The sequence below is a fragment of the Flagellimonas sp. MMG031 genome (assembly GCF_040112705.1).
GTDB lineage: Bacteria > Bacteroidota > Bacteroidia > Flavobacteriales > Flavobacteriaceae > Flagellimonas.
This window is the reverse complement of sequence record NZ_CP157804.1, coordinates 1,444,290-1,559,632: the sequence shown is the minus strand read 5'-3', so window position 1 is coordinate 1,559,632 and position 115,343 is coordinate 1,444,290. Positions and strand designations below refer to the sequence as shown.

Below are 115,343 nucleotides of genomic sequence, written 5' to 3'. Positions count from 1 at the left end.
TGGGCGACTGTTTTCGCTTCCACGGTATCCAGTTGGAGTTTAAGGCATTCCAAAATGGTATGAAGGAGTTCGTCCAAATCGAAATTCCTACCGGTCACCAATTTTAAGGAAGACGCCTTGTCCAAACCCCCAAAATCCGTCTGGTTTACATTAAGCCCGATGCCTATGATCGCTTCGCCCACCTTATTGCCCCTAAGCAAGTTTTCTATCAAAATGCCACAGATCTTGCGCGAACCTGACATAATGTCGTTAGGCCATTTGATCTGTACATCAGGAATGGCGAGCTTGTTCAGGGCATTGAAAACGGCCAAGGACACTGCAATATTGAGCGCAAATTGATGCCGGACACTCATGGCGTCAAACTTTTTTAAGACACTGAACGTTAGGTTTTTACCTCCTTCAGAATCCCAAACTGTATTCATTTGCCCCCTGCCCTTCAGCTGCCTACGGGTTACGACCACGGTATAATCCAAAGGATTTTCCGAGCGCAACAAATCTTTCAAAAAGATATTTGTGGAATCCGTGGCATCAAGTTTGAGTATCTGAAAATGTTTTCCCAATGTGACAAGCCTTTACGATTTGTTAAAAACTAGGGCTAAGAAAACAAAAAAAACATAACTTTGTAAAAACTAAACTTTTTGAATGCAGAAAAAGAAAGCTAGCGCAGATGAATTGATTGCCTTGATTCTGGAAGGAATAGAAGACGTTAAAGGAGTTGACATAAATCTACTGGACCTTAGGGAAATCGAAAATACAGTTTGCGACTACTTCATCATCTGTAACGGTACTTCCAACACACATGTGAACGCAATTGTATCCTCCGTGCAGAAAAAGGTCAGCAAGGCCCTGCAGGACAAGCCATGGCATGTTGAGGGTTCTGAGAACGCCGAATGGGTGCTTATGGACTATGTCAACGTTGTGGTGCATGTATTTCAAAAACACATAAGGGAATTCTATGATATTGAGGGGCTTTGGGGAGATGCCAAGGTCACTATGGTGGAAAGCAGTTACAATTCTTAAAAAAAAATGGCAAAAGAAAACAACCCAAATAATACACCAAAGAAGCCACGTTTTAGTTCGTGGTGGATATATGGCGTAGTCATCGCATTGATCATCGGCTTCCAGTTTTTTGGTGGAAGCAATTTTTCAAGTACGGAAAAAACAACAACCTCCGAATTACAGGAATTCTTGCGCAATGGTGATATCTCCAAGATTGTCATCATTACCAATACCAGACAGGCCAAGGTATACCTCACCGAGGAGGCCATGAAGAAGGACGTTCACAAAGGAGTGGCCGAAAAGCCACTGTTCCCATCAACCAATCTGGTTCCCCAGTATGTATTGGACTATGGTGACCTTCAGATTTTCCAGAACGAAATCACCGAGATAAAGAAAGAGAACAACTTGGATACCATTGTCGAGTTTGACACGGAATCCAATGTACTTGGCGAAATATTTTTGACGCTCTTACCATTTGCCTTGATCATTGGTATTTGGATCTACCTGATGCGTAGAATGTCAGGCGGTGCCGGAGGCGGTGCTGGTGGACAGATTTTCAACATAGGGAAGTCCAAGGCCAAACTCTTCGACGAGAAAACCGATACCCGTACATCTTTTAAAGATGTTGCTGGATTGGAAGGGGCCAAGGAAGAAGTTCAAGAAATTGTGGAGTTCCTTAAAAACCCGGATAAATACACCTCTCTTGGTGGTAAAATCCCAAAGGGAGCCTTATTGGTAGGCCCTCCGGGAACGGGTAAAACCCTTTTGGCGAAAGCCGTAGCAGGTGAAGCCAAGGTTCCTTTCTTCTCCTTGTCCGGTTCGGATTTTGTGGAAATGTTCGTAGGGGTTGGAGCATCAAGGGTGCGTGACCTTTTCAAACAAGCAAAGGATAAGTCACCGGCTATCATTTTTATTGATGAAATCGACGCCATTGGACGAGCTAGGGGAAAAAACAACTTCACAGGTTCCAATGACGAACGTGAGAATACCCTGAACCAGTTATTGACCGAAATGGATGGATTTGGAACCAATACCAACGTAATTGTATTGGCCGCTACCAACCGTGCCGATGTGCTGGACAAAGCCTTGATGCGTGCAGGACGTTTTGACCGTCAAATCTATGTGGACCTGCCCGACCTCAACGAAAGAAAAGAAATATTCGAAGTACACCTTCGTCCAATAAAAACCGCCGAAACCCTGGATTTGGACTTTTTGGCCAAACAGACCCCAGGATTCTCCGGAGCCGATATTGCCAACGTTTGTAACGAAGCGGCATTGATTGCTGCCCGTAAGGAGAAAAAAGCGGTCACCAAACAAGACTTCTTGGATGCCGTGGATAGAATTGTGGGTGGTCTGGAAAAAAAGAATAAAATCATCACCCCAGAAGAGAAAAAGACCATTGCGTTCCACGAAGCAGGTCACGCCACGGTAAGCTGGATGTTGGAACATGCCGCGCCTTTGGTGAAAGTGACCATCGTTCCTCGCGGTCAGTCGCTTGGAGCTGCTTGGTATTTGCCCGAAGAACGTTTGATCGTACGACCAGAACAGATGTTGGACGAGATGTGTGCCACCATGGGAGGCAGAGCCGCGGAGAAAGTGATGTTCGGAAAAATTTCAACAGGAGCATTGAGCGATTTGGAGAAAGTGACCAAACAGGCCAGGGCCATGGTGACCATTTACGGACTGAATGACGAATTGGGCAATATCACCTATTACGATTCCACGGGTCAAAACGAGTACGGCTTTACCAAACCTTATAGTGAGGAAACGGCCCAAAAGATTGATCAGGAAATATCCAAAATGATTGAAGCGCAATATCAAAGGGCCATTAAATTGCTGGAGGACAACAAGGACAAACTCACCGAGCTTGCCGAACGTCTTTTGGACAAGGAGGTCATATTCAAGGACGATTTGGAAAAAATCTTTGGACAGCGCCCTTTTGAAAAAGAGGAAGAAAAGTTGGAGCCAGCAGAGTAATCGCTACAAACAACATCTAATCAAAGGAGTTATATTGATTAAGTAGAAAGAACACAAAACCATTAATGGGAGTTTTTAAAAAACTTTTCGGAGGAGGAAAAAAGGTTTCCAAAGAAACTGCGGAAACCCGGGGAGAACACATGCCCGACCTAAAAATTCCCGTTGATGAAAAGTTTACCATCTACTTCAAAAAAAATGGTGGAAAGTTCATTTACTGTGAAGATTTTGCCGAAGTTTCCGAGGCACTCAAGAACATCGTTTCGGAAAACGACTGGCAAAACCACCTCTTCTATTCGCTGGATCCTAGGATAGAGACTAAGTTTGCTTCGGAAAAGCTTCAATTCACCAACAATCGCAACGAAAGTGATATTTTCTTTACCACCTGCGAACACTTGGTGGCCCATAATGGGTCCATTTTGGTGTGTTCCCATCAAATCAAGGAAAAGAAACTGGACGAACTACCGTCCAATCTCATTGTGTTCGCCACCACGAGCCAGTTGGTAGATTCCATTAGCGAAGCACTCAAAATAATCAAGGAACGGTACCAGAAAAACATCCCCAACAATATCACCACCCTAAAGCACTTTCAGCAAACACCCGAAAACAAAGATGACTTTCTTTCCTATGGGAGTGCTTCCAAAAATGTATATCTTTTACTCCTAGAAGATTTCTGAGTAGATGAGAGAAATTTTAAGACGCTCCATAACAGGGGTAATTTACGTAGTACTTCTGTTGGGCGCAGTATTTTTGAGTTCGGACGCCTTCGACTTTCTTTTTATGGCCTTCGGACTTGGATGTCTGTATGAGTACAAGCGAATTGTAAAGCTAAAGGGGTACTACATCTTCATGGCCTATTTGGCCCTGTGGTGGGTTTTTATTTACCTCACCAACGACACTATGGCCGTGAACATGCTCATGCTTTTCACCATCGCGGTGGACATTGCCCTATTGATGTTCCTGTTCTCCAAAAAACCCAAATATTTCAATGACGTACAGAAATTCTTGATCGGGCTCTTCTACATTGGTGGCGGGTGTATTTTTTTGACGATGATACCTTACAAAATTGATGAATTTGCCCAATTTTTGATCATGGGCATCTTTATTTTGATATGGGTAAACGATACATTTGCCTATCTGGTGGGACGAACTTTGGGACGCAAACTTTTTCCTGCAGTTTCCCCAAAAAAAACTATTGAAGGTTCTGTCGGAGGTCTTATTTTTGCACTGGTCGCCGCCTATTTTTTATCGTGGTACGAAACACGGCTTTCGATAATCGAGTGGATGGCAATGGCTTGCTTGATCGTGGTCGCAGGAAGTTTGGGCGACTTGTTGGAATCCAAGTTTAAACGAATGGCCGGTGTAAAAGATAGTGGCGCTATCCTGCCGGGACATGGTGGAATCTGGGACCGATTGGACAGTTTGGTGTTTGCCGCACCATTTGCATATTTGATTTTAAATATTTTCTCCTATGTTTCATAAAGAGGGTCAAAAAATAATCATATTCACTTTTTTTGTAGTGGTGGCCATTGTATTGGCGGCACAATACACTATGGATTTGGAATGGGCCCGAATGACGGTTCAGATTGCGGCGCTATTGCTTTTGGTGGCCATCTTGCAATTTTTTAGAAACCCAAAGAGATTGGTGACCCCTAACTTTGATGAAATATTGGCTCCAGTGGACGGAAAGGTAGTAGTAATCGAAGAGGTGGACGAACCCGAATATTTCAAAGGAAAGCGAAAGCAGGTCTCCATTTTTATGTCGCCCGTCAATGTGCATGTTACCCGTTATCCCGCCAGTGGTACCGTCACCTACTCCAAATATCACCCCGGAAAATATTTAGTGGCTTGGCATCCCAAATCCAGCACCGATAACGAGCGAACTACGATAATACTGCATACCCCAAAATTTGGCGAAATCGGATACCGACAAATTGCAGGTGCCATGGCACGCAGAATCGTAAACTATGCCGAGGAGGGCGAACAGGTTACACAAGGGGAAGATGCTGGTTTCATCAAATTCGGTTCACGGGTGGATTTACTTTTGCCGCTTGACTGCGACATCACCGTAAAACTGAATCAAAAAGTAATCGGGGCACGCACGTGCATCGCATCGGTAAGACCATTGGATGACTAAGGAGGAGTTACATAAACGATTTGAGGATGCCGTTAACTTTGTTAACGACTATACGGACCCGCTTCCTGCGGACCTCTTATTAAAACTCTACGCCTACTTTAAGATTGCCAACAAAAATTTTGAAAATCCCGGCAGTCGAACTCCCCTAATCAATGCGTTCAAGGCAAATGCACTCTTTCAGGCCAAGAGCATCAGTGTGGAAGAGGCCATGGAAAACTATGTGAACATAGTTGAGAAGGAGCTTAAAAGCCTTTAAGAGGCCAAATCAGCCGTCGCAAAGGATTTCTCCACATAAGTAAAGTAAACACCACCGAAAATAGTAATCAAGAAATAGAGGGCCACCAGATAGCTCCCAATGGATATATAAGTATCGATACAAAACCAATCGCCCGACAAATAGATTAGTACCAATCCTGCCACACCCCGAATCACCTCAATCCAAACAGCATACGATTTTCGGTCCATTAGGGTAGTGTACCCATAAATCCCGACAAAAATAAACGCCCCAAACAACAGCAAGCCATCAAATCCGATTTCCGAATAGCTGTAGAACATAAAAAGCATCAAAAAAGTAGTTGCGATCAATTGAAAAAGGGCATATCCCTTTAACCAAGGTGAAGTTTCGGGACGGTATTTTTTGAAATTGTAGACATCTTGGATAACCTCAACGGGATATTTGTCCTTCACGTCCTGCGGACGCCATCCTGTGGGCATAAACCATATCCGAAGTTTGTCCCAATAGCTTCGGGTGCGCCATGCGTCCTGCATCAATCGCCATATATGTTGAAAATTGATGATGATGGGATTCCATGTATTCGCTGGTTTCAGCACACCGTATTGTGGCGGCACATCATCCAACTCTTCTTGAAAGGTGCCGAACATGCGGTCCCAAATACAAAAAATCTGTCCTAGGTTTTTGTCGATATACTCTGGATTGATGGCATGGTGCACCCGATGTTGCGAAGGGGTGACGATAACATATTCAAGAATCCCCATTTTGCCAATATACTGGGTGTGGTACCAGAACTGTGCAAACAGGTGTATCGGGGCCAATATGGCAATCACTTGATTGGGAACGCCCAATAGGGCGGCCGGAATCAACAAAAGGGCATAGTACCCCAACAAGTTGGAAATAGGCTGGCGTAGCGCGCAAGCCAAATTAAACTCTTCACTGCTATGATGTATCACATGCTGGTTCCAAAAAAGATTGATGTGATGGCTCAACCTATGGTTCCAATAACCGGCAAAATCCAAAGCAATAAAAGCCACCACCCAGACCAACCAAGTTGCCTTGATCTCGATAAGTGCCAAATGTTCCAACAAAAAGGGATAGCTCACCAAAATAAGCACAAGGCCCAATGAATCCTTCACCACATTGGTCAAACCTGAGCTAAGACTGCTCACGGTATCCATGAGGTTGTGTTTTTGATCCTTTACAAATCGGCCATACAAAATTTCGATAAGTACAAGACCGATAAAAAATGGCGTGGCATATAACAATGCCGTTGCATACGATTCCATTTCAAAAATTTAAACGTTACCCGATGCAAACATGGGATTTGCTGCCCATAAGTTAGTCCAAATTTTTAAATAATTGGATATCGTTGGCATCGGTCAAGTCGGGAATATGTTCGGAACGTGGTATACAAAGTACAGCTTTAGGGTGGTCGGCCACTAACATTCCAACAGCTTTCGGGAGTTCCTTTTCATTACGAACCGGGTCCATGGGACAGTTTTTCAAATATGGATAAACCTTAGCTCCAAAAAAACTAAAAATGTTCATGCTTACCCGAAGCTCGCCCATGGCATCTTTATATCGGGGCACATCCTCCACATTTGGTTTTTCAATGATTTGCTGTAAAAATCCATCCGAAGAAATATCCATTACGGCAAACTTGGCTATGCGCTCCTCGGTATACTCAAAACCTGAACTTCCGTAGCTAATCAACGCATGAGGCGCTTTTCTATCTTTCCTTAAATCCTTGAGGGCACCAACAGAATAAAGGTTATCGCCATTACAAACCGTAAAAGTGGTCCGTTGCAATTCAGGGTATTGATCCAAACATTGCTGAAGTGCATCAGCCGTACCCAATGGTTTTTGGCGTCCTACGGGAACTTCTTGCACGGCCAGGTGGACTTCTAGTCCTTTCGAAAACACTCCTTGATCTTTCAATTGTTGAAAGGCCATATTTTCTGGGCTGGTAATCAAATACAGTTTGGTGTATCCTGCCTCCACCGCATTCCGTACCAAATAATATAAAAAAGGATGCCCCTTCTTACCTACGGGAATCAAGCTTTTATGAGGAATGTGGTCCATAATGGTTCCTTCTTCCCTAGCTTTTAGACTTCGCTTCATCCGTGAGGATGCACCCCCTACCATTACAATCAAACTCGTGTTTTCCATCTTTCTCAATTCGTTAGGTTCACAGCATAAACAGCTTTGGCCCCATGGTCCAAAAAGGCGCGTTTCACCCTTTCCTCCGTATCCTCCGTTACCATGGCTACCATACAGCCTCCCCCTCCCGAACCAATGGTCTTTGCCCCAAGGGCTCCGGCTTCGCGTGCGGCCTTCATCATCTGCGCCATTTCCAAAGGGGTGTTCTTGATTTCATTTTCAAGGATACGCTGGTGCTGGTTCATCAAATCTCCCAAAAACAGGATATTCGGATTTGGTCGGAGCAGCTCCTTTTTTGCTTCCAAGGTAATATGGTAGTTATAAATAGTGGCATACCAATACCCTTTAAGTTCTTCGGGAACCAAATCGATATACTTTTCGTAGTCTTTTGGCGTGGCTTGCTTCAAATTGAAGTCGGTATGTTCATTTTGTACCGATGCCACCGCCTGTTGTGCATATACCCGTGCATTTTTGAGTACTTCCAATGTTTTTTTGGGTACTCCCGATTCCGCCACGAGCAATTTTCCCAAATCGGCCTTCAATCGTGTACTTTCACCTGTTTCCGTATCGATATAAATGAGTCCTTTTTGAGCTATGGTATACTGGTCCATGAGTCCTCCGGGCTGATCAAAGAACAGAACTTCGGCCTCATAGGCCCACTTTCCAATTTGTTCATCACTGATTTGATGGGATTTGCCTGCTGCCTCGACCAAAAAACGTATCCAAGCGACCACCAAGGCCGAAGAACTGGACAAGCCAGCATTCAGTGGTATGTTTCCGGTAATCTCCACATCATAGCCTTGCTGCCAATGGAAGTTGTTCTGTCTTAAAACGGCCATCACCGATCTAAAATAATCTCCTGATCTGACCTCCTTCAAACTATCTTGCAAAGCAACGGACACCTCTTCATCCAGATCTAATAGTTTTATAGCGTACCTCCCATTGGAATTGGGTGTTCCCTTAATCTTGATGTAACGGTCTATGGTTCCCGCAATAACGGGCAGACCTAAATAATCTTGATGGTCGCCGTAAAAACAGATTCGGGCCGGAACTTTTATGTCAATCATCAATTTCCTCTATTAATCAACAATTCCCAAAGGTGCAGTTTCTTTCCAGTTGCCCCTCGTAAAATCAGGGAAAGGCTGGGGCGCTCCACCGCTGGCCACGGAACGTTCACTCAATGGAGAAACTGCACTCCACAAACAACCCTCGTACACATTTTGGTCCAAAGGAAGCCCTTTTTGGAGGCATTCCACGATACGGTACACCATGATGCCATCCATGCCTCCATGTCCACTGCCCTTGGCGGCCTTGTTCAGTCTTTTATAAAGAGGATGGTCGTATTTCTCGTATAATTTTTGAAGTTGTTCTCCTTGCACCCAAGAGTGATGGTCTTTGGTAAGCCCTTCCACCCCACCTTCCAATGCAACACGGGTTGGGAAGCCAGCCAAAATTCCTTTGGTTCCTTGCACCAAGTTCAATCGAGAATAAGGTCTTGGACTGGTTTCGTCCCACTGCACCATAATGGTTTTTCCCATAGCGGTTTTAACGATGGATGTATTTAAATCTCCACCTTTAAAATCGAGTTGATTCCATTTATGGTCGGATGGATAATTTTTCTCGGCATATAATTCACGCCCCCTCGCTGGCGTGGAGAAGGAAACCAAGCTGCCAAAAGTATCATCTTGCCGTGCGAGGTTCATATATTGGGCCACTGGTCCCAGACCATGGGTCGGATATAAATTTCCATTTCTTTTGGCATAGTGGTAGGTCCGCCATGAGCCCGTACCTCGCTCCTGCTTTTCCATTTGCCAGCGTAATTCGTGAATGTACGCTGCTTCCCCGTGCAAGATTTCACCAATCACCCCTTGTCGGCACATATTTAGGAACATTAACTCATCCCGACTGTAATTGACGTTTTCCAACATCATACAGTGTTTTTGGGTGCGTTCGCTCGCATCCACAATATCCCACATCTCCTGAATGGTGGTTGCGATGGGTACCTCAACAAAGGCATGTGCCCCGTGTTCCATGGCACCGATGGCCATTGGGGCATGATTGGCCCAATTAGTGGCAATAAAAACAATATCTGGTTGCACTTCTTTCAGCATGGTTCGCCATGCATCCTCATCACCCCAGTACGGTTTGATGTTTTTATGCCGATTTTCCCCGGCCGCCTCTTTTACCCATTGGGTCTTTTCTTTTACCAAATCTTCATACAAATCACAGATAGCGACCACCTCGGTACCTTCCAGCGCAGCAAAGAACTTGGCATGTGTTCCCCCTCTGGCTCCTACACCAATGAAAGCGGCGCGAACCTTTTCCAATTTAGGCGCTGCAAATCCACCCATATAGGTTGATGCCAAAGGGCGTTCCGGATTGGCTTTTAAATACGATGGAGCAATGGTTATCGCGGCAGCAGAAAGTGAAGTTTTTTGGATAAAACTTCGTCTATCGAGGTTTTTCATAAGTGCAAAAGACGTTGGTTATTGTTCGTCCAAAGTATGAAAAATAAAAAGAAAAGGGAAGCAGACTTCCCTTCTCAAACTCATGATATGACAGCCAAAGTTATTTTAAACTGGCTAGGCTTTTTTCCAAGGTCTCGATTTTGGCCTCGGCGTCGGCCGCTTTTTTGCGTTCCATGGCCACGACTTGCTCGGGTGCATTGTTTACAAAGCGTTCGTTGCTTAACTTTTTTTCGACGGACTTCAAAAATCCTTTGGTATAGTTAAGCTCCTCCGTAATCTTGGCTATTTCCGCCTCCACATCAATAGCTCCGCTTATGGGGATAAAGTACTCGTTACTTTTCACCCGAAATGTCAGGGCACCATCCAAACTGGCATCTATGGTTTCCATGGTCGAGAGGTTGCCCAATTTGATGATGATGGCATCCATTTGGGAACTTACGCCTTCGGCATTCAACATAAAAAGCTCCAACGCATCTTTCTGCGGGATGTTTTTCTCTTTTCTGATGGTTCTCACTCCGGAAATGACCTCCGCAGCAAAATCAAAATCTGAGATCAACTGGGTATTCACCTTTTCTGCCTTTGGCCATTGGGAAACGATAAGTGCCTCCTCCGGACTGCGTTCGGCAATATGCTGCCAAACCTCCTCGGTCAAGAATGGCATAAAGGGGTGCAACAGTTTTAGGTTTTCCTCAAAAAGATGCAATACCTCGTCGTATGTTTTCCGATCGATGGGTTTCTGGTATTCCGGTTTTACAATTTCCAACAACCACGAGCAGAAATCGTCCCAAACCAATTTATAAATGGCCATAAGGGCATCGGAAATTCGGTATTTGGAAAAATGGTCCTCGATTTCAACCAAAGTCTGATTGAATTTGGCCTTGTACCATTCGATTCCTTTAGCTGCGGCTTCGGGCTGAGGCATGTCGGCCACTTCCCATCCACGAACCAATCGAAAGGCGTTCCATATTTTATTGGCAAAGTTGGCTCCTTGCTGGCAAAGGGCTTCATCAAACAACAAATCGTTACCAGCGGCGGAACTCAATAAAAGGCCCACACGGACTCCATCAGCACCAAAATCATCTATCAATTGGAGTGCATCGGGGGAGTTCCCCAAGGATTTGGACATTTTTCGACGTTGCTTATCGCGAACCAATCCTGTGAGGTAAACATTTTCAAAGGGTCGTTTTCCTCTATACTCATAGCCAGCCATGATCATTCTGGCCACCCAAAAGAACAAAATATCGGGTCCGGTAACCAGGTCGCTGGTCGGATAATAATAATTGACCTCCTCATTTTCTGGCTCCAAAATACCTCCAAACACGCTGATGGGCCATAACCAAGAGGAGAACCAGGTATCCAATACATCTGGGTCCTGTTTCAAGTCTGAAGCCCGAAGTCCGAGGTCCGAAGTTTTTTCCTGTGCCAGTTTAAGTGCTTCTTCTGGAGTTTCGGCCACGACAAAATCCTCTTTTCCATCACCGTAATAATAGGCAGGAATCTGCTGACCCCACCATAATTGTCGGGAAATGTTCCAGTCGCGGATATTTTCCATCCAATGGCGATAGGTGTTATCGAACTTAGACGGGTATAATTTGACATCCTTTGTTTCCAAAACGCCTTCTAAGGCGGGTTTGGCCAAATTTTCCATTTTCAAGAACCATTGATCGGACAGTCGGGGCTCGATTACCGCTTTGGTCCGTTCGGAAGTACCCACTTTATTGGTATGTTGTTCGGTCTTCACCAAATATCCCTTTTCCTGTAGCTCTTTCACAATCTCCTTTCGTACCTCAAAACGGTCCTTCCCCTCGTAGTGTAGTCCAAAGGAATTTAGCGTAGCATCTTCATTAAAGATATCGATAACCTCCAAATTGTGCTTGTCCCCAAGGTTTTTATCGTTTTCATCATGAGCCGGAGTAACCTTGAGACATCCGGTTCCAAACTCAACATCGACGTACTCGTCCTCAATGATAGGTATGACTCGGTCGCAAATGGGCACAATGGCCTTTTTGCCCCGTAAATGACGATATCTTTCATCATTGGGGTTGATGCAGATGGCGGTATCTCCCAAAATGGTTTCTGGACGCGTAGTGGCAATGGTCACTTTCTCGTCAGAACCTTCAATGGCATAGGACAAATAATACAGGTTGCCTTGTCGTTCTTCATAAATGACCTCCTCATCCGATAGGGTGGTCTTGGCTTCGGGATCCCAGTTCACCATTCGGTACCCCCTGTAAATCAAACCTTTATTATATAAATCAACAAAAACTTTGATCACCGATGCTGACATATCGTCATCCATGGTGAATTTGGTGCGATCCCAATCGCAGGAACACCCCAGTTTTTTTAACTGTTGCAAAATAACCCCTCCGTACTCGTTGGTCCAGTCCCAGGCGTGTTTCAAAAATTCATCGCGCGACAGTTTTGACTTATCGATACCATCAGCCTTCAATTTGGCAACCACCTTGGCTTCGGTAGCAATGGATGCATGGTCCATCCCGGGAACCCAGCAGGCGTTTTTACCCAAGAGCCTTGCCCTGCGAATCAAGACATCTTGAATGGTATTGTTGAGCATATGGCCCATATGAAGCACGCCCGTTACGTTGGGCGGGGGGATTACGATGGTATAGGGCTCCCTATCATCGGGCTTGGAACTGAAGTACTTATGCTCCGACCAGTAGGCATACCAGTGCTCTTCCACCCGTTTTGGGTCATATTTTGATGGAATTTCCATGTTTCGGTACAGTTTTTGTTTAATTGGACTGTGATTGGTTTTTTTGAAGGGAAAGCTAAATGTTAATTTTACGCTATTCTTCGGATGAGGGCCAATCCAGAAATACGAAACAAAAATAAGTAACGTTATTCTATAACAAAAGAATTTTGGATGCAGGTATCAAAACATCTACATTTGAAGTTCACCCAAAAACCAAAAATGATGAAAAAAACTGTACTCATGCTGTTTGTAGGGCTCTTATCCTTAGGGGTATATGCTCAAGAGACCGCTAAAATCGAATTTAAAAGCGAGACCATTGATTACGGAGAAATTGAAAGAGGTAGTGATGGTGTCCGTGTTTTTGAATTTACCAACACAGGTGATGCGCCTTTGGTGATCAGCAACGTTAGATCTAGCTGTGGATGTACTATCCCCAAAAAGCCTGAAGAGCCCATTATGCCCGGTAAAACTGGTAAAATCGAAGTGAAATATGATACCAACAGGGTTGGCCCCATTCGTAAGGCCATTACGGTAACCTCGAATGCCGACACACCTACAAAAGTGTTGAAGATCAAGGGTAATGTAAAAACTCCTGGCGCAAAGTAAGCGTTAAGAAATAAAGATGAATAAAGCCCCGAACCATTGGTTCGGGGCTTTTTATTTTTAATCGTCGTCAAACATCTTTTTGAGGACAAAGGTGAACAACAGATCCTGATTGTATCGTTCGATGAGGACTTTTATCCGTTTCCCTTCTTTTTCGTTGATCATTTTAAGGATTTCCTGCAATTTATATTGGTGTACCCTTTTCCCGTTTACGGCCAATATCACATCACCCTCACGGAGTCCGGCTTCGGCGGCCGGACTTCCGGCACGGATACCGGATACCACGATTTCGGGGACCAAGCTCAGTCTTGTTTTGTTTTCCAATAAAATCTGGACATTTCCAAAAGTATCTGCATTGTCCTCTTTGACAATCCCATTGGCATCTGCAATACGCTCTGCTATGTACCGTAATCCGTTGTGCTGCAAATCTATTCCCGCCAAATTATACTGAAAGGGTTCTTTAAAATTTCCATTCTTTTTTAGGGTGACCTTACCTCGGGCATAATCAAAAACCATATTGAACCGCTTGAGTACTTCGCCTCCAAGACTTCCGTTCCGATCACCAAGGCTATCCAATCCTTGGAAAGATTCCCGATAAGGAAAGGCCACTTTGGCTTCATCCAACTTAAAGCCACCTATCTGGACCCCATCGATCTTACTCCGTTTTCCGTAAATGTCACCGCTAAGGCCCCGCCCCAAGTGATCTTCGTAGTTTTTCTCAGGGATTTCCAAACCTTTTTCAGGCTCAGGAAACAGCCATAAGGCATCGCTACTGCCCGTATCCACCAATAATTTTACGGGAATATTGGCCGTGTCCTTCATGAGCACGGTTCCTTCCACATAGGCTTTTCGACGTTCTACCTTTAATGGAATGGTTTGCCTATTGCGTCGTTCCTTGTGAGTATAAAGTTCAGGGTTGTGCAGTTTTAGCTTCTTGCTATTGTAATTAACCTCAACAATAAAATCCCTAAAAAGGTCATAGCCCATAATACCGTGTACAGGTATTCCCAAACTGGTAGAAAAGTCAATGCCCCTATCCATCACCACATATAAGTCTTGCGAATAGTTTTTGGCATCGCCCAAGGTAAATCTGTTTCCTTTGGAACTCAGTGCCTTCATCGGTTCGCCATCACCGAGCCCACGTATGGTTACTTCCGATACATTATTGATGGGAACGGAATCGGATTGGGAAAGATTGAAAAGGATGGGTTTGCTCACCCCAGAATCCAAAATAAAAGTAAGCTCCACCCCATTGATCTCCACTGGGATAATAATTAGGTTATTGATGAGCTCAAACCGAATTTTTTGATGTTTTTTATTGCTGGGCAAGGTAAACCCCTGTGCCCAAATAAAATTCGGCACAACTAAAAGAAGCGTAAAAATTAGAGCAATTCTTTTCCACATAAGCAACCTTATTGCATCTCCATTAAGAAATATACAAATAAAGCTCCATAACTTGCTATACTTTAACATTTTAGTAGACAAGCAAATTATCCTCAAACTTGTTGTTTTCGATACTAGGTTTTCTCATTTTTGCGAAAACTTTAGTACATGCCAAGTATTTCGAACAAAGGGGTACAGATGCCCGCATCACCCATCCGTAAATTGGTGCCCTACGCCGAGGCTGCCAAAAAAAGGGGAACACATGTTATTCATCTCAATATTGGACAACCCGATATCAAAACCCCCAAAGTGGCGCTCGATGCGGTGAGAAACCACACCATTGAAGTACTTGAATACAGTATGACCCAAGGCTCCGAGGCCTATCGAAAAAAAATTGCTGGCTACTATGCCAAACAGGATATTTTTATGGACTCCGAGGACATTATTGTGACCACAGGTGGTTCGGAAGCTTTGTCCTTTGCCATGGGAACCATTATGGACAACGATGACGAAATCATCATTCCAGAACCCTTTTACGCCAACTATAACGGTTTTGCGACGGCTGCAGGTGTAAAGGTCAAACCGATTGCTTCATCCATCGACAATAATTTTGCACTTCCCCCTATTTCAAAGTTCGAGGAGCTTATCACTCCAAAAACAAAGGCAATCCTTATCTGTAATCCGGGGAATCCTACGGGATACCTATACAGTAGGGAAGAAATCCATCAACTGGCAGAACTAGTAAAAAAACACGACCTTTTTTTGGTGGCCGATGAAGTGTACCGCGAATTCACCTATGACGGAAGGGAGCACTACTCCATTCTCCAGGTAGCGGGACTGGAGCAACATGCCATTGTAGTGGATTCCGTTTCCAAAAGATACAGCATGTGCGGAGCACGAATCGGATGTTTGATTTCGAAAAACAAAGCTGTAATCGACACAGCGATGAAATTTGCGCAGGCCCGTTTGTCCCCTCCCACCTTTGCACAGATTGCGAGCGAGGCGGCTTTGGAAACACCGCAATCCTACTTCGAGGAGGTCATCGATGAGTACGTTGCCCGAAGAAATCTATTGATTACCGAGCTCAATAAATTGGAAGGAGTAAAAGTGGCCACTCCACAGGGTGCCTTTTACTGCGTTGCCGAACTGCCCATTGCAGATGCCGACCACTTTGCCCAATGGTTGCTGGAAAGCTTTGAAGTAAACGGGAACACCGTGATGGTGGCACCGGCCGCAGGCTTTTATGCAACACCAGGCCTTGGAAAAAACCAAATAAGAATTGCCTATGTGCTCGAAAAAGAGCAACTTGTAAAGGCCGTCCAAATTTTGGGCAAGGCCTTAACCGAGTACAACAAACAGTGAACATACAGGAAAACATATCCTTAAAAAACTACAATACCTTTGGTATTGACGTTAAGGCACGGTTCTTTGTTGAAATAACCGGTCTGGTACAGCTCCAGAAAGTACTGGAACTAAAGGCCTATCCCAAGAAATTCATTATTAGCGGTGGAAGCAATATGCTGCTCACCAAGGATATCGATGCCTTGGTCATGCATATTGCCCTCAAGGGTATCACGGTAGTCGAGGAGTACGAAAACAGCGTAGAGGTTAAAGTGATGGCAGGCGAAAATTGGCACGAACTGGTGCTATGGAGCTTGGAGCGAGGTTACGGCGGACTGGAAAACCTTTCGTTGATTCCCGGTAATGTGGGAACAGCACCAATTCAGAATATAGGTGCCTATGGGGTTGAACTCAAGGATGTATTCGTGAGCTGTGCGGCCATGGATGTAACAACCGGAGAGTTGGAAGGCTTTGATAACGAGGCCTGCGCCTTTGGATATAGGGATTCTATTTTCAAAAACGAGGCCAAGGACAAATACATCATCACCTCGGTGGTCCTAAAACTGACCAAAACGAACCATGTACTGCACACGGGATACGGCTCCATCGAGAACGAGCTCAAGGAAAAGGGCATTGTACACCCCACTATTCAGGATATTTCGGAAGCAGTGATCGCCATCCGAAGGAGCAAACTGCCGGACCCCAAAGAAATTGGAAACAGCGGAAGTTTTTTCAAAAACCCGGTCATTTCAAAGAAGGCCTTCGACCGATTCATCAAAAAACATCCCGACGCCCCTTTTTATGAGGTCGATGACAACGGATTCAAGATACCTGCTGGTTGGCTGGTAGAGCAATGTGGGTTTAAGGGAAAACGGTTCGGTGATGCTGGTGTGCACGACAAACAGGCCTTGGTACTGGTCAATCATGGGAATGCCACCGGGCAGGAAATCCTTGACCTCAGCAAAAAGATTCAGGAAGAAGTATACAAGAAGTTCAAGATAAAAATACAACCGGAGGTCAATATCATAAAATAACCCTCGCATTGAAGACAATAACGAGGGTTATACCAAACCAAACTAACCAAACTTATGTATATCGAAAAGGGTTGTTCACCCTTTATGTTTCCAAAGTCCTACGAGATAAAAACGCTTTTTCCGTCGTAGCTTTGTCTTATATACGAGATAAATCCTATTTTAGATTTTGGGCGTTCAAAAAAAATTACCAAAACCACCATAAATGAGCACACTGATCGAGAGACATATTGTTTCGCTCCTTGCGGAGAAAGACGACAAGGCGATTTCCCTACTTTACGAAAATTATGGGGATACCTTGTTTGGTGTCGCCTTTAAAGTGGTAAAGGATGAGGATCTGGCCCAAGATGTGCTTCAGGAAAGTTTTATAAAAATTTGGAAAAAGGCAGATACCTACGATGCCTCCAAAGCAAAGCTTTTTACATGGTTGTTCCGTATTGTCCGCAACACGGCCATCGATAAATTGCGAAGCATCAACAATAAATCCGATAAGGAAATCCAAATCGACGTTTCGGACGTATATAATGTTGGAGTGAAGGCCATTAATCCGGAACATCTGGACATCCAAGAAAATTTGGATAAAATCGAAGATAAGTACAGAATTGTTTTAGAGGCCCTATTTTTTGAGGGAATGACGCAGCAGGAGGCAAGTGATGAATTGGATATCCCTCTTGGGACCATAAAGTCTAGACTAAAAATCGGACTTAGGGAACTTGGAAAGATTTACGGTACCACCATGTCCTTGCTCTTTATCTTAAATCTATTGTCATGAAGGAGAAAGTAAAACTATTTTTGGAATCCGACATTTTGGAGAAATACCTTTTGGACGACACCACCAAGGAGGAATCCCAAAAGGCAGAACGCTATATTGCCATGTACCCCGAGGTCAGGGAAACCTACGACGAGCTTCAAAAAAATCTGGAGACGTTCGCCAATATGTATGCGCGAAAAACTCCAGAAGGCCTGAGGGAAATTATAATGGCAAGTGCCAAGAAAGAGACCATGGTCAGCAAAAGGTTCTGGCGCTATGCTGCGGCAGCAAGTATCGCCATCATGATTTTTGCCGGATCTTCCATCTTCTTCTGGAACCAAAACAAAACCCTGCAAGAGGAAAACACCATGGTGACGAACCAAATCAAGTATTTGGAAAACAACATGAAGGACCAATTGGCCGATATGAGGAACCAATTTATTGTCCTGAACAACCCGGCCACCAAAAAATATGCCGTGAGAGGTGAACGCGAAGCCAAGGAACTTAAGGCCATAGCATATATAAATCCGGTAAAAAAACTTTCCTACATCAATGTGAGCAATGTGCCAGAGCTTCCCGAGAACAAGTGCTTCCAGATGTGGGCCGAGGTGAACGGTGAGTTGGTCAACTTGGGCGTAATCAAAAATTTTGATGAAAAGGACAAACTCCTTGCCCTACCCTACGCAGACAATGCCGTAGGCTATATCACCATTGAGCCAGAAGGTGGAAACACCACACCATCGGTGGACAACATTGTGGCGAACATCAAATACAACTAAGCTAAAGGGCTAAAGAAACTCTAAATCCGCTTTTCTTAATCAGCTATTTTGTACCTTTGTGCAAAAGATGGATTATGAAGTTAGTATTGGTTACCATTGGACTTTTAGCACTTGCTTTTGCAGGTATCGCCATTAAGATTTGGGGTAAAAAAGACGGAGAATTTGCCGGAACCTGTGCAAGTCAAAGCCCTTTTTTGAACAAAGATGGAGAAGCATGTGGATTTTGCGGAAAACTTCCCGAGGAGCAGGACTGCAAAAAAGATACGGTGACCCAGACCCAATAATCCCCATCCGTACAGAGATACAAGATTCATTTTTTGGAAAAAACCGACGATTCCATTCAGGAGATTATCCAAAAGGCAAAAGAAGGAAACCAAATTGCCTTTAGCAACCTCGTTGATACTTTTTGGAACGATGTTTACGGCTTTCAAGTGCTTCGCACCAAAAATGAGAACGACGCGGAGGACATTACCATCCGCACATTTTCCAGAGCTTTTGACAAAATTGACACCTACGACGAGAACTACGAATTTAAGACGTGGCTCATCACCATTTCCAAAAACTTGCATGTAGACCTGCTTCGAAAGCGCAAGAGAAGCCTGATCAATGACATGGAATCCCGTGGAGATGAGGTAAAAAAGGTCTTGGACGAAACCCCATCCGTCGAGGATCGACTCATCACGGAACAAAACCTGGCCAACCTGCTAAGGGACATCAAAAAACTAAAACCGCACTATCAAGAGGTCATCAACCTAAGGTACTTTCACGAAATGAGCTATGCCGATATCGCCAAAGAACTCAATGAACCCGTTAATAATGTGAAAGTGAAACTGCTCCGGGCCAAAAAGCTTTTGGCCGAAATCATCAAAAAAAAGTGACCCCTTCACCACTATTAAGTTTCCTCACCAGTTTCGTATCTTTGTAAACCAAAATTAATCGTATGAGCACAAGCGTAGCAGAAAACGTTCATCCACCTAAAGGAAAACCAAAATGGCTTAGGGTAAAATTGCCCACAGGCAAGAAGTACACCCAGCTTAGGGGACTTGTGGACAAGTACAATCTGCATACCATCTGCACCTCAGGCAGCTGCCCAAATATGGGCGAATGTTGGGGAGAGGGTACGGCCACCTTTATGATTTTGGGTAATATCTGTACGCGTTCTTGCGGCTTTTGCGGGGTAAAAACAGGCCGTCCGGAAACCGTGGACTGGGCAGAACCCGAAAAAGTGGCCCGTTCCATAAAAATCATGCAGATCAAACATGCGGTGCTCACCTCCGTAGACCGAGATGATTTGAAGGATATGGGTTCGATTATTTGGGCGGAGACCGTAAAGGCCGTGCGACGAATGAATCCCGATACCACCATGGAAACTTTGATTCCCGATTTCCAAGGCATTTCTACCCATTTGGACCGAATCCTTAAAGTGGCTCCAGAGGTGATTTCCCACAACATGGAAACCGTGAAAAGGCTGACCCGTGAGGTCCGAATCCAAGCCAAATACGAAAGAAGCTTGGAAGTACTGGACTATTTGAAGAAAAACGGTGCCAATAGGACCAAGTCCGGAATTATGCTCGGTTTGGGAGAAGAAGAGCACGAGGTTATCGCAACCATGGAAGACCTGCGAAAGGCCAATGTGGATGTTGTAACGATTGGACAATATTTGCAACCATCAAAAAAACATCTGCCCGTAAAACGGTTTATTTTACCGGAACAGTTTAAAAAATATGAGGAAATAGGCTTGGAAATGGGCTTTAGACACGTAGAGAGCGGGGCCTTGGTGCGATCCTCCTACAAAGCACACAAGCACATCCACTAGCCCATCCGCCTCCCCCGCCTATGAAAAACATTACGGTTGGAATAAATGGCTTTGGGCGCATAGGGAGAACCCTATTCAGGCTCCTGCGGCAGCATCCAAATATACAGGTAGTCGCCATCAACGACATGGCGAATGCCGAAACCCTGTCACATCTGCTCAAATATGACAGCATACATGGGGTACTGAATACCGCGGTAACCTACAAGGGCAACCATATTATAGTGGATAATCAGGAAATTCCTGTGCTCAACCACCATCATGCCAAAGAAATCGACTGGAAATCACATGGTGTGGATATTGTGGTGGAATCCACGGGAAAGTTCAAGACCAGAGAGGACTTGGGTCACCATTTAAAAAATGGAGCCAAAAAAGTGATTCTCTCCGTACCACCGATGGACGATTCCATTAAAATGGTGGTATTGGGCGTAAACGAAAAAATTATAGCTCCAGACGACGATATTATATCCAACGCCTCTTGTACTACCAACAATGCCGCTCCCATGATCAAAATCATCAATGAGCTATGCGGAATAGAGCAGGCCTACATCACTACAGTACACTCCTACACTTCGGACCAAAGTTTGCACGATAGCCCGCACCGCGACCTAAGACGGTCAAGAGCGGCAGGACAATCCATAATTCCTACCACCACAGGAGCCGCAAAGGCCCTTACCAGTATTTTCCCCGAGCTGTCTGATGTGATAGGCGGATGCGGAATAAGGGTCCCGGTTCCCAACGGCTCCTTGACCGACATTACCTTTAATGTGGTCCAAGAAACCTCTATTGAAGAAATAAATGCTACCTTTAAGGAGCAAGCGGAAAGTACCCTAAAAGGCATACTCAACTATACCGAAGACCCTATTGTTTCTATCGATATAAACAATAGTTGTCACTCTTGTACGTTTGATTCTTTGATGACATCGGTGATCGGCAAAATGGTAAAGATCATTGGATGGTACGATAACGAGACTGGATATTGTTCCAGGATTATTGATTTAATAGATTTGCTCATAAAGAAAAACTACGTTTGATTTCAACCTTGGCCAACAAAAGGATAAGCGTTACCACGCTACTTCTACTGTGCATTTGGTTTTGCACACAGCCTTTTTATGCCCAAAGTATTGGTAATTCAGCATCCGGCGTGAAGACCATTTTCGACGATTTCATGAAGTATCGCCATGAAAACAATGTAGAGAAAGCCCTGGAATCTCTTAGCGAAGCCGCCAATGTTGCCGAGACCAATGAAGATTCCAAGCTCCTGCTGGACACCTATCATCAGTACGCCCGCCTTTTTTTGGAAGAAGGAGACCCAGAAACGGCCATATTTTACTGGGATAGGGCAAGTATTCTGCTCAAGGACACCTCTTATTCCTATGGAGAGGCATTCCACTTGTATTTGGATGCCGCACTTCGCTATGGCGAGGGAAACAATTTTCAGGCGTTAAAACAACTTGAGGAGTCAAGAAAAGTAAGTAACAACCGAAACCTCACCAACAATATTTTATTGCTGGAAGCACGAATCTATTCCAACATCGAAAAATATGATGATGCGGTCAAAAACTTACATGCCCTAATTGTCAACTCAGATGAAGAGGAAAGGGCCTATTTGGCCACGATGGCCAATCTGGAATTGGCCAAGATCAGTGTGACCTTAAATGACCTTGATGAAGGAATCATCCATTCCAAAGCCGCCTTGGAGCTGGCCCAAAAACATGGCTACTCCAAAGAAATCAAAAACGCCTACGAGCAATTGTCCAATATCTACGAAAAAAAGGGGAACTACGGGGAATCCTTGGTCTACACAAAGGCGTTGGCAAAACTGAAGGACTCCGTTTTCAATATCGAAAAGGCAAAATTGGATGCAGATACGGCCGACAAAGTCCGTTTCGACCACCAGATGAACGAACTCAACAAACTGCAGGCCAAAAACGAGGAGTTGAGCGAGTCCAAAAACCGCTCTGAGATAACAGCGATATTAACCTCTGCTTTTTTGACAATCATTTCCCTATTGGCCGTTTCGCTCTTTAGGAACAACCAAATCAAGTTAAAGACCAACGACCTGCTTTATACCAAGAACAAGGAATTAGAGTTGGCGAGGGATGCAGCGGTATCGGCCATGGAAGCCAAGACCAACTTTTTGTCCACGGTAACGCACGAACTTCGAACACCACTCTACGCCGTAACAGGGCTTACGCACCTGTTGTTGGAAGAAAATCCTTCGGAACACCAAAAAGAACATCTGAAGTCGCTCAAGTTTTCAGGGGAATACCTGCTAAATTTCATCAACGACATTTTACAGATCAACAAGATTGATGCAGAAAAATTGGAACCGCTCAATATTGAGTTTAAACTGCACAAAGTGCTCGAAGATGTAGTGGAATCGCTGCAACAGAATGCCAATGAAAAGAAGACGGAGCTTATTTTGGATTATGACCCCACCATTCCAAAAAAGTTGATGGGCGACCCCATCAAGCTCTCACAAATCTTCATGAATCTTGTTGGGAACGCATTGAAGTTCACTAAAAATGGTAAGGTGGAAGTCATTGCCAAAATGCTGAAAAAAGATGAGGACCAAGTAAAATTATATTTTGAGGTCCGCGACAACGGAATAGGTATTTCGGAAGACCAACAGAAAAATATCTTTGAAAGTTTTGAGCAGGGATCTATTCAGATCAACAGGGAATATGGTGGAACAGGGCTCGGCCTAACCATTGTAAAAAGCCTATTGGGATTGTTCGGCACTACCATCCAATTGGAAAGCGAATTGGGCCATGGAAGCTCATTCTATTTTGAACTCGATGTGGATTACGAGGCCAAGGATGGCGAAGAGGTCCCATTTGAACTGAATGTTGAGGAATTCCAATTTAAGGGACTGCATGTATTGGTCGTGGAAGACAATAAAATCAATCAGGTAATCACCAAAAAAATGCTCACCAAAAAAGAGATTACCTGCGACATTGCTAACAATGGTAACGAAGCCATTGATATGGCAAAAAATAACACCTACGATGCCATTCTGATGGACATCCACATGCCCGGCATCAGCGGTGAGGAGGCTACGAGACAAATACGCAAGTTCGATAAAAACATTCCTATAATCGCCTTGACCGCCATTTCTTTGGATGATAGTTTGGATAGCTTTTATGAAGCCGGCTGCAACGACGTGGTCACCAAACCCCTTTAAGCCTGAAGTGTTTTATCAAAAAATTGGGGAAAACATTTTTAGAAGCAAAATGGAAGGTTCTGTTTAGAGCAATGCTCGAACAGCATTCGCCAAATAAGCTTCATCTTCGGAAGAAAAACTATGGGCCACTTCCAAATAGTATAGATTTTCTACTTTGCCCTGCAAGCGGACAAAATCCTTTTCCGTGGTCACAATCAACTCGCTACCCTTAAAACCTTCAATCTCCCTCTCCGTAAATGGGTGGTGGTCTCCAAATTTAAAATGATTGAAATCCAACCCTTGCGACTTTAAAAATTGAACCAACGGACCAGGTTCCGCTATTCCTGTGACCAAAGCAAACTTTTTGTTCTTGAGATGGGACAATGGAATCTTTTTTTGGCCACCGTTGGATACAACATCTTTATAGGCAAAAGCTGCGAACAATACCTTCTGATCCGCATTTGGTTTTAGTTTTGCAACCATGTCCATCCTATCCTTTTCCGAAAGTTTATCAGGACATTTGGTTACAATGATCACATCTGCTCGTTTAGCTTCCCTTTTGGAATCCCGCAAATCCCCAGTGGGCAAATACCAATCATCCCTATAAGGCTTTTGATAGGTAGTGAGCAAAATGGAAAAGGTCGGTTTTACCTTTCTATGCTGAAAAGCGTCATCCAAAACAATCATATCCGGTCGGACCAAACGCTCCAATTGTTCAATACCGTTGCGCCTATCAGCATCCACTGCGATAGGAACTTCGGGAAATTTTTGATGGATTTGGTATGGTTCGTCGCCAAGCTCCAACACCGTACTTGTTGGCCCGGCCAAATAAAACCCCTTTGACTTTCGCTTGTATCCCCGGCTTAGAACGGCTACACGATGATTGGACAGCAACCTCAATATATATTCTGTCATTGGTGTTTTTCCCGTACCGCCCACACTCAAATTCCCGATGCAAATGGTGGGTATACCGTAAGATTTGGATGATAACATCCCCACATCATACAAATAGTTCCTCAAGTAAACGACCGCGGCATATACCAACGAAATGGGGAACGCTATTTTCCGGAGCAATGGAAGCATTGGACGAAAATATAATATTTTATCTTTAGGCCACTTAACAATTTTAAAATGACCGTTAACGACATCGCAAAAGTGCTTGAAGAACTGGCTCCTTTGGCCCACGCCGAAGATTTTGACAACGTAGGGCTGCTCGTCGGCGACCCCAACATGAAGGTGGAAGGGGCATTGGTATCACTAGATACCTTGGAAAATGTGGTCGATGAGGCCATAGCTAAAGAATGTAATCTGATCATCAGCTTCCATCCCATCATTTTTAAGGGACTTAAAAGATTAACAGGTGCCACCTATGTGGAACGGGTAGTACTAAAGGCCGTTGCCAACAATATTGCCATTTACAGTATGCATACGGCATTGGACAACAGCAAAATGGGGGTCAATGCCAAAATTTGTGAAGTATTGGGCATCAAAAATCCACAAATTTTGATTCCAAGATCCAAGAGCATCAAAAAATTGACGACCTACGCACCTGTTGCCGATGCAGAAAACATTAAACGGGCACTCTTCAAAGCTGGCGCTGGAGAAATCGGCAACTACAGCAACTGCAGTTTCAGCTTGGAAGGCACCGGCAGCTTTAAAGCAGGTAACGGGGCCAACCCGACCATTGGCAAATTAGGTGAGGTCCATTTTGAAAAGGAGATGCAAATCAATGTTATTTACTCCTTTGAAAGGGAAAAACCCATTTTAAACGCCCTTTTTGAAGCCCACCCTTACGAAGAAGTGGCCTACGAAGTATTGACGCTGGAAAATAGCAATCAGGATTTGGGCATGGGAATGATCGGTACCTTGGATACCGAAATGGACGAGAAAGAGTTTTTGATACGTACCAAAGAACGCTTGAATGCCAAAGTGGTCCGCCACTCCGAATTATTGGGCAAAAAAGTCAACAAAGTGGCCGTGTTGGGCGGTAGTGGTGCTTTTGCCATTGGTGCCGCCAAGAAGGCTGGAGCGGATATTTTCATCTCAGCCGACATGAAATACCACGATTTTTACCAAGCCGAAAACCAATTGGTAATCGCCGATATGGGGCACTTTGAAACTGAGCAGTTTACAAAAGATTTATTGGTTGATTATCTTACGAAAAAAATTCCTAATTTTGCAGTCTCTTTATCGGAGAGTATAACGAATCCCATCAAGTATTTATAACATATATGGCGAACAAGAAAGAAAGCACTGTGGAAGACAAGTTGAGAGCATTGTACGACTTACAGCTCATTGATTCCAGAGTGGATGAAATCCGCAACGTTAGAGGCGAATTGCCTTTGGAGGTACAAGACTTGGAAGACGAAGTTCTTGGTCTTAAGACCAGAATGGACAAATTGAAAACGGATGTTGAGACCATCAACTACGAAATCACTGCCAAGAAAAACCTGATCGACGAGGCCAAAGCGCTTATCAAAAAATATAGCGAGCAGCAGAAAAACGTAAGGAATAGCCGAGAATTCAACTCGCTGACCAAGGAAGTAGAGTTCCAGGAATTGGAGATTCAACTAGCTGAGAAGAACATCAAGGAATTCAAGGCGCAAATCGAGCAGAAGAAAGAGGTCATCGCTGCCACTAAGGAAAAATTATCCGAGCGCGAAGGTCACCTAAAACACAAAAAAGGTGAGTTGGACGCCATTCTTGCCGAAACGGAAAAAGAAGAAAAGGCCCTTTTGAAAAAGTCCGAGGAATACGAGGACAAGATTGAGGAGCGTTTGATCCAGGCTTATAAAAGAATCCGTCAGAACGTAAAAAATGGTCTGGCCGTAGTTCCCGTAGAGCGTGGAGCTTCTGGAGGTTCCTTTTTCACCATTCCACCACAGGTTCAGGTAGAGATTGCATCCCGCAAAAAAATCATTACCGATGAGCACAGTGGTCGAATTTTGGTAGACCCGTTATTGGCCGAAGAAGAACAAGAACGCATGGAAAAGCTTTTTACTAAGCTATAATCCAAAATATTTCCATACCAATAATGAGCCACCTTTCGGGTGGCTTTTTTTGTTGGCACAGTCATTTCGAAATGAGGGCCACCTTTGAGAAATACAAAGCAGGCAATGCCCGGTCCAGTGCCGAACGAATTCGAAGTACCGCAGGAAATCTTAAATCCTTTCATCTCTCAAAAAAATGTGAAATTAGTATAACACGACCGTTATAAAAGATGTCTCGACTGCGCTCGACATGACAACCCATAGAAAAAACGTTCCAAGAAAAACGTCATGCCGAACTAGTTTCGGCATCCCGCGCTAATTAGTGGAAATTCGTGCTATTTGTGTCAAACAACAGAAGAAAGAGATTATCGACTGTGCTCAAGATGGAATAGCTGACATCCTACTGTTCCAAAAACTCCAGGATTTTATTCTCCACTTCTTGAGAATCCCATTTTTCCTCAATTTTGGGCATTTGCATCACCTTTTGCATTATCTCCTCCTGTTGGTCCCCAATGGCCAAGGCCTCGGCGTAGGGCCTGTCCGAAAATGTTACACGGCTGTACACCGGAATCCACTTATCGGGATATTTTGCTGCAAAGTGCTTTTCAATCTTCTTTTGCAATAGGAATTTAGGGTCGGCCGTTTTACTGCTCATCTCTACAAAGTTCCGATAGCTCAATTCCGCAATGGCATCGGCATTCGGCTTTCGCTCCTCTTGGTATTTGGAGAAAATGGTCTCCCAATCATCACCGTGTTGCCGCATGAGTTGATCGAGTACGTAAATATCCTCGAACCCGGCATTCATGCCCTGCCCATAAAAGGGTACAATGGCGTGGGCAGAATCACCCACTAGAGCCACTTTGTCCCAATACGTCCATGGGTAGCATTTCATGGTGACCATGGCACTGGTAGGGTTATTGAAAAAGTCTTTGGTGAGGTCCTCAATCACCTTGCGCACGTTGGGAAAGTACGTTTTAAAGAATTCCCTGGCCTGCTCTTCGGTTTGGAGGCTTTCAAAAGAAACCTTGCCCTCAAAAGGTAAAAATAAGGTACAGGTGAAGCTTCCATCAATATTGGGCATAGCAATGAGCATAAACTCGCCCCTTGGCCAAATATGAAATGAATTTTTATCCAGTTTGTGCGTGCCATCTTCATTGGCGGGAATTGTGAGCTCCTTATAGCCCACATCAATAAACTCCTGGGAATAATTATAGCGACTTCGTCGCTGCATTTTGTGCCGTACCCTTGAGAAAGCACCATCGCAACCAAAAATCAAATCAAAATTGTACTCCGTCCATTCACTTTTTTCGGATTCCCCGGTAAAAATCTTTGCTTCGGGCAAGTCAACATCCCAAACCTTTTCATTAAAACGGAACTGCGCACCGGCCTCTTCGGCCAAATCGATCATCCGTTTGTTCAATATCCCTCTGGAAATGGACCAAATGGCCTCCCCTTCCTTTCCGTACTTTTGAAAGTAAACAGGCTTGTCATTCACATGCATTGCCCGTTTGTCCAACGGAATGGCAATATCCTTAATTCGGTCACCGATACCAACCTCATCCAAGGAACGCCATCCCCTATTGCTCATGGCAAGGTTAATGGATCTTCCTGAAAACTTAATGGTTCGAATATCCGGTCTTCTATCGAACACGGTCACCGTGTGACCAATTCTTCGTAGATAAATTGCTAACAGGGAACCCACCAATCCGGAACCGATGATGGCTATATTTTTTGGAGTCTGTGCCATAAATGCCCAGTGGGCGAATTCTGATTAAAACGATAAAAATAAGCATTTTGGTCGTTACGACGGGGCGATTCCAAGCTTTCCATTACATCTATATATTTTTGTTTAATTTTTATGTATGTTTGTTAAACAATTATGAGCCGTGGCACACAAAAAAATGCACCTTCCCACCAAGATCTGTCCCGTTTGCCAACGGCCCTTTGCCTGGAGAAAAAAATGGGAAAAGGATTGGGACCAAGTGGTGTACTGTAGCGAGCGTTGCAGAAAAAACAAGCATAAAAATGAACACTAGCCTGCTTTGGTTTGGAAATAATTTACGGGTATCGGACAACGAGGCCTTGCATTTGGCTTCAAAGGCCGACAGACTGATAGCGGTCTACTTTTTTGACCCTAAACATTATGAAATCGGTCCATTTGGCTTTAAGAAGACAGAGCGATTTCGGGCCAAATTTCTTTTGGAAACAGTACAACAGCTTCAAAAGAAACTGGAAGACCTGAATATTACTTTACTCGTTTACCAAGACAAACCAGAGAAGGGTATTCCAGAGTTGGTGGAACGCTTTCAAATCGATACCATTTATCTGCAAAAGGAATGGACTTCAGAGGAAACGAATGTTATAACAAACGTAAAGCGAAAGGTTCCGGAAAATATCCAATTCTATGAAACCTTTGACCAATTTCTGTTTCATCCAGAAGATATTCCTTTTGACGCCTACGAAAAGATTCCTCAGGTATTTACGGTTTTCCGTAAAAAGTGCGAAAAACACTGCGAAGTAAGGCCTTGTTTTGACGCTCCACAACCATTCCCAATGGCTAACCTCGTTGAAGAAACTCCTAAAACACCTACTTTGGAAGAACTCGGTTTTCCCCACTTTGAAATGGACCAGAGGTCAGCCTTTCCTTTTAAAGGTGGTGAGGAGGAGGCACTCAAACGCTTACAACATTATTTTTGGGATACCCGAAAACTGGCTTACTACAAAAAAACCAGAAATGGGCTGGTAGGCACGGATTACAGCTCCAAGTTTTCCCCTTGGTTGGCCAATGGTAGTATTTCCGCTCGAACGATCTATTGGGAAGTAAAGCGTTTTGAAAAAGAGATAAAGAAAAACCAGGACACCTATTGGCTCATCTTTGAGCTGATTTGGCGTGATTACTTTAAATATGTATCCTTAAAACACGGGAACCAAATCTTTAAAATTGATGGTATCCTCGGAAATGATTATGATTGGCACAACAACAACAAAGCTGCCCAACATGATTGGATCAATGGGCAAACGGATGATGATTTTGTCAACGCCAATATGATAGAGCTGAAGGAAACGGGTTGGATGAGCAACCGTGGCCGACAGAACGTGGCCAGCTACTGGTCCAAACACCTGCAACAAGACTGGCGTATCGGTGCCTCCTATTTTGAAGCAATGCTCATCGATTACGATGTACACAGCAATTGGGGCAACTGGATGTACAATAGCGGCGTGGGAAACGACCCTAGAAATCGGACCTTCAATACCAAACGGCAAGCGGAGATGTACGATCCCAATGGAAAATTCCAACGGCTTTGGCTGCAACACTCTTTATTTTAATCCATGAAAAAACTTCGACTGATCCTTGGAGATCAACTCAACCTTTCACATAGCTGGTTCCACGAAACAAGCGATGACCATGTATACCTAATGGCGGAAATGCGTCAGGAGACCGACTATGTAAAGCACCATATCCAGAAAGTGGTCGGCTTTTTTAGTGCCATGCGAAATTTCGCAAACACTTTGGAAAACAATGGCCATCAAGTGATGTACTTCACCATAACCGACAAGGAAAATCCGCAAAACTTGCCCGACCTCATCAACCAAGTAATCGAAACGCGGCAGATAGAAAAATTTGAGTACCAATTACCGGATGAATATCGATTGGACGAGCAGCTAAAGGATATTTGCCAATCCCTTTCCATTCCCAGTGAGGCTTTTGACACCGAACATTTTTATACGTCACGCAGCGAACTCAAAAATCACTTCAAGGGCAAAAAACAATTGATCATGGAAAGCTTTTACCGCATGATGCGGAAAAAACACCATGTTTTAATGGAAAACGACCAGCCCGAAGGCGGAAAATGGAACTTTGACCAGAGCAACCGCAAAAAATGGGATGGTTCGCCCAACATTCCCAAGGAACTTTCCTTCGACAATGATGTTAGTGCTATTTTGGAAGAAATCAAAAAGGCCGAAGTGGAGACCTTCGGCAATATCGACCCTAAAAACTTTGCATGGCCTACTACCTACGAGGAATGCAAAAAGCTGTTGGACTTTTTCTGTTCCAATCTACTGACTTACTTCGGGGATTATCAAGATGCTTTGCATACCGAGCAAAAATACCTGTTCCACTCCCGATTGTCCTTTGCGATGAACAGCAAAATGCTTTCCCCAAAAGAGGTGGTGGATGCTGTTGTAAACCATTACCATAACCATAAAAACGATATCCATATTTCGCAATTGGAAGGATTTGTTCGCCAGATTTTGGGCTGGCGCGAGTATATGAGAGGAATTTACTGGAAAGAGATGCCCCAATATGCCCAATTGAACGAATTGGATAACCATAATCCACTACCGGATTTTTTCTGGACGGGCAAGACCAAAATGAACTGTCTGCAGAAGTCGATTTCCCAAAGTTTGGACGATGCCTACGCCCATCATATTCAAAGATTAATGGTGATAGGCAATTATGCGTTGTTGACCCAAATACACCCCGATCAAGTGGATGCCTGGTATCTCGGAGTGTACATAGATGCACTTGAATGGGTGGAAATTACCAATACCAGGGGGATGAGCCAATTTGCGGATGGAGGCATTGTGGCCACCAAACCTTATGTGAGCAGTGCCAACTACATCAACAAAATGGGTAATTATTGTAAGGATTGCCACTACAGCCATACTAAAAAGACAGGTGAAAAAGCATGCCCCTTCAATGCGCTATATTGGAATTTTTTGGATGAGAAAAAAGCTCATTTCAAAAGCAACCAACGCATGTCGATGATGTTGAGCTTGCTGGAAAAGAAAAGCAATGATGAATTGAATGAGTTAAGGGAAAGGGCCCAGCAAGTGATAGCCCATCCGGATGAATTTTGATTTTAACGATTCTTTAATATCCGAGAGTAGCTGCCCTGCCGTATATCTTTAAAATATTCCGCTTCGGCGTCTATATATAAAAAGTCCTTCACAATGCATTGCGAAGGACTTTTCACTTTTTTGGAACTATTGTTTTCTTATTTCAGGATTTCATCCACGATCCCATACTCCACGGATTCTTCGGCACTCATCCAGTAATCACGATCAAAATCCTTCATCACCTTTTCATAGGGTTGGCCACAGTTTTCCGAAAGGATCTTGGCGCCCAATTCTTTGGTCTTGATGATTTCCCTTGCTTGGATTTCGATATTGGAGGCTTGCCCCCTTGCGCCACCACTGGGTTGGTGGATCATCACTCGGGCATGGGGCTGTATAAACCTTCTTCCCTTTTCCCCTACCGATAACAGTATGGATCCCATGGACGCTGCCAAACCAGAACATACCGTAGATACCGGACTTTTGATTTGCTTGATGGTATCGTAAATGGCAAAACCGGAGGTTACGTATCCCCCTGGGCTGTTGATGATCAATTGGATTTCCTTATGGTTCAACATATCCAAGTAGAGCAATCTGTCTATGACATGCTTGGCAGAATCGTCATCTACTTGGCCCCAAAGGAACACTTTTCGGTCCTCTAACAGTTTTTCTTGGATCAATTCCTGAACTTTTCCTTTTTTTGAACTCATTATATAGCTATTGTAAGACTTCAAAAATAATCAAATTCCAAGGAAGTTGAGGCACTTGTTCGCCACAATGACCCGATTATGATTTTATCTCCACCTTTTGGGAAACCACATCCTTTATCGGAATGATAAATTTTCCCTCCTTGGTCTCTAGGGTAAGGCTGTTGTTCTCAATGGCCTTTATAGTCCCTTCATCTCCGTTGATCACAATTCTATCGCCCACCACATACGTCTTGCGGGTGTAGAATGCCCTAAGGATATCGGCCACGATCTCACGGGACCCCAACCCTACCCCCAAAGCGAATGCCAATAGGAAGGAACCCATGATCAGGGTAATGTTGTTGGTGATAATGGTAGTATCTACCCCTGCTTGGTTCAACGCTGTGATGGACATAAAAACGACAATCACGTAAAAGAACAGGTTGCTCACAATATTGGAACCGCCAAACTCAAGGGAATCGAACAACCGCTTGATGGTCTTCTTCACGTAGTTTCCAATATAAAACCCGAGCATCAATAGGGCCAATGCACTAAAGAATTGTGGCAAGTAATGTAAAAGGTTGCCTATTTCCTGTGAAATGATCTTCCAATCCAAAATATCAGCCGCCACGATCAAAAAGACCAAAATCAAAAACCATCGCACAAAACCCGATATGATTTTTATGAAATCCACATTGAGTTCGCCCTTACCGGCGACCTGCATTCCATTGATCTTGTCGTTGAGCAGGTCAACTTTGGCCAGTTTTAGGATTTTCTTTAATAGGAACAGTACAATTTTGATGACGATCCAACCTAGGCACAAAATGACCAAGGCCCCCAAGATTTTAGGAAAGGCCGATGCAATCTCTTTGCCCATCCCCGATAGTGAATCAAGGGTCACATTTTTCCATTCGTTAATAGTCTCCATAGTTGTTGTTTATTTATAGTGTTCTGTTAAGTTGATTAGTTGTTTCCCATGGTTCTGAATAGTTTGCGCAAAGCACCCCCCAGATTGATGGAGAAGAGTGAAGCCATATCCATGATCAACTTTGCCGCCGCAATGTCGTTCATGACCTTTTGCTTCATTTCGGGAGGGGCCTCGTGTAGGGAGGCCTCCAGTTCCTTAAATGGGTTTTTGTGTTTCTTTGCCATCTATTCCAAGGTATTATAGATTTCCACTAGTCGTTCCTTTGCTCTTTTAATGCGCATTTTCACCGCACTTTCCCCAATCTCCAACAAGGAGACCAGATCTTTGATGCTGGCCCCATCTTGGTATTTTAGCAGCAGTAACGATTTGTCCTCTGCCGCAATCAGCTCCAATGCCTTTTTGAGTTTGTCCGCTTTCATTTCAAACAAGCTCTCATCGGGCACTTCTTCGGTAAGCTTATGTTCGGAAGTTTCCACCTGAACGGACTTGTCCCGTATTTTCAGTTGTTTGTTCCGGTTGACATAATTGACACAAAAATTATAGGTAAATGAGTAGAGCCATGTAGAAAACTTCGATTTGCCCTTAAAGGTTCGAAGTTTGATAAAAAGCTGAAGGAACACATCTTGGGTGAGATCCTCCGCTTCGTCCGCGGATTTTGCGAATCCGTAACATTTGTTATAGACCATTGTAGCATAGCGGTCGTACAACTTTCCAAAAAGCATGGGGTCGTTGTCCGCAACAATCTGTTTCACCAATTCCTCATCAGATAGCTGCACGTATAAGTCTTCCTTTTCCAAAAACGCTTTGTCGGGGTTACTTATAAGTATGAGAAACAGGTTTTTTAAAAAAGTCACTCCAAAAACAGATTTATTTGACCCAGCTTTTTAAAATGGGGGGCAAATTAACGGATTTTCCTAGTATATTTGGTTAAAAACCAGACATGAAGACCTATTACATCGCCGGACTGCTTGCCTTTTTATTTTTTGCCGCTTGTAAAACGGAACCGAAGAAAACCGAAACTGCGGCCGAAACTACCGAAACCGAAAAAACCGTTCCCGAACGGATTGCGGAGGCCCATGGTTTTGAGCATTGGAAGGATGTGGAACGAATAACTTTTACGTTCAATGTGGACAGGGATTCCATGCACTTTGAGCGTAGCTGGGATTGGGAACCCAAAACCAATATGGTAACGGCCATTTCGGGTGCGGACACCTTAAGGTACGACCGGAATGCGATGGATAGTATTGCACTAAAGACCAATGGTGGTTTTATCAATGACAGATATTGGTTGATGGCCCCCTTTAATCTCATGTGGGATGCCAATAATTATACCTTTGAGCATACAGCAGAGGCAACTGCCCCCATTAGCCAAGAACCTATGCAAAAGCTGACCATTGTATATGCTAATGAAGGTGGCTACACTCCTGGTGATGCCTACGACTTTTATTTCAAGGATGATTACGTTATTAGGGAGTGGGCCTATCGAAAATCCAACCAAGAGGAGCCGAATTTGGTATCCACTTGGGAAGATTATGTGGATATGGAAGGCCTACAATTGGCACAACAGCACAACCGACCGGAGGGTGGAACCAGTCTTTACTTTACAGGGCTTTCTGTAAGTAAGGAATAACCTCAACGGATGATTTACTAAAGCAAAAACGGAAATTGAACAGTCTTGGTCATCATTGAACAAGATGATATCAATTTGTTAAAGTCACACAGATACGGAAAGATGTGGAATGGAAGTTGGTAAAATCATATGGTAATGATCTGGCTCGTGATGTTGATTAGGGCCCTTGATTAGCCCGTAAACCAATCTCTATAGATTTAAAGTAGTGGTTCTAATTGAGTAGTGCTATGAAAAATAAGTCAATCCATGTTATATTATTTTCGATGATTTTTATTTGGGGTTCCTTGGTTATGGTGAACCTTTATTCCAACCCTAAAGGGTTTATATCCTATTTGGGATTTTCCGATAGTAATAGCGGGACCCCTCTAGGGTGGGTATTGGCCCTTCTTACCGTTGTCATATATTGTGGCAGCGCAGCAAAACTATCCGAGGTATGGAACTATATGTTCAAATTGGATAAATTAAAGCTTACCGCGATCATCGCAGCCGTTTTTGCTGGAATCATGGAGGAGGTGATTTATAGAAAATGGATTATGGACTATTTGGCCACACACGATTATTCTTACGCAGTACAGGTTATACTGTCCGGTTTAGCTTTTGGGGTCGTCCATTTGATATGGGGAATAAAAAACCTTAAAGCTGGTGTGAATGCTTTTATATCTACCGCCATATTGGGTTTTGCGCTTGCCATTGTTTACTTGGCTTCCAATCGTAGTTTAGCCCCTTGTATTGTTGCCCACTTTGCTATCACTGGCCTAATTGAGCCTGGTTTATTGATCGCGGCCAAGAACAATACTTTGAATTATTGGTAATAAAACTAGAGCTGTAACCAATTCAAAAATTTGGAGTCTCTAGTAAAAACAGCTTTATTATGAAAAAACTAATTTTCATGCTTTGGGCAATCTTTACTAGCTCCATGTCTGCCCAAATGCCCAATCACTTGTCCAATGCCGAAAAAGTGTACGGACTGTCTAAGTTTTGGCAAGAGGCCAATTACAACTTCATCTACCTGAACAAAGTGGACAAGGCGGAGTGGGATTCGCTGTACAGAACCTATATCCCAAAGGTCCAAGAAACCAAAAACGATTATGAATACTATCGCTTGCTGCAGCGGTTCTGCGCCTTTCTAAAAGATGGACATACCAATGTTTACTTTCCGGAAAGCATCCAAGACAGCATTTTCAATACAAATTTCGGGGAATACCGTCTGTTTTTGACGAATATAGAAGGTAAGGCCATCATCACAAGAGTGAACGAAAGCAAGAAAAAGGAAATCCCCATCGGAACCGAAATCACCAAGGTAAACGGAAACCCAACCCATATTTATCTAAAAGAGCATGTGCTTCCCTACATTTCTTCATCCACGGATTACATACTGCAAGATTGGGGCATTTGGAGGCTTTTGGAAGGCTACGTTGGGACCTCCTACGATTTGGAGCTAAAACTGCCCAATGGCAAAATCAAAAACTTGACCTTGACCCACACCATAACCGAGGAAGAAGAGGTCTACCCACCTTTTGAGGAAAGGGAATTATTGGATATGAAATGGTATGACAAGAACATTGCCTATGTAGCGCTGAATTCCTTTTCCGACCCAAAAATAGACAGCCTGTTTTTTGAAAGGATACCTGAACTAAAAAAAGCGAAAGCCCTTATTGTAGACCTTAGAAATAACGGTGGGGGAAGTACTGGAATTGGACAGGAAATCTTTAATCACCTCACCAACGATACCATTTTATACGGTTCAAAATTCCGAAGCAGGCTTCATGTTCCCAGTTTTAAAGCTTGGGGGCGTTGGACGGAAGAAAAAGATACCTTAAATAATTCCTGGGCCAAACAGGCTTATTTATCGTTTCGTGACGAATACTATCATGATTTTCCTTATGGTCCTGACACCCTGAGTGTAGCCGAGAAGGAATTCCTCAAAGACAAAAGAATCATTGTGCCCACAGTCCTTTTGATAGGCCACAATACAGCTTCTGCGGCCGAGGACTTCCTCATATTTGCCGATAACCAAAAACATATGACCAAAATTGGCGAGCCAACCTTTGGCAGTACAGGGCAACCCATGTTGTTTGACCTACCCAATGGTGGACAAGCGCGGATTTGCACCAAAAAGGATACCTATCCAAACGGTAAGGAATTTGTTGGCGTGGGTATCCAACCTGACATTGAGGTACGTAAAACCTTATCCGATTATATGGAGAACAAGGATCCTGCTTTGGACAGGGCACTGGACTTTTTAGGTAAAAAAATCAAATAATATCTAAAAATAACCCATAATTCATTGTAAATTAGAACTATACGATTATATCAATGGTTCTTGCTGGCGTAGTTGCGACCAGCATATTTCTGAGAGGATGACATCTGTCAACGATAATCAATAAGTATGTCCAAAATCATCCAACAAAAACCAACCGCAAAAATTATGAATTATGAAGACACCTAAACACATTGCCTCAGTGGCAACCTTATTAATAGTGACCGTTTTTTTAATCGGATGGGGTGTGGAACAAGACACGGTTACTACAGAACCAACAACCATTGTTGTGCTCAAGTTTAAAGCCCAACCCAACAAAAGTGATCAAGCCATATCGGCATTGAACAAACTATTTGAAAAGGTAAAAGAGGAGCCCAATTTTGTTTCCATCAAACTCCATATTGATCCAGTGGACCATACAAACATTATGCTCTATGAGGAATGGGAAGACCAATCCTATTATAATAATGAGCATATGAACACGGCCCATTTACAATCGTTTATGGCCAACTCTGTCAATTTTTTGACCGGACCACCTGAAATTTCCTTTTGGGAAGTAAAAGGTGTCATTGATTAACCTTTGTTGCTATAGGTTTGCATCCCAAAAAACCAATTTTCACAATACCTTAAAGTAATTTTAAAAAAACTGAAAAAATGAAGGTAACATTGATGAGCATTCCTGTCCAGGACCAAGAAAAAGCGTTACAGTTTTACACAAAAAAACTGGGGTTCATTAAAAAGAAAGATGAACCCTTGGGAGGAGGCAACCGATGGCTCACCCTAGTTTCCAAAGATTGGCAAGATGGACCAGAACTCCTATTGGAACCAGCCCCCAATCATTTTGAACCATCAAAAGTGTACCAAAATGCGCTTATGGAAGCAGGAATCCCTTGGACACAGTTTGATGTTGTTAATGTGGATGCCGAGTATGAGCGGTTAAGCAAGCTTGGAGTCGAGTTTACGACCAAGCCAACTATGGCCGGAAATGTAACATATGCAATTCTTAACGATACTTGTGGGAATTACATTCAGTTGGTACAGGAGCTATAGCGATACCTATGTCATGATTAAATAGAGGAAAACTTAAGTCATAAATTACTTCCCCCTTCTCCTTAGGAAAAACGTAATCCCAAAAACCAACAGGGCCATGCACAAGAGCAACATAAAGCTATAATTGAGCGAGGCGCTTTCCGCAATAAAACCGAGAATTACCGGGCCCAACAAAAACCCGATATACCCAAAACCAGCGATAAAGGCCACACCTTGGGAGGAATCCACGCCCTTCACGTTGCCGCCAATACGGAACAATTCGGGAACAATCACCGAAAATCCCAATCCGTTGAGGGCAAAACCAATTATGGACCAAGTGGTTTGTTGGGTCAGCACCAAAAAATATCCACAGGCCGCAATCAGCGCACCCAACCCCACCAACTTAATGGAGCCCATCCGGGCGCTGATGCCATCACCTAAAAACCGACCCACCGTCATAGTGGTGGAAAAGGCCAAAAATCCAGCTCCAATGAGCATTTCCGGAGCCTTGGTCATTTCCTTGAGATAAAGGGCACTCCAGTCGATAATGGCCCCTTCGCTACCAAAGGAAACAAACCCAATGATTCCCAACAACAGCAAGGGTTTAAAAAGTTTGAAGCTGAACGGTTCCTTTTCCACGGGCGCTGCTACAATGTGGATGTAATGCTTTCTAAAATATAGGTTGATGATGAACACCAACACCACCGTTATGCCCATGTGCAGGACAGGACTTCCGATTACGGGAATCAAAAAGCTGCCCAGCCCCACCAGAATACCGCCTAAACTGAAAAACCCGTGGGCCGCAGACATGAAGTTTTGCTTATCCTCTTTCTCAATCTCAGTGACCAAGGTATTTATGGCAATATCGATAAAACCGTTGCCCGCACCAAACAGGTAGAGCGCTGCCATCAACAGATAATAATTGGGGGCCATGAGTGGTAGCATGGCGGTGGCAGACACAAAGATGACCCCAAGCCAAGAAGCCCTGCCCACCCCAATCCGGTTGATCAATTTGGATGCCACTGGAATAATGGTAAAAACCCCAAGGGACAAACAAAACAGGGCTATGCCCAGATCAGCTTTGTTAATACCCAGATTTTCCTTTACCGTAGGAATATAAATGGCCCATGTACCGAACCAAATATTGATACTGGTAAACACCCAGGCTGGCCCAAAATATCTTGGGTTGGACAAAATCAGTTGTAAGGACTTCATAAATGGAGTTGGTTGGTTGGATTCATGTAAAAGTAAGAAGTTATTTGGTTTGGATGCCTTGTTTTAATATCTGTCCAAAACGGTACATATCCTCAAAGGAACAATAAAAGGGTGCTGGGGCCAATCGAATGACGTTGGGCTCCCTCCAATCCGTGATTACACCGTGCTTCATCAAATAATCAAAAAGGGACCTGCCCTCTCCATGCAAAAACACTGAAAGCTGGCACCCTCTATCTTGGGGCGTGATAATCTCGAAGGTACTATCCACCTCCTTATCGATTTCGTGCAGTACAAACTCCAAATAGGCCACAATGGTCTTTTGTTTTTCGATTAGCGCATCCATACCCACTTCATCAAAAAGCTCCAAGGAGGCCAAGTAGGGTGCTACGGAAAGTATGGGCGGATTGCTCAACTGCCATGCGTCGGCACTCTCAATGGGGTCAAACTCGGGCTTCATCAAAAAACGGGTTTCCTTTTTGTTGCCCCACCAACCTTCAAAACGGGGAATATCCTCCTTGCCCAAGTGGGTTTCATGAATAAATATTCCAGATGCGTTACCAGGCCCGCTGTTCATATACTTGTAGCTGCACCAAGCGGCAAAATCGGCGCCCCAATCATGCAAGTGCAGTTTGATGTTCCCCACGCCATGGGCCAAATCCCAACCCACAAAGGCGCCAGCATCTTTTCCTGCCTTGGTAATGGCTTCCATATCCAAAACCTGGCCATTGTAATAGTTCACGCCACCCATCAACACCAAGGCAAGCTCATCGCCCACTTCTTGGATTTTTTGGATGATATCTTCCGTACGCCATGCGTGCTCCCCTTCCCGCTTTTTTACCTCTACAATTGTTTCTTCGGGATTCAATCCATGAAAACGCACCTGACTTTGGAGCATATATTGGTCGGATGGAAAGGCCTTCTCCTCACAAATTATCTTGAATCGCTTAGCTGTGGGCCGGTAAAAGGAAACCATCAATAAATGAAGGTTTACGGTGAGCGTGTTCATCACCGAAATCTCTTTGGGTTTGGCCCCCACCACCTTACCCAATCCTTCGGCAAGCCGCTCGTGGTAATCCCACCAAGGTTTATCGGCATAAAAATGTCCTTCCACGGCGAGTTCCCGCCAATCCTTCATCACTTCGTCCACAAACCGTTGGGTTCGTTTGGGTTGCAACCCAAGGGAATTCCCGGTAAAATAAATCACATCCTTTCCGTTGACCTGAGGGTAGTGGAACTCATTTCGATACGGGGCCAAGGCATCGGAAGCGTCTAATTGTTTGGCGAATTCAAGTGTATTTTGGAACGTCATTTTTCTTTTGGTTTGTCCCAAAAATACAACTTGTGGGGGTAATGTGGCGAAAAGAAAACTATTCCAACCGCATTTCGATGATATGTTTTTTAAAGCCCACCTTTTCGTAGGCTTTAATGGCCGAAGTATTGTCATTGTAAACGGTAAGCCGAATCTCCTGAAACCCTTTGGCATGCGACCATTGTTTGAGCTCTTCCACGATTTGGGCATTGATTCCCCTGCCGCGATAGGCTACATCGGTATACATAAAACCCAAATAAGCGTACCGTTCATGATTAAGATAATGCCTAGCCCGTTTGGAAATGGCATAGCCTGAAGCGACTATCTTCCCTTCAACTTCGGCTACCACGACATGGGATTCGCTATTTTGAATCATAGCACCAATATCGTAGTAACTGATGGTTCCACTTTTTATGGTCACATCGAATGGGCGTTCCGACTTAATGATTTCCTGTTCAAAATTGAGCAATACGGGGAGGTCGTCCATAGTCGCCGCCCGAATCGTTACCTTTGGTAATGTCATGAAGTTGTTTTGTTTAATAGGTACACCAATGTAGTTGTTTTCCCTATTTTTGCGAAAAATATCACATGCATTTCCTATCGCCCATATTGGAAACATATATTGCCAACCATTCGGAGGACGAACCGGAACTGTTGCAGGAACTCACCCGTGAAACCCATTTAAAGGTAATCCAGCCCAGAATGATCACGGGACATTTTCAAGGGAGGGTCTTGAGTATGTTATCCAAGATCATCCACCCAAAGTATATTTTGGAAATCGGCACCTATACGGGCTATTCGGCGCTTTGTTTGGCGGAGGGGCTTCAAAAAGATGGGGAATTGCACACCATTGAGGTCAACGAAGAACTCTATCCCATGCAGCGGAGGTATTTTGACAAAAGCGGGCATGGTTCCCAAATCCATCAACATATTGGTGATGCACTGGATATTGTTCCCAACTTGCCCCAAACTTTTGACCTTGTTTTTATAGATGCACAAAAGGTCAACTACGATGCCTATTTTGAGGCGGTCATCCAAAAAACAAGACCGGGCAGCATCATTCTTTCGGACAATGTACTTTGGTCGGGAAAGGTGGTGGAACCCTTGCAAAAATCGGACAAGGCCACGGAAGCTTTACTGGCTTACAATCAAAAACTGAAAGAGGATAACAGGGTGGAGACCGTTCTTTTGCCCATTAGGGACGGACTGACCTTGAGCCGGGTGCTATAATTCGTTCGTACAGCACATAAAACAACCAGCCAGACAATAGTCCAACCAGCATTCCAACCAAAATATCGATGGGAAAGTGTACCCCGACATAAATTCGGCTCATCGCAAACAGTATGGGCCAGATAAAAAACAAAATCGCCCATTTTACTTTGTGCCTCAGGAAGAGGAACACCAACATGGTAATCGAAAACGAACTGGAGGCGTGTCCGGAGAAAAAACTATAGTCCGTGGGTGTTTTTAGTATTCGGATAAGGGTATTGATTTCTTCCGTATTGTTGGGACGTAGCCGCGCTACCGAAATTTTGGTGACATGTGTTATCAATCCGATGAAAACAGCTAGGCCCAAAACCATCAGAAACCTATACCAAGCTTCCTTTTTGGGGAACTTCAGAAAAAATAGCGCTATAAATAACAGAAAAAGGGGAATCCAAGTGGTGAATTGGGTGACCGTGGACCAGAAAACATCGTATTGTTCTATACCCAGCCCATTGAGATAAATAAAAGTGTCCCTATCCCATTTGAGCAGTCTTTCCCACATGGATATTTATTTATTGAGATCTCGTTTGATGGAACCGGAAACTTCGTTCACATTCTTCTTGACATCGTCAATTTCCTTTCGGATATTCTTGGTAAAGTCGGTATCCACGTCGGCGCTTTTTTGGATTTCGCGCTTAATATCGTCGGTGGCATCCCTGAGTTGGCGCATTCCTTTGCCGAGCCCCCTGGCTATTCCAGGGATTTTATCCGCACCAAACACCATCACCACTACAAATAGGATGAAAAATATCTCGGCTCCGCTGATGAATAAAAATTGCATGGCACAAATATAATCAGATCTTAGGTTCAAAATAAAAAAAGCCCCGTGAAATCACGGGGCTCTTAACATAGTTTTTTGGAGTCTTATTTTCCTTTGATGTTCTCCTTGAACTTATCAAAGTCGGACTTCTCTTCTTTCTTGGGCCATGAGTTGTTGGTGGTATCGATATCGGCAGTCTCCAATTTGGGGTCTACCACAATGCCAACAATCTCCTTTTGGGTGGCCATTACTCTTTTCACCTCAGCATCGTTCTTTCTCCAGATTTCTGGTGGATAGGTTACGCTTTCGGTGGTGCCATCTGCGTAGGTATACTCCACGATCAATGGCATCGGGATACCTCCTGGCTTATCAAAAGTGATTTCGTAGAAATACTTAGGCTCTTTTACCTGAGACCTTTCGGCTTCGGTCATATTGTCCATCATAAATGCCTTCAAGTTTTGGGAAGTCTCTGTTGGCGACTTTCCTTTCAGTTCAGGCTCAAAGTCCTCGCTGTCTTCCTCGGCCAAGTACACCAAAGGTGGTAGGTCGGCTTCAGTAAGATTTCTATCGGCCATATATTTTTCCATTTCCTTGGTAGGCTTGTTGGATACGTAGTACTTTTTAACGCCCTTCACGCCGATGTCTACATAATCAGTAGTGTAGAACCATCCTCTCCAGAACCAATCCAAATCCACTGCGGATGCATCTTCCATGGTGCGGAAGAAATCCTCAGGTGTTGGGTGCTTGAACATCCAACGTTGCGCATAGGTTTTAAAGGCATGGTCAAAAAGCTCCTTGCCCATTACGGTCTCCCTAAGAATGTTGAGGGCCGTAGCTGGCTTAGCGTAGGCATTTGGACCAAGCTGGTACACGTTCTCCGGATTGGACATGATGGGAGAAATATAACTTTGGTCTCCTGCCATGTAGGGAACAATCTTGGATGGCTCCCCTCTTCGGGATGGGTATTTTTCGTTTGGAGCGATAACATCTGGATAGTTTTCGCCGAATTCTTGCTCGGCCAAATACTGCATAAAGGTATCCAATCCTTCGTCCATCCAACCCCACTGACGCTCATCGGAGTTGACGATCATCGGGAAGAAGTTGTGTCCTACTTCGTGGATAATCACACTGATCATCCCGTACTTTACCCTATCGGAATAGGTACCATCCTCGTTAGGACGACCATAGTTCCAACAAATCATTGGATATTCCATTCCTTGGTTCTTGGCATGAACGGATATGGCTTTATGGTATGGATAATCAAAGGTGTGTTTTGAATAGGTCTTTAGGGTCTGTGCCACGGCTTTTGTAGACTGCTCTTCCCAAAGGGGGTTTCCTTCTTTGGGGTAAAGCGATACGGCCATCACATCCTTATTTCCTATTTTAACGGCCTGCATGTCCCAGATAAATTTTCTGGAGGTAGCAAAGGCGTAGTCCCTTACATTGGTTGCCTTAAACTTCCAAGTCTTGGTATCGTTGGAAAATCCTTTTTCGGCAGCTTCGGCCTCTTCTTGGGTTACAATGAGCACAGGCTTGTCGTACGACTTGGTAGCTTGCTTGTAACGCTTCATCATTTCTTTGGAGAAAACTTCGTCACGGTTCTGAAGTTCCCCTGTCGCATCCAGCACGTGGTCGGCAGGTACCGTGATACTTACCTCATAGTTACCAAAAGGCAAAGCGAACTCGCCGCTTCCCCAGAACTGGTGGTTCTGCCATCCTTCCACATCGCTGTAAACCGCCATTCTTGGAAAGAACTGGGCGATCACATACGCACGGTTTCCGTCTTTTGGGAAATATTCATATCCCGAACGGGCTCTATTTACAGTGTGGTCTGGAATGTTGTACCACCATTTGATGGAAAATGAAATCTTCTCACCGCTTTTTAAAGCCTGCGGAATGTTCACTCGCATCATGGTTTGGTTGATGGTGTACGACAATGGCCTTCCATTGGCATCGGTTACGGATTCGATATTGAACCCGCCATCAAAAGGTTCGCTGATATAGGTTTGTGCAAAATTATCGGCAGTGTAGGCAATGTTCACACCGTTTCCATCACGCAATGGGGATTTGGAATCCTTGGCACGTACATTTTGGTCCAACTGCACCCAAAGGAACTCTAGGTCGTCTGGCGAATTGTTATGATAGGTAATGGTTTCCTCTCCACTGATTCTGGCGTTCTTATCGTCCAATTGGATGTCCATTACATAATCGGCCTGCTGCTGGTAATAATCGGGACCTGGTGCCCCGGAGGCGGACCGATAGGTGTTGGGAGTTGAAAACTCCTCATACAATTGTTTGAATTTACTCTGGTTGTAATGACCGGGCTCCCGTTCCTGTTTCACTTCGCCCTCTTCCTGCGCCATGACCATGGCACCAAAAAGGAACAACACGGAAGCAAAGCAATACTTAAATCTGTTCATTTTCTATCTGATTTTATAAGGGTGAAAAATAACTAATTTTAACCAATTGTTAAGAATAGGTTATAAGTTTAACATTCCTTTATTGTTTTCCCGAATGAGCACAAAACTTTTTTTGTTTTCCTTCCATTTGACATGCACGATGTTCTTTTGCTCATCGAACAGATCGGTAAGGATTTCGTTCTGTACGGACATGGTTTTGGTTTCCGATAAATTGACATTGGAAATTTCCAAATAGCAGATTACGACATCGGTGTCGTACCGCTTTCCAAGAAAAGTATAATTGGCAGGTTCCCCGTCGAGTTCCACCAAAAATTTTGTCCTGAAGTATTTTTCGATATACTCATCTGCCACCTTGGATTCATTCGGTGTCGCCAATTTGGCTTCAATTCCATAGCGTTCTTTAAGAAGTTTATCCAAATCATCAATAAATATCCGGCTTGTAATCTGAAAGGCGGCATCATCCTCGGAATAGTTAATATTGGTAACGCTGACGTAGAATTTATGGGCTGTTGCAAAAGATACCATTAGAAAAAGTACCATGGGAAGCAATACCATTTTTGATTTCTTGAATTTCATCATCGTATCATAATCTTTAATTGGGAAACAATGTTACGTTTTTATGCTAGCTAACGCAATTAACTTGCCAAATTCGTTTAGATAACAGAATTTAGACTTTAGATGTTAGATATTCTATTGCTGACTCCCGACTCCCGACTTTTGACTTTTGACTCCAACAAAGATTTCTCTACTGCCCCTTCGACTGCGCTCAGGGTGACAGCTCGAAATGACAAGAACCCTATTGGTGCTAATTCGTGAAATTCGTGTCAACGCCCAACACGAGACCCATAACTCGTAACTTACCACTCCCGATTCCTAAGACATCAATCCAAATCATTGTTCTCCCGATACGCCCTGCTTTTCCGAATCATGATATCCAAAATTTGCAGTTTGTCCTCGGAAGCTATCGCATTTTGAAATGCTTCGTCCACTTCGCAGAAATACATGAAATCGTCAATGCGCTCCATGGGAATCTTCAAAGTGGTCAAAAACAGGGAGTCTCCATAAAATCCTTGCACTTCTTGGGTCTGGGCATAAGTTCTATCAATTTTTACCCGGTTCTTGAGCATTTTTGTACGTCCGGTGATGGCATTGATGATGGGATTCAGGCTCATACCCCCACCGGCTCCTCCAAGTCCGCCCCCAGCGGTTACCCTCATGGCAGATGCTTCTTGCAGCTTTCGTTCGCTCTGTGTGGGTATCCGACGATGGGCATTGGGCAGATTCAAGGCCTCGGCAGTCACATCTTTTTCCAGTACCACCCGGTCTATGTCCTTTGTGAGGTCTCCCGTAAGATTATAAGGGGTCACCACCACTTCTTTCAATTCGTTCACAAACTCCTGCATGGGAACCTCAACAAAGTTAGAATTGTACAGGGTTTCGGTGACAGGTACTATTTTCCTAAGAAAGTGTACGGCAGAGAACACTAAGGTATCGTTCACGCTGACCTCGATGGCAAAATTCCCGTCCAAATCGGTGATAACGGCATTTTGGGTGCCTAGATTTTGGACCACCACCCCGACCACATCCTTATCTTCGCTGACCACTCTTCCCCGCAATACCTGTTCCTCACCAGATTGGGCAAAGCCCCATTGGGTTACAAAAAACAATACCGCAAGCCAGCAGTTTTTCATTCTTCGTTCAAGGTTGCCAGATATTCTTTGCTCTGGGTCACTAGAAAATCGATCAACTGAAATTCGTTCTCCTTTTTAAGGAGCGTCTGTGAAGGTACCTTATCGTCGCAGTATAGTAGAAAAGCATCTATTTTATCCTGTGGAAGTCGAAGATCTACGACAAAAAATTCATCATCGTACACTTGGCGAAGCACCTCGCTTACCTTTAAAGGCTCCCTTTCCTGTCCGCTCTCATCCTGCGACTTGAACAGCGCCTTGAAAATGTTTACGAAGTTGATACCGTCCCGCATCCCTCGGGTAATCCGGGAATTGGCCACATTTTCTACCTCTGTGCCACGATCTATTTCGTATTCAAACTGTTTAAAGTCTTCGTTCTTGACCTCTAGGAAACGTTCTTGGTTTTCTGGGGTAACAATCACCTCGTCCAACTCCTGCACCTTTTCGTCCACTTCGACCACCAAACGGTTATTGGCCAAAATTTCCGGGGTGACATCCACTACTTTGAGCTGATAGTTGATGGCGGTAAATACCAACTGATCGCCTTCCTTCACTTCAATCATAAACTCACCGTTATCGTTGGTAATGGTCGCCCGCCCACTAGTGGAGTTGATAACATTCTCATTGGGCACGTTGGAACTCCTATACAACACCTTTCCCCTCAGCATGGTGCGTGAATCCTGTGCTAAGCACCAGCCGCTCAGGAGCAAAGAGAACACTATCAAAAATGTATTTTTCATGTATACGTGTTTACTACAAGTTAAAGAAAAACCTTGACACCGATATAAAAAATTAAGTGGTTCTAAACTTTTGTTAATTCTGCGTTGCCAAATATAGGAAAGTGCTTTCCGTTCACCCGTAAATTTCGTGTTTGGACGGTATTTATGATAAAAATTGGAACATAAGTTTAGTTTTGCTTTTTACGTTTGGTGAAATCCTCAAATAACTAACACTGTGAAAACTTACATTGTCTATTTGGTCATTGGCCTAGTGGCGATCAACTCCCTGAGCGCGCAGGTAAAAATCGGTGACAACCCGCAGAACTTGAACCCCGCATCGTTATTGGAATTGCAGAGCTCCAATCGTGTTTTGGTCATTACCCGGGTTACCGATGCCCAAATGAGCGGTATTTCCCCACTGCCCGGTGCCGTGGTCTACAATACGGACCAAGGCTGTTTGCACTATTACAATGGAACGGAATGGATCAATATCTGTGAGGAGTTGGACAATTCGTTTACCGTAAGTACAAGAGCTGATTCCCTGCAACAGGTAAATCCCAATGCAAGGGACAACACTATTGCCATTTTGGAGTCCATCAACCCAGATGGGAGCACCAATTATAATTTTGAGGTCAACCGAATTACGGGCGCGAACATTGTGGATACGTCCATCAACGGTTCCACCAAACTGCAAAACGAATCCGTGACCAACAACAAACTGGCCGAAAAGTCCGTAGGACTACGGAATTTGGCCGATGCCACCAATACCGGCGACCTGTTGATGTACAATGGAACCGCATGGAACTTTGTGAACCGTACGGACCTGCTGAACACCCAGTTGGACAGTATTGTGGGGAACGAGGTGGTTGGTCCCACCGATGCTACTCTTCTTTTAAATGGTGCTGGGAGTCAAGCCGACCCGTTGACTTTGGATGTGGCCGAAGGCGGAATCACCGCTTTTGAGATTGCGACCGATGCAGTGACCACGGATGAAATTTTAAATGGCAACATACTTACAGAAGATATTTCGGATGATGCGGTGACCACCGCAAAGATTTTTGACGGGGCGGTGACCAACGCCAAACTTGATAAAGCGAATATTCCTTTAAGTGGATTTGCTGCAGCCGCAGCGAATGTTGATTTGGATAGCAATAGGATTATTGATGTCGGTAATCCTGCGGATGCCCAAGATGCCGCGACCAAAGCCTATGTCGACGCACTGGACGGAACGGACGACCAAGACCTTGGAACCGGAACTGGCGGTACTCCAAATGAGAGCGTCGAGCTGACCATAACGGATGGAGCAAGCACGACAATAGACATCCGTGATGCGGATTCCGATATAACCAACGAAATACAGAACATCGAGGAGGTTCTAGCCGATGGAAACAACGCCAACGGAGCCGTGATAACCGGACTCGGCACACCGACAGCAGCAAGCGACGCAGCTACAAAAGCCTATGTCGACGCACTGGACGGAACGGACGACCAAGACCTTGGAACCGGAACCGGCGGCACTCCAAATGAGAGCGTCGAGCTGACCATAACGGATGGAGCAAGCACGACAATAGACATCCGTGATGCGGATTCCGATATAACCAACGAAATACAGAACATCGAGGAAGTGCTCGCCGATGGAAACAACGCCAACGGAGCCGTGATAACCGGACTCGGCACACCGACAGCAGCAAGCGACGCAGCTACAAAAGCCTATGTCGACGCACTGGACGGAACGGACGACCAAGACCTTGGAACCGGAACCGGTGGCACTCCAAATGAGAGCGTCGAGCTGACCATAACGGATGGGGCAAGCACTACAATAGACATCCGTGATGCGGATTCCGATATAACCAACGAAATACAGAACATCGAGGAAGTGCTTGCCGATGGAAACAACGCCAACGGAGCCGTGATAACCGGACTCGGCACACCGACAGCAGCAAGCGACGCGGCTACAAAAGCCTATGTCGACGCACTGGACGGAACGGACGACCAAGACCTTGGAACCGGAACTGGCGGTACTCCAAATGAGAGCATCGAGCTGACCATAACGGATGGAGCAAGCACTACAATAGACATCCGTGATGCGGATTCCGATATAACCAACGAAATACAGAACATCGAGGAAGTGCTCGCCGATGGAAACAACGCCAACGGAGCCGTGATAACTGGACTCGGCACACCGACAGCAGCAAGCGACGCAGCTACAAAGGCATACGTGGATGGAATTAATGTTTCTTCGGGAGATGGGATTACAGTCACAAATCCCGCTGTCCAAGAATTTAATGTAGCTGTGACCAATCCTGTTATAGCAGTAGGAACCGTTATTGGTGGAGTGGACAACTCCACTGGAGCAATTGTAACTAATAATGGGGGTGGTTCATATACAGTAGACCTCAGTGTCACACCTACAAATTATGTTGTCCAACTTACCACAATTGGTGGGATAGGAGCAAGAACCATTCAGGTAACAACTCAAACAGGAGCTCAATTCAATGTTCAAGTTTATGACGGAACTGGTGCGGTTTCTGATTCTGATTGGAATTACACAGTAATAGCTTTTTAAATTTTGAAACCCCTCCTCCACATAATCGCCCTTCTTTCCGTCTCGTTTACCTTGGCCCAGAGCGGGCTGTACAATAGTGGTAACTTTACGGTGCAAAACAATGCCCAAATAGGGTTGCATACCGATTTTATCAACGATGGCAATTTTGATCAGACCACCGGACTCGTCGGGTTTTATGGCAATAGGCCCATCATCGTTTCCGGAAGCATTCCCCCCACCCTATGGGACACCGAGATTTTGATGAGCGGCAACGTCTTTTTACAAAACACCCTCTTGGTACGCAACAATGTCAATTTTATTGATGGGGACTTTTTGAGCCCAACCAACATAGCTGCGGTGAACCTAAATTTTATGGACACCGGATTTTTTACCGGGGAAAGCGATGCCTCAAAAGTCACCGGCTTTGCAGCCATCACCAATCAGGATGTTTTTTCCTTTCCTGTGGGCGATTCGGCGCAGCTCAGACCACTGATCCTAAATTCTCAAGGCAATACGCCCTTGGCGGTTTGCGCTTATTTTTTTGAGGACCCTTCCAATCCAGAGACCATTTTGCAGGGTTTCGATACCGAACAAAAAGTCAGGGATATTGGAACGGTATCGGACCGTGAATTTTGGATCATCCAAAGTGATGTGCCTGCACAGGTCACCATTTCTTGGAACAGCCGAAGCTCCTTGGCCACTATACCCAATGCCACACTGGAGTCCATCATTGTGGTAGGCTGGAGCAAAGCGTCCAACCAATGGGTCATTATAGGAAATTCGGCTATAAGTGGCGACCTTGCACAGGGGTTTATCACCTCGCAAACCTTTGTTCCGAGCGATTATGCGGCCATTACCTTTGGTACCATTCCATTGCCCACAGATACTTTTGCCGTGGAAAACCCGACCCTTGGCAATTATTTTTTGAGTCCAAACGGGGATGGCATCAACGATTTTTTGGTCATCGATGGGATGGAAGAATCACCGAACAATAGCTTGCGCATCTTTAACCGCTTTGGTCAAAAAGTGTTTGAAAAGTTCAACTACATCAACGAATTTAATGGGGTATCCAACACGGGAAGTTTTGTGGTGAGCCAAGATGCTGGGCTACCCGAAGGTGTCTATTTTTACTTGGTTTCGTTGGACGACCTAGAGTTGCAGTACACGGGCTTCCTTTTTCTGGACAGATAAAGCCATTGAACATTATTTCTTTCCGTTTTATTCTTTTTCATAAATTTGTGCTGGTCCTAAGATAATACCTCACGCAAGACCACCTCTTCTTTCCCAAACACTTTTGCAGTAGTCATTAGAACTAAAATTATGGTTCAATGAAAAAGTTTCTTTTTTTGTTGGCGCTGCTTGGTCCTACCATACTTTTGGCACAGGTCAAGATCGGTGCCCATCCAGAGTCCATAGACGCGGGCTCCATCCTCGAACTGGAAAGTTCCAATAAGGCCCTCGTGCTTACCAGGCTCAATAATGAACAAATGCTGGGTTTAAATCCACTACGTGGGGCTTTAATCTATAATTCGGACACAGCCTGTTTGCACTATCACAATGGAATCCAATGGATAAATCTTTGTACAGCGCTGACCGGCCTCACGTTTACGGATAACGGTGATGGCAGCATTACCTTGGAAGACGGGCAAGGAAACGAAACCACCTTTAATGGTGCTCCGGAGACGGTAACCACCCTTGTCAATAACATGGATGGCACTTTCACCTACACGAATGAAGCCGGAAATGAGACCGTCATCAACATCCTGAATACCGATGAACAGACCTTGGGCACCAATGGAAATCCAGGCCATATCGAAATTTCAAATGGCAATAGTGTAGTACTGAACGTTGAGGATGCAGATGCTGACAATCAAAATGAAATTCAAAACCTAGAGTTCAACGGAGGCATTATAAGCCTCTCCGATGATCCTGGGAACACCCAAATTGACCTCAGCAATTATGATAGTGACGCCACGGACGATTTTGATGGCGATTGGTCCTCCCTCACCAACATACCCGCTGATATTGCCGATGGGGATCAAAATACGGTAACCAACTTGGTCCAGGACAATATGACCGGAGTGGTGACCTATACCAACGAATCCGCCGTAGACCAGACAATAGAAATCATTTCCATTGACGCCAACAATCATATTACGGTCGGAAGTGATGGCGGCGCCTATTACGAAAGCCCCATCAAGGCTTTTGGAAAGATTGCACCAAACGGAACCATATTGCGTGCCACTGCAGGAATAACCATTACCAAACTGGCAGGTGCCGGACATTATCGAGTCAATCTTCCGGGTATGATGTCCGATGCCAACTACATCATACAAATTGCACAACCCAGTCGCGAAGGCGCAGGAAACGATGACCCCAGCATTGCCTATCTCAATCAATCGGTTTCAAGCTTTGAAGTAATCATAGGGGATAACGACAACGGAGGAACGGATACAGGAAGATTTGATTCTGAATTTATGTTTACGCTTTTGGATTTATGAGGGCGATAATCGTTCATACCAAATCTTACTCCCTCCACAACTGGGTGATGCTTTTTTTGCTTCTGATATTTCAAAAAGGCCTGGCACAGGATGCGCTTCAAAATTTTGGGAACCTTCGTGTTCATGAAAATGGTATGGTCGGTTTTCATACAAACCTCATCAACAATGGACCATTTGACCAAAACCTGGGGTTAGTGGGTTTTTATGGTAACCAAGAGCTGGAAGTTTCGGGCACGGAGCCTGTTGCGTTTTTTGATTTTGAAATCTTTGCTGAAAATGGATTATTGCTATCCAATGGACTACAGGTGAGAAACAATATCAACTTTGTGATAGGGGACTTGATTACCGCAAAAAACAGCTCAAACATTGCCATTGGTTTTGTGGACGATGCATTCTACATTGGCGCAGCAAACACTTCCCACATAAATGGGTATGCCAGCATAACCAATAAAGAGCTATTTACCTTTCCCATAGGTGATGGAACTCGATTAAGGAGTTTGACCTTGGCGTCTTCACAAACCAATGCTATGGCAAAATCCGCCTACTTCCACGAAGACCCAAACAATCCCTTATCCGTTAATGCACAATTCAACACCAACAGCAAAGAAAATGAAGAACTCGAAATCAGCAATGTTGAATTTTGGGCCGTAGAAAGCGAGTACCCATCCACAGTCACCATCAAGTGGTTCCCTGACAGTTTTCTAAGCCTGCTTTCCGATAATGCCCAAAAACTTCGGATTGTTGGGTGGAATAAAAGTACGCAACAATGGGAAGATCTTGGGAACACCGCGGTGACGGGTAATTTGGAATCCGGCAGTATCACTTCGGATCTATTTGTTCCCAATCAATATGCCGTGGTCACTTTGGCCGGTATGGAGAACGCCCTGGAAACACTTTCATTAGCATCCAAGAACTACTTACTAACACCCAATGGTGATGGCGCCAACGATTCTTTTAGACCTATTGATGCGGAAAACAGCCCTAATAACATTCTAAATATTTACAATAGAAACGGGATACTCGTCTACTCAAAAATCAACTATCGCAACGAATTTGATGGAATCTCGAACGTTAACTCCGTTTTTAAGCGGAATAAGGGACTGCCCAGTGGCGTATATTTTTACATCCTTACCCTAAAAGATACGGGCAGTAAGGTAAACGGTTATATTTACATCGCCCGATAGTTTGAACAGGTCCTAAATATTTCAAAAGACGAATTAAAAATACTTCTTAACTTGGTGCAAAATTCGTTTTCATGAAAAGAAGAAACTTTATCAAAACCACCTCGGCTTCGGGATTGGCCTGTGCCCTCCCTCCCCTGTTTCCCACGATTTTCGACCCAATTTATTCCACAGAAGAATTAATGGGGAAAGCCAAAATCGAGTTGTTTGGTGAGGGCATCAACCTTAGAAAAGAGGCTTATGAGTCCTTCTTGGAAATGAAAAAAGCTGCCTATTCGGACGGATTTGACATCAAAATGGTATCCAGTTACCGCGATTTCTTCCGGCAGCGGACCATTTGGGAACGGAAATATCTGGCCTTTACCGAGGAAGATGGCATGACACCCTTGGATGCCATCGACAAAATTATAGAGTACTCCACTATTCCAGGTACGAGCAGGCATCATTGGGGTACGGATATCGACATTATTGATGGCTTCCCTGAAGTATCCGGAGATGTACTTGAGGCCGATAAGTTTGAGGCAGGCGGTCCTTTTGAAGGCTTAAAACACTGGTTGGATGAAAATTCGACCAAATATGGGTTCTATCTGGTATACACCAACAATCCTAGACGAAGGGGCTTCAAATATGAGCCATGGCATTATAGCTATGCGCCTCTTTCCATTCCCATGCTCACCGAATACCGAAAGTTGAACATTCTGAAATTGCTCCAAAAAGAGGATTTCTTCGGTATCGAACACTTTACCAATAGGTTTGTACGCACCTACATACAGGACAATATTTTGGACATCAACCCCGTATTGCTATAACCGTTTTTTTGTATCTTCCGTTAGCTAGAACACTACACCATGAGAAGAGGAAGTTGGAGGATACGCATCCTTATCGGCTTGGCCATCGTAGCCTTTGCCTTTATTCGCCGCTGCAGCAACCAAGAGGAAAACCCCTATACCGGTAGAACGCAGAACATTGACATGACGGCCGAGCAAGAGATTGCCATAGGGCTACAAAGTGCACCCCAAATGGCACAACAGCACGGAGGGCTCTACCCCGATGAACAGCTACAGGCATTGGTGGACGCCGTTGGCAACAAACTGGTAAACAACAGTGTGGCCCGTGAGACTCCCTACCAGTACGAATTCCATCTTTTGGCCGATGACAGCACCATCAATGCATTCGCACTTCCGGGCGGACAGATTTTTATCACTTACGCCCTTTTTTCCCAACTGAACGAACCACAACTAGCTGGCGTTTTGGGGCATGAGATAGGCCATGTACTGGGAAGGCATTCCGCGGAACGTATCGCTGAGAGCAGTTTTTGGCAGACCTTGGCCACAGGAGCCTCCGTTGGAGGAGACATGGGGAACCTGGTCGCTGGGATTGGGCAGAACACCTTACTGAAAAATGGAAGGGGCGACGAGCTAGAAAGTGATGAACTGGGTGTCCTTTTTATGATTGAATCCGGGTACGACCCCACCGAGATGATCACGGTTATGGAAATCCTGAAATCGGCCACAGGCCCAAACAGGGTGCCAGAGTTCCAAAGTACCCATCCCGACCCCGAAAACAGGATAGAAAAAATAAAAGAGGCCATCGAAAAATATTCCGGTCGATAGAATTGGCTGTTTATCGATAAAAAAGGCATTCTGTCTTTTATTCCTTATCTTTGAGTAAACCCGAATCCTACCTACGTTCTCTTAATCTTTTTATGCGGTAAAAAGAGAGAACATATGGGAACACTAGTACACTTTAAAGATCTCTATTTAGAGGCGTTTGACGATTGCAAACCTAGCTTTGTCGTATATTTCTTGAAGGGATATTCGATATTTTGCGCGGTCATGTTGTTCATGGCCTTTTACGCATTTTTGTACAGAGCTTTTACAGGCTTTGAATTCTAAGCCGCGAGACACACTCTTTTGCAAGGACACTATAATTATGTAAAATGAGCAAAGGCCCCATCCGTTTGGATAGGGCCTTTTTCGTTCGACGAATAAACTCCTTTTCTATTTTTTCATAGCAGTTTCCAAAACGGACTGAGCTTCAGTTGCATTGGACATTTTTGCGTACTTCATGGCGGTCATTCCCCCATCGCAGCGCATTTTCAGGTTGGCCCCATTTTCGATGAGTACCTTCAAAACTTCCGCCTTGTTGTACCTAGCGGCATAATGGATAGGAGCCCTTCCCAAAGATTTTTGGTTGACATCCTCCCCCAGTTCGATAAACTTTTTTACAGTGTCCACATCCCCTTGCATCACCGCCTTGCAGAAAGCGCTGAGTTCATCGGGAGCTACCATTTCAAGGTTGACCGTGTTGTTAGTGGCAACAGGTTCGTTGGCAGTAATGCCGCTTAGGGCCAACATGGAAAATGCGGCCACTGTGAAAATTGTTTTTTTCATGATGAATGTTTTTGATTAATGAATTTACTTGTTATAAAAATAGACTTTCAAAAACCCGTCCTGTTACACGATTAACAGTTATATAACTAAATTTTAACTATCCTTCAATTTTAACATAAAATAATTAACAATTCCGCAATTATAATTTTAACAAAAAGCTAGGGCATCCAAGGAGATCATTTTACTTTTGTAGTACAACTTTCAACTATGAACAAAAAGGTTATTCTTATGATTTTGGATGGATGGGGAAAATCTCCCGATCCAAATGTTTCGGCCATTGAAAAAGCAAACACACCATTCGTTGATTCACTCTATAAAAACTACCCAGATGCAGACTTGCTCACCGATGGCATGAACGTAGGGCTACCTGAAGGACAGATGGGAAACAGCGAGGTGGGGCACATGAATTTGGGAGCTGGACGTATCGTATATCAAGATCTGGCAAAAATCAACAAAGCCGTAAAAGAAGACACCTTAAAAAACGAACAGGTCCTTAAAGATGCATTCGACTACGCCAAAACCAACAACAAACCCGTGCACTTTTTGGGATTGGTGAGCGATGGTGGGGTGCATAGCCATATCGACCATTTAAAGGCTTTGATCACAGCTGCCGATGAAAGCGGGGTAGAGCACGCCTATATTCATGCCTTTACCGATGGCCGTGATGTGGATCCCAAAAGCGGAAAGGGCTTTTTGGTGGACTTGGACCAATTTTGCGCGGACAAAAAGACCAAACTGGCTTCTGTAATCGGAAGATACTACGCCATGGATCGTGACAAACGTTGGGAGCGGGTAAAAATGGCCTACGATGTGGTCGTAAACGCCGAAGGCGAAAAAACCCAAAACATTGGGAAAGCCGTGCAAAAGAGCTATGATGAAGGGGTAACCGATGAATTTATCAAGCCCTTGGTCATGACCGATTCAAACAATGAACCGCTTGCCAAAATCAAGGATGGTGATGTCATTATTTTCTTTAATTTCAGGACCGATAGGGGCCGTGAACTCACGCAGGCCCTGAGCCAGATGGATTTTCACGAGCAGAACATGCACAAATTGGACTTGTATTATGTGACCATGACCAATTATGATGAATCCTTCAAGGGCATCAAAATCATTTTCAACAAAGAGAACATTAAGGACACTCTCGGTGAAACCCTTGCCAAGCATGGCAAAAAGCAGATTCGAATAGCCGAGACCGAAAAATATCCGCACGTTACCTTCTTCTTTAATGGTGGACGCGAGGAGCCTTTCGAGGGCGAACAACGGATTCTTTGCCCATCACCCAAGGTAGCCACATACGACCTTCAGCCAGAGATGAGCGCTTATGACATTCGGGATGCCATCATTCCCGAGCTCAAAAAAGGGGAAGCCGACTTTGTATGCCTCAATTTTGCGAATCCTGACATGGTAGGCCACACCGGGGTTATGGAAGCAGCCATCAAAGCGTGTGAAACGGTTGATGAATGCGCGAAGGACGTTATTACGGCCGGATTGGAAAACGGTTATTCCACCATTGTAATTGCCGACCACGGTAACTGCGACACCATGATCAATCCTGATGGCAGCCCCAATACGGCACATACCACCAATCCAGTTCCTCTGATTTTGGTGGACAAGGACATCAAGGAAGTACAAAATGGCGTTCTGGGGGATATTGCCCCGACCATACTAAAAATGTTGAACGTTCCACAACCCGAAGCCATGACCCAAAAACCATTGGTTTAGGTCAAATACCTTTAAATCGATAGAATCAATTTATCTTTGCCGCATGATCAAAGTAAAAACAGCAGAGGAAATTGAGTTGATGCGCGAAAGCGCATTGGTCGTATCCCGTACCTTGGGTATGTTGGCCAAAGAAATAAAGCCCGGTGCCAACCCCTTGAAGTTGGATAAAATGGCCGAGGACTTCATTCGGGAACAAGGAGCTGAACCTGGCTTTTTAGGGATGTACGATTTTCCGAACACGCTCAACTGGAGCCCTAATGCCCAAGTGGTACATGGTATTCCCGGAAATGAGCCCCTCAAGGAAGGTGATATCATTTCTGTGGATTGCGGTGCCCTAAAAAATGGCTTTTATGGAGACCATGCCTATACCTTTGAAGTAGGCGAGGTAGCAGAAGAAACCAAAAAACTGCTCAAAGTCACCAAAGAATCGCTTTACTTGGGAATAAGGGAATTCAAATTGGGGAACCGCGTGGGCGATGTGGCCTATGCTATTCAAAAATATACCGAAGACCACGGCTATGGTGTTGTCCGGGAATTGGTGGGTCATGGTTTGGGCCGTGAACTGCATGAAGACCCCCAAATGCCCAATTATGGCAAAAGAGGACGAGGCAAAAAATTTGTCAACGGAATGGTGGTTGCCATTGAGCCCATGATCAACATGGGGACCAAACGTATTAAGCAATTAAGGGATGGCTGGACCATTTTGACTGCCGATGGCAAACCAAGTGCCCACTTTGAACACGATGTTGCCCTGATTGACGGAAAACCAGAACTGCTGTCCACTTTCCAATACATTTACGAAGCTTTGGGCATCACCAGTGATGAAGAGGATGAGTTTCGCAGTAAGAAGTTGGTGCTGTAGTGATCAGTAATCTTTATATTGACACGAATTTCACCAATTTCTCAAATAAATGTCCCAAATCATTTATAAAAACGAATCCTACTTTTTGATTGGTTTGTGCATGGATGTTCACAGTGAGCTAGGCAAAGGATTCAGTGAAGCAGTTTATTGCGATGCCCTTGAAATTGAATTAAAGTCCAATGGCGTTCCATTCCAAAAAGAAGTAAAATTTGACATCATCTACAAAGGTGAAAAGCTAATGCATCACTATTATGCAGATTATTTGGTGGACGGTAAAATCATCTTAGAGCTTAAGGCCGTCGAAAAAATCACCAGTGGACATATCAAACAAACATTGAATTACTTGGCAGCATCAAAAATGAAACTAGGATTAATTATAAACTTTGGTGAAGATAGTTTAACCTATAAAAGAGTAATATTACAATCCAATTAGAGGAAATTCGTGTAATTCGTGTCAAACATCTTTAAATATTTTCTGAATCTAATCCCTCGTCCTTTACTCATCCGATTAAGCTATTGGGTGCGGCCGTTGATTGCCCTTTCCCTAAAGGGAAAAACATATACCGACCCCATCGATGGAAAAAGTTTCAGGAAGTTTTTGCCTTACGGATACGAAAATCCTCGTGAAAACGTCCTCTCCCCCTCTACCTTATCCCTGGAAAGGCATCGACTCTTGTGGCTCTATCTCAAAAATGAGACAGACTTCTTTACCAGGCCCATAAAGCTGTTACACTTTGCACCCGAGCAGGCCTTTTATCAGCGCTTTAAAAAGTTGGACCATATTACCTACACTACTACTGATCTGAATTCGCCTTTGGCCGATGTAAAAGCTGATATTTGCCACTTACCTTTTGATGAGGACACGTTTGATGTCATCTTATGCAACCATGTGCTGGAGCATATCCCCGATGACACCAAAGCCATGCAGGAGCTTTACCGTGTGATGAAACCGGGAGGTTGGGGCATATTCCAAATTCCGCAGGACCTGAAAAGAGAGCAAACCTTTGAGGACAATACCATTACCGACCGAAAGGAGCGGGCACGGATTTTCGGTCAGTACGACCATGTACGCATTTACGGAAGGGATTATTTTGATAAGCTTCGTAGTGTAGGCTTCAGCGTTGAAGAAGTGGATTACACCAATACACTTCCAAAGGAAGATGTAGAAAAGTACCGTTTGGCCAAGGGGGAAATCATCCCGCTGGTAAAAAAGTGATTATTGCTTGACCAAGGCTTCAAAGCCAGGGGTAAAAAACTCTTGTGTTGCCCCATTTTTGTCCAAATAGATGATATAGGCTTCAAGTTCGTCATGATTCTGAAGTACATCCTTTGATTCTTCCAGATCCAACGCCATAAAAGTAGTGGCATAAGCATCGGCCATGGCACAGGTCTTAGCAACAACGCTTGTGGCCAATACATTGGAATTTTTGGTATATCCCGTTTTTGGGTTAATGGTATGCACAAACTTCTCGCCCGTTGCCGGGTCTACCCTAAATTTTCGATAGTTTCCAGATGATGCCATGGCCACATCCTTTAGGGAAACGATTTGCTTGAGCTGGCGTCCTGTCTCCACTTGTGGGTCATCAATACCTACGGTCCATTGCTTTCCGGACACCAAATTGGTTCCCTTGGCCAAGACTTCGCCGCCAACTTCAACGAGATAATTCTTAATGCCTTTTTGGTCGAGCATAGCCCCCAATCGATCAATGGCATAGCCCTTAGCTACTGCGTTGAAGTCGAAACGAATGGATGGATGTTCCTTAGTTATGGTATTATCTGTATTCAGTTTCACTTTTTCCCATCCTACATATTGCAACAAGCTGTCCACACGAAGGCTATCGAGCTCTATCTGCTCCCCTGGTCCAAAGCCCCATGCGTTTGCCAAAACACCGATGGTAGGGTCAAAATAACCGTTTGAAGCCTTATGGACCTCGCTAGATACCTCAAAAACCTCCCTAAACATATCATCTACCTGAATGGTGGAGTCCCCAGCATTGATTTTTGAAATATCAGAATCAGGAATATAGGTGGACATGGACTGGTTAAGCACCTGAAACACCGAATCAATTTCTTGTTGGTAGTCCAACTCCTCATCCGCAATATAGATGATGGAGTAGGTGGTTCCCAAGGCATTGCCCCACGATTGGTTTTTGATGTGCTCTTTGGGTGTACAACTTGCCAAAAAAAGCACCATCAACACTAAAGTAATCGGTTTATGCTTCATCTATATTTCAATTAATCCTTGATAATCCACCACATATTCCTCGTTCAGATACAACGGCTCGGTCCTATCCGCCGCATTGGAAAGGCCCACGCCCGCAAAGTAGGTTCTTGCCTCGAACTTTTCTGCATGGTTCTTGACTTTCTGCATCAATTCCTTATCATATTCCCTGGGATTGAATGGAAATTCCACATTACGCACTACAATGAAGTGTAGTATCTTTTCTTTAAGACACACATATTGAGGATTTTTTTTGAGTTTACTGTTGATGGCCATAAACTCAAATCCATCCGCTTCCAGTTCCCGGCCCACAATGTTCATGGCCAAGTTATGAAGTTCCTGCTCTGTTAATTCTCTTCCCATACCTAACAAAAAAAACCGATGCTGGGAGCATCGGTTTGGTTTCACTTTACCTCTCGACAATGCTCGAGGTGGTATATTTTCTTGGTTTTTATCCACCAAAGTCATCAAATCTGATATTCTCATCTGGAATACCAAAGTCCTCGCCCATTTTTTGAACGGCCTTGTTCATCAATGGAGGTCCACAGAAATACAATTCGATGTCCTCAGGGGTTTCGTGATGGTTCAGGTAGTTATCGATAACGCAGTTGTGGATAAATCCAACAAATCCGTCGCCTTCCTCATCATTGATATCTTTCTTCACCTTCCAGTTATCCTCTTCCAATGGCTCAGAAAGTGCCATATAGAATTTAAAGTTGGGGAATTCCTTCTCCAATTGCTTAAAGTGGTCGATGTAAAACAGCTCTCTCTTGGAACGTCCTCCGTACCAATAGGTCACTTTTCTATCCGTTTTCAAAGTCTTGAACAAATGGTACAAGTGGGAACGCATCGGGGCCATACCGGCACCACCACCTACGTATAGCATCTCTGCTTCGGATTCGTTGATAAAGAATTCACCGAACGGACCAGAAATGGTTACAGGATCACCTTCTTTCAAACTAAAGATGTAAGAGGATGCAATACCTGGGTTTACGTCCATCCATCCGTTTTTGTTACGATCCCATGGTGGGGTCGCGATACGGACATTCAACATAATTTCTCTTCCTTCCGCAGGGTAAGAAGCCATGGAATAGGCTCTCTCAACCGTCTCAGGGTTCTTCATGACCAATGGCCACAAATTGAATTTATCCCACTCCGCTTGGAACTTGTCTGGAGTTTCATGCTCCTCCGGGTGAGCGGTGATATCGATATCCGAATATTTGACCTCACATGGAGGAATTTCAATTTGGATATATCCACCAGCCTTGTAGTTCATATCCTCTGGGATTTCCACTACGAATTCTTTGATGAAAGAGGCTACGTTATAATTACGCACTACTTTGGCATCCCATTTTTTGATACCGAACACCTCTTCTGGAATCGTAATTTCCATATCCTGCTTTACTTTGACCTGACAGGCCAAACGCGCTCCTTCTTGCAATTCCTTTTTGGAAAAATGAGGAGTTTCCGTAGGAAGCGCCTCTCCTCCACCGGATAGCACATGGCACTCGCACTGGATACAGGTTCCACCACCACCACAAGCGGATGGCAAGAATATTTTTTGATTACCCAAAGTGGACAACAACGATCCACCAGAACCCACTTCCAACTCCTTTTCGCCATTAATGGTAATGGTTACGGGGCCAGATGGTGATAATTTTTCCTTAGTGAACAGCAACAATGCCACCAACACTAACAACAAAACAAGAAATGCAACTACTGTTATTAAGATAGTACCTCCGGTACTTGCGGCTAATATCATCTTTTATTTGTTTAAGGCTTCGTTATAAGAGATTGCTTTTTCGTCTTCATCAATCTCTTTTTTAATTTCTTTTTCCTTTTGGGTCTCCACAGTGGTGTTTTGGGTCTCCTCTGGTGGTTCGTTATCCCCGGTAAGCATACCACCGAAGCTTTGGAACCCGATTCCCATCAAACCTGTTATGATAAAGGTAATGCCCAATCCGCGCAAGGGTGCGGGCACATTGGAGTAACGAATCTTTTCACGGATGGCGGCAATGGCCAAAATAGCCAAGAACCAACCAATACCGGAACTGATTCCGTAGTTCAATGCCAAACCGATGTTAGGGATATCCCTGGTCTGCATGAACAAAGACCCCCCAAGAATGGCACAGTTTACCGCAATCAATGGCAAAAAGATACCCAAGGAGTTGTACAAGGATGGAGAAAATTTCTCCACTACAATTTCTACCAGCTGAACCATCGTCGCGATAGTTGCAATAAAAAGAATGAAGGACAAAAAGCTTAGGTCATAATCGGCATATTCAGGACCCAACCATACCAAAGCTCCATCTTGAAGCAAATATTTGTCCAACAACCAGTTCAATGGTACGGTAACACCCAATACGAATATTACGGCTGCCCCCAAACCTACAGCTGTGGTCACTTTTTTGGATACGGCCAAATAGGAGCACATGCCCAAAAAGACCGCAAACACCATATTGTCTACGAAGATTGATCTAAAAAATAATTCTAAATGCTCTAACATGCTTCCTCAGTTTATGCTTCTTCAATTAATGCCCTGTTTCTGGAACGTTGCACCCATATAATGATTCCTACGACAATCAGCGCTGCAGGCGGTATGATCATAAAACCGTTGTTCTCGTATCCGATGGAGTACAATCCGGTTTTGGCGATGGGGTCTCCAAGAACTTTGATTCCGAACAATGTCCCGGAACCTAAAAGTTCCCTAAAGAAACCAACAATTACAAGGATAACTCCATATCCCAACGCGTTTCCGATCCCATCAAGAAAAGCTCTTCTTGGTCCGTTTCCGAGTGCGAATGCCTCAAAACGTCCCATGATGATACAGTTGGTAATGATAAGTCCAATAAATACGGACAAGGTTTTACTAAGGTCGTAAGCGAATGCCTTCAACACTTGATCCACAATAATTACCAAGGCGGCAACAACCACCAACTGGACAATAATCCTGATTTTGGAAGGGATAATATTCCTGATCAATGATATGACCACGTTACCTACTCCCATTACAAACAATACGGATATCGCCATCACTACCGAAGCTTTCAATTCTGCGGTAATCGCCAAGGCAGAACAGATACCCAATACCTGAATGGTAATGGGGTTGTTATCGGCCAACGGGTCTTTTATAAGATTTGCATCTTTTTTTGATAGTAGCGCCATATTAATTGGATCTAATAGTTTGTAAATAAGGTTTGTAAAGCTTCAAGCTCTCTTTGATCATGGCGCTTACCCCGTTTCCGGTAATGGTAGCACCTGCCAAAGCATCCACTTCATTGTCTTCTTTATTTTCGTTAAGGGGGTCATTGTTTCCTTTGGCCACCTGTACACCTTCATAAGTGTCCCCGTCCATTACGGATTCTCCTTTAAAGTCATCCATAAAGAAACGTTGGTTAATGTTGGAACCGAGTCCGGGTGTTTCTCCTTTGTGATCAAAAAAGACCCCTTTGATTTCCATATTCTCACCAACGGACATATATCCCCAAATAGCATCCCAAAGTCCTTTACCGTACATAGGGATGATATAATATTTCTCACCGTCCTTTTCTCCGACCAAGAGCGGAAGTTCTGCGTTTCCACCGCTTTTGGCTTCAGCGAGTGCCTTCTCTACGTTGATCAAATAGGCGTTGTCCCTTTCAACCACTTGGGAACCGTCCCATACCAATTGTTGGGTGATGTATTTTGAAAATGCGCCCTCTACCTCGGAAGTAGGCACAAAAGAAACATCTCCATCGCCTTCATTCTCATTGACACCCATGGCATAAAGGATGTTCTGTTGCTTTTCAAAGCGCACGTTCTCATCTATCATTGGCTTAAGGCCGGACGCAACAAAAGCAAGGAGCGATCCGACAACAACAACCATTAGCACTGCAAAAATTACAGTATAGCCATTCTTTTCTGTATTGACTGCCATAATTACGCTGTTTCCGTTTTTAGTGAATCAACCTCATCCGAAGCTTTGGGATAGATGGTTGCAGTTTTCAATCTCTTCAATCTCTTTTTGATATTGCCCTTGACCACGTAGTGGTCGATGGTAGGTGCAAATACGTTCATCAATAGGATGGCCAAGAATACGCCTTCTGGATATCCTGGGTTGAACACCCTAATCATGACGGACAGGAATCCGATGAAGAATCCGTAGTACCATTTTCCTTTATTGGTCTGTGAACCCGTTACCGGGTCGGTTGCCATGAAAACGATACCGAAAGCCAAACCTCCTACAATCAAATGCTGCCAGAAGGGGAAGCTCATCAAAGTGTAGAACTTGCTGTACTCGGGAAGCCATCCAGCGTCCACGATACCATTAAAGATAAGTCCCATGGCCAAGGCACCGATTACGGCACTCACCATGATGCGCCATGACGCTATCTTGGAAAAAATCAAGAAGAGTCCTCCCAAAAGAATCAACAAGGTAGATGTTTCACCCACTGAACCTGGGATAAATCCGTAGAACATATCAGCCAAGGAATAGGAATAGTCCGAGCCTTGCGCCAAGGACCCAAGAATGGTCTCTCCAGAAATGGCGTCGGCAGTACCTGCTCTTTCCACAGCTTCGTGCACCCAAACTTTGTCACCACTCATCCAAGTTGGATAGGCGAAGAACAAAAAGGCCCTAATCGTCAAAGCGGGATTTAAAATATTCATTCCGGTGCCTCCGAACACTTCCTTACCGATAACAACGCCAAATACAACGGCGACGGCCAACATCCAAAGTGGAGTATCAACCGGCACGATCAAAGGAACCAACATACCTGTTACCAAGTATCCTTCCTCTACTTCGTGTCCCTTGATTACGGCAAACAAGAATTCGATGGCCAAACCGACACCGTAAGAAACAATGACCAACGGCAATACGGTAGTAACTCCAACCCAGAAATTGTCCCAAGTCAAGAAATGCTCGAAAAGGGAGAAATTCTCAGGAAAACCGTTGATTGCCGAATAATGTTGATATCCTGCGTTGAACATTCCGAACAACAAACAGGGCACCAACGACAAAATAACGGTGTTCATGGTACGTTTCAAATCGTCAGCAGCACGAACGTGAGCCCCCGAATGGGTCGTTTCATTGGGAGTATAAAGAAAAGTATGCAGTGCGTTAAAGGCCGGGGCCATTTTTTTGCCCTGATACTTAAGTTTTAACTGATGTAATTTTTCTTTCAAAGCCATATTATCCTAATTCTTTTTGTAACAAATCCAATCCTTCCCTGATTATTTGTTGGTGCGGTTGTTTTGAAATACAGATGAATTCCGTCAAAGAGAAATCCTCAGGGGCCACTTCATAAAGGCCCAATTGTTCCATTTCGTCCAAATCCTTTACCATGCAGGCCTTTAACAATTGAAGCGGGTAGATATCCATTGGAAAAACCTCCTCATACCTTCCCGTTACCACGAAAGCCCTGTGCTCGCCATTGGTATTGGTATCTAAATCGTATTTCTTTTTGGGCTGCAACCAAGAAAAGGTCAGTGCCCTTGTGGACGATATTTTATCGAAAACCGGCTTGTTCCATCCAAAAAACTCATAATCGTCGCCTTCTGGAATGGCCGTAACCGTATTATTGTAGAAGCCCAAATATCCTTCAGTATTGGTTTTGGTACCTGTCAGCACATCGCCATTGATCAACCTGAACCTATCTTCCGTTACGCCGCTGGCATATAAAAAGGTAGAGATTTCAGCCCCGATCTTGGTCCTGTAGTATTTCGGTGCTTTGATTACGGAACCAACCAACGCAACTATTCGCTCAGCATTGAATTTACCGGTCAGCAAAAGCTCACCCAACATCACAACGTCCTGTGGTGAAAGGGTCCAAACCACCTCACCCTTGTTGATGGGGTCTATTTTATTTATTTGTGTACCTACCAATCCTGCTGGGTGTGGACCTGTGATTCTATGAAGCTCAACTCCTTTTAAATCAACAAAAGGTGACCTTGCATTGCCCTTCCCAACTGTAACATGGATTTTTCCAGGGGTCATTTTACTCAATCCCATTATTGCAGCTTGGATTTCCTGCTCCTTGCCCCTTAAGGCAAAATCCGGGTCGGCCTCCAAAGGAGCCGTGGAATAGGCGGAAATAAAAATAGCTTTGGGAGTGGCATTGGGATCAGCGATCACATCGTAAGGTCTTTGCTTGATAAAGGGCCATCCACCACACTGTAAAAGGTAGGATTTAATGGCCTCACCATCGGCCGTATCCAAATCCGGCACCTTGTTGATCATGTATTGCTGTTCCTTATCGGCAAGAATCTTTAGCGTTAAGATTCGCCTCCTAGCCCCCCTAACGATTTCCACAAGTTCTCCGCTGACAGGGGAAACGAAGTGCATGTCTTCGTTGTTCTTGTTATAAAAGATGGGCTCGCCCGCTTTTATCTCTTCGCCTTCCTTAATCAACATTTTTGGAGTGATTCCGTGGAAATCATCTAAGTTCAGGGCATATACGTTACTCGCAACGGCATTGGCTATAGTCTGCTCTGCTGCCCCGACGAGGTTGATGTTCAACCCCTTTTTAATCCGGATGTCTTTAGACATATTATTGTAGACCTTAGGTTATCAAAATCGAACGCAAAAATAGCACTAAAAGGATTGTTTTCATAATAATTAACTATAAAATTGGGATTATAACGAGCTTACTTCATCGAGCACAGTTTTTGTTTAACTTTACCACAAAATAGTGTCCCAGATGCGTTTAACCTACATTTTAGTTCTTTTCGGTTTGATGGCCCAGCCAACTTTTGGCCAAGTGATGGAGGAGGTGGAGCCACCGGAGAATATCAAATCGATTGTTTTCAAGGGGCCGACGGAAGATCAATTTCCCGTCATCCAACTGGGCGAGCCCATCACCTTGGAGTTCGACGACCTGATGGCCAATGAACAGGACTACTATTACAAAATCTTTCATTGCGATTACGATTGGACACCATCCCAATTGTTAAAATCCCAATATCTGGACGGGGCGGACAACCAGCGTATTATCGACTACGAAAACAGCTATACCACACTACAGCCCTATTCCAACTATCGACTCACCATTCCCAATCAAAACGTGAGGTTAAGGGTTAGCGGCAACTACGTACTGGAGGTATACAACAGTTATGGCGACCTTCAGTTTTCCAGAAGGTTTGTGGTATACCGAAATGTGGTGAATGTGGCCGGTGTGGTAAAAAGGTCAAGGGACTTCAATTTCATCAACACCAAGCAAGTGGTGCAATTTACCATCAACACCGCTGGTTTCAACGTGGTCAATCCAAAGCGGGAAATCAAGGTGGCCATCATCCAGAACCACCAATGGCCCACGGCACTCTACAACATTCCACCCCAATTCACCATTGGTACCGAACTCGTGTATCGTTACAATGAAGAAACCAGTTTTTTCGGGGGCAATGAATACCTGAATTTTGACACAAAAGACCTCAGGTCGCCCACTTTTGCCATTTCCAAGATTGAAATGAGGGAGGTGTACCACCACTACCTGTTCACGAATCAATATCGTTTCGACCAGGAATACACCTACTTTCCTGATATCAATGGGGATTTTGTGGTCAGGACAATGCAAGGAGAGGATGTTTCCCGCGAAGCGGAATATTCCAAAGTGCACTTTAGTCTACCCTACAGTAACTTGATTGGATTGGATGATGTGTACGTCATCGGAAAGTTCAACAACTACGCACTTTCCGAGGAGAACAAGATGACCTTTAATGAAGAAAGCGGGAAATTTGAAGTGACCCTGCCCATTAAACAAGGGTTTTACAATTATAAATATGTAGTGCAGCGCGAAGACGGAACCCTAGAACCCAATTTGGTCAGCGGCAATTTCCATTTTACCGAAAACAACTATCTCATCTTGGTGTACTACCGTGATTTTGGTGAAATGTACGATAGTATAATAGGTATAGGCTCCGTAAACTCTCAAAATATCAGCAATTAATTATCTTTACCCTATCCTTATCTAAACTATATGGCCAAAAAGGGTGGGTTGATTACCAAAGGACGGTACGAACTGAAGTTCCGTGGCGTGGAGTGCTTAAACTGCGGCCACCCATTGGACATTAGTGACAGGTACTGCCCCAATTGCTCCCAGGCCAACAGCACCAAAAAACTAACGCTTAAGGATTTCTTGGACGAGTTCTTCTCCGGGCTGATCAACTACGACTCCAAACTGCTAAAAACCCTTTCCGCTCTTTTACTTAGGCCGGGTAGCATCACAAAGGACTATGTAAATGGCAAACGGATCACCTACACCAATCCTTTCCGCTTTTTGTTGAGCTTGGCCTTTCTCTACTTTTTGATGTTTACTTACAACAATAATTTTACGGGTTTGGACAAGGCCGCAAGGGAATTCGACGGGAATATTTATGGCGGCTCCCCGATCAGTTTTGATGTGGACTCCGGCAATTTTGAAGTGGACAGCACGGCGCTCGAAGAACAGTCCGATAAGACCAAAAACATGTTGGACTCCTTAAAGAAAACAAATCCCGGTGTTTTGCTGGGCATGAACAAGTTGGACTCCATCAAGAAGGCCGACCCAAAATTGTCCGAACAGCTCCAATACATGGACTCCATCGGGGTGTTTGTGCAAAGTGCACAGCGCAAAGAAAGGAAAAAGGATTCCTTGATGCAGGCGGACCCTGGGGCCTATTTTAAAAGTTTGGGGAATGGGTCCGGGCTGGAAAACTTCTCCAAAAAAGCGGAGTTTTTCGGCTATTTCATCAAACAGGACACGCTATATAGTTTTGATGAGGCGCGGGAAAAATATGGTGTGGAAGAAACCACGACCAACAAAATGGCCTTTAACTTTTCCAATAGCATCTGGAAGATTATGAGTTCGCCGGGAAGATGGATCAACAATACCATTTCCAAGCTTCCTTTCATCATATTTTTCTTTATGCCTGTGTTCACCGTGTTCATTTGGTTGGTGTACATCAGAAATAATAATACCTACACCGATCATCTTATCTTTAGTTTCCACAATCAATCGCTCTTATTTATCTTGCTCATCCTTAGCCTTACATTGGATACCATTTTCAACTGGAACAGCTCGGGAATCTTTTTGTTGATTTTTGGCATTTACCTGTACAAGGCCATGCGAAAATTCTACGGACAGGGAAGATTTAAAACTATTGTGAAATACATTTTCCTGAATACCATTTTCATGATATTGGCCTTTTTGACCATTATCGTGACGTTCACGGGAAGTGTCTTTACCTATAATTGATATGTTTACACAGGTCACTAAAGGAATCAAAGTTTCGGTCCGCACCACTTTTGAGGGCACTTTCTTCAAAAACTACAAGGTGCACTATGCGTTTGGCTACACCATTTGTATAGAAAACCTCAGCAAGGATACCGTACAGCTCACCGCAAGGCACTGGGATGTGTTCGACGCCCTTAAGGAAATGGAGACCATTGACGGCGAAGGTGTTATCGGCCGAAAACCAGTGATAAAGCCGGGTGGTTCCCATACGTACAGTTCAGGTTGCCTTTTGGCGTCGCCCGTAGGAGCCATGCGTGGTCACTACCACATGGTCAACTTTACCAACGCCAAGGAGTTTGAAGTGGACATTCCCACTTTCAAGTTTGCGGCGCCATTTGCGATAAACTAGTACGGGTCATTTTATATTCCCTACAGGTTTCACTACCTTTGATAGAATTGTAAAACACTAAAAAGACATTTCTATGGGAAAAGGATTTTTTCAAGTTCCGACGGCTTACAACGAACCTGTATTGAGCTATGCTCCAGGTTCTCCCGAACGAGAAGAAGTACTGAATCAATATAAGGCATTCTACAACCAAAAAGTGGACATTCCACTTTATATCGGTAGCGAAGATATAAAGACAGGCAACACCAAGCCACTCTCTCCTCCCCACGACCATAAGCACATATTGGGGCATTACCACTTGGCAGAAAAAAGTCATGTGGAGAAGGCCATTTCCAACTGTTTGGAAGCAAGAAAGCAGTGGGCCGACCTTACTTGGGAACAGCGCGCCGCCGTTTTTCTGAAGGCTGCCGAGCTGATTGCAGGACCCTACCGCCAAAAAATGAACGCCGCCACCATGCTGGGGCAATCCAAAAATATTTATCAGGCCGAAATCGACTCTGCTTGCGAAATTGTCGACTTTTTGCGTTTCAACGTAGAGTACATGTCCCAGATTTACGGGGAGCAACCCGAATCGTCCGAAGGCGTTTGGAACCGCGTAGAGTATCGTCCGCTGGAAGGATTTGTTTACGCCATCACCCCGTTCAACTTTACCGCCATCGCCGGAAACCTTCCCGCAAGCGCGGCCATGATGGGCAACGTAGTAGTTTGGAAACCAAGTGATAGCCAAATCTATTCCGCCAAAATCATCGTGGATGTGTTCAAGGAAGCTGGACTGCCCGACGGGGTCATCAACGTGGTGTACGGAGACCCGGTCATGATTTCCGATACCGTACTTGCCAGCCCAGATTTTTCTGGGATTCACTTTACCGGCTCTACGGATGTTTTTAAATCGCTTTGGAAACAAATAGGAAACAACATCCACAACTACAAAACCTACCCAAGAATTGTTGGCGAAACTGGAGGCAAGGATTTCATCATTGCCCACCCTACGGCAAAACCACAACAAGTGGCCACAGCCATTACCCGAGGGGCATTCGAGTTCCAAGGACAAAAATGTAGTGCGGCATCAAGGGTATATCTGCCCAAGTCCACAGCCAATGAAATCTTGGAATTGGTCAAAAAGGATATTGCTTCGTTCAACAAACCGGGGTCACCCGAGGACATGAGCAATTTTATTACCGCCGTGATCCATGAAGGCGCTTTCGATAAATTGGCGAAGTACATCGACAAGGCCAAAGAAGATAAAGATGCCGAGATTATTGCCGGAGGAAATTACGATAAATCCGTAGGTTACTTTATTGAGCCGACCGTAATCCTGACCACCAATCCACAGTACGAGACCATGTACACCGAGCTTTTTGGCCCTGTGGTCACCGTGTATGTGTATGAGGACAAAGACTGGAGCGAAACCTTGAAATTGGTGGACGGCACCTCTGAATATGGTTTGACGGGAGCTGTCCTATCAGGCGACCGCTACTCCATCGACGAAGCCACGAAAGCATTACAGAATGCAGCCGGTAACTTCTACATCAACGATAAACCTACAGGGGCCGTCGTGGGACAACAACCCTTCGGTGGAGCACGGGCTTCCGGAACCAATGATAAAGCCGGATCTATGCAGAACTTGCTCAGATGGGTTTCCCCTAGATTGATCAAGGAAACTTTTGTGACTCCTGAAGATTATCGATATCCATTTTTGGGATAACCTCAAAAACAATTAATTTAAAAGCCGTCATCAAAACATGACGGCTTTTTTTGTTCAACCTAATTCACTAGATACATGCCCAGACCCTATATTTTGGCCGAGACCAATTGGAAACACTTAAAAAACGAATCCTTCGACCTCGCCGTACTGCCCTGGGGTGCCACAGAAGCCCATAACTACCACCTCCCCTACGCCACCGATGTCATCGAAGGAACCTCAATCGCCGAGGAATCGGCACGTATTGCATGGGAAAAAGGGAGCAAGGTGGTTGTGCTACCTACCATTCCATTTGGGGTGAACACGGGGCAGTCGGATATCTACTTGGACATGAACCTGAACCCTAGTACCCAATTCGCCATTTTGAAGGACATCCTTACCGTGTTGGACCGTCAGGGCGTAAAAAAGTTCATGATCCTGAACAGTCATGGCGGAAACAATTGGAAAGCCATCGTGCGGGAATTGGGACTTCTTTTTCCTGAAATGTTCCTTTGCGTCACCAACTGGTTTAAACTCGGCAGTGAATCCGGGGTGTTTGAACTACCGGGAGACCATGCCGATGAAATGGAGACCAGCTTGATTCTGCACTTGACCCCTGAACTGGTATTGCCCAGAGAAGATTGGGGAAGCGGCAAGGAATTCAAGAACAAAATAAAAGCCTTTTCCGAAGGATGGGCCTGGACCGAACGCCCGTGGTCCAAAATAAGTGAAGACACCGGAGTCGGCGACCCAAGCAAGGCAACAGCTGAAAAAGGAGAAGTGTTCTTTAACATGGTCTGCGCCAAAATGGGACAACTTTTAGTGGATATCGCAGAAGCAGATATCAACACCTTGTACGATTAGCATATCTACCTGAAATACAAACCGTTGACCACCAAAAACCACAAGAATGATGACTCCAATGTAATTTATATGTAAATTTAACGTTAACTAATTGTAAACTAAATGTAATGTGTCTATCTTTACATTTTAAAATCAATTTGTTATGACAGCAGGAATAAACGCATGGGGAAAATTGATGATCAAAAAGTATCAGCAATTATGGCAATATGCCAAGGACTACGCCAGAAAATGTAGATTGGTGTATAAGAGGATGTACAGTATTTAACTAACCCTTGTACTTTTGGGGCAAGTACACCACTTTTTTGGTCTCGAAAAATTCCTCTTCAAAATATTCATTCAAATCGAATACTTGGACGGTCTCATAACCTTTTAACTCTTCGGTAAGGTCGCCGCCTTTAAGGTAAAGTATGCCATTTTTTCGTTGGTGGGAGGAATCTTTTTTGATTTTTCCCTTGGTCCAGTGCACAAAGGTGGGCATAGCGGCCACCGCCCTGCTTACAATAAAATCGAACTGACCCGGAATCTCCTCTACCCTGGAATGGTAGGTTTTCACATTCTGCAATCCAAGTCCCTCAACGACCTCATCCACCACTTTGATTTTTTTTCCAATGGCGTCTACAAGGGTGAATTTCACGTTTGGAAATAGTATGGCCAGAGGAATACCGGGAAAGCCACCACCAGTGCCCACGTCCAAAATCTGGGAACCTTCGTTGAACGTTTGAATTTGGGCAATCCCAAGGGAATGAAGCACATGGCGCAGATAAAGCTCATCAATATCCTTTCTGGAAACCACATTTATTTTTTGGTTCCAATCCTTGTACAACGCTTCCAGTTTGGCGAACTGCTCTTGTTGTTCATTGTTGAGCGTCGTAAAATATTTAAAGACAAGTTCCGCTTTCATCTACAACCATTATTTTTGACAAAACTAATACTTTTAACGACCTTAACACCGTTCTAACATAACCTTGTTAACCTAAAGAAGCATTTTAGTTACCTTTGTAAAAAATTTTTTTTATGAATACGAATACCATCCGGTTTTCACGAAAGGATTCCGCACAATTTTTCAGAACATTGAACAAAAGAGTGAACGAATACTTCAAAGAAAATAACCTCAAGAAAACCGGGAACTGGAAACTTCACTTGAAAACGATAGTGATGTTTGCCATTTTTTTGACCCCCTATTTTTTAATGTTGACCCTGGATTTACCCTTTTGGGGCTATTTGTTACTTTCCATAACCATGGGTGTGGGAATGGCCGGAGTGGGAATGAACGTTATGCACGATGGCAATCACGGAGCCTACTCCAACAAAAAATGGGTAAACAAGCTCATGGGCAGCAGCATTTACATTTTGGCCGGAAATGTGTACAACTGGCAAGTACAGCATAATGTGCTGCACCACACCTACACCAACATCCATGAACACGATGAGGACATGGAAGCAGGAAGGATCCTAAGGTTCTCCAAGCATGCCGAATGGAGAAAGCACCACAAATTTCAACACTACTATTCCATTTTGCTTTATGGTCTATTGACCTTTAACTGGGCCATCACCACAGATTTCCAACAGATGTACCGTTACATGAAACGGAAATTGAGCTATGGTAAACTGCCCAATCCAGTCATCAACTGGAGTACTTTGGTCATAACAAAAGTGATTTACATAACCATTTGGATCGTGCTACCATTGATTTTTGTAGACATTGCCTGGTGGCAGGTACTTCTTGGATTCTTTATCATGCACTATGTGGCAGGAGTTATCCTTAGCGTTGTTTTCCAATTGGCACATATTGTGGATCATGCGGACACACCGCTTCCCGATGAAGCCGGAAACATGAAAAACACTTGGGCCATCCACCAATTGTTTACCACCGTGAATTTTGGCACTAAGAACCGTATCGTAAACTGGTTTACCGGTGGATTGAACCATCAGGTGGAGCATCACATCTTCCCGAACATCAGCCACATCCATTACACAAATATTTCCAAAATTGTGAAACAAACGGCACGGGAATTCAATTTGCCATACCACGAGTACAAAACTACCAGAAAAGCTATAATTTCGCACTTCAAACATCTGAAGGAGCTGGGCAAAAATCCAGCCGTTCAGTACCAGTAAAAAGAAGCACTAATGAGCAACCATCTATCTGATAGGATCAAGAACATGTCCACGTCAGCAACTTTGGCCATGGCCGCCAAAGCACGGGAATTACGAAATGAAGGAAAGGATATTATCGGCTTGAGCTTGGGGGAACCCGATTTCAACATTCCCGATTTTATCAAGGATGCCGCCAAACAGGCAATCGACGAGAATTATAGCAGCTACACACCAGTAGATGGATATGCGGAGCTCAAGACCGCTATTTCCAATAAATTCAAAAGAGATAACAATCTTGATTATAAGCCTAACCAAATCGTGGTTTCCACAGGAGCGAAGCAATCGCTGTTCAATGTGGCCATGGTGGTTCTGAATCCAGGGGACGAGGTGATATTGCCTGCACCCTACTGGGTAAGCTATAGCGATATCGTAAAATTGGCCGAAGGCGTTCCAGTGGAAGTCCTGACCCAAATCGATACCGATTTTAAAATGACGCCCGAGCAATTGGAAGAGGCCATCACCCCCAAAACAAAAATGCTCTGGTTCAGTTCGCCCTGCAACCCCAGTGGCTCAGTGTACAGCAAGGAAGAATTGGAAGGTTTGGCAGAAGTACTTAAAAAGTATCCAAACATTTATGTGGTCTCCGACGAAATTTACGAACACATCAATTTTGCTGGCGGGCACGTAAGCATAGCCGGGATTGATGGCATGTATGATAGAACGGTGACCGTGAACGGTGTTTCCAAAGCCTTTGCCATGACGGGCTGGAGGATCGGGTACATTGGTGCCCCCGAATGGATTGCCAAAGGATGTACCAAACTACAGGGACAGGTGACCAGTGGCGCAAATGCCATTGCCCAACGTGCCGTAATCACAGCGTTGGAAGCTCCGGTAAGCAAAATCAAATACATGATTGACAAGTTCCATGAAAGAAGGGACCTTGTGCTTCAGCTCTTGGGAGAAATTGATGGGTTCAACCTAAACGTGCCAGAAGGAGCATTTTATGTATTCCCCGATATTTCGGCATTCTTTGGAAAAAGCTTGAATGGAGTGACCATCAATAATGCCTCAGATTTTTCCCTCTATTTGTTGGAATACGCCAATGTGGCCACCGTTACAGGGGAGGCGTTCGGAAATCCAAATTGCATCCGTATTTCCTACGCAGCATCAGAAAATGAATTGAAAGAAGCCATTAAGCGTATCAAAGACGCATTGAGCTAATTGAGAATATAAATACCAATTAAAGGACCTTAGCTTTGGCTAGGGTTTTTTTTTGGACACAATTCAGACCATAATTTCTACTGCATATCCTTAAAATAAAACGATTGGGTTTTTATTATGATTCCTTCTCCTTGACCTTTGCTATATTTACTCTGAACAGGGATGTTCCCCAAATAACTGTATCACTTAACTCATAGTTTTAGTTTCAACTGCTATGTACCATAAAATTATACTTTCATTGTTTTTGATGCTGATCAGCATCGACTGCGGAGCACAAGTCTTTGGAAAAGTTACCAACTCGGAACAAGAGCCTCTCCCCTTTGTCAATATCTATATCGAAGGTACTCTTAATGGAACCACTACCAATGATGCCGGGACGTATCAATTGCCTTTCTCTTCCGGCCAAGAGCAAACCATCGTTTTTAAATACTTGGGCTACAAGACAGAAAAGAGAACCCTTGCAGCCAATCAGAACAACGTTGAATTGGATATGGTACTCCAAGAGGAGAGTGTACAATTGAGCGGGATTGAAGTGAATGCCAAAGAAAATCCCGCCAATTACATCATTCAAAAAGCCATTGAAAAAAGAGCTAACATTAAAGAACAGTTGGCCAACTATACCGCAAGTTTCTATTCCAAAGGATTGATCCGCATCGAGGGTGCTCCCGAACGAATCCTAGGTCAGGATTTGGGGGATTTTGGAGGAGGACTGGATTCTACACGAACGGGTATCGTATATCTTTCCGAAACTGTTTCCAATATTGCAAAAAAAGACAAAGATTTTACCGAGACCATTGTAGCCTCCAAGGTGGCAGGAGACGACAATGGATTTAGTTTCAACGCGGCCTCCGATGTTGATTTCTCCCTATACGACAACTCCTTTTCGCTCGGAGGTGCCACCCAGTTGGTATCGCCCATAGCTGAAAATGCCTTTAATTACTACAACTATGAGTTGGTAGGCACCTTTTATGAAGATGGAAATATCCTGATCAACCAAATCGAAATCACACCAAAGCGGGAGCAGGACAAGACCTTTAGTGGTACCATCTACATTGTAGAAAACGACTGGTCCATTTACGCTGCCGACCTTCAAATTACTGGGCAGCAAGCGCAGATTATTCCCGTGGACACTTTTTTTCTGAAACAACGTTTCAATTACTCCCCAAAACAAAAGTTATGGCTCAAAGTGTTGCAAAGTCTGGATTTTAAATACTCCATTTTGGGTTTTAAAGGCGATGGTCGATTTACAGCAGCCTATAAGGATTATGACCTTGAGCCCAATTTGACCAAATCAGACTTTACCAATAAAATCTTGGATTTTGAGGAAAACGCCAATAAAAAAGACTCACTATACTGGTCAAGTCTACGTCCTGTTCCATTGACACTGGAGGAAAAAAAGGATTATCTCAAAAAGGATAGCATTCAAGTTATCCGGAAATCCGAACAATATTTGGATTCGATAGATGCGAAGGGCAATCGATTTAAATGGTCAAACCTATTTTTGGGCTATACCTACAGCGATACCTTCAATGAAACCTATTATGTGGTGGGGTCGCCAATTCAGAATCTATCTTTCAACACGGTGCAAGGATGGCATGGCTCGCTAACGCTGGATTATATAAAATTAAATGAGGAAAAGGGCAGCCGCTTTAGCCTTGGCGGAGCCCTTAATTATGGCCAGTCCGACAAACGTTTAAGGCCCACTTTTTCCATGTCGTACCGTTTTAATAAGTTCTCCAGGCCCTATCTAAGGTTCAGGGCGGGCACAGAGGCGGTTCAGTTCAATGGAGAAGAGCCCATCACTCCGATAGGCAACACCATTGCCACACTTTTCTTTGAAAATAACTTCGCCAAATTCTACGACCGTACCTTTACGGAGGTCTTCCATTCCATAGAGTTGACCAATGGGATTCGAGGCAATATATTGGTCGCCTACGAAGACCGCAAGCCGCTCTTCAATACCGTATCAAGCACCCCTTTTGGTTCCGACCCTGCCGATTTTTCGTCCAACAACCCTTTGGACCCCACCGACACCAATAATGCCGGCATTATGGACCATACCTTGGTGCGGATGGATTTGGGATTCCGTATCAGGTTTGGCCAAAAGTACCTGAGCTATCCCGACGAAAAAGTCAATATCCCCAACGAACGGTATCCCACGCTCACGCTGGGCTATGAAAACGGTTTTTTGTCCAACAACAGCGACAACCACTTTCACCAGTTCAAGGCTGGCTTGTTCCAAGCCTTTAACATTGCCGACAAGGGACGTTTTGCCTACAATTTTAGAGGGGGCAGCTTTTTGAATGCCGACAATATTTCATTTGTGGATTATCAACATTTCAATGGCAACGAATCCCACGTCACCGTAAGAAGCTATATGGATTCCTTTTTTCTACTGCCCTATTACAACTTAAGCACCAATCAAAGCTATTTTGAAGGGCATGTTGAGCATAATTTCAAGGGTTGGTTCATGAACAAACTACCCCTATTGCGCAAACTCAATGCCCATTTAATTTTTTCAGGCAAGCTATTGGCCACCGAAGGAAATACGCCCTACACTGAATTTGGCATTGCATTGGGAAATTTAGGCATTAAAAAATTCCGGTTTTTACGTGTTGGATATGCCCAAAGCTATTTTAACGGCAAGGTTGAAAGGGGCCTCAACATTGGGTTGACCTTTCCGTAGTGGGTAAATTCTTCCTCGGATTTTAACTTAGACACATTGACTTGCTGTTCAATGCCATCCGTTGTTATCCTTTTTGATTAACACAGTGCATCAAATTAAAAACGATTGTTTTTGAAAGGGTTCGATGAACTTAGGTCTTTTTCCAGAAATAAGGGGTAAGGACAATCAGCACAGTAAAGAGTTCCAATCGGCCCAATAGCATTAAGAAGCCACACCACCATTTTCCAGCTGCCGGAAGACTGTTATAGTTACTCACTGGGTTCAAACTACCCAAAGCAGGACCCACATTGCCCAGAGAAGAGGCCGAACCACCCACGGCAGAAACAAAGTCCAATCCCAGAAAACCAAGCACCAACGACCCAATGATAAACAGCAGCATGTAGAGCACGAAAAAGGCGATTACATTATACACGATATGCTCCGTTACCGTCTTTTGATTGTATCGAACAGGAATCACGGCGTTGGGATGGAGGGTACGCTTAAACTCCAAAATTCCATTTTTGATGATGAGCAAGTGCCGCATCACCTTGATTCCCCCTGCCGTGGAGCCCGCAGACCCTCCGAGGAACATCAAACCAAAAAAGAAAACGGTCAAAAACGGGGTCCACGAGGTAAAATCTGCCGAGACAAAACCCGTGGTGGTAATAACCGCTATCACCTGAAAAAGACTATGCCTAAAGGCACTTTCGGCCTCCCCAAAAATCATGGGGTGAAAATCGGACACCGGAACATTTGCTTTGAAGTAAACGCCCAAAGCAACAATCAGTGTAAATATCACGATAAACCCAAAATAATATTTGAATTCCTCATCCCTTAAAATACGCTGTCCGCGACCCGTAAGCGCAAAATAACTAAGTACAAAATTACTTCCTGCCAAAAACATAAACAGGATAACGATATACTGAATCAAGGGTTGGTCGTTCCAATAGGCCAAACTGGCATTTTTGGTAGAAAAACCTCCAGTGGACATGGTTGCCAAGGCATGGTTGATGGCATCAAAAAAGGACATTCCCGCAAATTTGAGCAGTAAACTTTCCAATACGGTATAACCAAAATAAATCAGCCACAGACGCTTTGCGGTATCGGTAATCCTAGGGTGGAGCTTGTCACCGCCCGGGCCAGGCGCTTCAGCAGCGAACAACTGCATTCCCCCAATACCCAACAACGGCAATATGGCTATGGCCAGAACAATGATCCCCATTCCCCCGATCCAGTGCGTAAGGCTTCGCCAAAGTAAAATACCTTCGGGGAGGGCCTCAATATCATCCAGAATAGAAGCTCCTGTAGTGGTGTAGCCGGACATGGTCTCAAAAAAAGCGTCGGTAATGGAAGGTATGGCCCCGGAAAATAGGTAGGGCAGGGTTCCCGATATCGACATAATGATCCAACCAAAGGTCACAACAATGTATCCTTCCTTCCTTTTGACCTCTTTTTTATGACCACGGGTGTAGAACATGGCCATGATTCCAAAAAGCATGGTAACAATAGCGGCAAGCATAATATCCATGGTAACGCCGTCTTTGTAGATACCGCTTGCCAAAGCGGCCAAAAGCATAAAGGAACCATTGCAAAGCAACAATAGCCCCATAATATGGATAATGATCTGTGTATTGAGCTTCATTAGAGGAACAGCTTTTCTATCCGTGGAATGGCTTTGGGCAAGCAGCAGACCACAACCTTGTCCCCTTCCATGATCCTAAAATCACCAAGGGCAATAATCCCTTCCCCATTTCTGATAACCCCACCGATACTGGCCTCTCTGGGAAAATTCAATTCTCGGATAATCTCTCCGTTCACCAAGGAGGTAGCTTTCACTTCAAACTCCAATATCTCGGCATTTAAATTGTTCAACCGGGTCAAGGCCAATACCTCGCCCTTACGGATGTATCTGAAAATACTATTGGCGGCAAGGAGCTTTTTATTGATCAACGTGTCAACTCCAATAGAGTGGGACAACTGAAAGTAATCCATATTTTCCACCAAGGCGATGGTCTTCTTGATCTTTTTGTTCTTGGCCACCAAGCAGGACATAATATTGGTTTCGGAGTTCCCCGTTACCGCAATAAAGGCATCCATGGATTCGAGGTTCTCCTCTTCCAGGAGTTCCACATTCCGCCCGTCTCCGTTTATAACCAAGGCATGCGGTAGTTCGTCGGCAATATCAAAGGCCTTTTCCTTGTTCTTTTCGATCAATTTAACATTGAATCTTTTGTTGCAAAGGTCGCGTGCCGTTTTAAAACCGACTTTGCTTCCTCCCAAGATCATCACATTTTTGATGTCCTGTTTTTGCATCCCCGAAAGTTTGTACAACTCCTCTACCCCTTTGTCAGAAGTAATAAAATACACCTGATCGCCTTCTTTGAAGACGGTATCTCCACGCGGAATCAAGGTGAACTGCGTACCCGTACGCTGCAGGGCTATGGGCATAAAATTGAGTTCCGGGAAAATTCGTGCGGCTTCCTTGACCATTTTACCAACAAAAGGCGCGGTTTTGGGCAGAATTACCCCAAACATGGTCAACAGACCTTCTTCGAATTGGTAGGTATCGTTAAAAGCGGACTGATTGAGCATCAACTGGATTTCCATGGCGGCAAGTCGCTCGGGAGAAATCAGTTCATCGATGCCCAGCTGCTCAAACTTGATCAGTTCCCGGTTGTCCATAAACTCGGTATTGGATATACGCGCCATGGTCCGCTTGCAACCCAACTGCTTCGCAAGAACACACAAGGTCAAATTGGTGGTCTCCGATGCCGTAACCCCGATCACAAGGTCCGAACCGTCCACTTGGGCATCCTGCAAAACCTGGATAGAGGTCGCATCGCCGCGAAGCACCCGAATGTCCAAATGGTTATCCGCATAGGACAGTCGTTCCTTATCGGTATCGATCAGGGTAATTTCCTGCGCTTCGTAAGACATTAATTTTGCCAAATGAAATCCCACTTCACCAGCACCTGCAATAATGATTCTCATGGATTAGAATAGGATGTGTTCTTAAATAAGTTCAATTTGCAACATACAACTTGTGCAAGGATTGGTACGCCCAACGTAAAGTCCATACTTTTAAACAACTACGGGAAAATAAATTCCGTCAGGGGGCAAAATTACACAAATATTTTTGTCTTCATCCCCTAACCTAAGTTGTATATTTGCGATCAAATTGAAGTAATGTCGAAAAAGGTAACCCCGTACAAAGAATCGGAGCTTGGTAAAAAAGAGCAGGTAAGGCAAATGTTCGATAATATTTCGGGAAGCTATGATGGTCTCAACCGTGTAATTTCCTTTGGAACAGATGTTAAATGGCGTAAGCGCATCGTGGCCTTTTTAAAGGATAAATCCCCTAACTCTATTTTGGATATCGCAACGGGAACCGGGGATCTGGCCATTGCCATGGCCAAAACAGGGGCCGAAAAAATTGTGGGCCTCGACCTCTCCCCCGGGATGTTGGAAGTTGGAAAACACAAAGTGGCCCATAAACAACTGGACAGCACCATTGAAATGGTGGTGGGCGATAGCGAGAACCTGCCCTTTGAGGACAACTCCTTTGACGCGATTACCGTTGCCTTTGGGGTACGTAATTTCGAGGACCTGGAAAAAGGACTGGAAGAAATTTACAGGGTACTCAAGCCAAAAGGACATTTTGTGGTATTGGAAACCTCCGTTCCCACAAAAACTCCATTTAAACAAGGGTACAACATCTACACCAAACATATTATGCCCTCCATTGGCAAACTATTCTCCAAGGACAGATCGGCCTACACCTATTTGAGCGAATCGGCGTCTGTTTTTCCACATGGGGAGGCTTTCAACAATATTTTGAGGAAAATTGGGTTTATAGGAGTAGAGAACAAACCACAGACAATGGGTGTAGCATCCATTTATGTTGCTTCAAAATAGATTGATGAAAAATCTCCTGATTTTCTTTGGACTGATTGTACTATCATGCCCAATGGCCCAAGCCCAGTTTGGAGGCGATCCAATATTGAACCTTCAGAACGAAGACAAAAAATTCCTGAATTGGGGGTACTATCTCGGTTTTAACCAATACGATTTCCAGTTTGAATACAAAGAGGACATAGGAAGGGATATTTTGGTGGATAAGAGTTTTGGTTTCAATGTGGGGTTGATTGGTGAACTGCGAATCAACGAGTTTTTGGATGCGCGGTTTGAGCCTGGCCTACTTTACACAGCCCGAACTTTGGGTTTTCCCGGTTTTACTAATCAAGCCGATGCCATTCGTGAGGTACGGTCTACCTACATTCGATTTCCACTGTTGATCAAGGCCAGCACCCGGAGAATCGGGAACTGGAAACCATTCATCACAGCTGGGGTGTACACGTCCATCAATCTTGGGAGCAATGAAGACAGCTTGGACGACAACAGCACGGGGCAATTCCGTATGAAACAGAATGTGTATGGGTATGAACTGGGATTCGGGATTGATCTCTACACCGAATATTTCAAATTTACCCCATCCATTCGTGGCGTTTTTGCGCTGACGGATGAACTGGTTCCCGACAATGACCCAAATAGCCCATGGACCGGAAACATAGCAGCCATGCGAACAAGGGGCATTTTCATCAACTTTACCTTTGAATAAGCTATCCTCTTCGGATTTCGTTCAATAGGATGGCCGTTGCAGTGGCGACGTTCAAACTTTCGGTGGTGGAAACACCAAATTGCGGAATCGATATCCGCTCGGTAATCAACTTGCCGATTTCTTCCGAAATACCATTAGCTTCATTGCCCATCACCAAAATGCCATTTTCACCCAAATTGGTGCGATAAACAGAGGCCCCGTCCATATAGGCACCATATATCGGACGTTCCGATTCACTCAGATAGTCAGCAATATTGGTATAGGTAACGGAAACCCGTGCAATGGAACCCATGGTCGCCTGCAGCACTTTGGGATTGTAGCAATCTACGGTATCCGAAGAGCAAACCAATTCATCTACACCGAACCAATCGCACAATCGGATGATAGTGCCCAAATTCCCCGGGTCTCTAACCGCGTCCAACACCACAGTCCAATCCGCTTTGGTTTTATCCCTGCGCTCCATCATGTGAAAAACACCCAAAATACCGCTGGGATGGGTCAAACTGCTCATTTGTTTCAACACTTGGGGCGGAACCAACTCTGCATCTTCAAACTTTTTCAAAAGGGTTGAATCATCAACAAAGAGCGCAAAGGGCTTTACAGTGGCCTCCATCAGTTCCCGAACCACCTTTTCGCCTTCCACTACAAAAAGACCGTGTTGAGATCGGTACTTTTTTTGCTTCAAGCTTACAACTAGTTTAATTTGGTTTTTTGTAACCATCTAAATCGTGTATTTTTGGCGTCTATGAGTGGTTTTGGTGTATCGTGCAACTGGGCAAAAATAGGATTATTGTTGCTTTTGCTAAGCATTTTGGGTTGCAATACCTTAAAAAAGGTTGGGGAGGATGAACTATTGCTCACCAAAAACACCATTCTGGTCGATGACGAAAAAGTGACCAGCAGCGAAATAAAAGGTCTTATCACCCAAAAACCCAACAGCAGCCTACTGGGGTACCCTTTAAAGCTGAACCTCTATAACCTTGCCAAAGAAAATCCTGACTCTTCCTTTGAAGATTGGCTGAACCGAAAAGAAAAAAGGGAAAAACGCCTGAACAATCTGCTCTCCGAAAAGCAAGTAAACCGCCTGAGGGAATCCTTCATGGTAAAGGGTGCGAGCGAATTTCTCAAACGTATCGGGGAACCTCCGGCGATTATCGACACTTCAAAAACAAACAAATCTGTCAGTAAGTTAGAGGCGTACTACAATACCAAGGGATACTTCAACAACTCAGGGGAATACGAAATCATCCCCGGAAAGAACAGTAGAAAGGCACAAATTGAATATCGTGTGACACTGAACAAGCCCTATATAGTGGACACCATTCAAAAAAACATCACCTCGCCCGAGTTGGATTCCATTTATAAAAATGCCGAGCGCAGTAGCCTTGTGAAACAGGGAGAACAATTTGATTTGGAAAAATTCACCTTGGAACGGGAGCGGTTGACCAATCTTTTCCGGAATTCGGGAGTCTACAATTTTCAGGAAAGCTCCATCAACTATAATATCTTACGGGATACCACCCTCGCTGCGAACGACCAATTGATGGATGTACAGTTGAACATCAAAAAATTCCGAAGTACCAACGACAGCACCGACACCAGCATGCCCTATAAAGTGGCACGACATAAAGAAATCAACATTTATGCGGATTACGATATTGGTGGCGGCACGGACACCTTGCAAAAAGTGGAATACGAGAATTACAACATTTACTATAAAGGAAAATTAAAGTACAGGCCAAAAGCACTTACGGATGCCGTTTTCTTTGAAAAAGATAGTATCTACAGGGATTTGGACCGTATTCGCACCTACAGGCAGATTACGAACCTCAATACCTTTAAGTATCCGAACGTTGAGTTTATACCCGATTCCACACACACCCATTTGGAATCGAATATTTACCTAGCTGCAAAACCCAAATACTCGTTAAACCTCAATTTTGACGTAACCCATTCGAACATTCAAAGGGTGGGAACTGCATTTAGCGCTGGTGTAATTACCAGAAATGTATTCGGCGGTGCGGAAACCTTGAATGTCTCCGCTCGTGGTTCCATTGGTCTTTTAAGCGACGCATCCTTGTCCAACGAAACCTTTACCTCCGAACTTGGTGGTGACATCAATATTACATTCCCAAGGATCTGGCTGCCCTTCAACACCGAGAGGATTATTCCATACTACATGCTGCCACAGAGCCGACTATCGGCGGGTACGAATTTTCAAAAGAACATTGGTCTGGACAAACAGTCCCTTAACTCCGTCTTGTCGTTCAACTGGTCTCCCACGGAACGATTAAAGAACAATATAGAACTGATAAACGTTGAGTTTGTGCGCAACGTGAACCCAAACAATTTTTTCAACGTCTACCGGAATACATTTTCCAATTTGGATGACATCGCTGATGCCTTTCAGGACGACCCTCAGTATGCGGATTTGTTCAATCCCGTGGATGAAGAGGGCGAGGATCCCCGATTGAACATTCCTACTGGAGCAAATACCTTTGTGCGTCGTGTGCTGGATGGCGAAATCCCAGTGAGCAACGACGATTTTGAGCAAGTGAACAGCATTGCCGAAAGACGTAGACGACTAACGGAAAACAACCTCATTTTTGCCAGTAACTTTACCCATACCAAAAACAGCAAATCCGGAATCAACGATTTGGATTTTTACCAATATCGCATCAAACTGGAAAGTGCGGGCGCTATGCTTTCCCTGCTCACCAATGTAATTCCCTACAACCAAAACGACCAAGGCCAAAACCTTGTTTTCGGCGTACCCTTTTCCCAATATGTAAAAACAGAATTCGATTACATTCGCCATTGGAGCATTGGAGGCGGTCAGGTCATAGCTTTTCGAAGTTTCTCCGGAATTGCGATTCCCTACGGCAATGCAGACAATATTCCCTTTGTACGAAGTTACTTTGCCGGTGGCTCCAACGACAACCGTGCATGGAATGCCTACGAACTTGGCCCGGGTAGAACCAACAACATCAATGACTTTAACGAAGCCAACCTAAAACTGGCCTTAAATCTGGAATATCGATTCCCCATTGCCGGAGACGTAAAAGGGGCGCTATTTGCCGATGCCGGGAATATTTGGAACGTATTCGATAACGAGAACAACCCAGAAGCCATTTTCAGCGGATTCTCCTCATTGGCCGATATTGCACTGGGTACGGGATTGGGCTTGCGGTACGACTTTACCTATTTTGTATTCAGGTTGGATGTAGGATTCAAAACCTACAATCCCGCCAGAGAGGGTTCGGATCGTTGGTTCGATGGGTACAACTTTAAAAGAGCGGTATTTAACATCGGGATCAATTATCCCTTCTAGAGCAAATATTTTATTACTTTTGTTTCCTATTTAATTCGAAACCAATTTAAACTATGTCCCACAATATAAAGCCCGGCGTTGCTACCGGGGATGAAGTACAAGCAATTTTCAACCATGCCAAAGCCAACGGATATGCACTTCCGGCCGTTAATGTAATCGGATCGGACAGCATCAATGCCGTCATGGAAACCGCTGCCACACTAAACTCTCCCGTAATCATTCAATTTTCCAATGGAGGGGCCCAATTCAATGCTGGTAAAGGACTTTCCAACGAAAACCAACAAGCTGCCATTTTGGGAGCCGTTGCGGGGGCAAAACATGTACACCAATTGGCCGAGGCTTATGGAGCTACCGTGATTCTTCATACCGACCACTGTGCCAAGAAACTGTTGCCTTGGATCGATGGGCTTTTGGACGCTAGTGAGCAACATTATAAAGAAACTGGAAAATCCTTGTTCAGTTCGCATATGATCGACCTTTCCGAAGAACCCCTCGAGGAAAATATTGAAATCTGCAAAAAGTATCTGGAGCGCATGAGCAAAATGGATATGACTTTGGAGATTGAATTGGGAATCACTGGAGGTGAAGAAGATGGTGTGGATAATACGGATGTGGACGATTCCAAATTATACACCCAGCCCGAAGAAGTAGCCTACGCTTATGAGGAACTTTCCAAAGTAAGCCATAGATTTACCATAGCAGCTGCATTTGGTAACGTTCACGGGGTATACAAACCTGGAAACGTAAAATTGACACCAAAAATCTTGAAAAACTCCCAAGAGTTCATTACAGAAAAATACGGAGTAGAGCACAATCATATCGACTTTGTATTCCACGGAGGTTCCGGTTCCACAGTGGAGGAAATCCGCGAAGCTATCGGTTATGGGGTCATCAAAATGAATATCGACACCGATCTGCAATACGCATTTTTGGAAGGAGTTAGGGACTATATCCAAGGAAAAGCAGATTACCTACAAGCCCAAATTGGAAACCCAGAGGGTGAAGACCAACCCAACAAAAAGTATTACGACCCACGTGTTTGGCTTCGCGAAGGTGAAAAAACCTTTATTGCCCGCTTAAAAAAGGCTTTTGAAGATTTGAACAACGTGAACACCCTATAATCCTTTGTTTAATTAAATATTGATTGCATGTCGTCTTGGTTTAAAAGAAAGGAAAAAGGAATACAGACCGCTACGGAGGAGAAGAAAGACACCCCAAAAGGGCTGTGGTACAAATCCCCTACCGGTAAGATTGTGGAGGCCGAAGATTTGGCCAAAAACTTTTATGTAAGTCCAGAGGATGATTACCATGTTCGAATAGGCAGTAAAGAATACTTTGAGATTCTTTTTGACGATAACAAGTTCCGTGAGCTGGATACCAAAATGACTTCCAAGGACCCCTTGAAGTTTGTGGATACCAAAAAATACTCGGACCGTTTGCAGGCCGCCCAGAAAAAAACGGGATTGAAGGATGCCGTTAGAACAGCAGTCGGTAAATCCCAAGGAAAGGATATTGTGGTCGCCTGTATGGACTTCGCCTTTATCGGGGGATCTATGGGGAGCGTTGTCGGCGAAAAAATATCAAGGGCCATAGATGTGGCGAAGAGGAAAAAGATTCCTTTTGTAATGATTTCCAAATCAGGAGGCGCCCGTATGATGGAAGCCGCCCTGTCCTTGATGCAGTTGGCCAAAACCTCGGCAAAGCTGGCACAATTGGCCGAAGCCAAGATTCCATATATTTCTTTGTGCACCGACCCTACAACGGGGGGAACCACGGCGTCCTACGCCATGCTTGGTGACATCAACATTGCCGAACCAGGTGCCTTGATAGGCTTTGCAGGGCCCAGAGTGGTAAAAGACACCACAGGGAAAGACCTTCCAGAAGGTTTCCAAACTGCGGAATTTTTGAAAGAACATGGTTTCTTGGATTTTATCACACATCGACGCGATTTGAAGAAAAAAATCAACCTGTACATAGATTTGATCACGAATCAACCCATAAGAGAATAATAAAAGCCCCGAAATCGGGGCTTTTTCATTTGCTGTCGGTTCGAGCGCCGTCGAGTACCTTTTACTTGAGAATTATTTCCTAAACCGTCGTAGATACACTTCTTCTTCGGTGCCATCAGCATAAGTAAGCGTACCTTTGGCATCGCAACTACCATCACCAAAATCGAGACGCGCGGTATTCCCCAAACGAGAAATATCCAAAACGCCACTTACAATAAATCGACAAGACAGTTCCCGTCGCAAAGGAGTAATCACTTCTTTAACAAATTCATTCCCTGCCCTACTGATATAGGTGCGCTTTCCAGTGATCAGGAACACATTATCGCCCCAAAACCCCGTACCGAATCCTTCAATCCATTCCCGGTTCCGGGTACCTGTAAAAGAAGCTGTATCCCCGTTGGGCCATGTAGCCACAAAAGTAGCGTTGGCCGTTCCCTGTGGATTTCCGCTTTCATTGCTTCGCACCCTCACAATAGTGGCATCACCTTCTACCAAAACATCGTTAAACGTAAAATCCTCCAGGGTCAGTTCCACCCTATTGGAAGCAGCTTCCAAATCCAAGACATAGCTAAGGTTCACCTTTCCACTGACCAAATTTCCGGTGGGCAGCTCACATCCTTCCCCGAAATCTAGGGTAACCTCTCTCATGCCTTGGTTCAAAACGACCGATACGGTAACGCAATCCGGCAGATAATCCGAACTATAATTCTCTTTTGAAGTGGCAGCAATCTCTTCCGTGGCGTATACATCTTCGGCAATGCTCATAATTTCTTCGGTGATCATATCCGTTTCGTCACTAAATTGTAGCTCTGTGGCCGACATGACCTCCGCAGTGGTGAGTTCCTCCTCATTTGAGGAATCTTTGCTGCAGGATACAAACATTAATAATAAGGTACCCGTAAGCAAAGAAGCGATTCCAGTTAAATGGATTGATTTTAGTCTCTTTTTCATACTGATTGAATTTATAGGTTTGCTTCTTGGATAGAAACTTTGGGAAAAGGTTTAATTTCCCATTAAAATTCGTAGATTAGGAAAAAGAGTTTATCTTTGCAGGCTGATTGCTCAACCTGAGCACCGCAAAGGAACTGACAATCAATACATAAAAATCATTTAAAAAAATATTGGAATGTATTTAACAAAAGAAGTAAAAGCCGAAATTTTCAAGAAATACGGCGGCTCTGAGAGCAACACCGGTTCTACGGAAGGACAAATTGCATTGTTCACGCACCGTATCAACCATTTGACAGGTCACCTTAAAAGGAACCACAAGGATTACAACACCGAGCGTTCTTTGGTGGCATTGGTAGGTAAAAGACGTAGTCTTTTGGATTACCTAAAGAAAAAAGACATTGAAAAATATCGTTCCTTGATCAAGGAATTGAATATTAGAAAATAAAAACAATCGGGGAGGCTTTGGCTTCCCCTTTGTTTTGATTGGACGTGTTCCGATCACCCAAAAGTCCCGGGCAACCGGGCAAACACAAAAAGCTACAAATAGTTTTTCATTGGTCAAGTGCCTCCAAGGCACACACAACAACAACACAACCCGACCGCCCGGATGGCGGTAGACCAAATGTTTAACGACCCCGCCATAAGGCAGGGTAAGATTATTTTTATGATTCCAAAGACATTCAGAGAGGTCATAGACCTTGGCGACGGTAGAGAGATTTCTATCGAAACCGGAAAACTGGCAAAACAGGCCCACGGTTCTGTTGTTGTCCAATCAGGCAAGTGTATGTTATTATGCACCGTTGTCTCCAATTACAAAGCTTCGGATGTGGACTTTTTGCCACTTACCGTTGATTATCGTGAAAAATTTGCTGCGGCAGGACGTTACCCAGGTGGTTTCTTCAAAAGAGAGGCCAGACCGAGCGATGGTGAAGTATTGACCATGCGTTTGGTGGATAGGGTATTGAGACCTTTGTTCCCCAAGGATTACCATTCCGAGACACAGGTCATGATCCAACTCATGTCGCACGACGAAGAAGTGATGCCCGATGCAATGGCTGGATTGGCCGCTTCCGCAGCCATCCAACTATCGGACCTTCCTTTTGAGTGCCCTATTTCTGAGGTACGCGTAGGTAGAGTCAATGGCGAGCTCATTATCAACCCAACCAGAGCCCAACTTGAAGAATCGGACATCGATATGATGATCGGTGCATCCGCAGATTCTGTGATGATGGTAGAAGGAGAAATGAGCGAGATTTCCGAAGAGGAGATGGTAGAAGCCATCAAATTTGCCCACGAAGCTATCAAAGTACAATGTGCCGCCCAAGTAAAATTGGCTGAAGCTTTTGGTAAAAAAGAAGTTCGTGAGTACGAGCCCGAAGCCGAAGATGCCGATCTGGAAAAGAAAATCCACGACATGGCTTACGACAAAGTTTACGAAGTGGCCAAAGCAGGTTCATCCAAAAAGGAACGTAGCGAAGCCTTTGCTGCGATCAAGGAAGAAATAAAAGCCTCCTTTTCCGAGGAAGAATTGGAGGAGATTGGTGATTTGGTTTCCAAATATTACCATAAAGCCGAAAAAGAAGCCGTAAGAAACCTTACTCTAGAGGAAGGACTTCGTTTGGATGGCCGTAAAACTACAGATATCCGCCCCATCTGGTGTGAAATCGATTATTTGCCATCCGTACATGGTTCTGCCATCTTTACCCGTGGCGAGACCCAAGCCTTGGCTACGGTCACTCTGGGTACCTCAAGAGAAGCGAACCAGATAGATATGCCATCCTATGAAGGTGAGGAAACATTCTATTTGCACTACAACTTCCCTCCTTTCTCCACTGGTGAAGCAAGACCCATTCGAGGTACTTCCCGTAGAGAAGTTGGTCACGGTAACCTGGCGCAACGTGCGTTAAAAGGTATGATTCCTGCGGATTGCCCGTACACCGTTCGTGTGGTGTCAGAAGTATTGGAATCCAACGGTTCCTCTTCCATGGCCACTGTATGTTCCGGTACCATGGCATTGATGGATGCTGGTATTCAACTGAAAAAACCAGTTTCCGGAATTGCCATGGGATTGATTACCGATACCGAAACTGGCAAATATGCTGTTCTATCCGATATCTTGGGTGACGAAGATCACTTGGGCGATATGGACTTTAAGGTCACCGGTACTGCAGATGGTATCACAGCTTGTCAAATGGACATCAAAGTAAAAGGGCTTTCCTACGAAATCTTGGTAAAAGCCTTGATGCAGGCCAGAGATGGCAGAATGCACATTTTGGACAAATTGGTAGAAACCATTGCCGAGCCAAGACCAGAGGTGAAATCCTACGCACCAAAAATCGTTACCAGAATTATTCCTGGAGAGTACATTGGTGCCCTTATCGGTAAAGGTGGAGAAGTGATTCAAGAGCTTCAGAAAACGACCAAAACCACTATTGTAATCAATGAGGACCCAGATACCGAGGAAGGTATCGTGGAAATCTTGGGTACAGATCAGGATGGTATCGACAAGGTATTGGCCAAAATCGATGCGTTGATGTTCAAACCGGAAGTAGGTAGCGTTTACGAAGTAAAAGTCATCAAAATGCTTGACTTTGGAGCTGTGGTGGAATACACCGAAGCGCCTGGCAATGAAGTTCTGCTCCATGTATCGGAATTGGCATGGGAACGTACTGAAAATGTATCCGATGTGGTGAACATGGGTGATGTGTTCGATGTGAAATACTTCGGGCTGGACCCAAGAACCAAAAAGGAGAAGGTATCAAGAAAAGCCTTATTGCCAAAACCTGAAGGGTACAAAGAGCGTGCACCAAGAAACGATAGAGATGGTGATCGCAGAGGCGGTGACCGTAGAGGTGGTGGCGACCGCAGAGGTGGCAACCGCGATAGAAAGCCGAGAAGGGATTAACTATCAACCTTTCTAGATATAGAAAGAACCCCGGGGAAATTCCTCGGGGTTTTGTTTTTTAATAGAGTCAGGGTCTTACATTGTCACTTCGAGCGCAGTCGAGAAGTGGTCGATCTCAATAGCTAGAAATGAGGTTTTTTTAAAAAAATGTAACTAAAATGTAACTTTTTCCGTTTGATGAACGTATAACCTATTGAGCTCCGGTTCACAAAACAAAATTTGAAGGGATAATTAGATGAGACAGTTAAAGATTACAAAACAGGTTACCAATAGGGAAACCGCGTCGTTGGACAAGTATTTGCAGGAGATTGGAAAGGTGGATTTGATTACCGCCGATGAGGAAGTGGAATTGGCACAGCGCATTAAAGCGGGAGACCAGGTTGCCCTGGAAAAATTGACCAAAGCCAACCTTAGGTTCGTGGTTTCTGTAGCAAAACAATACCAAAATCAAGGGTTGACACTTCCGGATTTGATCAATGAAGGAAACTTGGGCCTTATTAAAGCAGCCCAGCGTTTTGATGAAACCCGTGGATTTAAATTTATTTCTTACGCTGTTTGGTGGATTCGTCAATCCATTCTTCAGGCTTTGGCAGAGCAGTCCCGTATTGTTCGTTTGCCGTTGAACAAAATCGGTTCCATCAACAAGATCAACAAAACCTTTGCTTTCTTGGAGCAAGCGCACGAGCGTCCACCTTCCGCAGAGGAAATTGCCAAAGAATTGGACATGACCGTGGAAGATGTGAAGCAATCCTTGAAAAACTCAGGGCGCCACGTATCGATGGATGCACCTTTGATCGATGGTGAGGATTCCAACCTGTACGATGTATTGCGCAGTGGGGAATCCCCTAACCCGGACAAGGAACTTTTGCACGATTCGCTACGTACAGAAATCGAGCGTGCATTGGAAACCTTGACCCCTCGTGAAGCCGATGTTATCCGACTTTACTTTGGTTTGGCCGGGCAGCACTCCATGACCTTGGAAGAAATTGGGGAAACTTTTGACCTGACCAGGGAGCGTGTTCGCCAGATCAAGGAAAAAGCTATCCGAAGATTGAAACACACCTCCAGAAGTAAGATTTTAAAGACTTATTTAGGATAAAGGGTAAAAAACACACGAATAATTACAGTTAAACTATCCTTAAATTTGATTTTTGGCAGGAAAGTTGTAATTTAGTAAGATATAACAGTTTATCATGACTGTTCGTTTTTTGATTGATGAATAAACTCCGGCTGATTACCGGAGTTTTTTTCGTTTAAAGATGGCCCTAATTGGCTAACTTTGTAACATGAACAAATCAATGATTGCCCCTTCGCTACTGGCATCCGACTTTGCCAATCTTCAACAGGAAATAGAAATGGTGAATCAAAGTGATGCCGATTGGTTCCATTTGGATATCATGGACGGGGTTTTTGTCCCCAATATTTCCTTTGGAATGCCCGTAATAGAAGCCATTGCCAAGCATGCCAAAAAACCGTTGGACACCCATTTAATGATTATTGACCCAGATAGGTACATCAAAACTTTTGGTGATTTGGGGGTAGACCACCTTACCGTCCACTACGAAGCATGTCCACATTTGCATAGAACATTGCAAGCCATTAAGGCCGAGGGGATGAAAGCTGGTGTGGCCATTAACCCGCACACTTCGGTGAATTTGTTGGAAGATACCATTCAGGATATTGATATTGTTCTTGTGATGAGCGTAAACCCTGGATTTGGCGGACAATCCTTTATCAAGAACACCTATCAAAAAGTAGCCGACCTGAAAGAACTCATCAACCGCAAGAATGCGAAAACCTTGATTGAGATCGATGGAGGTGTAAATGCAGGAAATGCCAAAAAGCTGGTGGACCATGGAGCAGACGTGCTGGTAGCGGGCAGTTTTGTGTTCAAAAGTGAAGACCCAATGGCTACCATTAAAGAATTAAAGGAAAAAATTGCCTAATGCAGGAGTTTGATGTTGTCATTATTGGAGGTGGTCCCATTGGGATTGCCTGTGGATTGGAAGCGAAAAAACAAGGGATTTCCTATATCATCATAGAAAAAGGAACCATAGTGAATTCGTTGTTCAATTATCCGGTGAACATGCAGTTTTTCTCTTCCTCGGAGAAGTTGGAAATCGACAATATACCCTTTATCAGTAAGGAGGCCAAACCCAAACGCAATGAAGCTTTGGAATACTACCGTAGGATCGTGACGTCCAACCAACTCAACATTCACCTATTTGAAAAAGTTTTGGATACCGAAAAACAGGATGATTCCTTTTTGGTAAAGACCAACAAAGGGGAATATGCTGCTAAAAATGTAGTGCTGGCCACCGGATTCTACGATTTGCCCAACACCATCGATGTTCCTGGCGAGGATTTACCCAAAGTATCACATTATTATAACGACCCCCACTTTTATGCCAGTCAAAAACTGGCTGTTATTGGGGCCAGTAACTCTGCCATCGATGCCGCTTTGGAATGTTGGCGCAAAGGTGCCGAAGTCACCTTGATCATTCGTGGCCCAGAGGTGGGCCCAAGGGTAAAATATTGGGTGCGCCCCGACATCATCAACCGTATTGAGGAAGGCAGTATCAAGGCCTATTACAATTCGACGGTCAAGGAAATCAAGTCCAACGAAATTATCATCGAAACCCCAGACGGTGAAGTTGTTTTGGAGAACGATTTTGTACTGGCACTTACGGGGTATCGTCCCAATTTTGCCTTTTTGGAAAAACTGGGCATTGCATTATCCGACGACGCGAAACGATTGCCCAACTATCACCCGGAAACCATGGAAACCAATGTAGAAGGCCTATTTTTGGCAGGCGTTATCTGTGGCGGAATGGAAACCCATAAATGGTTTATCGAGAACTCCCGTATCCACGCACCCATCATCATGAATGCGATCAAGCATAAATTGGAATTGGCGGAACAGAAGGCCTAATTGGTTTCAATGGAATTTTAAACGGGACTGCAAGGCTCCGTTTTGCTTCAGCATAGACCTGCCATCACGAAAACTCAGATAAGCATGTCCTTTTTGGTTGTTGAGAATGCTGATTTCACATAACATGCCCCAATGGCGCGCCACTTCTCTCCACGCCCACCATAAGGAATGCTTGGGATCGTAAATATGTGTCGCTTCCCCTCCTGCCCCGTTCACTTCGATAATGCTAAAGTTGCGACCTTGACACAAATCTTCAAAGGAGTTGCACAGCACATCCAACCGTCCATAGTAAAACCCGTTCATTTGAGAGCAGATGGCATTGATGGTTTCCTCCAAATCTTTATTGATGCGATGGCTGATATCCACAAACTTGGCCCCACGGGTATGGCTTCCGTAGGGGACTAAAACAAATGTTTCCCCGTCTTTCAGCACTTCTTCCAACTGGTTACCGTATTTCTTTTGCAATACTTTTAATTGTAGATGACTGCGCGGGTTCTTCTTAATGAGTTCCAACATACTGCTATGGCCATCGCCAGTGATGGAAAGAAACTCCTTGGCCACCACTCCGGTGACGGTACCTGATGGTTCCCCGGGCCTGCGCACATAAAAAACGCCCACTTCTTTTTGATACGGAATCAGTTCCTGCACCAAAAAATGGGAAGGGCTCCATTCCACATACTGCGCAAATTCATCTTTATCATGAATCTTCTCTACACCAAAAGCCTTCATCCCAATATCCGGCTTGGCAATAAATGGGAAATCAATGCCTTGGTCCCGTATGCGTTCCAAGGTCGCGTCAGCAGCGGCATTTTTATCCACGAACAAGGTCTTGGGGATGAACTGTGAAGGAATCATTTGATAGATGTCCATTTTGGAAATCATCGCCATGCCACCATTCTTCATACCAGGATTGGCGGCGTTAAAAAAGAATATCGACCTCGCTTTGAAGGAATAGTAAAGCCACACAGGAAACATGGGGTAGTAGATCAACCAAAAGGGCCAATATTCCCAATGAGTGATACGATGCCATGTCAGTTTCAAAAAATCCATGGCTTTTAGAGCGTAAGTTGGTTGGATGTAAAAGGCACTTGAAAAGACCTATCGTTCCGTAAATCCAAATGTCTCATTGTGGTTCCGTCACTATTCAAAACCACTTGGGTGACACTAAAGGTTTTTAATCCGGTTTCCCTATCAATGATAAACCCATTTTCAAAATCACTATGGTTATTGGAATGGAAATCCAATATCTTTTCATACGAAACAGCATTCGTATTCGCCATGAACTTTTCAAACAACTGTTTTCGGTGTGCAATGACATCATCATGATATAAAGTGGCGGATGACCATATATGATTCTCTTGGGGATCCAAGGGCTTAAAATATTTCTGGTGACCATCCCACCTGAACTCCAATAGTTTCTTATGAAAAAGCACCAAGGTAAAGGGCTCGATTCGATATAGATCCATCTCTTGCAAGAACACAAAGGGCTCTTCTGATGCTATGATATCCAACAGCACCAATCCCCTACTCTTGGCATACTTTCCGTTTGATGCGTGATTTACGAAGGCCCCGTTGAGCAGCACGGCTACGGCGCCATCTTCTTTCAGTGCGAACCAGGTACCTCCCGCCTTGGGGTCTTTGGGAAAAAGTACTTTAACCTTACCTATCCGCTCTTCGTTTGGCTTATGGGCAGAGGGTCGTGACACATGCTCGTCCCTGTTGGAGGTAATCCAATAATTTTCACCTTGCGAAATAAAGCTTACTGTGCACATTCCTTTCTGTATTGCATGGTAGATGGTGCTACTCCAAAGGAGTCCGGCAGCTGTTGGGTGGAAAAATGCCGAATCCCAACCTTGATCAAGGCTTGGTGATGTATGGTGTGCTCCAAATTGTACATCACCTCCCTAAAATAATTGGACTCCAGATTACTTTCTTCACCACCCAGTTCATAGCTAATCCGAATTGACTTGTTCGGTTTTACTAAATGCCCTTGAATGTAGGAAATGCGTTCCAGGGCATAATTCAAATCCTGTTCAATTTGAAGGTTACGCTCCCTGCGGTCGTATGAAATCTCGGAAAGGTCGTATCCTTGTATCAAACAGAGGTAAAGTTCGATTACATGTCGGGTATGCTGCCCTATGGAAGCATTGGACAAGGTTTCGCAGGATTGGGAATAACAGTCGGCCGGCAACTCTAAAAGCACCTGCTTAAACTGCTCCAAGGTTTCCAAGGATGATTTGAACATGATAGTTTAGATATTGGTTTTGTATTCGTTTTTTGATCAATTGGAGTATAAGATAGAAAGAATAATCAATTCTTGATCCGCTCCCAGTTTTTATCTGCCTTGGAAACCAATTCGTTCGGAGATTCGTTGCGCCAAAATTCCAAGGTGTTATTTTTGCCTTTATTATAAAATAGATAGAGTTTATCTTCCCTGATTTCATACGTAAGTGGGTCTACACTCACCTTTTTACCATTAATGGCAACAGCATAGGCACAATAGCCTCCATATTGTGGCAAATAGGCCTTTGGGTCGCCCTGAAAGGTTTCCAAATGCGCTTTGCTGGCAAATTTGAATTTGGTTCCGTCATAGGTTGTGGTAAACTCCCTTTTTCCTTCCACCGGTTGCCCTTGAAAATAGGAAACGACATCGTAACCTTCGACGGAATAGCCCCCTTTGGTGTTGTAATCCACAGCTTGGGTAAATCCAAAAGTGCCGATTAACAGAAAAAGTGTATTAAAAATTAAGCGCATAGTCTTTTTTATTTGATGGTTTGTATGGTGAATGAGCTCACTACTCCACCTTTAGTCCATCACCAGATACATTCCTTTCAGTTGATGTGCTGAATAATTCAATTTGAAGCGAAGCGATGCTTCAATTTTTGGATGAAGTAATTCCAATAATGAGATTAAAAATGGTCAGAAGCATTAAAATTTCGTAGGATAAATCTTATTCCATTTTTCACAGATCAACCCAAAAGGCCCATCCGTCAATTCAGAAGCATCATCCGTCAATTGGCCCAAAATCGGACAAAATCTCCGTCTAACTTTGGCCCTAAAATGAACAACCTCCATCTAGGATTTTGGCAAATGAAGGGCCGTGAAACAGTCCGAAACCAAGTCCAAAATGGAACCTTAACAAAAATCAAAAATTATGAAAACAACAACTTTGAATTTTTTGAAAATGGGTCTGTATGCGATTATGGGCCTAAGTGTACTTTTAACCTCCTGCTCCCCAGAAGACGGCAAAGACGGGTTGGATGGTATGGACGGGGCCCAAGGGCCTGCCGGACAAGATGGCAACGCCAATGTTATAGCTTCGGATTGGCAGACTATTCAGTGGGATGAAGAATCGCTTCCTAATTTTGGAACCATGCTAATCAATGTAAAGGATATCGATTTGGAAGAATTTATAGCAACAGGTGGTGTGGTAATGGTTTATTTAAGGTTTAGCCAAGAAGATGTATCCGATGAAATAGTAGCTCTTCCTTATACGGATACTGATACCTATTTCTACTTTTCCATATTCGTTAATGAAACATTGTCGGGTGTTCTGCTCAGGGCGACGAATCAAAATGGAGGTATTTTTAATTATCAAAATAGCGAAACATTAACAGTTCGCTATGTTTTGGTACCTGCCAACGCAGCCGAAACAACCGGTTTAAACCTGAACAACTACAAAGAGACATCCAAATTATTGGGATTATAAAATAGCATACTTACCTACAACATATGGAACCAACAACTGGCCCGATGCACCAAAAACTGAGTGTATCGGGCTTGTTCTATTATTCGTTCATCGAAGATTTTGGGATTACATCGTTCAATTTTCATAAAAAAAGCCCTCAACCGCCTAAAATGAAATAATTCAGGGCTTGGCAGCGTTCAAATAACGAAATATGTTCGCTATCCCAATGGCGGACTTAAAAAGCCTACTTCATGCGCCGCATAACTCCCCCGACATCCTATGCTGGTATTTCGGTCCTGTTTTTATTATGGTCCTTCGTCTGCAATGCACAACTGCATCCAGAAAATAGGGATTCCGATGTCATTTCCCTTCGTTCACACACCTCCATTTTTATGGCTGGGCAAAATGCCTATAGTTTTGAGGAGGTCAGGAAACTTGGCAACAGTGAATTTATCCCATTATCCAATGTAAAAGAAAACCTCGGGTTTTCCAATGAGCATTACTGGTTACAGTTCACCTTGGACAACCCAACCGAGGAGTTTGGCAACTATTACTTGGAAACTGCCAGACCTATTACAGATGTTGTTGAACTTTTTTTGGTGGATGAAAATGGAAGTGTGAAGAAGCAAAGCAGCGGTGATCAAATCCCGTTTGCCAAAAAAAGTGTCCAGCATAGGAAATCCATTTTTGACATAAGGCTAAAGCCCAATGAAAAGTTACAGGCTTTTTTACACCTAAAAAGTGATGGTGAAGTGGTCATGCTTCCCGTAAAACTCTACCAAGACAGCAGCTTTTTTGAACTCACTTATAAAGAACAGGTGTTCTACGGTTTCTTTTATGGGATTTTGATTCTCGCCTGTGTCATTTATCTATTTTTCTTTTTTGCACTTAAGGACAAGGCGTTTTTGTATTATCCACTCTATGTGCTTTTTATCGCATTGATGCAATTTTCATTGGATGGTTTTTTTCATCAATATTTTACCCCACAAGGTGGATGGCTGTCCGATAGGGCCGTACTGTTCACCGCTTTTGTTTCACTCTTCTTTTTTGGGAAGTACGGTGGGGCCTACCTCGATTTGAAAAAGAACAGCCCTGCATTGCACATCGCCAACAACATATTGGCCTTTTCATTGATTGTTGGGCTCATACTTTTGGCCGTTGCCCCCTCATTTGAGTACTGTTATCCATTGGCCAATGGATTGGGCATCTTGGTTTTGGCCCACATGATTGTCTCAATAGTAGTGTTGAAAATCAAAAAAGTAAAAATTGATCCTTATTTCATCATAGGTATTTCCTTCCTGCTTATCGGGTTTATCGTTTTTATCCTGAACAATTTCAATGCCATCGAAAATTCATTCCTTACTAGTAATGGAGCCAAATTTGGGATTGGATTGGAAATCGCATTTCTGTCCATTTCCATGATCAATAGAATCAGGGACCTCAGGATGCAAAACGAGCAAAACCAACTATTGGCACTGCAACGAGCTGAGGACATGAACCAAATCAAATCGTCCTTTTTATCCAATATCAGCCATGAATTGCGAACTCCCTTGAACCTGATCATGGCGGTAGCCTCTTCACTTAAAGAGGAAAAACAGGATAAGGAGCTCGAAGAAAAGTGCAAATTGATCTTGGGCTCATCCAAGAACCTTTTGGGGCATATTGAAGACATTCTGGATTTTACCGTTATCGAAAAGGGAGACCAAGAACTCAAAGAAGTTCCCTTTGAACTGAGAGCTTCCTTACAGAAAATAATAGATCAGCAGCAAAAGAAAGCACTTGCCAAAGGATTGGAATTTAAAAGCTCTGTGGATAAAGGTTTGCCATCCCGAATCGTAGGCGATAAGGCCAAGCTCACCCAAATCCTAAATCACTTATTGGACAATGCCATTAAGTTTACCAACGTAGGCGGTGTGGAGATAGCCATTGATTGTAACAAGAAAGGTAATCAGACGTCGCTTCAGTTTACAATCAAGGATACGGGGATTGGTATATCCAAGGAAAAAATGAGTACGGTATTTGAATCGTTCACCAAGAAATCGTTTATGGACAAGCGGGAGTTTAGTGGATTGGGCCTAGGGCTTTATATCGTAAAAACCTATGTTGATCTACAGGAGGGAACCGTTGAATTTGCAAGCAATGAACCTAAGGGTACCATCTGTAAATTGAATCTGAATTTTGAAATTGAGGAAGATGAAGAGATTTTGGACATTGTACCCAATACAAGTATCCGCCCAGAGGAACCAAAAGCCTGTAGTGTGCTATTGGTGGAGGATAACAAAATGAACCAAACCGTGGTTAAACTGCTCTTTAAAAAGAGTTGGCCAAAAGCGAAGCTGTACATTGCCAACCATGGTAAAGAGGCACTTGAACTGCTCACAAAAGAAAGCTTCGATTTTATTTTGATGGATCTACAAATGCCCGAAATGGATGGTTTTGAGACCACGTTGATCATAAGAAGCGGAAAAGCTGCCTGTGAACCTGAAATTCCAATTATTGTATTGACAGCCGACAACACCGCAAAAACCCGCAAGAAGATTTTTGAACTAGGCGCCAACGACTTATTGACAAAACCCGTCAATGGACCCCGTTTATTGGCAAAAATGCAGAAAAGTATACTGCCCGATACGGACATAGACAAGGTGGCCTAAACCTTCCAAAAATAAAAAAAGCAAGCTTAAAACTAAAGCTTGCTTTTTTTGTGGTGACCCAGGGAGGATTCGAACCCCCAACCCTCAGAGCCGAAATCTGATATTCTATCCAGTTGAACTACTGGGCCAATATTTTTTAAACTATGAACTCAATTTTGCCTTGACAATGGCTGAAATGGTCTTCCCGTCAGCCCGCCCGGCCAATTCTTTGGAAACAATTCCCATTACCTTGCCCATATCCTGCATTCCCGATGCTCCGACCGAATCGATGGTCTGTACCACCACTTTTTCGATTTCTTCTTCGGTAAGTTGCTCTGGCAAAAACTTCTCAATCACGGCAACCTGAGCCAATTCTGGTTCTGCCAAATCCTCACGACCCTGCTCTTGGTAAATTACAGCACTATCCTTGCGTTGCTTTACCAATTTCTGAACCAATTTTATCTCATCCTCTTCGGACAACTCCGCTCCAGCACCTTTATCGGTTTTGGCCAGTAAAATTGCTGACTTAATGGCTCTTAATGCTTCCAAGGCAACAGTATCCTTTGCCTTCATCGCGGCCTTCATTTCTGTCATTACCTTATCCTGCAAACCCATTTATTCTTATTTAGAGCGCGAAGATAAAAAATAAACCCGAAAGTATGGTCACCTTCGGGTTTATGCTTTCCATAAAAAATGGATGTTAATCTAAACACTACTAATCAACATTATCGTGCAAAAAAGAGTTGTTGGAGCGCAATTGCAAATCATCGTTACTGTCCTCTCCCAAAGTGGTTCTGGAGACTTTCTGTTCCTTCGGAACATCATTCAGGTCCACTCCTTGCCTTTTGTAGGCAGGCTCTTTTTCAATGTCGTCTATACTGCTCCTGTTGTTTTGGAACTTATAGTTAAAATTTTTTAGTTTTCTTCTGCGCTCATCGGCACGGTTCTTCAAGATATCGCTGATGGAACTGTTCATGGGGTCAAGGCTATCCATGGTTTCCTCGTTTTTTCCAGAACCTTCGCCCTCTTCCACTTTCACGGTCTTCTTCTCAAAAACCAGCTCGTTCTCCACTAATTTTGGCTCATGGGTCTCCGCTTTGGATTTGGCACCTGTCAACCTTTCCTCCAATTCCATATACTCTTGGAGATCGTATCTAGTCTCGCCCTCTTTCTTGTATTCCAAAACAGGTTTTACCTCTACGTAGTCGTTTACCTCTACATCCCCTAAACCATCATCATCCAGATTAAAAGTTACGGTATGTTCCTTTTCATCCGACTCCTCGGTTTCATTGTTCAAAGGCATATCAAAGCTAAGCGTAAACTGGTCTTCGTTGCTCTTTGATGGTACCACTTCGGCATCTATCACATCAAAATTATTGATAACATTCTTTGCCTCTATAATAACAAAATCATCCTCCACCTTATCTGCGACTACTTCTTCATAGAACACATTGAAGTTTCTGATATAGCTCGTGGTCGGAATCAGATCGGGATCCTTTGATGGTATTTTCGGTGCTACCTTCTCCTCTTCCATTTCCATATCCAAGGTATGCTTCACCACTTTAGGCTCTGGCTGAGGGGTTGGCTCCGGTTGTGGAGCCGGTACTTTTTCCGTTTGGACTTCTTGCACCGAGGTAGATTCAGGTGTCAAGTCTTGCTCCGCGATTTGTTCGTCTTCCAAGGTATAAAATACCTTTTTGGACTCTGTATTTACAATATTGTCCTGCTGGTCTACATTGAATCCTGTCGCAATAACAGTAACTGCAATGGCTTCACCAAGGCTTTCATCTTCTCCTACCCCCATGATGATGTTGGCTCCGTGACCTGCTTCTATTTGAATATGGTCGTTGATCTCACCGATTTCATCAATGGTGATTTCCTGCGAACCGGAAACAATCAATAGCAACACATTTTTGGCCCCGTTAATCTTATTATCGTTCAATAATGGCGAATCCAAAGCCTTCATGATGGCCTCCGTTGCCCTTGCAGAACCGGACGCCGTCGCTGAGCCCATAATGGCAGTGCCACTATTGGACAGTACGGTCTTGGCATCCCTAAGGTCAATGTTCTGGGTGTAGTGATGCGTAATTACCTCTGCAATACCTCTTGCTGCAGTGGCCAATACTTCATCCGCTTTTGAGAAACCGGCCTTAAACCCAAGATTACCGTATACCTCCCTAAGCTTGTTGTTGTTGATTACGATCAGGGAGTCCACATTGGCACGAAGCTTTTCAATCCCCATCTGTGCTTGCTTGTTCCGCATGGCTCCTTCAAACTGGAACGGCATGGTAACAATCCCAACAGTAAGAACATCCATTTCCTTGGCCAACTTGGCTATTACGGGAGCCGCACCTGTTCCGGTTCCACCGCCCATTCCGGCGGTAATAAATGCCATTTTGGTATTGTGCTCCAACATGGCCTTTAAATCTTCCATACTTTCCAAAGCGGCCTGCTCCCCAATTTCTGGGTTGGCCCCTGCACCCAATCCTTCCGTAAGGGATACCCCTAGCTGGATTTTGTTGGGCACCGGACTGTTTTGCAAGGCTTGGGCATCGGTGTTACAGATCACAAAATCCACTCCGTTGATACCGGCCTGGAACATGTGGTTGATGGCATTGCTTCCACCTCCACCAACTCCAATTACTTTAATTACGTTGCTCTTGTTCTTGGGCAAATCAAAAGCAATGTTGTCAAATTCAGTGTTCTTACTCATGACAGTTGTGTTTCTCTATTGGGGTTATTATTCTGCGTTGTCCAAAAAGTCCTTCAACTTTTCTGACCATTTGTCAAAAATGGATTTTCTCTCCGGATGGGTAGCTGCATTGGTTTTCGCTCCCATCTCGTTTTCCTCGCCAACCAATACTTCTTCCTCCTTGAGTTCTTCTTCTTGGTGCTGCACCTTTCTATTTTTCTTCTTGGCCTCCAAAGAGTTCATCAACAATCCGACCGCCGTTGCATAGAGTGGACTGGCCACTTCTTCATCGGAGTCTCCTGCCAAATGCTCGTTCGGATAACCGATTCTGGTATCCATGCCAGTGATGTATTCCACCAATTGTTTCAAGTGTTTCAATTGGCTTCCACCGCCGGTCAGCACAATACCAGCTATCAATTTTTTCTTTTGTTCCTCGTGGCCATAATTTTTGATTTCCACATAAACTTGCTCCACGATTTCCACCACTCTGGCGTGAATGATCTTGGAAAGGTTTTTCAAGGTGATTTCCTTGGGCTCACGGCCTCTAAGTCCAGGTATGGATACGATTTCATTGTCCTTGTTCTCTCCAGGCCATGCAGAACCAAATTTTATTTTCAGTAATTCGGCCTGTTTCTCGATGATGGAACAACCTTCTTTAATATCTTCGGTGATCACGTTACCTCCAAATGGAATAACAGAGGTATGACGGATGATGCCGTCCTTGAAAATGGCCAAATCCGTTGTTCCACCACCTATATCGATTAAGGCTACACCCGCTTCTTTCTCCTCTTGGCTCAATACGGCATCTGCGGATGCCAAGGGTTCCAAGGTGATGTTCCCCAAGTCCAATCCAGCACTTTTGATGCACCTTCCAATATTTTTTATGGAGGACACTTGTCCGACCACCACATGAAAATTGGCCTCCAATCGACCACCGTACATTCCCACGGGCTCCTTGATTTCGGACTGACCGTCCACTTTGTACTCCTGAGGCAGCACATGAATGATTTCCTCACCCGGAAGCATTACCAATTTATACACTTGGTTGCACAGTTTATCCAAATCATCGTTGTCTATCACTTCTTCCGAGTTGGGACGGGTGATGTAATCACTGTGGTGTAGGCTTCGGATGTGCTGGCCTGCAATGCCAACTACAACAGAGCCGATTTTTAGGCCAGAATTCAACTCGGCCTGTTCCACTGCCTGTTGTATGGACGAAATGGTCTGTGTGATATTGTTGACCACACCACGGTGAACACCTAAACTCTTAGACCGTCCGGTGCCCAAAATCTCAATTTTTCCATACTCATTTTCCCTACCAATGATCGCCACGATCTTGGTAGTCCCTATATCCAACCCAACTGAATAATTACCTTGTTCCATACGTTAAATTTTGGTGCAAACCACTTGATTGTTGAATTCCAAACTCACTGTTGCATAATCCTCCAAGGAATTGTCCTTGGCTGCCTTTGCATAAAAGGCCATAAAATTTTTGAACTTTTTGTTCAAATTGTCCACTCCGCCCAAATTCACCACAAAGTTTTCCATGCGGAACTTGAGCTGATATTTATTTTCATCCTCGATATGTATCCCAATGACATTTTTTCGTAAAAAATCATCATTGTTGATATAATCCAAAATCACATAGGCGTCCTCAAGGGTTTTCCCTGTGATTTTCCCTGTAATGATGGGCACCCTTGCCGAATGGTATCTTGACAACGGCATGCGTTTGCCCTCATCATCCAAATAAAATTTGGAGGCACCTTCTATTCTTCCAATTGGCTTTCGCTGAACAATCTTGGATACAAGTTCCCCGTTTACAGTGAGATAGACCTGGGCATTTTTGACCATATCGTTGGATAGTATAACCTCCTCTATGCTATTCAAAACTAACTGTTCTTTGGGCCTATTCTCTAGGGCTCCGTATTTTTGTATTAACAATTTATTAACCGCATCTTCAGTTAAATACAAATTGTTTTCACCAACAAATTTTACGGTCACACCCTGCACCGTTCTATGTTCGTTTCTTTGGTCAGCAAACCCGTAAAGCGCAATTACGGCAACCAACAAAAATGCGAGTTTGATGTAATCCCAATTAATGCGCATAACCCAATATGTTTTTGATTTTTGGCACTTCCATTCCAATATCCCCTGCTCCAAGGACAACCAAAACCCCTGTTTTGCAGTTCTTTACCTCTTCCAATAATTCCGATTTCGACATCAGTTTTTTATTGGGGTTTTCTATTTTATCCAACAGCCATTGCGATGTGACACCCTCAATAGGTTCTTCACGGGCCGGGTAAATGTCCAATAGGATGATTTCATCAAAATCGGAGAGACTTGCCGCAAAATCATCTGCAAAATCTTGTGTGCGTGAAAAAAGATGAGGCTGAAAAATCACCGTTATCCTTTCCCCAGCGTGCATTTCGCGAATCGCTTGGTGCACTGCACTGATTTCCGTTGGATGATGCGCATAGTCATCGATAAACACAAAATCTTCTTCCTTGATTTGATATGAAAACCTGCGCTGAACCCCCTTGAAGGTCTCCAAAGCTTTGGCAAGGCGGTGAGGTGGGCAACCTGTTTGCACCGCCATCGCAAAAGCAGCTAATCCATTGAGCAGATTGTGTCTGCCCGGCTTGTTGAACTTTACGTCCTTGATAACCTCGGAAGGTGTTACGATATCAAATATGTAGGCTCCATGTTCAATTTTTATGTTTTCTATGCAGTAATCAGCACCATCCTCTATGCCAAAAGTGGTTCCTTCCAAAGGAAGTCCCTTGCGTACGAACAACTTTCCGCTCGGCTTGATTCTTTCCACAAATTCACGGAATGAATGCTCCAATTCCTCCTTGGTGCCATAAATATCCAAATGGTCGGCATCCATGGATGTGACACAGGCCACCGTTGGCGTCAATCGTAAAAAGGAACGATCGAACTCATCAGCCTCCACTACCGAATATTCGGTGCCATCCAACACAAAATTGCTATTGAAATCTTCAGAAATACCGCCCAAAAATGCGGTCATGGGCAATTCACACTCCTTCAGCAAATGTGCTAAAATACTGGACGTAGTGGTTTTACCGTGTGTGCCGGCAACGGCCAAACAAAAGGAATCCTTGGTGATGATACCCAACACCTCCGAACGCTTTTTAAGGTTGAAACCTCCATTTTTGTAAAACTGGAATTCCGAATGTTTTGAAGGAACGGCAGGAGTGTAGACCACCAACGTATTTGGGTGCTTGAAGGTATCGGAAATCAAATCCACGTTGTCCTCAAAATGCACGGAAACACCATTTTCCATCAAACCATCGGTGATGGGCGTAGGGGTGCGATCATACCCAGCCACCTCTTTACCCACAAATTTGAAATAGCGCGCTAAGGCGGACATTCCAATGCCGCCAATTCCGATAAAATAAACGCTATGTATATCTTTCAAATTCATACAGTCTTCCAATCAGTTCGAGCACAGCCGATAACAAAATTCAAGAACAACTGCACCTCTCGACTGCGCTCGAGGTGACACTTATCCATATTTTGCAAATCGTTTCCCTGCATTATTTCTTCAATAATTTTTCAATTTCATCCACAATGTGTTCCGTAGCCTTGGGCATGGCCATTTTTCTAATGTTCTTTCCCAATTTTTCCTGGAGGGCTTCGGAGGCCATTAGGTTTGAAAAATTGGTTTCAAATTCGGCGTCCAATTCATCCTCCTTAAGCATGATGGCGGCGTCTTTGGACACCAAGGCCTTTGCGTTTTGTGTTTGATGGTCCTCTGCCACATTGGGTGACGGTATAAAAATTACCGGTTTGCCCACCAGACAAAGTTCCGAAACCGAACCGGCACCGGCCCTTGAGATGATTACATCGGCAGCGGCGTAGGCCAAATCCATTCGATTGACAAAGGCCATAACTTTAACTGTATCCGAATCATGCTTTTTATAGGCTTCGTAATACAGTTTGCCGCATTGCCAGAGCACTTGGAGGTTTTGCTTTGCAAAAAAATCGAGCTCCTTTTCTATCAATTGGTTGATTCTGCGGGCTCCTAGGCTCCCACCCAATACCAATACCGTTTTTTTATCTCCTTTCAGTCCAAAAAAACCAAGTGCTTCTTCTTTATTCTTCGAGACAGCAACCAAATCCGTGCGGATAGGATTTCCGGTTTTCACAATCTTTTCTTTTGGAAAAAATCGCTCCATGCCATCATAGGCCACGCAAATCTTCTCAGCCTTTGCCGCCAACAATTTGTTGGTGATGCCCGCAAAGGAATTTTGTTCCTGCAACACGCAGGGAACACCAACCCTTTGGGCCATTCGCAGCAAGGGTCCGCTGGCAAAGCCACCCGTGCCAATGGCCACATGGGGTTTAAATTGTTTCACTATGTTGCGTGCTTCCAACAAACTACTTATCACTTTAAAGGGAAACATGAGATTCTTCAATGTCAGTTTCCGTTGTAATCCACTTATCCACAAGCCTTTGATTTCATATCCAGCTTGCGGTACTTTTTCCATTTCCATTTTATCCTTGGCTCCAACAAACAAGAATTTCGCATCGGGATATCTCCGCTTCAATTCGTTTGCGATGGCCACAGCCGGATAAATATGTCCGCCCGTTCCTCCTCCAGAAAGTATAAACCTATAATTGTCCACTCAATACTTCTAAAGGGTTCGTTTCATCTATTCCATGGGATTGCTCCTCTAGATTTTCCTTTTTGTTACTGGCGCTCAATACAATTCCTATGGCCATGCAGGTCATCCAAATGGACGTTCCCCCCATACTGATCAACGGTAACGGCTGACCCGTAACCGGGAACAACTGGACCACCACCGCCATATTGATAAACGCCTGAAAAACAATGGGCAACCCTACGCCGATCACCAATAGTTTTGAAAAAACCGTTTTGGACGAATGCGCCACGACCACAATACGAAACAGCAATAAGAGATAAAAGAAGAGCAACGCTCCCCCGCCCAATAAGCCATATTCTTCAATGATGATGGCGAAAATGAAATCCGATGTACTTTGGGACAACATATTCTTCATCACGCTTTTTCCTGCTCCTTTGCCCACTACGCCACCTTCGGCCACAGCAATCTGGGCCAAGGTCAACTGGTGCAGATCATCCTTATCCGCTTGTTCGGGATGGATAAAGGTTTCAATCCGTGATTTCCATGTGCCGGCACGTTGGGGCAATACTTCTGGCGCCTTGAACAGCACAAACAGAAACATTCCCGCAAATACGATTCCAGTAGCCACCATGGCAAATAAATATTTTAGGGGGTATCCTCCCAGAAAACATAGCACCAATACCATTAGGCTAATAATGGCTGCGGTTGAAAAGTTTTCGGGAAGAATCAATAGCACCACCAAAGCAACAGGCAGCCAGAGCGGCAAAATACTTTCTTTAAAAGTAATCTTGACATCCTTGATTTTTGTTAGATATCTCGCAATCCAAATCATCAATACCACCGAAGCCAAGGTAGAGGTCTGAAAATTGACCCCGACCAAAGGAATCTTGATCCATCGGTTGGCCGTTACCCCACCTATTCGGGTTTCCACCGTTAAGGTGTAAATCAACAACAGGATGACAATGGGCATGGCAATAATGGACAGCCCTTTGAAATAATGCGTAGGTATCCTGTGCACAGCGTAGATGATTCCGAAGCCCAAAAACAGGAGCACCGCATGCTTGACCAAATGGCCAAAAGTGGTCCCATCCCCGTTTACATAGACCAAATTGGTACTGGCGCTGTACACGGGCAAAAATGAGAAAAGTGCCAAAAGGGCCACTACGCCCCAAATGGCTTTATCACCTTTCAGATTTTTGAAAATTGCGAACACGTTCTACAAATTTTTTACGGCGTTTTTAAATTGGTCTCCCCTATCCTCATAGTTTTTGAACAGGTCAAAACTGGCACATGCCGGCGAGAGCAATACGGCATCACCTCGTTCCGCTATCTTATAGGCCACTTTCACGGCTTCTTGCATGGAATAGGTCTCAACCATGAGGTCTATCACATTCCCAAAAGCATCAATCAATTTGGAATTGTCGGCACCCAAGCAAACAATGGCCTTAACTTTTTCTCGCACCAAAGGCATCAATTCCGCATAGTCATTTCCTTTATCAACTCCGCCCACGATCCAAACAATGGGTTTTTTGATGCCATCCAAAGCATAATACGTAGCGTTTACGTTGGTAGCTTTTGAATCGTTGATGTACTCCACATGATTGATCTTCAACACCTTTTCCAATCTATGGGGTACGCCCTGAAACGATTGAATACTGTCGCGAATGGCCTCTTTTCTGACCTTCACCAGCATGGCCGCCATACTTGCCGCCATTGTGTTTTTTACGTTGTGCTGACCTTCCAAGGCCAAAATGTCTTCACTCATTTCCAAGGTTTTATGTTCTAATTTTATTTTTATCGTTTTGTCCTCCAACCAAGCTCCCTCTTCCAGTTTTTGCTTTACCGAAAAGGGAACCAATTTGGATTGAATAGGATGTTTTTTCAATGCTTCCCGAATCACTTCATCATCAGCATCATAAATCAAGTAATCGTTGGCATCTTGATTCATGGCTATCCTACATTTGGATGCGATATAGTTCTCAAATTTGTACTCATATCGGTCCAAATGGTCGGGCGTGATATTGGTGATCATGGCGATATGCGGTTTAAAATCCACAATACCGTCCAACTGAAAACTGCTTATCTCCAACACATAGTGGTCAAATTCCTTTTCGGCCACCATTTTGGCGTAACTGTCGCCAATGTTCCCTGCCATACCCACATTTAGCCCCCCATTTTTTAGAAGGTGATAGGTAAGCATGGTCGTGGTGGTTTTTCCGTTACTTCCCGTGATTCCAATCAAAGTGGCATCCGTATATTTTGATGCAAATTCAATTTCCGAAATCACGGGCACCCCTTTTTCGACCAGTGATTTTACCAATGGTGCCGAATCAGGAATACCTGGACTTTTCATCACCAAGTCAGCATTTAAAATTTTGGCTTCGGTATGCTTACCAGATTCCCATTCAATCTCAAAATGTTCAAGAACTTCTTTATATTTTTCTTGGATTTCGCCTTTATCCGAAACAAAGACCTCAAATCCTTTTTGCTTTCCCAAAATGGCTGTTCCAACGCCACTTTCTCCTCCTCCGAGTATCACCAAACGACCCATGGTTATCGAATTTTAAGGGTAACGATACTGATGATGGCCAACATGATTCCGATAATCCAAAAACGGGTCACTATTTTACTCTCGTGATAGGATTTTTTCTGATAATGATGGTGCAATGGTGCCATCAAGAATATGCGCTTACCTTCTCCGTACTTCTTCTTGGTATGTTTGAAATACCCCACCTGTAGCATTACGGATAAGGACTCAGCAAAGAAGATTCCGCATAAAATGGGAATCAACAGTTCTTTTCTAACAATGATGGCGATTACGGCAATAACGCCCCCGATGGTCAAACTACCCGTATCTCCCATAAATACTTGTGCGGGAAAGGTGTTGTACCATAAAAAGCCAACCAAGGCTCCAGCGAAGGCGGCAATAAATACCACCAATTCCCCCACGCGAGGGATGTAGAAAATATCGAGATAGCCTGAGAACAGTATGTTTCCCGATATCCAGGCAAAAATTCCAAGGGTCAATACTATAATTGCTGATGAACCTGCCGCCAAGCCATCGATACCATCCGTAAGATTGGCACCGTTGGATACAGCTGTCACGATCAAAATCACAACAGGAATAAAAATGAGCCACGCATAGTCTTCCGCTCCTTCTCCCATCCATGAAATGAAATCGGCATAATCGAGCTCATTGTTCTTGAAAAATGGGACATTGGTCCGGAGTGTTTTGGTCTCCTTACCAAAGACCTGCTCTACTTGAAAGCTCTTGGTTATGGTGGTGGTGTCCTTCTCTTTGATGGTTACTTCTGGGTGGAAATAGAGGGTAAGCCCAACAATCAGTCCCAAACCTACTTGGCCCATCACTTTAAACCTTCCTTTCAGCCCCTGTTTGTCCTTTTTAAAGATTTTGATATAGTCGTCGATAAACCCGATGATGCCCATCCAAATGGTGGTTACGATCAAAAGGATGACATAAATGTTTTTAATATCAGCAAAAAGAATCACGGGCAACAGGGTCGAAATGATAATGATCAACCCACCCATGGTAGGGGTTCCCGCTTTTTGTTGCTGCCCTTCCAAACCAAGGTCGCGAATGCTTTCGCCTATTTGTTTTTTCTGAAGGAAAACAATGATTCGCTTTCCGTAGACCATCGCTATCAACAGGGACAACAATACGGACATGGCAGCCCTGAAGGTGAGGAACTGAAAAAGTCCCGCTCCGGGAAGCTGGTATTGTTTCTCTAGATATTCGAACAAATAGTATAGCATGGACTACATTACTTTTTTAGGCTTTCCAGCGCTTCTTTTACTTCTTTGAAATCGTCAAACTCTACACGGACGCCATTGGTCTCCTGATAGGTTTCGTGGCCTTTTCCCGCCACTAGGATAATATCGTTGGGCACCGCCAATTTGCAAGCGGTCTTTATCGCTTGTCTTCTATTTTCAATGGACAATACTTTTCGAGCGTTCTGGGCCTCCACTCCCGCCTCCATCTCTTCGATGATGGTTGTGGGCGATTCGGTCCGAGGGTTGTCCGAAGTAAATATGGCGTGATTGCTCATTTCTGATGCGATATGACCCATAACCGGACGCTTAGACTTGTCACGGTCACCACCACACCCCACTACGGTGATGACGTTTTCATTTCCAGTCCTCAATGCATTGATGGTTATCAACACATTTTTTAGTGCATCCGGCGTATGGGCATAATCAACAATAGCCGTTATTTTATCTTTTGATATGTAATATTGAAACCTGCCATCCACATTTTCCAACTCGCTCATCAATCTCAAGATCTCCATTTTTTCGAGTCCCAAAATATCTGCAGTGGCATAAATGGCCAGTAAATTGTACGCATTGAAATCCCCTATCAACTTGGTCCACAACTCATTGTCATCAACCTTTAACAACTGACCGTTGAATTGCTTTTCCAAAATTTGGGCCCTGTAATCGGCAAAGGATTTTAAAGCGTAGGTATATTTTTTGGCCTTGGTGTTCTGCAGCATCACCAAACCATTTTTATCATCGATATTGACCAAGGCAAATGCCTTTTTGGACAGTCCGTCGAACAACTTTTTCTTGGTATCCCTATACTCGGCAAAGGTTTTATGGTAATCCAAATGATCGTGGGACAAATTGGTAAAAATTGCCCCTTCAAAATGCAATCCCTCGGCCCTTTTTTGATGGATTCCATGTGAGCTCACTTCCATAAAGCAGAACTCCACACCAACCTCGTTCATTTTGGACAGATAGTTGTTGATGGTGAGCACATCGGGAGTGGTGTGGGTAGCCTTGTACTCCTTGTCATCCACCAACACTTTGATGGTGGAGATCAATCCCACCTTGAATCCAGCTTTCTTGAACAAATTGTACAAGAGTGTGGTCACTGTTGTCTTTCCATTGGTACCTGTTACCCCGACCAGTTTCAGGTTCTTGGATGGGTTACCGTAAAAATTGGAAGCGATTACGGCCAATGCACTGTTGCAATTGTCTACCTGCAAATAGGTGACGCCGTTCACCATAAGCTCCGGAAGTTCCTCACAAACGATGGCCCTAGCCCCTGAGTCTACGGCTTTTTGGATAAAGTCATGACCATCGGCCACAGTACCACGTATGGCCACGAACACATCATCCATTTCCACCTTTCGGGAATCAAAATGCACATCGTTCACCATCACATTGGTATCCCCGCTCACTGCAGAGAGACTTACTCCATATAATATGTCCTTCAATAACTTCATGAAAGCTCCAATACTATTTTTTTGACCTGTTTGATGCTGGTCCCTTGATTCACTGATTGATTTTTAACCTTTCCATTACCGTGCACCTCCACTTCTATTCCCAAATTTTCCAACAGTGAAACGGCATCCATTCCGCTCATTCCTCGAAGATTGGGGACTGTACTGTGCTTTTTCTGCACTTGGGCAAAGTATTGTTTGTAGGCTTCATCCAGCTTTTCGTCCTCTATCTGTTTGCTGTCCACCTCATCGACCATGGGCGAAATGGCATGTATCTTTTGCGCCATGGACTTGAATACGGGACCCGATACATCGGCTCCGTAGTAGCCCTCTTCCTTATCCGGCTCATGGATTACCACGATACAGGAATACTTGGGGTTGTCTGCAGGAAAATATCCGGCAAAGGAGGAGATGTAGGCCAACTTGTCAGGGTTCTTCTCCACATAATTCTTTTGCGTAGTACCGGTTTTGCCGGCCATGGAAAAGTTTTTGGAGTATAGCTTATGGCCTGTACCATAATCCTTTTCCACTACATCCTTTAAAAGTTGTTGCGCCTTTTTTACAGTTTCCTTGGAACAGATAGAGGGATTGAGCACTTCTCGGTCGAATCGCTTGACCACCTTGTTACCCTCCCGTACTTCCTGTATCAATCGGGGCTTCACATATGCACCATCGTTGGCAATGGCATTGTAAAAGGCCAAGGTCTGAATGGGAGTAAGCGATACCTCATACCCGTGTGACATCCATCCTAAAGAGATTCCGGACCATCCTTTATCTCCAGGGTATCGAATAACGGGGTCACCCTCGCCTATGATGGGAAGATCTAATTTTTTATGAAGGCCCATGTTCATCAAACGGTTGACGAATTTTTCGGGCT

Annotated in this window: 110 protein-coding genes and 1 tRNA gene (2 of these 111 cut by a window edge); 59 read left to right on the top strand and 52 right to left on the bottom strand. The window is 44.2% G+C overall.

Annotated features, from left to right (window positions below):
• Positions 1–560, bottom strand: partial view of a biotin--[acetyl-CoA-carboxylase] ligase gene (locus ABNE31_RS06965; RefSeq protein ID WP_349352845.1) — the 5' portion only. Its footprint begins 184 nt before the window's first position; the window shows 560 of its 744 coding nt (coding positions 1–560); it begins with the start codon at positions 558–560; the stop codon falls past the left edge of the window.
• An 82-nt stretch (positions 561–642) separates the two neighbouring features.
• Between ABNE31_RS06965 and rsfS the strand changes: the two genes are divergently transcribed.
• The 6 genes from rsfS (at position 643) to ABNE31_RS06935 (ending at position 5,366) form a co-directional block, all read left to right on the top strand.
• Positions 643–1,020: a ribosome silencing factor gene (gene rsfS / locus ABNE31_RS06960; RefSeq protein ID WP_179385110.1), complete on the top strand. Its 378-nt coding sequence runs from the start codon at positions 643–645 to the stop codon at positions 1,018–1,020.
• A 6-nt stretch (positions 1,021–1,026) separates the two neighbouring features.
• Positions 1,027–2,976 (top strand): ATP-dependent zinc metalloprotease FtsH, encoded by a 1,950-nt coding sequence (gene ftsH / locus ABNE31_RS06955; protein WP_293290226.1) that lies wholly within the window; start codon positions 1,027–1,029, stop codon positions 2,974–2,976.
• A gap of 65 nt (positions 2,977–3,041) precedes the next feature.
• Positions 3,042–3,650: an LUD domain-containing protein gene (locus ABNE31_RS06950; protein WP_179385112.1), complete on the top strand. Its 609-nt coding sequence runs from the start codon at positions 3,042–3,044 to the stop codon at positions 3,648–3,650.
• Positions 3,651–3,654: 4 nt separating this feature from the next.
• Positions 3,655–4,455 (top strand): phosphatidate cytidylyltransferase, encoded by an 801-nt coding sequence (locus ABNE31_RS06945; protein ID WP_349352844.1) that lies wholly within the window; start codon positions 3,655–3,657, stop codon positions 4,453–4,455.
• Positions 4,445–5,110 (top strand): phosphatidylserine decarboxylase family protein, encoded by a 666-nt coding sequence (locus ABNE31_RS06940; protein WP_293290230.1) that lies wholly within the window; start codon positions 4,445–4,447, stop codon positions 5,108–5,110. Before ABNE31_RS06945 ends, ABNE31_RS06940 begins: the two co-directional genes overlap by 11 nt.
• Positions 5,103–5,366, top strand: coding sequence for an acyl-CoA-binding protein (locus tag ABNE31_RS06935; protein ID WP_293290232.1), 264 nt, complete (start codon positions 5,103–5,105; stop codon positions 5,364–5,366). The genes ABNE31_RS06940 and ABNE31_RS06935 overlap by 8 nt, the downstream gene beginning before the upstream one ends.
• Here ABNE31_RS06935 and ABNE31_RS06930 read toward each other — a convergent pair.
• From ABNE31_RS06930 to ABNE31_RS06910, 5 genes are all read right to left on the bottom strand, one after another.
• Positions 5,363–6,631, bottom strand: coding sequence for a sterol desaturase family protein (locus tag ABNE31_RS06930; protein ID WP_349352843.1), 1,269 nt, complete (start codon positions 6,629–6,631; stop codon positions 5,363–5,365). The two genes, ABNE31_RS06935 and ABNE31_RS06930, sit on opposite strands and share 4 nt — an antisense overlap.
• A gap of 52 nt (positions 6,632–6,683) precedes the next feature.
• Positions 6,684–7,514 carry a sugar phosphate nucleotidyltransferase gene (locus ABNE31_RS06925; RefSeq protein ID WP_349352842.1) on the bottom strand — a complete coding sequence of 277 codons (831 nt, stop codon included), beginning with the start codon at positions 7,512–7,514 and terminating at the stop codon, positions 6,684–6,686.
• A 5-nt stretch (positions 7,515–7,519) separates the two neighbouring features.
• On the bottom strand, positions 7,520–8,572 hold the full coding sequence (locus ABNE31_RS06920; protein WP_349352841.1) for a GHMP kinase: 1,053 nt from the start codon (positions 8,570–8,572) through the stop codon (positions 7,520–7,522).
• A 12-nt stretch (positions 8,573–8,584) separates the two neighbouring features.
• Positions 8,585–9,973, bottom strand: a complete 1,389-nt coding sequence (locus ABNE31_RS06915; RefSeq protein ID WP_349352840.1) for a Gfo/Idh/MocA family oxidoreductase — start codon at positions 9,971–9,973, stop codon at positions 8,585–8,587.
• A 100-nt stretch (positions 9,974–10,073) separates the two neighbouring features.
• On the bottom strand, positions 10,074–12,704 hold the full coding sequence (locus ABNE31_RS06910) for a valine--tRNA ligase (RefSeq protein ID WP_349352839.1): 2,631 nt from the start codon (positions 12,702–12,704) through the stop codon (positions 10,074–10,076).
• Between the two features lie 198 nt (positions 12,705–12,902).
• Here ABNE31_RS06910 and ABNE31_RS06905 point away from each other — a divergent pair, with 198 nt between their 5' ends.
• Positions 12,903–13,289 carry a DUF1573 domain-containing protein gene (locus ABNE31_RS06905; RefSeq protein WP_349352838.1) on the top strand — a complete coding sequence of 129 codons (387 nt, stop codon included), beginning with the start codon at positions 12,903–12,905 and terminating at the stop codon, positions 13,287–13,289.
• Positions 13,290–13,346: 57 nt separating this feature from the next.
• Here the strand turns inward: ABNE31_RS06905 and ABNE31_RS06900 are convergent, their stop codons facing one another.
• Positions 13,347–14,690 (bottom strand): aspartyl protease family protein, encoded by a 1,344-nt coding sequence (locus ABNE31_RS06900; protein ID WP_306013515.1) that lies wholly within the window; start codon positions 14,688–14,690, stop codon positions 13,347–13,349.
• Positions 14,691–14,837: 147 nt separating this feature from the next.
• Between ABNE31_RS06900 and ABNE31_RS06895 the strand changes: the two genes are divergently transcribed.
• The 9 genes from ABNE31_RS06895 (at position 14,838) to ABNE31_RS06855 (ending at position 23,571) form a co-directional block, all read left to right on the top strand.
• Positions 14,838–16,031 carry a pyridoxal phosphate-dependent aminotransferase gene (locus tag ABNE31_RS06895; protein ID WP_349352837.1) on the top strand — a complete coding sequence of 398 codons (1,194 nt, stop codon included), beginning with the start codon at positions 14,838–14,840 and terminating at the stop codon, positions 16,029–16,031.
• Positions 16,028–17,044 carry a UDP-N-acetylmuramate dehydrogenase gene (murB, locus tag ABNE31_RS06890; RefSeq protein ID WP_349352836.1) on the top strand — a complete coding sequence of 339 codons (1,017 nt, stop codon included), beginning with the start codon at positions 16,028–16,030 and terminating at the stop codon, positions 17,042–17,044. The genes ABNE31_RS06895 and murB overlap by 4 nt, the downstream gene beginning before the upstream one ends.
• A gap of 202 nt (positions 17,045–17,246) precedes the next feature.
• Positions 17,247–17,813, top strand: coding sequence for a sigma-70 family RNA polymerase sigma factor (locus tag ABNE31_RS06885; protein ID WP_293283553.1), 567 nt, complete (start codon positions 17,247–17,249; stop codon positions 17,811–17,813).
• Positions 17,810–18,571, top strand: a complete 762-nt coding sequence (locus tag ABNE31_RS06880; protein WP_349352835.1) for an anti-sigma factor — start codon at positions 17,810–17,812, stop codon at positions 18,569–18,571. Before ABNE31_RS06885 ends, ABNE31_RS06880 begins: the two co-directional genes overlap by 4 nt.
• A gap of 74 nt (positions 18,572–18,645) precedes the next feature.
• Entirely contained in the window at positions 18,646–18,855 is a 210-nt protein-coding gene (locus ABNE31_RS06875; protein ID WP_179385127.1) for a membrane or secreted protein, read from the top strand.
• Between the two features lie 33 nt (positions 18,856–18,888).
• On the top strand, positions 18,889–19,449 hold the full coding sequence (locus tag ABNE31_RS06870) for an RNA polymerase sigma factor (RefSeq protein WP_293290461.1): 561 nt from the start codon (positions 18,889–18,891) through the stop codon (positions 19,447–19,449).
• Between the two features lie 62 nt (positions 19,450–19,511).
• Positions 19,512–20,387 carry a lipoyl synthase gene (gene lipA / locus ABNE31_RS06865; protein ID WP_349352834.1) on the top strand — a complete coding sequence of 292 codons (876 nt, stop codon included), beginning with the start codon at positions 19,512–19,514 and terminating at the stop codon, positions 20,385–20,387.
• Between the two features lie 20 nt (positions 20,388–20,407).
• Complete coding sequence (gene gap / locus ABNE31_RS06860) at positions 20,408–21,418, top strand: type I glyceraldehyde-3-phosphate dehydrogenase (RefSeq protein WP_349352833.1); 1,011 nt, start codon at positions 20,408–20,410, stop codon at positions 21,416–21,418.
• Entirely contained in the window at positions 21,415–23,571 is a 2,157-nt protein-coding gene (locus tag ABNE31_RS06855; protein WP_349352832.1) for an ATP-binding protein, read from the top strand. The genes gap and ABNE31_RS06855 overlap by 4 nt, the downstream gene beginning before the upstream one ends.
• A gap of 63 nt (positions 23,572–23,634) precedes the next feature.
• On the opposite strand, the gene lpxK is transcribed toward ABNE31_RS06855, so the two are convergent.
• Positions 23,635–24,633, bottom strand: coding sequence for a tetraacyldisaccharide 4'-kinase (gene lpxK, locus ABNE31_RS06850; protein WP_349352831.1), 999 nt, complete (start codon positions 24,631–24,633; stop codon positions 23,635–23,637).
• A 48-nt stretch (positions 24,634–24,681) separates the two neighbouring features.
• Between lpxK and ABNE31_RS06845 the strand changes: the two genes are divergently transcribed.
• Both ABNE31_RS06845 and ABNE31_RS06840 read left to right on the top strand, forming a co-directional pair.
• A complete protein-coding gene (locus ABNE31_RS06845; protein ID WP_349352830.1) occupies positions 24,682–25,776 on the top strand; it encodes a Nif3-like dinuclear metal center hexameric protein in 1,095 nt (364 codons plus the stop codon).
• Positions 25,777–25,781: 5 nt separating this feature from the next.
• Complete coding sequence (locus ABNE31_RS06840; protein ID WP_179385134.1) at positions 25,782–26,561, top strand: C4-type zinc ribbon domain-containing protein; 780 nt, start codon at positions 25,782–25,784, stop codon at positions 26,559–26,561.
• Positions 26,562–26,940: 379 nt separating this feature from the next.
• Here the strand turns inward: ABNE31_RS06840 and ABNE31_RS06835 are convergent, their stop codons facing one another.
• Positions 26,941–28,287, bottom strand: coding sequence for an NAD(P)/FAD-dependent oxidoreductase (locus tag ABNE31_RS06835; RefSeq protein WP_349352829.1), 1,347 nt, complete (start codon positions 28,285–28,287; stop codon positions 26,941–26,943).
• Between the two features lie 154 nt (positions 28,288–28,441).
• On the opposite strand from ABNE31_RS06835, the gene ABNE31_RS06830 reads away from it, so the two are divergent.
• From ABNE31_RS06830 to ABNE31_RS06820, 3 genes are read left to right on the top strand one after another with little or no spacing between them, the layout of a single operon-like run.
• The gene (locus tag ABNE31_RS06830; RefSeq protein ID WP_349353031.1) at positions 28,442–28,576 is read left to right on the top strand and encodes a DUF2256 domain-containing protein; all 135 of its coding nucleotides are present in this window, start codon (positions 28,442–28,444) and stop codon (positions 28,574–28,576) included.
• Entirely contained in the window at positions 28,566–29,867 is a 1,302-nt protein-coding gene (locus ABNE31_RS06825; RefSeq protein ID WP_349352828.1) for a DASH family cryptochrome, read from the top strand. Before ABNE31_RS06830 ends, ABNE31_RS06825 begins: the two co-directional genes overlap by 11 nt.
• Before the next feature lie 3 nt (positions 29,868–29,870).
• The gene (locus ABNE31_RS06820; protein WP_349352827.1) at positions 29,871–31,403 is read left to right on the top strand and encodes a cryptochrome/photolyase family protein; all 1,533 of its coding nucleotides are present in this window, start codon (positions 29,871–29,873) and stop codon (positions 31,401–31,403) included.
• Positions 31,404–31,540: 137 nt separating this feature from the next.
• On the opposite strand, the gene ABNE31_RS06815 is transcribed toward ABNE31_RS06820, so the two are convergent.
• The 4 genes from ABNE31_RS06815 to ABNE31_RS06800 form a co-directional block, all read right to left on the bottom strand.
• Complete coding sequence (locus ABNE31_RS06815; RefSeq protein WP_179385138.1) at positions 31,541–32,089, bottom strand: ATP-dependent Clp protease proteolytic subunit; 549 nt, start codon at positions 32,087–32,089, stop codon at positions 31,541–31,543.
• Between the two features lie 76 nt (positions 32,090–32,165).
• Positions 32,166–32,993, bottom strand: coding sequence for a hypothetical protein (locus tag ABNE31_RS06810; RefSeq protein ID WP_349352826.1), 828 nt, complete (start codon positions 32,991–32,993; stop codon positions 32,166–32,168).
• 35 nt (positions 32,994–33,028) lie between these two features.
• Positions 33,029–33,217, bottom strand: a complete 189-nt coding sequence (locus ABNE31_RS06805) for a hypothetical protein (RefSeq protein WP_179385140.1) — start codon at positions 33,215–33,217, stop codon at positions 33,029–33,031.
• On the bottom strand, positions 33,218–33,847 hold the full coding sequence (locus tag ABNE31_RS06800) for an RNA polymerase sigma factor (protein WP_306013526.1): 630 nt from the start codon (positions 33,845–33,847) through the stop codon (positions 33,218–33,220).
• Positions 33,848–33,933: 86 nt separating this feature from the next.
• On the opposite strand from ABNE31_RS06800, the gene ABNE31_RS06795 reads away from it, so the two are divergent.
• The 5 genes from ABNE31_RS06795 (at position 33,934) to ABNE31_RS06775 (ending at position 37,933) form a co-directional block, all read left to right on the top strand.
• Positions 33,934–34,623, top strand: a complete 690-nt coding sequence (locus ABNE31_RS06795) for a hypothetical protein (RefSeq protein ID WP_349352825.1) — start codon at positions 33,934–33,936, stop codon at positions 34,621–34,623.
• Between the two features lie 263 nt (positions 34,624–34,886).
• Positions 34,887–35,435, top strand: a complete 549-nt coding sequence (locus tag ABNE31_RS06790) for a CPBP family intramembrane glutamic endopeptidase (RefSeq protein WP_349352824.1) — start codon at positions 34,887–34,889, stop codon at positions 35,433–35,435.
• Positions 35,436–35,494: 59 nt separating this feature from the next.
• A complete protein-coding gene (locus ABNE31_RS06785) occupies positions 35,495–36,886 on the top strand; it encodes a S41 family peptidase (protein ID WP_349352823.1) in 1,392 nt (463 codons plus the stop codon).
• Positions 36,887–37,058: 172 nt separating this feature from the next.
• Positions 37,059–37,460: an antibiotic biosynthesis monooxygenase gene (locus ABNE31_RS06780; RefSeq protein ID WP_349352822.1), complete on the top strand. Its 402-nt coding sequence runs from the start codon at positions 37,059–37,061 to the stop codon at positions 37,458–37,460.
• 77 nt (positions 37,461–37,537) lie between these two features.
• Positions 37,538–37,933 carry a VOC family protein gene (locus ABNE31_RS06775; protein ID WP_349352821.1) on the top strand — a complete coding sequence of 132 codons (396 nt, stop codon included), beginning with the start codon at positions 37,538–37,540 and terminating at the stop codon, positions 37,931–37,933.
• A 45-nt stretch (positions 37,934–37,978) separates the two neighbouring features.
• Here the strand turns inward: ABNE31_RS06775 and ABNE31_RS06770 are convergent, their stop codons facing one another.
• From ABNE31_RS06770 to ABNE31_RS06760, 3 genes are read right to left on the bottom strand one after another with little or no spacing between them, the layout of a single operon-like run.
• Positions 37,979–39,127: an MFS transporter gene (locus ABNE31_RS06770; protein ID WP_349352820.1), complete on the bottom strand. Its 1,149-nt coding sequence runs from the start codon at positions 39,125–39,127 to the stop codon at positions 37,979–37,981.
• A 40-nt stretch (positions 39,128–39,167) separates the two neighbouring features.
• Positions 39,168–40,436 carry a kynureninase gene (gene kynU, locus ABNE31_RS06765; RefSeq protein WP_349352819.1) on the bottom strand — a complete coding sequence of 423 codons (1,269 nt, stop codon included), beginning with the start codon at positions 40,434–40,436 and terminating at the stop codon, positions 39,168–39,170.
• Positions 40,437–40,494: 58 nt separating this feature from the next.
• The gene (locus ABNE31_RS06760; protein WP_349352818.1) at positions 40,495–40,959 is read right to left on the bottom strand and encodes a GNAT family N-acetyltransferase; all 465 of its coding nucleotides are present in this window, start codon (positions 40,957–40,959) and stop codon (positions 40,495–40,497) included.
• A gap of 65 nt (positions 40,960–41,024) precedes the next feature.
• Here ABNE31_RS06760 and ABNE31_RS06755 point away from each other — a divergent pair, with 65 nt between their 5' ends.
• Complete coding sequence (locus ABNE31_RS06755; protein WP_349352817.1) at positions 41,025–41,666, top strand: O-methyltransferase; 642 nt, start codon at positions 41,025–41,027, stop codon at positions 41,664–41,666.
• Here the strand turns inward: ABNE31_RS06755 and ABNE31_RS06750 are convergent.
• The 6 genes from ABNE31_RS06750 to ABNE31_RS06725 form a co-directional block, all read right to left on the bottom strand.
• A complete protein-coding gene (locus tag ABNE31_RS06750) occupies positions 41,632–42,204 on the bottom strand; it encodes a phosphatase PAP2 family protein (protein ID WP_349352816.1) in 573 nt (190 codons plus the stop codon). The genes ABNE31_RS06755 and ABNE31_RS06750 overlap by 35 nt on opposite strands.
• Positions 42,205–42,210: 6 nt before the next feature.
• Complete coding sequence (locus tag ABNE31_RS06745) at positions 42,211–42,483, bottom strand: twin-arginine translocase TatA/TatE family subunit (protein ID WP_179385150.1); 273 nt, start codon at positions 42,481–42,483, stop codon at positions 42,211–42,213.
• An 83-nt stretch (positions 42,484–42,566) separates the two neighbouring features.
• Positions 42,567–44,882 (bottom strand): M1 family metallopeptidase, encoded by a 2,316-nt coding sequence (locus ABNE31_RS06740; RefSeq protein ID WP_293283511.1) that lies wholly within the window; start codon positions 44,880–44,882, stop codon positions 42,567–42,569.
• Between the two features lie 60 nt (positions 44,883–44,942).
• Positions 44,943–45,461 (bottom strand): DUF6702 family protein, encoded by a 519-nt coding sequence (locus tag ABNE31_RS06735; RefSeq protein WP_349352815.1) that lies wholly within the window; start codon positions 45,459–45,461, stop codon positions 44,943–44,945.
• 302 nt (positions 45,462–45,763) lie between these two features.
• A complete protein-coding gene (locus ABNE31_RS06730) occupies positions 45,764–46,573 on the bottom strand; it encodes a carboxypeptidase-like regulatory domain-containing protein (RefSeq protein ID WP_349352814.1) in 810 nt (269 codons plus the stop codon).
• Positions 46,570–47,310, bottom strand: coding sequence for a carboxypeptidase-like regulatory domain-containing protein (locus ABNE31_RS06725; RefSeq protein WP_179385154.1), 741 nt, complete (start codon positions 47,308–47,310; stop codon positions 46,570–46,572). Before ABNE31_RS06725 ends, ABNE31_RS06730 begins: the two co-directional genes overlap by 4 nt.
• A gap of 214 nt (positions 47,311–47,524) precedes the next feature.
• Between ABNE31_RS06725 and ABNE31_RS06720 the strand changes: the two genes are divergently transcribed.
• From ABNE31_RS06720 to ABNE31_RS06690, 7 genes are all read left to right on the top strand, one after another.
• The gene (locus ABNE31_RS06720) at positions 47,525–49,855 is read left to right on the top strand and encodes a hypothetical protein (protein WP_349352813.1); all 2,331 of its coding nucleotides are present in this window, start codon (positions 47,525–47,527) and stop codon (positions 49,853–49,855) included.
• 3 nt (positions 49,856–49,858) lie between these two features.
• The gene (locus tag ABNE31_RS06715; protein ID WP_349352812.1) at positions 49,859–51,025 is read left to right on the top strand and encodes a gliding motility-associated C-terminal domain-containing protein; all 1,167 of its coding nucleotides are present in this window, start codon (positions 49,859–49,861) and stop codon (positions 51,023–51,025) included.
• Positions 51,026–51,162: 137 nt separating this feature from the next.
• Positions 51,163–52,335 carry a hypothetical protein gene (locus ABNE31_RS06710; RefSeq protein WP_349352811.1) on the top strand — a complete coding sequence of 391 codons (1,173 nt, stop codon included), beginning with the start codon at positions 51,163–51,165 and terminating at the stop codon, positions 52,333–52,335.
• 47 nt (positions 52,336–52,382) lie between these two features.
• Positions 52,383–53,519 (top strand): gliding motility-associated C-terminal domain-containing protein, encoded by a 1,137-nt coding sequence (locus ABNE31_RS06705; RefSeq protein WP_349352810.1) that lies wholly within the window; start codon positions 52,383–52,385, stop codon positions 53,517–53,519.
• Positions 53,520–53,590: 71 nt separating this feature from the next.
• On the top strand, positions 53,591–54,325 hold the full coding sequence (locus tag ABNE31_RS06700) for a M15 family metallopeptidase (protein ID WP_349352809.1): 735 nt from the start codon (positions 53,591–53,593) through the stop codon (positions 54,323–54,325).
• Positions 54,326–54,364: 39 nt separating this feature from the next.
• Entirely contained in the window at positions 54,365–55,129 is a 765-nt protein-coding gene (locus ABNE31_RS06695; protein WP_349352808.1) for a M48 family metalloprotease, read from the top strand.
• 114 nt (positions 55,130–55,243) lie between these two features.
• Positions 55,244–55,411, top strand: coding sequence for a DUF6747 family protein (locus ABNE31_RS06690; RefSeq protein WP_306456993.1), 168 nt, complete (start codon positions 55,244–55,246; stop codon positions 55,409–55,411).
• Between the two features lie 105 nt (positions 55,412–55,516).
• Here the strand turns inward: ABNE31_RS06690 and ABNE31_RS06685 are convergent, their stop codons facing one another.
• Positions 55,517–55,909, bottom strand: a complete 393-nt coding sequence (locus tag ABNE31_RS06685) for an ankyrin repeat domain-containing protein (RefSeq protein WP_293289540.1) — start codon at positions 55,907–55,909, stop codon at positions 55,517–55,519.
• Positions 55,910–56,116: 207 nt separating this feature from the next.
• Here ABNE31_RS06685 and gpmI point away from each other — a divergent pair, with 207 nt between their 5' ends.
• The 4 genes from gpmI to ABNE31_RS06665 are packed head-to-tail and all read left to right on the top strand — an operon-like array spanning position 56,117 to position 59,712.
• On the top strand, positions 56,117–57,634 hold the full coding sequence (gene gpmI / locus ABNE31_RS06680) for a 2,3-bisphosphoglycerate-independent phosphoglycerate mutase (RefSeq protein ID WP_349352807.1): 1,518 nt from the start codon (positions 56,117–56,119) through the stop codon (positions 57,632–57,634).
• Positions 57,635–57,677: 43 nt separating this feature from the next.
• Complete coding sequence (map, locus tag ABNE31_RS06675) at positions 57,678–58,496, top strand: type I methionyl aminopeptidase (RefSeq protein ID WP_293289544.1); 819 nt, start codon at positions 57,678–57,680, stop codon at positions 58,494–58,496.
• Between the two features lie 49 nt (positions 58,497–58,545).
• On the top strand, positions 58,546–58,929 hold the full coding sequence (locus ABNE31_RS06670) for a GxxExxY protein (protein WP_349352806.1): 384 nt from the start codon (positions 58,546–58,548) through the stop codon (positions 58,927–58,929).
• An 18-nt stretch (positions 58,930–58,947) separates the two neighbouring features.
• Positions 58,948–59,712 carry a methyltransferase domain-containing protein gene (locus tag ABNE31_RS06665; RefSeq protein ID WP_349352805.1) on the top strand — a complete coding sequence of 255 codons (765 nt, stop codon included), beginning with the start codon at positions 58,948–58,950 and terminating at the stop codon, positions 59,710–59,712.
• Here ABNE31_RS06665 and ABNE31_RS06660 read toward each other — a convergent pair whose 3' ends face one another.
• From ABNE31_RS06660 to ABNE31_RS06625, 8 genes are all read right to left on the bottom strand, one after another.
• A complete protein-coding gene (locus tag ABNE31_RS06660) occupies positions 59,713–60,720 on the bottom strand; it encodes an FAD:protein FMN transferase (protein ID WP_349352804.1) in 1,008 nt (335 codons plus the stop codon). It lies immediately after the preceding gene.
• On the bottom strand, positions 60,721–61,080 hold the full coding sequence (locus tag ABNE31_RS06655; RefSeq protein ID WP_293283482.1) for a Na(+)-translocating NADH-quinone reductase subunit F: 360 nt from the start codon (positions 61,078–61,080) through the stop codon (positions 60,721–60,723).
• A gap of 88 nt (positions 61,081–61,168) precedes the next feature.
• Positions 61,169–62,479, bottom strand: a complete 1,311-nt coding sequence (nqrF, locus tag ABNE31_RS06650) for an NADH:ubiquinone reductase (Na(+)-transporting) subunit F (RefSeq protein WP_179385166.1) — start codon at positions 62,477–62,479, stop codon at positions 61,169–61,171.
• Between the two features lie 3 nt (positions 62,480–62,482).
• Positions 62,483–63,223 carry an NADH:ubiquinone reductase (Na(+)-transporting) subunit E gene (gene nqrE / locus ABNE31_RS06645; protein WP_306013548.1) on the bottom strand — a complete coding sequence of 247 codons (741 nt, stop codon included), beginning with the start codon at positions 63,221–63,223 and terminating at the stop codon, positions 62,483–62,485.
• A gap of 11 nt (positions 63,224–63,234) precedes the next feature.
• Positions 63,235–63,882, bottom strand: a complete 648-nt coding sequence (locus ABNE31_RS06640; RefSeq protein ID WP_179385168.1) for an NADH:ubiquinone reductase (Na(+)-transporting) subunit D — start codon at positions 63,880–63,882, stop codon at positions 63,235–63,237.
• Position 63,883: 1 nt separating this feature from the next.
• The gene (locus ABNE31_RS06635) at positions 63,884–64,633 is read right to left on the bottom strand and encodes a Na(+)-translocating NADH-quinone reductase subunit C (protein ID WP_179385169.1); all 750 of its coding nucleotides are present in this window, start codon (positions 64,631–64,633) and stop codon (positions 63,884–63,886) included.
• 2 nt (positions 64,634–64,635) lie between these two features.
• The gene (locus ABNE31_RS06630; protein ID WP_349352803.1) at positions 64,636–65,886 is read right to left on the bottom strand and encodes an NADH:ubiquinone reductase (Na(+)-transporting) subunit B; all 1,251 of its coding nucleotides are present in this window, start codon (positions 65,884–65,886) and stop codon (positions 64,636–64,638) included.
• Position 65,887: 1 nt separating this feature from the next.
• Positions 65,888–67,243, bottom strand: coding sequence for a Na(+)-translocating NADH-quinone reductase subunit A (locus ABNE31_RS06625; protein WP_349352802.1), 1,356 nt, complete (start codon positions 67,241–67,243; stop codon positions 65,888–65,890).
• Positions 67,244–67,394: 151 nt separating this feature from the next.
• On the opposite strand from ABNE31_RS06625, the gene ABNE31_RS06620 reads away from it, so the two are divergent.
• From ABNE31_RS06620 to ABNE31_RS06595, 6 genes are all read left to right on the top strand, one after another.
• Complete coding sequence (locus ABNE31_RS06620; RefSeq protein ID WP_349352801.1) at positions 67,395–68,639, top strand: type IX secretion system plug protein domain-containing protein; 1,245 nt, start codon at positions 67,395–67,397, stop codon at positions 68,637–68,639.
• A gap of 30 nt (positions 68,640–68,669) precedes the next feature.
• Complete coding sequence (locus tag ABNE31_RS06615; RefSeq protein ID WP_349352800.1) at positions 68,670–69,926, top strand: DUF3667 domain-containing protein; 1,257 nt, start codon at positions 68,670–68,672, stop codon at positions 69,924–69,926.
• A gap of 1 nt (position 69,927) precedes the next feature.
• Entirely contained in the window at positions 69,928–70,314 is a 387-nt protein-coding gene (gene apaG, locus ABNE31_RS06610) for a Co2+/Mg2+ efflux protein ApaG (RefSeq protein ID WP_179385174.1), read from the top strand.
• A gap of 73 nt (positions 70,315–70,387) precedes the next feature.
• Entirely contained in the window at positions 70,388–72,016 is a 1,629-nt protein-coding gene (gene pruA, locus ABNE31_RS06605) for an L-glutamate gamma-semialdehyde dehydrogenase (protein WP_349352799.1), read from the top strand.
• Between the two features lie 75 nt (positions 72,017–72,091).
• A complete protein-coding gene (locus ABNE31_RS06600; RefSeq protein ID WP_349352798.1) occupies positions 72,092–72,856 on the top strand; it encodes a creatininase family protein in 765 nt (254 codons plus the stop codon).
• A gap of 142 nt (positions 72,857–72,998) precedes the next feature.
• Positions 72,999–73,121, top strand: a complete 123-nt coding sequence (locus ABNE31_RS06595) for a hypothetical protein (protein WP_257024025.1) — start codon at positions 72,999–73,001, stop codon at positions 73,119–73,121.
• On the opposite strand, the gene rsmG is transcribed toward ABNE31_RS06595, so the two are convergent.
• Entirely contained in the window at positions 73,122–73,757 is a 636-nt protein-coding gene (rsmG, locus tag ABNE31_RS06590) for a 16S rRNA (guanine(527)-N(7))-methyltransferase RsmG (RefSeq protein WP_179385177.1), read from the bottom strand.
• Between the two features lie 113 nt (positions 73,758–73,870).
• Between rsmG and ABNE31_RS06585 the strand changes: the two genes are divergently transcribed.
• The 3 genes from ABNE31_RS06585 (at position 73,871) to ABNE31_RS06575 (ending at position 78,860) form a co-directional block, all read left to right on the top strand.
• Entirely contained in the window at positions 73,871–74,974 is a 1,104-nt protein-coding gene (locus ABNE31_RS06585; protein ID WP_179385178.1) for an acyl-CoA desaturase, read from the top strand.
• 12 nt (positions 74,975–74,986) lie between these two features.
• A complete protein-coding gene (locus tag ABNE31_RS06580; protein ID WP_349352797.1) occupies positions 74,987–76,174 on the top strand; it encodes a pyridoxal phosphate-dependent aminotransferase in 1,188 nt (395 codons plus the stop codon).
• A 214-nt stretch (positions 76,175–76,388) separates the two neighbouring features.
• Positions 76,389–78,860 carry a DUF5686 and carboxypeptidase regulatory-like domain-containing protein gene (locus ABNE31_RS06575; RefSeq protein ID WP_349352796.1) on the top strand — a complete coding sequence of 824 codons (2,472 nt, stop codon included), beginning with the start codon at positions 76,389–76,391 and terminating at the stop codon, positions 78,858–78,860.
• 130 nt (positions 78,861–78,990) lie between these two features.
• On the opposite strand, the gene ABNE31_RS06570 is transcribed toward ABNE31_RS06575, so the two are convergent.
• A complete protein-coding gene (locus ABNE31_RS06570; protein ID WP_293286943.1) occupies positions 78,991–80,481 on the bottom strand; it encodes a potassium transporter TrkG in 1,491 nt (496 codons plus the stop codon).
• Positions 80,481–81,830 carry a Trk system potassium transporter TrkA gene (gene trkA, locus ABNE31_RS06565; protein WP_179385182.1) on the bottom strand — a complete coding sequence of 450 codons (1,350 nt, stop codon included), beginning with the start codon at positions 81,828–81,830 and terminating at the stop codon, positions 80,481–80,483. The genes ABNE31_RS06570 and trkA overlap by 1 nt, the downstream gene beginning before the upstream one ends.
• A 195-nt stretch (positions 81,831–82,025) precedes the next feature.
• Here trkA and ubiE point away from each other — a divergent pair, with 195 nt between their 5' ends.
• The gene (gene ubiE / locus ABNE31_RS06560; protein WP_349352795.1) at positions 82,026–82,754 is read left to right on the top strand and encodes a bifunctional demethylmenaquinone methyltransferase/2-methoxy-6-polyprenyl-1,4-benzoquinol methylase UbiE; all 729 of its coding nucleotides are present in this window, start codon (positions 82,026–82,028) and stop codon (positions 82,752–82,754) included.
• Positions 82,755–82,758: 4 nt separating this feature from the next.
• Positions 82,759–83,457, top strand: a complete 699-nt coding sequence (locus ABNE31_RS06555) for a porin family protein (RefSeq protein WP_179385184.1) — start codon at positions 82,759–82,761, stop codon at positions 83,455–83,457.
• Between the two features lies 1 nt (position 83,458).
• Here the strand turns inward: ABNE31_RS06555 and ABNE31_RS06550 are convergent, their stop codons facing one another.
• Positions 83,459–84,142, bottom strand: coding sequence for an RNA methyltransferase (locus ABNE31_RS06550; RefSeq protein ID WP_349352794.1), 684 nt, complete (start codon positions 84,140–84,142; stop codon positions 83,459–83,461).
• A 60-nt stretch (positions 84,143–84,202) separates the two neighbouring features.
• On the opposite strand from ABNE31_RS06550, the gene ABNE31_RS06545 reads away from it, so the two are divergent.
• Genes ABNE31_RS06545 through accD form a run of 3 tightly spaced genes read left to right on the top strand, consistent with a single transcriptional unit; the run spans position 84,203 to position 88,797 of the window.
• Positions 84,203–86,788 carry a BamA/TamA family outer membrane protein gene (locus tag ABNE31_RS06545; RefSeq protein ID WP_349353030.1) on the top strand — a complete coding sequence of 862 codons (2,586 nt, stop codon included), beginning with the start codon at positions 84,203–84,205 and terminating at the stop codon, positions 86,786–86,788.
• A 53-nt stretch (positions 86,789–86,841) separates the two neighbouring features.
• Positions 86,842–87,909, top strand: a complete 1,068-nt coding sequence (gene fbaA, locus ABNE31_RS06540; RefSeq protein WP_293283451.1) for a class II fructose-bisphosphate aldolase — start codon at positions 86,842–86,844, stop codon at positions 87,907–87,909.
• Between the two features lie 27 nt (positions 87,910–87,936).
• Complete coding sequence (gene accD, locus ABNE31_RS06535; protein ID WP_179385187.1) at positions 87,937–88,797, top strand: acetyl-CoA carboxylase, carboxyltransferase subunit beta; 861 nt, start codon at positions 87,937–87,939, stop codon at positions 88,795–88,797.
• Between the two features lie 72 nt (positions 88,798–88,869).
• Here accD and ABNE31_RS06530 read toward each other — a convergent pair whose 3' ends face one another.
• Positions 88,870–89,748: a hypothetical protein gene (locus ABNE31_RS06530; protein WP_349352793.1), complete on the bottom strand. Its 879-nt coding sequence runs from the start codon at positions 89,746–89,748 to the stop codon at positions 88,870–88,872.
• A gap of 175 nt (positions 89,749–89,923) precedes the next feature.
• Between ABNE31_RS06530 and rpsO the strand changes: the two genes are divergently transcribed.
• The 5 genes from rpsO to ABNE31_RS06505 all read left to right on the top strand — a co-directional run bounded on the left by rpsO (position 89,924) and on the right by ABNE31_RS06505 (position 95,585).
• A complete protein-coding gene (gene rpsO / locus ABNE31_RS06525) occupies positions 89,924–90,193 on the top strand; it encodes a 30S ribosomal protein S15 (protein WP_179385189.1) in 270 nt (89 codons plus the stop codon).
• Between the two features lie 219 nt (positions 90,194–90,412).
• Positions 90,413–92,653 carry a polyribonucleotide nucleotidyltransferase gene (locus tag ABNE31_RS06520; RefSeq protein ID WP_293283669.1) on the top strand — a complete coding sequence of 747 codons (2,241 nt, stop codon included), beginning with the start codon at positions 90,413–90,415 and terminating at the stop codon, positions 92,651–92,653.
• Between the two features lie 235 nt (positions 92,654–92,888).
• Positions 92,889–93,752, top strand: a complete 864-nt coding sequence (locus ABNE31_RS06515) for a sigma-70 family RNA polymerase sigma factor (protein WP_100817395.1) — start codon at positions 92,889–92,891, stop codon at positions 93,750–93,752.
• A 187-nt stretch (positions 93,753–93,939) separates the two neighbouring features.
• The gene (gene rpe, locus ABNE31_RS06510; RefSeq protein WP_349352792.1) at positions 93,940–94,599 is read left to right on the top strand and encodes a ribulose-phosphate 3-epimerase; all 660 of its coding nucleotides are present in this window, start codon (positions 93,940–93,942) and stop codon (positions 94,597–94,599) included.
• On the top strand, positions 94,599–95,585 hold the full coding sequence (locus ABNE31_RS06505; protein WP_349352791.1) for a YpdA family putative bacillithiol disulfide reductase: 987 nt from the start codon (positions 94,599–94,601) through the stop codon (positions 95,583–95,585). The genes rpe and ABNE31_RS06505 overlap by 1 nt, the downstream gene beginning before the upstream one ends.
• Before the next feature lie 6 nt (positions 95,586–95,591).
• On the opposite strand, the gene ABNE31_RS06500 is transcribed toward ABNE31_RS06505, so the two are convergent.
• The 4 genes from ABNE31_RS06500 to ABNE31_RS06485 all read right to left on the bottom strand — a co-directional run bounded on the left by ABNE31_RS06500 (position 95,592) and on the right by ABNE31_RS06485 (position 98,339).
• On the bottom strand, positions 95,592–96,635 hold the full coding sequence (locus ABNE31_RS06500) for a D-alanine--D-alanine ligase (protein ID WP_349352790.1): 1,044 nt from the start codon (positions 96,633–96,635) through the stop codon (positions 95,592–95,594).
• A gap of 5 nt (positions 96,636–96,640) precedes the next feature.
• A complete protein-coding gene (locus ABNE31_RS06495; RefSeq protein ID WP_349352789.1) occupies positions 96,641–97,357 on the bottom strand; it encodes an NRDE family protein in 717 nt (238 codons plus the stop codon).
• A complete protein-coding gene (locus tag ABNE31_RS06490; RefSeq protein ID WP_349352788.1) occupies positions 97,345–97,830 on the bottom strand; it encodes a DinB family protein in 486 nt (161 codons plus the stop codon). Before ABNE31_RS06490 ends, ABNE31_RS06495 begins: the two co-directional genes overlap by 13 nt.
• A gap of 65 nt (positions 97,831–97,895) precedes the next feature.
• Entirely contained in the window at positions 97,896–98,339 is a 444-nt protein-coding gene (locus tag ABNE31_RS06485) for a YHS domain-containing (seleno)protein (RefSeq protein WP_349352787.1), read from the bottom strand.
• Positions 98,340–98,739: 400 nt separating this feature from the next.
• On the opposite strand from ABNE31_RS06485, the gene ABNE31_RS06480 reads away from it, so the two are divergent.
• Together ABNE31_RS06480 and ABNE31_RS06475 are read left to right on the top strand one after the other, a co-directional pair.
• A complete protein-coding gene (locus ABNE31_RS06480) occupies positions 98,740–99,294 on the top strand; it encodes a hypothetical protein (protein WP_349352786.1) in 555 nt (184 codons plus the stop codon).
• A gap of 230 nt (positions 99,295–99,524) precedes the next feature.
• A complete protein-coding gene (locus ABNE31_RS06475) occupies positions 99,525–101,924 on the top strand; it encodes a 7TM diverse intracellular signaling domain-containing protein (RefSeq protein WP_349352785.1) in 2,400 nt (799 codons plus the stop codon).
• 51 nt (positions 101,925–101,975) lie between these two features.
• Here ABNE31_RS06475 and ABNE31_RS06470 read toward each other — a convergent pair.
• The 12 genes from ABNE31_RS06470 to ABNE31_RS06415 form a co-directional block, all read right to left on the bottom strand.
• Positions 101,976–102,052 (bottom strand) — tRNA-Arg (locus ABNE31_RS06470).
• A gap of 13 nt (positions 102,053–102,065) precedes the next feature.
• Complete coding sequence (locus tag ABNE31_RS06465; RefSeq protein WP_349352784.1) at positions 102,066–102,518, bottom strand: GatB/YqeY domain-containing protein; 453 nt, start codon at positions 102,516–102,518, stop codon at positions 102,066–102,068.
• Positions 102,519–102,618: 100 nt separating this feature from the next.
• Positions 102,619–104,616: a cell division protein FtsZ gene (gene ftsZ, locus ABNE31_RS06460; RefSeq protein ID WP_293283431.1), complete on the bottom strand. Its 1,998-nt coding sequence runs from the start codon at positions 104,614–104,616 to the stop codon at positions 102,619–102,621.
• Between the two features lie 27 nt (positions 104,617–104,643).
• A complete protein-coding gene (ftsA, locus tag ABNE31_RS06455) occupies positions 104,644–105,978 on the bottom strand; it encodes a cell division protein FtsA (protein WP_179385201.1) in 1,335 nt (444 codons plus the stop codon).
• Positions 105,979–105,981: 3 nt separating this feature from the next.
• Positions 105,982–106,701: a hypothetical protein gene (locus ABNE31_RS06450; protein ID WP_349352783.1), complete on the bottom strand. Its 720-nt coding sequence runs from the start codon at positions 106,699–106,701 to the stop codon at positions 105,982–105,984.
• A complete protein-coding gene (gene murC, locus ABNE31_RS06445; RefSeq protein WP_349352782.1) occupies positions 106,691–108,040 on the bottom strand; it encodes a UDP-N-acetylmuramate--L-alanine ligase in 1,350 nt (449 codons plus the stop codon). The genes ABNE31_RS06450 and murC overlap by 11 nt, the downstream gene beginning before the upstream one ends.
• Positions 108,041–108,152: 112 nt before the next feature.
• Positions 108,153–109,244, bottom strand: a complete 1,092-nt coding sequence (gene murG / locus ABNE31_RS06440; RefSeq protein ID WP_349352781.1) for an undecaprenyldiphospho-muramoylpentapeptide beta-N-acetylglucosaminyltransferase — start codon at positions 109,242–109,244, stop codon at positions 108,153–108,155.
• Positions 109,231–110,436 (bottom strand): FtsW/RodA/SpoVE family cell cycle protein, encoded by a 1,206-nt coding sequence (locus ABNE31_RS06435; protein WP_293283422.1) that lies wholly within the window; start codon positions 110,434–110,436, stop codon positions 109,231–109,233. The genes murG and ABNE31_RS06435 overlap by 14 nt, the downstream gene beginning before the upstream one ends.
• Before the next feature lie 3 nt (positions 110,437–110,439).
• Complete coding sequence (murD, locus tag ABNE31_RS06430; RefSeq protein WP_349352780.1) at positions 110,440–111,774, bottom strand: UDP-N-acetylmuramoyl-L-alanine--D-glutamate ligase; 1,335 nt, start codon at positions 111,772–111,774, stop codon at positions 110,440–110,442.
• A gap of 2 nt (positions 111,775–111,776) precedes the next feature.
• Positions 111,777–112,997, bottom strand: a complete 1,221-nt coding sequence (gene mraY, locus ABNE31_RS06425; protein WP_179385207.1) for a phospho-N-acetylmuramoyl-pentapeptide-transferase — start codon at positions 112,995–112,997, stop codon at positions 111,777–111,779.
• Between the two features lie 8 nt (positions 112,998–113,005).
• On the bottom strand, positions 113,006–114,469 hold the full coding sequence (locus ABNE31_RS06420; protein ID WP_179385208.1) for a UDP-N-acetylmuramoyl-L-alanyl-D-glutamate--2,6-diaminopimelate ligase: 1,464 nt from the start codon (positions 114,467–114,469) through the stop codon (positions 113,006–113,008).
• Positions 114,466–115,343, bottom strand: the 3' portion of a protein-coding gene (locus tag ABNE31_RS06415; protein WP_349352779.1) for a penicillin-binding protein. 1,132 nt of this gene lie beyond the right edge of the window; 878 of the gene's 2,010 nt are visible here — the last part of the coding sequence; its start codon lies beyond the right edge, outside the window; its stop codon occupies positions 114,466–114,468. Before ABNE31_RS06415 ends, ABNE31_RS06420 begins: the two co-directional genes overlap by 4 nt.

Bases quoted from the DNA above. Each gene is read 5' to 3' on its own strand.
- rsfS (WP_179385110.1), top strand. From the start codon at position 643: ATGCAGAAAAAGAAAGCTAGCGCAGATGAATTGATTGCCTTGATTCTG.
- ftsH (WP_293290226.1), top strand. From the start codon at position 1,027: ATGGCAAAAGAAAACAACCCAAATAATACACCAAAGAAGCCACGTTTT.
- ABNE31_RS06950 (WP_179385112.1), top strand. From the start codon at position 3,042: ATGGGAGTTTTTAAAAAACTTTTCGGAGGAGGAAAAAAGGTTTCCAAA.
- ABNE31_RS06945 (WP_349352844.1), top strand. From the start codon at position 3,655: ATGAGAGAAATTTTAAGACGCTCCATAACAGGGGTAATTTACGTAGTA.
- ABNE31_RS06940 (WP_293290230.1), top strand. From the start codon at position 4,445: ATGTTTCATAAAGAGGGTCAAAAAATAATCATATTCACTTTTTTTGTA.
- ABNE31_RS06935 (WP_293290232.1), top strand. From the start codon at position 5,103: ATGACTAAGGAGGAGTTACATAAACGATTTGAGGATGCCGTTAACTTT.
- ABNE31_RS06930 (WP_349352843.1), bottom strand. From the start codon at position 6,631: ATGGAATCGTATGCAACGGCATTGTTATATGCCACGCCATTTTTTATC.
- ABNE31_RS06925 (WP_349352842.1), bottom strand. From the start codon at position 7,514: ATGGAAAACACGAGTTTGATTGTAATGGTAGGGGGTGCATCCTCACGG.
- ABNE31_RS06920 (WP_349352841.1), bottom strand. From the start codon at position 8,572: ATGATTGACATAAAAGTTCCGGCCCGAATCTGTTTTTACGGCGACCAT.
- ABNE31_RS06915 (WP_349352840.1), bottom strand. From the start codon at position 9,973: ATGAAAAACCTCGATAGACGAAGTTTTATCCAAAAAACTTCACTTTCT.
- ABNE31_RS06910 (WP_349352839.1), bottom strand. From the start codon at position 12,704: ATGGAAATTCCATCAAAATATGACCCAAAACGGGTGGAAGAGCACTGG.
- ABNE31_RS06905 (WP_349352838.1), top strand. From the start codon at position 12,903: ATGATGAAAAAAACTGTACTCATGCTGTTTGTAGGGCTCTTATCCTTA.
- ABNE31_RS06900 (WP_306013515.1), bottom strand. From the start codon at position 14,690: ATGTGGAAAAGAATTGCTCTAATTTTTACGCTTCTTTTAGTTGTGCCG.
- ABNE31_RS06895 (WP_349352837.1), top strand. From the start codon at position 14,838: ATGCCAAGTATTTCGAACAAAGGGGTACAGATGCCCGCATCACCCATC.
- ABNE31_RS06885 (WP_293283553.1), top strand. From the start codon at position 17,247: ATGAGCACACTGATCGAGAGACATATTGTTTCGCTCCTTGCGGAGAAA.
- ABNE31_RS06880 (WP_349352835.1), top strand. From the start codon at position 17,810: ATGAAGGAGAAAGTAAAACTATTTTTGGAATCCGACATTTTGGAGAAA.
- ABNE31_RS06875 (WP_179385127.1), top strand. From the start codon at position 18,646: ATGAAGTTAGTATTGGTTACCATTGGACTTTTAGCACTTGCTTTTGCA.
- lipA (WP_349352834.1), top strand. From the start codon at position 19,512: ATGAGCACAAGCGTAGCAGAAAACGTTCATCCACCTAAAGGAAAACCA.
- gap (WP_349352833.1), top strand. From the start codon at position 20,408: ATGAAAAACATTACGGTTGGAATAAATGGCTTTGGGCGCATAGGGAGA.
- lpxK (WP_349352831.1), bottom strand. From the start codon at position 24,633: ATGCTTCCATTGCTCCGGAAAATAGCGTTCCCCATTTCGTTGGTATAT.
- ABNE31_RS06845 (WP_349352830.1), top strand. From the start codon at position 24,682: ATGACCGTTAACGACATCGCAAAAGTGCTTGAAGAACTGGCTCCTTTG.
- ABNE31_RS06840 (WP_179385134.1), top strand. From the start codon at position 25,782: ATGGCGAACAAGAAAGAAAGCACTGTGGAAGACAAGTTGAGAGCATTG.
- ABNE31_RS06835 (WP_349352829.1), bottom strand. From the start codon at position 28,287: ATGGCACAGACTCCAAAAAATATAGCCATCATCGGTTCCGGATTGGTG.
- ABNE31_RS06830 (WP_349353031.1), top strand. From the start codon at position 28,442: ATGCACCTTCCCACCAAGATCTGTCCCGTTTGCCAACGGCCCTTTGCC.
- ABNE31_RS06825 (WP_349352828.1), top strand. From the start codon at position 28,566: ATGAACACTAGCCTGCTTTGGTTTGGAAATAATTTACGGGTATCGGAC.
- ABNE31_RS06820 (WP_349352827.1), top strand. From the start codon at position 29,871: ATGAAAAAACTTCGACTGATCCTTGGAGATCAACTCAACCTTTCACAT.
- ABNE31_RS06815 (WP_179385138.1), bottom strand. From the start codon at position 32,089: ATGAGTTCAAAAAAAGGAAAAGTTCAGGAATTGATCCAAGAAAAACTG.
- ABNE31_RS06810 (WP_349352826.1), bottom strand. From the start codon at position 32,993: ATGGAGACTATTAACGAATGGAAAAATGTGACCCTTGATTCACTATCG.
- ABNE31_RS06805 (WP_179385140.1), bottom strand. From the start codon at position 33,217: ATGGCAAAGAAACACAAAAACCCATTTAAGGAACTGGAGGCCTCCCTA.
- ABNE31_RS06795 (WP_349352825.1), top strand. From the start codon at position 33,934: ATGAAGACCTATTACATCGCCGGACTGCTTGCCTTTTTATTTTTTGCC.
- ABNE31_RS06790 (WP_349352824.1), top strand. From the start codon at position 34,887: ATGATTTTTATTTGGGGTTCCTTGGTTATGGTGAACCTTTATTCCAAC.
- ABNE31_RS06785 (WP_349352823.1), top strand. From the start codon at position 35,495: ATGAAAAAACTAATTTTCATGCTTTGGGCAATCTTTACTAGCTCCATG.
- ABNE31_RS06780 (WP_349352822.1), top strand. From the start codon at position 37,059: ATGAAGACACCTAAACACATTGCCTCAGTGGCAACCTTATTAATAGTG.
- ABNE31_RS06775 (WP_349352821.1), top strand. From the start codon at position 37,538: ATGAAGGTAACATTGATGAGCATTCCTGTCCAGGACCAAGAAAAAGCG.
- ABNE31_RS06770 (WP_349352820.1), bottom strand. From the start codon at position 39,127: ATGAAGTCCTTACAACTGATTTTGTCCAACCCAAGATATTTTGGGCCA.
- kynU (WP_349352819.1), bottom strand. From the start codon at position 40,436: ATGACGTTCCAAAATACACTTGAATTCGCCAAACAATTAGACGCTTCC.
- ABNE31_RS06760 (WP_349352818.1), bottom strand. From the start codon at position 40,959: ATGACATTACCAAAGGTAACGATTCGGGCGGCGACTATGGACGACCTC.
- ABNE31_RS06755 (WP_349352817.1), top strand. From the start codon at position 41,025: ATGCATTTCCTATCGCCCATATTGGAAACATATATTGCCAACCATTCG.
- ABNE31_RS06750 (WP_349352816.1), bottom strand. From the start codon at position 42,204: ATGTGGGAAAGACTGCTCAAATGGGATAGGGACACTTTTATTTATCTC.
- ABNE31_RS06745 (WP_179385150.1), bottom strand. From the start codon at position 42,483: ATGCAATTTTTATTCATCAGCGGAGCCGAGATATTTTTCATCCTATTT.
- ABNE31_RS06740 (WP_293283511.1), bottom strand. From the start codon at position 44,882: ATGAACAGATTTAAGTATTGCTTTGCTTCCGTGTTGTTCCTTTTTGGT.
- ABNE31_RS06735 (WP_349352815.1), bottom strand. From the start codon at position 45,461: ATGATGAAATTCAAGAAATCAAAAATGGTATTGCTTCCCATGGTACTT.
- ABNE31_RS06730 (WP_349352814.1), bottom strand. From the start codon at position 46,573: ATGAAAAACTGCTGGCTTGCGGTATTGTTTTTTGTAACCCAATGGGGC.
- ABNE31_RS06725 (WP_179385154.1), bottom strand. From the start codon at position 47,310: ATGAAAAATACATTTTTGATAGTGTTCTCTTTGCTCCTGAGCGGCTGG.
- ABNE31_RS06710 (WP_349352811.1), top strand. From the start codon at position 51,163: ATGAAAAAGTTTCTTTTTTTGTTGGCGCTGCTTGGTCCTACCATACTT.
- ABNE31_RS06705 (WP_349352810.1), top strand. From the start codon at position 52,383: ATGCTTTTTTTGCTTCTGATATTTCAAAAAGGCCTGGCACAGGATGCG.
- ABNE31_RS06700 (WP_349352809.1), top strand. From the start codon at position 53,591: ATGAAAAGAAGAAACTTTATCAAAACCACCTCGGCTTCGGGATTGGCC.
- ABNE31_RS06695 (WP_349352808.1), top strand. From the start codon at position 54,365: ATGAGAAGAGGAAGTTGGAGGATACGCATCCTTATCGGCTTGGCCATC.
- ABNE31_RS06690 (WP_306456993.1), top strand. From the start codon at position 55,244: ATGGGAACACTAGTACACTTTAAAGATCTCTATTTAGAGGCGTTTGAC.
- ABNE31_RS06685 (WP_293289540.1), bottom strand. From the start codon at position 55,909: ATGAAAAAAACAATTTTCACAGTGGCCGCATTTTCCATGTTGGCCCTA.
- gpmI (WP_349352807.1), top strand. From the start codon at position 56,117: ATGAACAAAAAGGTTATTCTTATGATTTTGGATGGATGGGGAAAATCT.
- map (WP_293289544.1), top strand. From the start codon at position 57,678: ATGATCAAAGTAAAAACAGCAGAGGAAATTGAGTTGATGCGCGAAAGC.
- ABNE31_RS06670 (WP_349352806.1), top strand. From the start codon at position 58,546: ATGTCCCAAATCATTTATAAAAACGAATCCTACTTTTTGATTGGTTTG.
- ABNE31_RS06660 (WP_349352804.1), bottom strand. From the start codon at position 60,720: ATGAAGCATAAACCGATTACTTTAGTGTTGATGGTGCTTTTTTTGGCA.
- ABNE31_RS06655 (WP_293283482.1), bottom strand. From the start codon at position 61,080: ATGGGAAGAGAATTAACAGAGCAGGAACTTCATAACTTGGCCATGAAC.
- nqrF (WP_179385166.1), bottom strand. From the start codon at position 62,479: ATGATATTAGCCGCAAGTACCGGAGGTACTATCTTAATAACAGTAGTT.
- nqrE (WP_306013548.1), bottom strand. From the start codon at position 63,223: ATGTTAGAGCATTTAGAATTATTTTTTAGATCAATCTTCGTAGACAAT.
- ABNE31_RS06640 (WP_179385168.1), bottom strand. From the start codon at position 63,882: ATGGCGCTACTATCAAAAAAAGATGCAAATCTTATAAAAGACCCGTTG.
- ABNE31_RS06635 (WP_179385169.1), bottom strand. From the start codon at position 64,633: ATGGCAGTCAATACAGAAAAGAATGGCTATACTGTAATTTTTGCAGTG.
- ABNE31_RS06630 (WP_349352803.1), bottom strand. From the start codon at position 65,886: ATGGCTTTGAAAGAAAAATTACATCAGTTAAAACTTAAGTATCAGGGC.
- ABNE31_RS06625 (WP_349352802.1), bottom strand. From the start codon at position 67,243: ATGTCTAAAGACATCCGGATTAAAAAGGGGTTGAACATCAACCTCGTC.
- ABNE31_RS06620 (WP_349352801.1), top strand. From the start codon at position 67,395: ATGCGTTTAACCTACATTTTAGTTCTTTTCGGTTTGATGGCCCAGCCA.
- ABNE31_RS06615 (WP_349352800.1), top strand. From the start codon at position 68,670: ATGGCCAAAAAGGGTGGGTTGATTACCAAAGGACGGTACGAACTGAAG.
- apaG (WP_179385174.1), top strand. From the start codon at position 69,928: ATGTTTACACAGGTCACTAAAGGAATCAAAGTTTCGGTCCGCACCACT.
- pruA (WP_349352799.1), top strand. From the start codon at position 70,388: ATGGGAAAAGGATTTTTTCAAGTTCCGACGGCTTACAACGAACCTGTA.
- ABNE31_RS06600 (WP_349352798.1), top strand. From the start codon at position 72,092: ATGCCCAGACCCTATATTTTGGCCGAGACCAATTGGAAACACTTAAAA.
- ABNE31_RS06595 (WP_257024025.1), top strand. From the start codon at position 72,999: ATGACAGCAGGAATAAACGCATGGGGAAAATTGATGATCAAAAAGTAT.
- rsmG (WP_179385177.1), bottom strand. From the start codon at position 73,757: ATGAAAGCGGAACTTGTCTTTAAATATTTTACGACGCTCAACAATGAA.
- ABNE31_RS06585 (WP_179385178.1), top strand. From the start codon at position 73,871: ATGAATACGAATACCATCCGGTTTTCACGAAAGGATTCCGCACAATTT.
- ABNE31_RS06580 (WP_349352797.1), top strand. From the start codon at position 74,987: ATGAGCAACCATCTATCTGATAGGATCAAGAACATGTCCACGTCAGCA.
- ABNE31_RS06575 (WP_349352796.1), top strand. From the start codon at position 76,389: ATGTACCATAAAATTATACTTTCATTGTTTTTGATGCTGATCAGCATC.
- ABNE31_RS06570 (WP_293286943.1), bottom strand. From the start codon at position 80,481: ATGAAGCTCAATACACAGATCATTATCCATATTATGGGGCTATTGTTG.
- trkA (WP_179385182.1), bottom strand. From the start codon at position 81,830: ATGAGAATCATTATTGCAGGTGCTGGTGAAGTGGGATTTCATTTGGCA.
- ubiE (WP_349352795.1), top strand. From the start codon at position 82,026: ATGTCGAAAAAGGTAACCCCGTACAAAGAATCGGAGCTTGGTAAAAAA.
- ABNE31_RS06555 (WP_179385184.1), top strand. From the start codon at position 82,759: ATGAAAAATCTCCTGATTTTCTTTGGACTGATTGTACTATCATGCCCA.
- ABNE31_RS06545 (WP_349353030.1), top strand. From the start codon at position 84,203: ATGAGTGGTTTTGGTGTATCGTGCAACTGGGCAAAAATAGGATTATTG.
- fbaA (WP_293283451.1), top strand. From the start codon at position 86,842: ATGTCCCACAATATAAAGCCCGGCGTTGCTACCGGGGATGAAGTACAA.
- accD (WP_179385187.1), top strand. From the start codon at position 87,937: ATGTCGTCTTGGTTTAAAAGAAAGGAAAAAGGAATACAGACCGCTACG.
- ABNE31_RS06530 (WP_349352793.1), bottom strand. From the start codon at position 89,748: ATGAAAAAGAGACTAAAATCAATCCATTTAACTGGAATCGCTTCTTTG.
- rpsO (WP_179385189.1), top strand. From the start codon at position 89,924: ATGTATTTAACAAAAGAAGTAAAAGCCGAAATTTTCAAGAAATACGGC.
- ABNE31_RS06520 (WP_293283669.1), top strand. From the start codon at position 90,413: ATGATTCCAAAGACATTCAGAGAGGTCATAGACCTTGGCGACGGTAGA.
- ABNE31_RS06515 (WP_100817395.1), top strand. From the start codon at position 92,889: ATGAGACAGTTAAAGATTACAAAACAGGTTACCAATAGGGAAACCGCG.
- rpe (WP_349352792.1), top strand. From the start codon at position 93,940: ATGAACAAATCAATGATTGCCCCTTCGCTACTGGCATCCGACTTTGCC.
- ABNE31_RS06505 (WP_349352791.1), top strand. From the start codon at position 94,599: ATGCAGGAGTTTGATGTTGTCATTATTGGAGGTGGTCCCATTGGGATT.
- ABNE31_RS06500 (WP_349352790.1), bottom strand. From the start codon at position 96,635: ATGGATTTTTTGAAACTGACATGGCATCGTATCACTCATTGGGAATAT.
- ABNE31_RS06495 (WP_349352789.1), bottom strand. From the start codon at position 97,357: ATGTGCACAGTAAGCTTTATTTCGCAAGGTGAAAATTATTGGATTACC.
- ABNE31_RS06490 (WP_349352788.1), bottom strand. From the start codon at position 97,830: ATGTTCAAATCATCCTTGGAAACCTTGGAGCAGTTTAAGCAGGTGCTT.
- ABNE31_RS06485 (WP_349352787.1), bottom strand. From the start codon at position 98,339: ATGCGCTTAATTTTTAATACACTTTTTCTGTTAATCGGCACTTTTGGA.
- ABNE31_RS06480 (WP_349352786.1), top strand. From the start codon at position 98,740: ATGAAAACAACAACTTTGAATTTTTTGAAAATGGGTCTGTATGCGATT.
- ABNE31_RS06475 (WP_349352785.1), top strand. From the start codon at position 99,525: ATGCGCCGCATAACTCCCCCGACATCCTATGCTGGTATTTCGGTCCTG.
- ABNE31_RS06465 (WP_349352784.1), bottom strand. From the start codon at position 102,518: ATGGGTTTGCAGGATAAGGTAATGACAGAAATGAAGGCCGCGATGAAG.
- ftsZ (WP_293283431.1), bottom strand. From the start codon at position 104,616: ATGAGTAAGAACACTGAATTTGACAACATTGCTTTTGATTTGCCCAAG.
- ftsA (WP_179385201.1), bottom strand. From the start codon at position 105,978: ATGGAACAAGGTAATTATTCAGTTGGGTTGGATATAGGGACTACCAAG.
- ABNE31_RS06450 (WP_349352783.1), bottom strand. From the start codon at position 106,701: ATGCGCATTAATTGGGATTACATCAAACTCGCATTTTTGTTGGTTGCC.
- murC (WP_349352782.1), bottom strand. From the start codon at position 108,040: ATGAATTTGAAAGATATACATAGCGTTTATTTTATCGGAATTGGCGGC.
- murD (WP_349352780.1), bottom strand. From the start codon at position 111,774: ATGGGTCGTTTGGTGATACTCGGAGGAGGAGAAAGTGGCGTTGGAACA.
- mraY (WP_179385207.1), bottom strand. From the start codon at position 112,997: ATGCTATACTATTTGTTCGAATATCTAGAGAAACAATACCAGCTTCCC.
- ABNE31_RS06420 (WP_179385208.1), bottom strand. From the start codon at position 114,469: ATGAAGTTATTGAAGGACATATTATATGGAGTAAGTCTCTCTGCAGTG.